The sequence below is a fragment of the Ruegeria sp. HKCCSP351 genome (genome assembly GCF_017872535.1).
Classification (GTDB): domain Bacteria; phylum Pseudomonadota; class Alphaproteobacteria; order Rhodobacterales; family Rhodobacteraceae; genus Ruegeria.
In genome coordinates, this window is record NZ_JAEDOV010000006.1 from 171,027 (window position 1) to 283,240 (window position 112,214).

The window sequence follows — 112,214 nt, forward strand, 5'->3', positions numbered from 1 at the left end:
GCGGCGAGCAAAGCCAGAACAATCGAGAACGCAGGCCAGAACGCGCGCAGCACCTGTTCAGCCACCATGCCGAGATGGGTTAGCCACAGGGACAGGCGCGGAATGGGCAGGTTCGTTCTGTTGGTCAAGACGGGCCTCCGAGGTGGGCCCGCGCGGTTATCGCGTCAAAGCCACGATGGTATGGTATCGCGGTTTATGATTTCGTCAAAGCTTGGCCGTTCACGAATGACTGCAAATTGATCACCATTCACCAGAACTTCGGGGATCAACGGGCGGGTATTGTATTCGCTGGACATCACCGCACCGTACGCACCCGCGCTGCGAAATGCGACAAGATCACCCGATCTCAACGGCGGCATATTGCGCTGCTTGGCAAAGGTATCCCCGGATTCGCAGACCGGACCGACAATGTCATAAGGGCGCTGTTCCACACCGGCGACAGGCTCCTGCACTGCAACGATATCGTGGTAAGCTTCGTACATTGCGGGGCGGATCAGGTCGTTCATCGCCCCATCAAGGATCAAAAAGTCGCGACCTTCGCCTGATTTCACATAGATGACCTTGCTGACCATAATCCCGGCGTTGCCCGCGATCAGGCGGCCCGGCTCAATTTCGATCTCACAGCCCAGATGGCCCAATGTTCTCTTGACCAGCGCACCATATTCAATCGGCAAGGGGGGTGCGTTGTTCGACCGGGTGTAAGGAATGCCCAGACCGCCACCCAGATCGAGACGCCGAATGTTGTGACCTTCAGAGCGGAGACGCTCGGTCAGCTCGGCTACCTTTGTGTAGGCCAGCTCATACGGTTCAAGTTCGGTTAGTTGCGAGCCAATATGAACGTCGATACCGATCACCTCCAACCCCGGAAGGCTGGCGGCGTGGGCGTAAACTTCCGAGGCACGGGCAATCGGAATGCCAAACTTGTTCTCGGACTTGCCCGTGGCAATCTTGGCGTGCGTCCTGGCATCAACATCCGGGTTTACCCTGACGGTGATCGGCGCGATCACGCCAAGCTCAAGCGCGATGGCGTTGATCACTTCCATCTCGGGCTCGGATTCGACATTGAACTGGCGAATGCCACCGCTCAGCGCCATGCGTATCTCGTCCGCTGTTTTCCCAACGCCTGAGAACACGATCTTGTCACCGGGAACACCAGCCGCCTTCGCCCGCAGATATTCTCCGCCCGAGACCACGTCCATCCCCGCACCCGCTTGCGCCAGTGTCTTCAGGATCGCCTGATTGCTGGCCGCTTTCATCGCGTAGCAGACCAGATGATCGGTGCCGTCCAACGCGTCATCGAACAGTTTGAAATGCCGCAGTAATGTAGCCGTGGAATAGACGTAGAACGGTGTTCCGACCGCGGCTGCGATTTCGGAGACTGGGACGTACTCGGCGAAAAGCGCGCCGTCGCGGTACAAAAAGTGATCCATGCCTGCGCGCTTAGACCATAAGAGGACTTCGGATCAATGGATTCCGAACCCCTCGCCCTTGTTTAATTTTGTGTTGAAACACCAACGCGGCCGTAGCCCGAGATTGAAATGCCGGTGCCCGATTGTTTTGGTTCAGCTGCAGGTTCCGGGCGTCGCGCTGACGAAGGCTCACAAGCTGCCAAAACCGCAAGTGCAGAAACCAGTCCCAGTATTCTCATTTCAGTACCATTTCTTTGCGTGACAGGTGATTGATACGTGGACCCAACATGAGGTGTCGGGACCAAGGGCGCAACATTCAAAAGGATCAGAATCCAAGATAAATGCCCAGCGGTCCGCGGCTTAGGCCGACACCCCCACCAACATACGCGCCGCTTGATCCAACCCCGATTGTGGCACTGACCGTGGGCTGAGGGGCAATTGGTTGCTCAGGCTCGCCATCAGCCCCGCACCCGGCCAGCACCAGGCCGGAAACCGAAATCAGGATCGCACGTAGCGCAGTTGTCATACCATTGCCTTCCATCGTTCGATCTGGGCCCGCACCTGATCGGGGGCGGTACCGCCGTAGGACTGGCGCGAGTTTACCGAATTGTCGACGCCAAGGACAGAGTAGACGTCATCCGAGATTTCACCATGAACCGATTGCATATCGTCCAGTGTCAGGTCGGGCAGGTCACACCCCTTGCCCTCGGCCATGGCCACCAGCGATCCGGTGACGTGATGCGCATCCCGGAACGGCAGGCCCAGCACCCGCACCAGCCAGTCGGCCAGATCCGTCGCGGTTGAAAACCCCGACCCGGCGGCGGCAGCAAGGCTGTCGCGATTGGCGGTCATGTCCTTGACCATACCTTCCATCGCCGCCAGAGCCAGCATCCAGTTGTCGGCGGCATCAAAGACCTGTTCCTTGTCTTCCTGCATGTCCTTTGAATAGGCCAGCGGCAGGCCCTTCATCACCATCATCAACGCGGTATTGGCCCCATAGATGCGCCCAACCTTGGCGCGGATCAGTTCCGCCGCATCCGGGTTCTTTTTCTGCGGCATGATCGACGAGCCGGTGGAAAACCGGTCGGAAAGGGACACGAAACGGAACTGGGCCGAAGACCAGATCACCAGTTCTTCGGCAAAACGCGACAGGTGCACGGCGCAGATCGACGCGGTCGACAGGAATTCCAATGCAAAGTCGCGGTCGCTGACAGCATCCAGCGAGTTGGCGGCGGGGCGGTCAAAGCCCAGCGCCTGTGCCGTCATGTGTCGGTCGATGGGGAACGAGGTTCCGGCCAGCGCCGCAGCACCCAGCGGGGATTCGTTCATGCGCGCGCGCGCATCGCGGACGCGGGACAGGTCGCGGCCAAACATCTCGACATAGGCCATCATATGATGGCCCCAAGTTACGGGTTGCGCCGTTTGCAGATGGGTAAAGCCCGGCATGACCCAATCGGCGCCTGCTTCGGCCTGCGCCAAAAGCGCGCGGATCAGGGCCAGAATACCGGACTCCGCCGCATCAAACTGATCCCGGACCCACAGTTTGAAATCCGTCGCCACCTGATCGTTACGCGAACGCCCTGTGTGCAAACGGCCTGCCGGCTCGCCAATGATCTCTTTCAGCCGCGCCTCGACATTCATGTGAATGTCTTCCAACGCTGTTGAGAACTGAAACGTGCCGCTCTGGATTTCTGACAAAACGGTGAGCAGCCCTTCCCGAATGGCCTGCGCATCACTATCACTTATGACGCCTGTGGCAGCCAACATGGCCGCATGGGCGCGCGAGCCTGCGATGTCCTGGGCTGCCATCCGCTGATCGAACCCGATCGAGGCGTTGATCGCCTCCATGATCGCGTCTGGACCGGCGGCAAAGCGGCCGCCCCACATCTGGTTCGAGGATTGATCGGTCATGTAAGAAAACCCGGAGTTGATATGCGCCTATTTCGTTTGATCCCCCTTTATATGGCCCTTGCGCTGGGTGCAAACGCCGCTTTTGCGACCGATGCCGAAACGCTGGCTCCTCTGCGGGAAGACAGCCTGAAACGTCTTATCCTGCACAAAGAACCCAAACCCGCAAAAGAGATCGAGTTTCAGCTGGAAGATGACGGCGGTGTTGGAACGTTGGCTGATTACGAGGGCAAGTATGTGCTGCTGAACTTCTGGGCCACCTGGTGCGCCCCCTGCCGCAAAGAGATGCCGCAGATCGCCGAATTGCAGGACGAGTTCGGGGGTGACAAGTTCCAGGTTCTGACTCTTGCCACAGGCCGCAACTCGCCAGCTGGGATCAAGAAGTTCTTTGAAGAAAATGGCATATCCAACCTGCCGCGTCATCAGGACCTCAGCTCGGCCGCTGCGCGCGAATTTGGCGTAATTGCTTTGCCCATCACGGTCATTCTGAATCCCGAAGGTCAGGAAATCGCGCGTTTGATCGGCGACGCCGAATGGAATTCGGACAGCGCCAAGGCGATTATCTCGACGCTTGTTGGCGCAGAAAGCTGATGAAATAGCCTTAGAAACAGTGAAGTATCATATCCTCTAGGCATTCAACCCGGAGGATATTTTGGTGAAACCAATTGCAGGAATTGCGGCGATGGCGGGTGTTTTCTGGATGGCCGCCGATGCTGCTACTGCTAAGGACGTACGCAAGAAGGGCAAGGGAGATCCGGAAACCTACACGATCTCCGACCAGTATTCCCGCTTGTCGAATGGTTCCGGTCAAAGCCTTGGTTTTGGAACACAACTGACGCGACGCCACCTTTGACAGTTTCCATCCTCCTTTGCACTCTGCGCTCAGGAGGATGGAATGCCGCTGGAAATTCTATTGGTGTTGGTCGTTGGTGGCATAGCCGGGATTACGCTGTTGCTGCATCTGACGGGCAAGTCGCGGTTGCACGTGCTGACGCCGGACACGGCGCCACGCCAATGGATGCGGCATTTTCCCGATGACACGGTGATCGACGTGACAATCGCCCATGACGGCCACGCGGCGCTGGTGCGAACCCAGAACGGGGCCGGACTGATCTGGTCCTTCGGGGCCGATACAGTAGCGCGGCATCTTCAGGATTTCGACTGGTTCGAGACCGCCAATGGCATCGAAGTTCGGTTTCACGACTTCAGCACACCGCGCGCGACCCTTCACCTTGACCAGACAGAGCGCCAGCACTGGCAACACATGATGAGGCCCGCATGACAGACCAGGTAAGTTTTCCCGATGCGGTGCAATGGGCCGTTCCTTTTTTTATCGCTGCCATACTGGCAGAATTCCTGTGGATCGCAGTCAAGGGCAAAGGCGGGCGGTATGAAACGCGCGACGCTGTGACCTCGCTGATCATGGGGGCCGGGAACATCGCGTCGGGCTTTTTGCTGGGCTTTATTGCCTATGCGTTTTTCATGTGGCTGTGGCAGATCACTCCTTTGGACCTTGGCACGTCAATTCCCGTTATCATTCTGTGCTTTGTTCTGGATGATCTTCGCTATTACTGGGTACACCGTTTTGGGCATCGTATTCGCTGGGTCTGGGCCAGCCATGTCAACCACCACAGTTCACAGCACTACAATCTGACCACAGCTCTGCGGCAGACTTGGACCTATACCTTTACGTTCATGATGGTCGTTCGCGCGCCGCTGATCCTGCTGGGTTTCCATCCGGCCATGGTTCTGTTCGTCGGCGGATTGAACCTGATCTATCAGTTCTGGATTCACACCGAGGCCATCGGCAAAATGCCCCGATGGTTCGAAGCGGTCATGAATACCCCCAGCCATCATCGCGCGCATCACGGCAGGAACGCGCGGTACCTGGATTGTAATTACGCCGGAGTTTTCATCATCTGGGACAAGCTGTTTGGGACATTTGTGCCTGAACTGGAAAACGACCGTGTCGACTACGGGCTGGTTCACAATATCGGCACCTTCAACCCGTTGCGCGTTGCGTTTCACGAATGGGTCGGCATTTGGCACGATGCCACGCAGCCATGCCTGACACTGCGGCAACGTCTGGCCTATTGTTTTGCACCTCCCGGGTACAGCCACGACGGCAGTCGCGACAACTCGGAACAGATAAAAGCCAAGCACTTGGCTCGCCACCCCGAGGACCGGGGAACGCCCGGTTTTGAGCAGGTCGACAAGATCCTGCCCAAAGGACAGGCAGAACAGGCCTGATACAGCCGTCAGGCCCCGCTAGACTTGAACTCCGGTCTTTGCACGCCATATCGGTGATTGAATGTGGCGCATAGATGAGCGAGGGGCGGCATGAAACGTTTGGCAACCATTTCAACCTTCGTGGGGTTGTTTGGCCTGTTGCTGGCCATGCTTGCCGCGCTCGGCAGCTTTGTTGGCACTTTGATCGCACTGGGTTTTGTCCTGATGTTTCTGGGTGCGACAGGAGCCCTTCTTGGAGCCGCGGCATCGCTGGCCCGTGCCGGGCATTCCGCGCGCTAAAACCGCAATAAGCAACTTCTTCTGACGCTTTAACCGCAGATTCATCTGTTTGCCCCGAAACTGTGTCAAAACACCTGTTCCGGACACACGGGAATCTGCGCCTATGGGAAACAAAAAGCTCACCAATCTTCCCGAAGGGTTGGACACCCCTTTGAATGCAGCAGTGTCAACACGGGACCGTTCGGTGGTTCAGATGGCAACCGATGCTGTGAAGCACAAGCAATGTCGGTTGGCCTTTCAGCCGGTTGTTCAGGCGCACCCGCCGCATGACATCGCGTTTTACGAAGGCTTCATTCGTGTATTGGATGAAACAGGGCGCGTTATCCCCGCGCGCGAGTTCATGCCACAGGTTGAAAACACTCCGATCGGACGTGATCTCGACTGCGTCGCGTTGGAACTTGGTCTGCGCACGTTGGTGAAGAACCCCCAGATCCGCCTGTCGATCAACATGTCCGCCCGCTCAATCGGTTATTCCAACTGGTCCGGTATACTGGACCGGTTTCTGAAACGGGATCCGCAGCTGGGCGAACGGTTGATCCTAGAAATCTCCGAAAGTTCTGCCATGCAGGTGCCGGAATTGGTGGTCGACTTCATGGACCGCCTACAGGATCGCGGCATCGCCTTTGCGCTGGACGACTTTGGTGCCAGCAATTTCAGTTTCCGCCACTTTCGCGAGTTTCTGTTCGACGCCGCCAAGATCGACGGTCAGTTTATCAGGGGCATCAGCGACAGCCCCGACAACCAGGCTTTGGTGCGGGCCCTGATTGCCGTAGCGCGTGAGTTTGAAATTCTGGTCACTGCCGAATCGGTCGAAACTCAGAAGGATGCGGCATTTTTGCTTGAATTTGGCGTGGATTGCATGCAGGGCTTTTTGTTTGGCGCGCCCAGTGTTTCGCCCCCGTGGAAACAGGAAAAAAGTTCAAAAACAGCAAGTTGACCCGTGGGTGATCGACATTTTTCCGCCATTTCCCAAGCTGAGACAAGCTGCCCGTTGCTGCAAGTGCAGCATTACGCTATTGCAGAAGTACTTGAGCGGGGGATAACGGGGCGCTCTTGTTTCGAGAGGGAAACTCTCGGCCTGCGCCGTCAGACATTCCGCCAGACAATGACGGTAAAGGACTGATCATATGACCAACGTAGTAATCGCATCCGCCGCACGAACAGGTGTTGGCAGCTTTAGTGGTTCGTTTGCGAACACCCCCGCACATGATCTGGGCGCGGCCGTCCTGGAAGCAGTTGTTGAGCGCGCCGGGATTGAAAAAGGCGAAGTCAGCGAAACCATCTTGGGTCAGGTGCTGACTGCGGCTCAGGGGCAGAACCCGGCTCGGCAGGCGCATATCAACGCTGGTTTGCCGCAAGAAAGTGCCGCCTGGGGCATCAACCAGGTTTGCGGCTCAGGCCTGCGTGCGGTCGCATTGGGCGCTCAGCACATCCAACTCGGCGATGCCGACATCGTCGCCGCTGGTGGCCAAGAGAACATGACCCTGTCGCCCCACGCAGCTGCCCTGCGCGCCGGTCACAAGATGGGCGATATGAAGTATATCGACACCATGATCCGCGATGGTCTGTGGGATGCCTTCAACGGTTATCACATGGGTCAGACGGCGGAAAATGTTGCCGAGAAATGGCAGATCAGCCGCGACATGCAGGATGAATTCGCTGTTGCTTCGCAGAACAAGGCCGAGGCGGCGCAAAAAGCTGGCAAATTTGTCGACGAAATCGTGCCCTTCACCATCAAGACCCGCAAGGGCGACATCGTGATGGACAAGGACGAATACATCCGCCACGGCGCTACAATGGAAGCCATGGCAAAGCTGCGCCCCGCCTTCACCAAGGACGGATCGGTCACAGCTGCAAACGCTTCGGGCCTGAACGACGGCGCGGCCGCAACCCTGCTGATGTCGGCGCAAAACGCAGAAAAGCGCGGAATCGAACCTTTGGCGCGCATCGCGTCCTACGCAACTGCTGGACTGGACCCGTCGATCATGGGCGTTGGCCCGATCTACGCTTCGCGCAAGGCATTGGAAAAAGCGGGTTGGTCCGTCGACGATCTGGACCTGGTTGAAGCCAACGAAGCCTTTGCTGCGCAAGCCTGCGCAGTGAACAAGGACATGGGCTGGGACCCGTCGATTGTGAACGTGAACGGTGGCGCAATTGCCATCGGCCACCCGATCGGTGCATCAGGTTGCCGCGTTCTGAACACGCTGCTGTTCGAAATGAAGCGCCGCGATGCAAAGAAAGGTCTGGCCACTCTGTGCATCGGCGGCGGCATGGGTGTCGCCCTGTGTGTGGAGCGCGACTAAGTGCGCCAATAACGAAATAGATAAGGGCGTCCACGGGACGCCCTTTTTTGTTACACTGGGGTCGTACCCCTTAGATGCGACGATATTGCCATCCGAAATAAACACCTTAACGACGAAACAATATTGCGCACAAGCATCTCTCAAAGTAACAGCATTACCAAGGCGACTAAAATTGGAGGAGTCCTAAATGGCACGTACAGCACTCGTTACCGGCGGTTCCCGCGGCATTGGCGCAGCAATTTCCAAGGCGCTCAAAGCCGAAGGATACAACGTTGCGGCCACCTATGCGGGGAATGACGAAGCCGCCGCGAAATTCACCGAAGAAACCGGCATTAAGACCTACAAGTGGAACGTCGCCGATTATGACGAATCCAAAGCAGGTATCGAAAAGGTTGAGGCCGAGGTTGGCCCCATCGATATCGTTGTCGCCAACGCAGGCATCACCCGTGATGCACCTTTCCACAAAATGACACCCGATCAGTGGAAAGACGTGATCGACACCAACCTGACCGGTGTATTCAACACTGTGCACCCTGTCTGGCCCGGCATGCGCGAGCGCAAATTTGGCCGTGTCATCGTCATCAGCTCGATCAACGGCCAGAAGGGTCAGTTCGCTCAGGTGAATTATGCTGCGACCAAGGCAGGCGATCTGGGCATCGTGAAATCTCTGGCGCAGGAAGGCGCGCGGGCAGGCATCACGGCCAACGCGATCTGCCCCGGTTATATCGCAACCGAGATGGTGATGGCGGTGCCCGAAAAGGTGCGCGAATCGATCATTGGCCAGATCCCCGCCGGTCGTCTGGGCGAGCCCGAAGAGATTGCACGCTGTGTGACCTTCCTGGCCTCGGACGAATCTCAGTTCATCAACGGCTCGACCATCTCGGCCAACGGTGCGCAATTCTTCGTCTGATCCAGACTTGTGAACAAAAAAACGGGCCGGTCACTTTGGACCGGCCCTTTCTGATCCCGTAAGAACGCGCGCGCTGCGATCAGCGGGAACCGAATATCCATCCCCAAAACTGCCAAATCACCCTGCTGCGCTCTTGGTGGGCACGCAGGATCGCCATCTGAGCGGCGGGATTTGTCGTCATCTCGATCATGGCAGTCTCCTTTTTCAAATCAGTTTTATTTGACCTGATGCGAACATGGCGGCTAAAAACAAACACGACAAACGAGCTTTCTTGGGACTTCAGTTAAGTTTTTCTTCACTATGAGTGACTATCTGCCCCCACTTACCGCGCTTCGGGCTTTTGATGCCGCGGCCAGGCACATGTCTTTTTCGAAGGCGGCGGAAGAGCTGCATGTGACGCCAGCAGCCCTGTCCTTTCAAATCAAGTCGCTTGAAGAACACCTTGGACGTCCGCTGTTTCGCCGTCTGAACCGCGCCGTAGAGCTGACCGAGGCGGGCCGTGCCCTTGCTCCTGGTGCGGCAGAAGGGTTTGCCACCTTGCAAACCGCGTGGCGCGCCGTGCGCAGGAAGGAGAATGACACCGGACTGACCGTCACCGCAGGTCCGGCACTGACTGCAAAGTGGCTGGCGCCTCGCCTTTACGAGTTTGCCCGTGCGCATCCCGAGATCGACCTGAAATTCTCGGCCACGTTACGCAACATGGATCTGGAGCGAGATGATGTGGATGTTGCCATCCGGTTCGGGAATTCCGCCGACGAGGGCCTGTATTCCGTACCTGTCAGAAAGGAGTGGCTGACCCCGGTTATGACCCCGGAGCTGGCTGAACAATTCACCACGCCAGACAGCCTGCGTGACGCACCGTTGATCCACGACGATTCGATCAACTTTCTGACCCCACCCTGCGACTGGCCTGCCTGGTTCCGCGCTGTGGGTATCGATTTCACCCCCACTCATGGGGCGCATTTTTCCAACGCAGATCACGCGATTGACGCCGCTGTCGCCGGTGTTGGTGTCGCCCTTGGACGGCGCGCCATGATCCTCAAGGACTTGACCGAGGGTCGGCTGGTTGCCCCCTTCAAGGTCGCGCTGGAAACACAGGGCCGGTTCCGGTTCCTGTGCCTTCCGGGGGCCGAGAAACGTCCTCAGATCGCAGCCTTTCGGGATTGGTTCCTGACCGAGATTGAAAAGACCGCGCATATTTCGGATGAGTTCGACATTATTCCGATCGAAGAGGTTTCCGGATCATGACCAAAACGCGCGCAACAGCCATCGGCTTTGGGGCCGTACTATTATGGGCTTTGCTGGCACTTTTGACCGTCGGCTCTGCACCCACACCACCTTTGCTGTTGAACACGATTTGCTTTTCGATTGGTGGGGCGCTTGGGTTGATCTGGACAGCAGCAACCGGTGGGTTTAGCGGGTTGAAACAAGTCCCCTGGACGACCTACCTGTTCGGTTCATTGGGTCTGTTCGGGTACCACGCATTGTATTTTTCGGCCCTGCGTATGGCCCCTGCGGCCGAGGCCGGACTTATTGCCTATCTCTGGCCCCTTCTTATCGTTCTGTTTTCCGGCCTGCTGCCGGGCGAACGGCTTCGCGCTGGTCATCTGGTTGGGGCATGCCTTGGCTTTGCTGGGGCTGCTTTGATCATCACCGGAGGCGGAAGCGCCGGTTTTCAGGCGCAACATCTACCCGGGTATGCATTGGCCTTGCTTTGCGCCCTGACATGGTCAGGCTATTCGGTTCTGTCGCGCAAATTGGGGGGTACACCGACCAGTTCGGTTGCGGTCTTTTGTCTGATGGCTGCGTTGGCTTCGGGTCTGCTGCATCTGGCTATAGAAGACGCCGTGCTGCCTAACACGACACTGGGGTGGGTTTCTGTACTGGCGCTTGGCCTCGGGCCCGTTGGACTGGCCTTTTATATCTGGGATATCGGGGTAAAGCAGGGCGATATTCAAATGCTCGGAACCTCATCTTACGCGGCCCCGTTATTGTCGACACTTGCTTTGGTGATGGCCGGGATCGCTGCCCCATCCTGGGGGCTGGCGATCGCGGCCTTTCTGATTACCGGTGGGGCCTTGATCGCGGCCCGATCCAGTTTGAAATCTTAAGCAGACAGTCGCTCGATCTCTTCCTTCAGCTTGAGCTTCTGTTTCTTCAGCTGGGCGATGTGGAGATCATCGATGCCTGGCGAGCGTTGGGCTTGTTCTACTTCTAGACCGAGAGATTCGTGCTTTTTCTTCAGTTCCGTCAGATGTGCGCTCACGCTCATTGCGATCCTCCTTTTATACGTGTCTGAATGTCACGTAAGAAGTTGATCACATCGTTTCCACCCTGTCACGCTGCAGACGCACAGAATCTAAAACAAATCCGACAAAATCGGCTGGACATTGCCGGTCGCCGTCAGAACCCGGGCAGGGCAGCGGCCTTCCGGAGCACGGCCGAAACTGCATCCGTATAGCTTTCGCCGTCTTCTTCGTGACGTTCACCCGCGTGCACAATCAAAGGTGGGTGGAGGCGAAATGCCGCACGCCCTCCTTTGCGGGCGCGCAGAATGATCAGCTCAGCCTCTCGCCCTGTCCGTGGGCTTAGTGGCAACAACTCCACCGATCCCAGCACCCCCTGGCACGCTGCCAGCATGTCGGGCAGCCGATCGGCTTTCTGGATCATGTGCAGGTACCCTTTTGGCGCAAGGCGTTTTGCAGCCACTGCAATCCAGTCGGCCAACTGGGTGTCTTCGCTCAGGGCCACACTTCGTCCCGCATCCTTTGCAGGGCTATGCGCCCCTGCCCGATAATAGGGCGGATTCGCAATGACGTGATCGAACTGGCGCTGCCGAAACGCCTCGGGCAAAGCGGTCAGGTCTGCTTGGACAACTTCCAGCTCTATCCCGTTGATTTCCGCATTTCTGCAGGCCAATTCCGCATAGGCGGGCTGTAGCTCGATACCTGTCAGGTGCAGACCGGGCAGTCGTGACGACAAGCAAAGAATGGCAGCCCCTGCACCGCACCCCAGTTCCAACACGGACTGACCTGCCCTGGCCGGAACGGATGCGGCAAGCAATACCGGGTCGACCCCGGCACGATAACCCGACCGAGGTTGCAGCAACCGGACCCTGCCCCCCAGGAAATCATTGCAGCTGAGTTCACTATCGGAAAACCGGGTCATCGGCCCAGCGGAATTTCATTGTCGCGCATCACACGTTCGGCACGGGTCAGGTCTTCGGCGCGAACCATCAGTCGGCGGGGAAAGATCCCGATCCCACCTTCGAGGATGCTCATATTTACGTCCATCTGAAAGCAGTCTATATCCTCGCCTTCAAGGAGAGCGGATGCAAAGGCCAGGATCGTCGGATCGGTACTGCGCAATAGTTCTTTCATGGGGATGGATGTAAGGGCAAGGCGGGGCGAAAGTCGAGCCTTGTATCAGGAGTATGATGACCGTCGGCATGATCTCAAAACCGCATGAGCGCCTCGCTGAAATACTGGCGGGTGAAATGGAGGCTGTGAACACGTTGATCCGCACCCGGATGGCGTCGGACCATGCCCCACGTATCCCCGAAGTGACCCAGCATCTGGTCGAGGCGGGCGGAAAGCGCCTGCGCCCGATGCTGACATTGGCAGCCGCGCGGCTGTTTGGCTATTCGGGCGAGCACCATGTACGCCTTGCTGCCACGGTCGAGTTCATCCACACCGCCACCCTTCTGCACGACGACGTTGTGGATGAGAGCGCCCAACGGCGCGGACGCCCAACTGCAAATCTACTTTGGGACAACAAATCCAGTGTGCTGGTCGGTGATTACCTGTTTTCCCGCAGCTTCCAATTGATGGTCGAAACGGGTTCGCTGCGAGTTCTGGATATCTTGGCCAATGCCTCAGCAACCATCGCCGAAGGCGAGGTACTGCAAATGACCGCAGCAACCGACCTGCGTACAGATGAAAGCGTTTACCTACAGGTCGTGCGCGGCAAAACAGCGGCCTTGTTTTCAGCTGCGACCGAGGTGGGTGGCGTGATCGCCGGCGCATCGGAAGAACAGGTCAAAGCTTTGTTCGATTATGGTGACGCATTGGGGATCGCGTTCCAGATTGCAGACGACCTGCTGGATTATCAGGGTGACAGCAAGACAACCGGCAAAAATGTGGGCGATGACTTTCGTGAACGGAAACTGACCCTGCCTGTCATCAAGGCCGTGGCGCAGTCCACGCCCGAAGAACGCGCTTTCTGGGAGCGTACGATCGAAAAAGGCCGCCAACAGGATGGCGATCTGGATCATGCGCTGGGTCTGATGGACAAATACACAACGCTGGAAAAAACCCGGCAGGACGCTTTGGGTTGGGCGAATAAGGCAAAGGCATCTCTGGATTTTCTGCCTGATCATGAGATTCGCAGCCTGCTGCGCGAACTGGCCGATTACGTGGTCTCGCGCCTCAGTTAAGCTTCGTCGCGCGGCACCACCAGTCAGGATGCGCCGCACCGATCTCATAGGCCGCGAAATGCGCGTCTTTCATTGTGGGGTATAGGGCAAAACAGGTCGAGCCGGATCCCGACATGCGCGTCACAAGGGCACGATTGGTCATGTTCAACTCGTCCAGAACCTGCTCGATCTCACGTGCAACACCCATGGCAGGTACCTGTAAGTCATTGCGTTGATCACGCAACCACAGAGCACAGGCTTCAGCGTCTTCAAAATCAGGGACCAGCTCAGGCATCGGCGGATTGTCTCGGGACGCCAGCGCGTTGAAAACGGTACCTGTCGGCACCGGCACATTCGGGTTGACCAAAAGCGCGGGCAGGTGCGGAAGGTTCACCGCCGCCAAACGATCGCCAATGCCTTGCATTCTGATCGCCCGGTTTTCGAGACAAACGGGCACATCTGCCCCCAGTGACAACGGCAGGTCAGGCCGGACGTCACATCCCTGACCTGCCAATGCCCAAAGCGTGGCGGCCGCATCCGATGACCCGCCCCCTATACCTGCCCCGTGGGGCAGAGACTTGATCAGCTCGACATGCCCGGTCCAGCCGACGCCTTCGGCCGCTTTCCAGACCAGGTTACGGCTGTCCGTGGGCACGCCTTCGGCAAACTCCCCACTCACGTCGATAGTCAGCTCGGGACCGGGCGAGAATGTCAACTGATCGCCCAGATCTGCAAAAACCACTAACGAATCCAACAGGTGATAACCGTCCTTACGACGTCCGGTCACATGCAGGGTCAGGTTGATTTTGGCGGGCGCAAACGCCTTAATTTCCATTTGCGACTTTCAAGGGTTCCGCGCCTTCTTCGGCCAGAACGGCACTTAGTCCGACCTCGATCTTGCGTCGAATGCGATCCGGGTCAGCCTCACCATCCGTGTCTTCGGGATCAACAAAGGACAGCGCCCGTTTCCATTGGAACTCGGCCTCGCGTGCACGCCCAACAGCCCAATAGACATCCCCCAGATGATCATTGACGACAGGATCAACGGGCATCAGCTCGACCGCGCGCTCCATATGCTCGACCGCTTCTTCGTAACGACCCAGACGGAACAGAACCCAACCCAGACTATCCACGATGTAGCCGCTATCCGGGCGGGCTTCGACCGCACGCTGGATCATGTCCAGCGCTTCATCCAGCTTTTCTTTCCGTTCTACCAAAGAATAGCCCAGATAGTTCAGCACCTGCGGCTGATCCGGATTCAACTCCAGCGCCCGACGGAAATCGGTTTCAGCCTGATCCCACTGCTTCAGCCGCTCGTGGCTTATGCCGCGCGCGTAGTGCAGGAACCAATTCCCGCCTGCCTGACTGTCCGTCAGAGCAATCGCAGTGTCATAAGAGGCAACCGCAGCTGCATAGTTTTCCTGACGACGCTGAAGATCTGCCAGAGAAACATGCACGCTGGGCAAATCAGGATTTTGCAACGCCAGATTTTGAAGAACTTCAATGGCTGCATCGGTTTTTCCGGATTTGTCCAGGATTTCGGCCCGCCCAAGTTCTGCGGCATGGTGGTCATTGCTGCTTGCCGGGACCATGCGATAGGCGGCAACGGCCAGATCATACTGTTGCAGCTTGTCCAGCAATTCCGCGCTCAGCAGAATGGCGTCCACGTGGTCTGGGCGCAGAAAGCTCGCCAGTCGTGAATAAAGCAGGACGTAGTCAGCCGAAGCCTCGCTGTTCAATGCGGCACCAACGGTAAAGAATATTTCCGCCATTCCATCCAGCGCAGAGCCCGCGTGGGTGAACGGAAGCGTCTCGCCCGCGGTCAATTTATCAGTGTAGGCTTCAATGGTCGGATCGCTACCGGAAACAAACACATCGTCCAGAAACTGTATGGCGTCTTCGTTGCGATCCAGCTGTGACAGCACCTCTGTACGGGCCAGCGCGGCCCGGCGCGAGAACCGCGCAACCGCGCCGTTGTTATCCGCAAATATCACCTCGGCACCTTCGAAATCGCCGATAGAGGCCAGTGCCATGGCTTTGTGATACAGCGCAAACTCCCTGAGGCCTTCCTGCGTGGCCACGGCATCGAACTGCTCCATGGCCTTTGTCATTTCACCTTGCCCCAGGTGGGCCCATGCAATCATCAGCCCATCAACCAAAGGACCGATCCCCTGCGTTTCAGGGTCACGCGCCAAAAGTTCGTCAAACTTGCCGTCTGCAATCAAATTGGCCGAAATCGCCATACGCGCGGCCTGACTGGGAAGGTTGGCTTCCTCGATCTGCTTTGCAACAGGCAAAGCACGGGCAATTTCCCCCAGCGCAAGGCGGGCGACGACAACGCTTTCCAAGAGCAGCGCGTTTTCCGGATCAAATCTGAGAGCCTGGGCGTAGTATCTTTCCGCCGCAGAATAGTCGCTTTCGTAGATCGCCTGACGCCCGGCCAGATATGAACCGGCACCCGAATCCGAAAAGGCCGGCACAGCGACCGACGACATGAGCAGCACGGACAATGCCGTGCGACGAACCAGGGAAACCACCGAAATCCTGCCTTACTATCGTTGACTGACGGTTAAGCTAGGGCTTCGGTCGGCAAGAGGCAATGGCAGAGCCTTCACGACCCTGCCATTGCCGGTTTTTTGCTTACATGTTCGGATAGTTTGGTCCGTCGCCACCCTGCGGCGTGGTCCAGGTGATATTCTGGCTTGGATCCTTGATGTCGCAGGTTTTGCAGTGAACGCAGTTCTGGAAGTTGATGACGAATCGCGGCCCGTTGTCATCCTCGACCATTTCGTAAACGCCTGCCGGGCAATAGCGCTGCGCCGGTTCGTCGAACTTTGGCAGGTTGACCTTGACCGGGATTTCCGGGTCCGCCAGGCGCAGGTGGCAGGGCTGGCTTTCCTCGTGATTGGTTGCCGCAAAGGACACGTTGGTCAGCCGGTCAAAGGACAGCGTCCCATCGGGCTTGGGATAGTCGATCGGCTTGTGCTTGCTGGCTTCCTCGGTCGACTGGGCATCGTTCTTGCCATGCCCTAGCGTACCAAAGAGCGAAAAGCCCAATGTGTTGGTCCACATGTCCAAACCACCCAGCACCAGCGAGGGGATCATGCCCCACTTGGACCACATCGGCTTGACGTTGCGCACCTTCTTCAGGTCCTTGCCAATCTCGCCATTGCGAACATCGGCCTCGTAAGCGGTCAGCTCATCGCCCGAACGGTCAGCCTTGATCGCGTCATAGGCGGCCTCGGCGGCAGCCTTGCCCGACAGCATCGCATTGTGGTTGCCCTTGATGCGCGGCACGTTGACCATGCCCGCGGAACAGCCCAGCAACGCCACGCCCGGCGCCACCAGCTTGGGCATCGACTGAAGACCGCCTTCGGTGATCGCACGGGCACCGTACGCCACGCGCTTGCCGCCTTTCAGCAGCTCGGCCACCATCGGGTGATGCTTGAAACGCTGGAATTCCATATAGGGGTACAGGTGCGGGTTCTTGTAGTTCAGGTGAACCACAAAGCCGACATAGACCTGATTGTTTTCAAGGTGATAGATGAACGACCCGCCACCTGCGTTGCCGCCCAGAGGCCAGCCCATTGTGTGCGTGACCGTACCTTCTTTGTGCTTGGCTGGGTCAATCTCCCAGATCTCTTTCATGCCGACGCCGTATTTCTGCGGCTCTTTGCCGGCAGACAAGTCGTATTTGGCAATGACTTCCTTGGACAGTGAGCCGCGCACACCTTCCGACAGGAAGACGTATTTGCCGTGCAGTTCCATGCCAGGCTCTGTATTGGGGCCATAAGAGCCGTCCGTTTCCAGACCAAAGACACCGGCCACTACGCCTTTGACTTCGCCATTGTCACCGTAAACCAGCTCGGAACAGGCCATGCCGGGGAAGATTTCCACACCCAGCTCCTCGGCCTGCTCGGCCATCCAGCGGCAAACATTACCCATAGAGACGATGTAGTTGCCATGGTTGTTCATCAGCGGCGGCATCGGGAAGTTGGGAATGCGGATCTTGCCTGCCTCGCCCAGCATGTAGAAATTGTCTTCATGCACCGGCACGTTCAGCGGAGCACCCTTTGCCTTCCAATCCGGGATCAAAGCATCCAGTCCGCAGGGATCAAGAACTGCGCCAGACAGGATATGCGCACCTACTTCCGAGCCCTTTTCCAGAACGACGACGTTCAGGTCCGCATCCAGCTGTTTCAGGCGAATGGCAGCCGACAGGCCTGCAGGACCTGCGCCTACGATCACCACGTCATATTCCATTGCTTCGCGTTCAATCTCGGCCATCGCGGGCTCCCTAGCTTACTTTCCGAATTGGCGCTGTCACTGCAGGATCTGCGCAATTTTGTTTCACGGCTGATTACATGGTCAGAAAGACTTTGGTCAATCGAAACACGGCGTAACAAGGGCGCTATTCGACACATCAGTCCTCTGGTGCATCACCCATCAGGTATCTGGGACCGCTACCATGGGATTTTGCCCTGTCATCGGGGTTATAAAGCTTGCATTTCGGCAAACTGAGGCACCCACACCCGATGCAGCCGTCCAGATTGTCGCGCAATCGCATCAGGGTATCGATTCGCTGGTCCAGATGAGTGCGCAACCGCACGCTTATAGCTTTCCAATCCTGTGGTGTCGGTGTTCGCTTTCCCGGCAAGCCCGACAAGACCTCGCGAATTTCAGGCAAGGTCAGGCCGAACTGCTGCGCGATCATGACAAAGCTCAGCCGCCGGATATCTGCCCGCTGGTAACGTCGCTGCCCACCCGCATTGCGCCAGGGCGCGATCAAACCCTGTGCTTCGTAATACCGGATCGCTGAAACGGCCAACCCCGTACGTCGGGCCAATGCCCCGATTGCCAACCCTTCTGAAACAGCCATGTCGCCCTCGAAGAAATACCTTGACCTAAAGTTAGGTTTAGAAATTACGGTGAGTCGAAACAAGCCAAAAAAGGAGATCCCATGATGGCAACGCTTGAACATACCAATTTCACTGTCAGCGACCCACAGGCCTCGGCCGCCTGGATGCAGCAGGTCTTTGGCTGGAAAACACGCTGGGAAGGACCCGCAATATCAGGCGGATACACGGTGCATGTCGGATCGGCCCACACCTATCTTGCGCTTTACAAACCCGATGCGCCGAAACCATTGGTCGAAAGCAGCTACGATATCGTCGGCGGGCTGAACCATGTTGGTGTTCTGGTCGAAGATATCGACGCAACCGAGGCCAAGGTGCGCAAGGCGGGGTTCGAACCCCATAATCATGCCGATTACGAACCGGGGCGTCGGTTCTATTTCAGGGATGACAACGGCATCGAGTTTGAAGTGGTACAATATGATTGAGATGCTGTGGCTCTGCACGTCTTCGAGGCGATGGTGCAAGGGCGGGCAACCGGACCATCGCCATAGGCCACACCCGAAACAATCCCGGCGGCGCAATGTTGCAAATTGATCGCGGCAGCTGCTGACACCCCTTGCAATTCACGTGGTATTTGGGTCAGGTAATCGTCAACCTAGGACTCGCCCCGACGCTTCTGTGCGGCGGGGCGAGTCAGTTTATGCGTGGACGTAGAGAGTATGGAAAAGATCCCAATGACGCCTGCGGGCAATGCCGCACTCGCAGCTGAGTTGAAGAACCTCAAATCCGTCGAACGCCCTGCGATTATCGAAGCCATCGCATCGGCGCGTGAACTTGGCGACCTGAAAGAAAACGCGGAATACCATTCAGCCCGCGAAAAGCAGGGCTTTATCGAAGGTCGCATTAAAGAACTGGAAGGTATCCTGTCGCTGGCGGATGTAATTGATCCTGCAAAACTGTCCGGCGCGATCAAGTTTGGCGCAAAGGTTACTTTGGTCGACGAGGATACCGACGAAGAAAAGACGTGGCAGATCGTCGGCGAATATGAAGCCAATATCGAAGCTGGCCTTTTGAACATCAAATCCCCCATCGCCCGTGCCCTGATTGGCAAGGACGAAGGAGACAGTGTCGAGGTGCGCACCCCTGGCGGCGTGCGCTCTTATGAAATTCTGAGCATCAAGTACGCCTGACCGGAGCGCATGTAATGTCGGGGCACAAACCTGACCCGGAAGCTGAAAGACCGACTTCGCTGGGCATCTATGACCGCCCAAAGACACTGTCTGTCACCGAGATTGAGATTGCCGCGCTGGTGCTCAGCCTGATTTGGCTGGTGGTGTCAGTTGTTTTTCTGGTGTTGCCGGATAAGGGGCAAAGCGGCGGTTTTGTTGTCACCTTTCTGGCCGTTTTCATGCCTGTGGCGATGATCTGGGTCGCAGCCACTGCCATGCGGGCCAGCCGCGTGATGCGCGAGGAAAGCGCGCGGCTGCAAACTGCGATTGATGCGATCCGTCAGGCTTATGTGGCGCAGCAGCAGCGCGCATCCAGCACCTACGAACCGGCGGTGGCCAAGAAACTGGATGAGATCGCAGCCGCAACGCGGAAAACCGAAAATGCGTTGGCAACATTTTCGACCAAGCGCACAACGCCACCTTACGTCCCGGCAAAACCACTTGTAGCGGGTGCTCAGACCTCGCTTGAACTGGGCACACCTGCGGAAGAGATCGCGCCACCACTGAGCACCGAAATCTTTATCCGCGCCTTGAACTTCCCGGAAACTCAGAATGACACCGAAGGGTTTAATGCCCTGCGCGTGGCGCTGAAAGACCGCAAGACGGCGCAGATCGTGCAAGCCTCGCAGGATGTTCTTACACTGCTCAGCCAGGAAGGCATCTACATGGACGACCTGCGCCCTGACATGGCCCGGCCCGAAATCTGGCGTCAGTTCGCGCAGGGCGCGCGGGGTCGCGCTGTCGCCTCGCTGGGGGGTGTACGCGACAGGTCCTCGCTGGCGCTGACAGCTGCGCGGATGAAACAGGATCCCATTTTCCGGGACGCCGCCCACCATTTTCTTCGCCGCTTCGACAAGATGATGGCCGAGTTCGAGCCTACCGCAAGCGATGCAGAACTGAGCGCGTTGGGTGAGACCCGCACCGCGCGGGCGTTCATGTTGCTGGGGCGCGTAGCCGGGACGTTTGATTAATCAGGCAAAACGATCCAAGACATCTTGGTCGCGCTGCTGAAACCAAACACGTAACTTAAAGGCCCGGTTTTTTCTTCCCCCACAGGCCAAAATCCTTCGCGCTCATATAAAGCGCGGGCGCGGGGGTTTGTGTCGATAACGTCAAGCTGAACCACTGACATGTTTTGTTTCCGCGCTTCACACTTAACGGCATCCAGCAAGGCAGTACCAACTCCTTTGCCACGCGAGCCCGCTGCCACAAGTATGCCATCCATCTGAAACACGCCGGGTTTCAGTTCGCGCTCCAAAATGCTGAGGATGAGGGCGCGCCAAATGGCCCCAAGCCAGCCATAGACCTTTGCTAGGTCTGACATTCTGCCTCCGGCCAATGCACCATCGAGTGTCTTGAAACCTGCAAGCCCCAAAACCCGGTCTTCCTTGTCCCGTGCAACCAGCGCGAAATCCGGATTCAACGAAGTTTCGAAGAAAGCCAGCCCCTTTTCATCCGGACCCATGACTTTGTTCAGTTTCGCCGAGAATGCCTGCCAGAACAGGGTCGCCACCAGCTGGCGTTCCGCATCAGAAAAACCGCGTGAGACCGTGATTTTCACAACCCAAAACTGCCATACGGGATAAACCGAACCATATCACCGGGTTGGATATGCCGGGCACCATCTTCTATTTCGACCAGCCCTTCGGCCCAGCTGAGCCCGCTGATCCGGCCCGATCCTTCTGACTTGAAGACTTCAACCCGGCCTTCCCGTATGCGCGCGCGCAGGTATTCGCGGCGGCCCGGTTTCTTGCGCTTTTCAAAGGCAGCGGGCACTTCGAACCCTTGCGGCTCGATCCAGCCTTCGCCCGACATCAGGCCCAACGCCGGTCGCGCAAAGATCAAGGTGCAGACCAAAGCGGCAACGGGATTGCCGGGCAGTCCAAAGACCGGGGTTCCAGACCACAACCCCAAAGCCAGAGGGCGACCGGGTTTCAAGGCGATCCGCCAGTGTTGCATCGCCCCCGCCTGGCGCAGCAAGGCAGATACGTGGTCTTCGTCACCAGCAGATGCGCCACCACTCGTCAGTATCACATCTGCCTGTTCCGCAGCCTGGTCCAGCCGTTCCCGCAGGGCGTCCCGATCATCTGACACACGCCCCATATCCACAGGCACAAACCCCAGCCTTTCGACCAGAGACAAAAGCATCGGGCGGTTGGCGTCGAATATCTGACCCGGTCCGGCGCACTCTCCGGCGTCGACCAGTTCATCACCGGTCGATACCACGGCGACACGCAGCGGTTTGCGCACCTTCACCTCGGCAATGCCCAAAGCGGTGAGCAGCGCAAGATCAGCCGGTGTCAATCGGCGCCCTGTAGGCAAGGCCAGATCGCCCGCGGCCACATCCTCGCCCGCTTGCCTGGTATTTGCCCCCTGTTTCAGCGGACCATGGAATGCGATATGCCCGTCTTTTACTGTGACATCCTCTTCCAGAATAACCGTATCCACTCCGTCAGGCAGCGCGGCACCCGTCAGAACGCGCACTGCCTGACCCTCGGGAACATCACCGTCGAACGGGATACCGGCTGCTGCACGCCCATCGACCAGCGGCAGGACCTGTGGCCCATCTGAAACCGGGCCAGCGAACCCGAACCCATCCACGGCTGTATTCGGCTGCGGCGGGTTGGAATGTTGGGCTATCACATCCTCTGCCAGAATGCGCCCACTCGCCTTGTTCAGCGCGACCACCTCGACCGAGGTAATCGGATGCAACCTGTCGCGCAAACAGGCCAAGGCGTCATCAACCGGCGTCCACTCCACACCCGCTGGCAGCGCAAAACAGTCGTTGCGCAACGGTGGCGGGGCTATGTTCGGCTTGTTCTGAGTCACACCCAATATCCAGCCTTCCTCTGCCGCTGAAACATCTAATTGCGCATTCAACTCCTGCTCTGTCAAACGCGACAGAGTCAAGGCGACCTGTTCGACCTGCCAGGCATCCTTGATCCGCCCGTCCGGTGGCGCACCCAAGGTGAGCGACGGCCAGATTTCCACAAAGGCAACGGGTCTATCCAACGGCTCGAACGGCCAGACCGCGACTTGTCCGGCAAAGCGATGGCGGAGCCTGCTTAGGACTGGAAGCCCCATCATCACCTGCCCACCGACCGCGCCTGCACCCGCCATCTGCCAGCAGGTGAAACTGCCTTTTGCCAAGGCTTCAACCGCACGACGGTCGGAAAACGGATTGGAATAGCCCGTTTTGGTTCTCGGCAAACCATCAATGTCACGCCCGAGGCCATTCATCCAAAATGGGCCTCTTCCTCCGAATTTTCGATTGATCCGGCCTGCCAAGTCGAAACGATTGTTCGTTTTCGAACCGTCCTCGACATGCTGTTCGAACCAGTCCCACAAGGTCAAGGGGTCATCCGTACCGGTCATCGCGCGGGCAAAACCCTTCGGGTATCCAAAAGGGAAATCAAACCCCAGAAACAGGCGACGACCTGCCTTCAGTTCGGTGCGGATCAGGGCATCCAGCCACGCCTCGGCAAGCGCCCGGTTGCGCAGGTATTCGGGTTCCTGTGCCTGCCCTTCACGCACAATACAGGCCCAGATCGCGTCTTTGCGCGGTGTTGGCCCGGTGTCATTTCCACCAGACCAGTCCACCATGGCAAAGGTCTGGAACGGGGTCACAAACCGACCTCATCCAATATGAAGTCCGCGATCCGGACTGTGTCGTTCAGGTCGAAAACCGGACGATCCAGTTCCAGCGCCGTGTCGCTGGCAACAGCACGAATAGTTTCGTTTTCAATCGCAATCAGAGGATTTCCCGCCTCGGCGCGAAACGCCTCGATCTTTGGGTGGCCTTCCCGCTTGAAGCCTTCAACCAGCACCAGATCAACCGGTGAAAGCCGCGCCAGCAGTTCGCCCAATGGCGGCTCGGGTGCGCCGCGCAGCTCCTGCATCAAGGCGACGCGCTGCCCCGACGCAAGCAACACCTCGCTGGCGCCAGCAACGCGGTGACGATGACTGTCCGTGCCCGGCTGATCCACATCGACGCCGTGATGCGCGTGCTTGACGGTTGAGACGGCAAAGCCCCGCCCCGTGATCTCGGCCACCAGCCGTTCCATCAGCCCTGTTTTGCCTGCGTTTTTCCAGCCAGTGACGCCGTAGACTCTCATACCTGCTCCAACAATGTCCGGGCGCGGTCCAGATCGTCAGGCGTATTGACGTTGAAGAACGGATCAAACGGGTCAGCCTGAAACAAAGCCTCGCGCCCGTCATGTTTATCAGTCCACAGCACGACCTTGCGCAACCCGTCCGTCAGAGCCGCCCGCAGATCATCGCGCAACGCCACAGGCCAGAGCCCAAAGGTCGGGTGCCGGTTGACCCGCCTGCCCCCACCGGATTTCAGCGCCTCGTCGCCCGTTCGCGGAGTAGTGGCCAAGACCAGAGGATGCACCTGCCCCGCTGCCGCCTCTTGCAGGCGCGCCACCAGATCACGTGGGAAGAACGGTGTATCTGCGGCAGCCGTTACGATGCTGTCGGCCCCCTGGTCTGCCGCCCAATCGAGCCCCGCCAGAACACCGGCCAAAGGGCCAGCGAAGCCTTCGATCGAGTCAGGCAGAACGGGTAGCGTCAGATCGCTGAAACGCTCGGGGTCGCCATTTGCGTTCAGGGCCAAACCATCGACTTGCGGAGACAGCCGGTCAACGACATGGGACAGCAAGCTCTGCCCACCAATCTGCAATAGACCTTTGTCACCGCCGCCCATCCGGGTGGCCTGCCCGCCTGCGAGGATGACGCCGAGGGGTTTCCTGTTTTCATCACTCATTGGCTACTCTTCCGCCGGTGTTTCCTGTCTTCGGCCACAACCGTCGACGGGTCCACATCACGAACCAACCGTTCCTCACCAGAAAGACAAACAAAGCGCTGTCCTCGCATCCGACCGATCAGCGTAAGGCCTACCTCACGCGCGATCTCAACACCCCAGGCGGTGAATCCGGAACGGGACGCCAATACGGGAATGCCCATCATCGCCGTTTTGATCACCATCTCGGATGTCAGGCGACCGGTGGTATAAAGGATTTTGTCCGCTGCCGTCGCCCCCTCGGACAGCATCCAGCCTGCGATCTTGTCGACAGCGTTATGGCGACCCACGTCTTCCATATAAACCAGCGGGCGGTTTTCCCGGCACAAGACAGTCCCATGAATTGCCCCGGCCTCAAGATAAAGCGACGGGGTGCGGTTGATCTTGGCCGCCAGTTCGTAAAGCCACGAGGTACGGACCTGCACTTGCGGCAGCTGAACGCCCTCAAGGCCCTCCATCATGTCCCCGAATACTGTGCCCACAGCGCAACCACTGGTGCGCGTCTTTTTCTTCAGCTTGTCCTCGTACGAAGTCGCGCGTGCGGTGCGGACAACTACGGTTTCAAGATCATCATCGTAATCGACACGGGTAATCTCATCACCAGCCAGCAGCATGCCCTGATTTCGCAGAAAACCCAGCGCCAGATATTCGGGATAGTCGCCAATGGTCATCGCCGTCACAATTTCCTGCGCGTTGAGGAAGATCGTCAGTGGGCGCTCTTCAACCACTGAAATCTGACTGACCTCGCCATTCTGGTCCACCCCCTCGACCGCACGGGTCAGGCGGGCCGCGCCCGGATCAGGAGCGATTACATAGTCTGACACGTCGGTTTCGGTGACCAATTGCAACCCCTTCACAAGACCGATACTGCTGCTGGCGTCACCATAGGATTTAGCCATGGCCTCTGCCACATCCAAGTCATACTTCTGGAAAGGTTTTCGCGACGGCACGCCGTTTGTCTTCGTGGCTGTGCCTTTTGGTCTGTTGTTCGGTGTCTTCTCGACAGAAGCAGGGTTGAATATCGTGCAGACCATTGCCTTTTCCATCACCGTCTTTGCAGGCGCGGCGCAGTTCACAGCTCTGCAACTTCTGCAGGATGAAACGCCGACAATCATCGTTTTGATCTCGGCCCTGGCAGTGAACCTGCGGGTCGCGATGTATTCCGCGTCGCTGACGCCGTATCTGGGTGCCGCGCCCTTGTGGCAGAGAGCATGTGCGGCTTACCTGATCGTGGATCAGTCTTACGCCTGTTCAATCGCGCAGTTCGAAAAAGAGCCTGATCTGACGATCCCCCAGCGAATGGCCTATTTCCTTGGTTCGGTCACTCCGATCACACCGCTGTGGGTTTTGGGAACCTGTCTGGGTGCCGTGCTGGGCGCTCAAATACCGGAAAGCTGGGCGCTGGACTTTGCCCTGCCGATCACCTTTCTGGCGATGATCGGGCCAATGATGCGTACGCTGGCCCATGTCATCGCCGCCCTGGTCGCCATTGTCGTTGCCCTGCTGACCGTGAGTGTGCCGTTCAATCTGGGCCTACTGATCGCAGGCGCGGCAGGGATGATGGCCGGTGCGCAGGCAGAATTGATGCTAAAGCGGAACGCGCCATGAACCAGATCGACCAGACAACAATATGGATCATCATCGTGGGTCTTGCGGTGGGCAGCTATGCTTTGCGCTTTACCTTCATCGGTCTCGTCGGTGATCGCCCGATGCCGCCCTGGTTGTTACGTCACCTTCGATATACAGCCGTGGCCATCCTGCCCGCATTGATCGCGCCGCTGGTGGTTTGGCCTGCAGCCACCGAAGGACAACCGGATATACCCCGTATGTCGGCCGCAGCGGTTGCATTGTCTGTGGGCATTCTAACCAAAAACGTGCTGGCGGCCATTTTTACCGGGGCGGCAACACTTTACACATTGCTGTATCTAGTTGGATGAAGCCGCGTCCAACTGGTTCAGGCGCGCATTGTTGAACGCCAGTCCCTTTTGCAGGTCCGCGTCGTCGTTTTCACGGTATTCCGCCGTTTGAACACCTTGCAATGCCCCAAACTGATCGGACAGTTTGACCGGATAGAATGTGGTCGTGATCTGTTCGAACCCCGGAACCTGCTGCAACAGCTGCGAGGTAGAGTTTGCACAGAATGCACCAGCCACCGGGCCCATCTGCTTGGCCAGTTGCAATGCAATTTCGGCCTGCTGCGGAGTGACCTCGATCGTCTGGATGCGCGCATAATGTGTTTCGCGGGCGTGGCTGCTGCGATATGCACGTTCGACATTCGGGGTAATACCGTACAGCACATCGTTCCTGATCGGTACAACATCCGCCCGGAACGATCCTGCCGGGTCGAAAATAACCCGCTCACTGCCGCTGATCATCAGCGACGTGTGCGCGCCCGAACCGGTCCGGGTGCTGATCATCGTGTACAAGGTCAGGGTCGATGGCCCCAGATCGCGATAGGAGCGGGACCTAATTTCAGTCTGATCCGCTTGCGGGCGCTGTGATGCAGCGCAACCAGTCAACGTTGCGGCCAAAAGACACGCAGTCAATATCCTGAGCAAAGCCGCCCCCGAATTGCTTACGAGGCGAAAACTGCCAGGAACAGGCACAACAAGGCGATTGCAACCACACACCAGGTGGTGGCTTTGATGAAACCGTTAAAAGTTTTGGTTTGAACGTCGATGTTCATTTCGCCGTGTTTGTGTTCAGCCATGAGTCTCAGAATCCCAATTCGCGTGTTTGACTTGTTGGATAATGGAAAACAAAACGCCTGTCACCACGTCATTCGCGCGCAGGGCGCGCTTACTTGAGGACCGAGCATCCGGGATACCCAAACCCCCACCGCCAAGGCAGGCCGCTGCACGGCCCGCCACCGAATCGAACCGCCCCATACATGGCATCCGCAGTAATCGCATGAATGGAGCGGATCTGATCAGGTTCCATATCATAGCGATCGGCATATTCGTCAGCATACAGATCTCCATGCGCCGCAACACAGGCATGCAGGGCATCATCCGCCGCTAAACGCGCGTCATAGCTTTCCTCGGCCGAATCCGTTCCGCCAGCGTTGTGATATGCCCGGTCGTGGATCACACAACAGTTTTCCCATGGCGGATGTTCTTCAAAAAGCTCGCCAACCTGTGGGAATTGCTTTGCCACCCAGCGCCAGCTTGCGGACAACCCACCCGAACACCCATCTGTTTCGAATGGTTGCAGCTCGGCTCCGTCGCTCTGATCCATCAAGGCGTGATGGGCAGGCATTTCGAACCGGCGCATCAAGTCCTGTGCCAAGGCAATATGCGGAATGATAAGTAACAGCAGCGACAGATTAAGGGCTTTCATCGCGCATCGCCTTGGTGTCGACCTGTAACCCGAATGTCGTGGCCAGCCACAACATCAGCCGCTCTGCCGGTCCCATTTCAGCGCGCACGCGCAGAACCTCATTGGCCATGGCCGGGCGATCGGTGATCAGGCCATCAACGCCCATAGACGCCATTTTAGACATTTGCAGCGGATCGTTCACTGTCCAGACATAGATATCCTTACCGGCATCGTGAACCTTTCGGATCAGGCCCGGCGTCGCAATCCCTGCATTGACCGCGACAAACTCGCCCTCCAACCCTGACAGATCACCAACGGCTGTGGCCGCCAATACACCCGAACGCCAGTCCGGGCGCAGTTTCTTCATCTTTTGGACGGCCGGGTATTTCAACGACATGGTGGCGACGTCGTCCTGCATCTCCAGTTCTTCCACCAGATTGATCACCCGGTTTTCCAGATCGATGTCATGGCCATAGTATTTCAGTTCGATAAGAACCCTGGACTTGCCTTTGGCCGCCTCCAGCACATCACGCAGAGTTGGCGTGCGTTCCGAGGCGTATTCCGGGTCAAACCAGCTGCCGATGTCGATATCGGCCACATCCGCCATCGTTGCATCCCAGACCTTAAGGTTAACACCCGCCAACTTCATGAAATCACTGTCATGGGCCACGATGATCACATCATCCGCAGATTCCTGGACGTCGATTTCGACCCAATCCGCTCCGTCCTCGATGGCTTTCAGAACCGAGGCCATCGTGTTTTCCGGCCGCAAGGCCGCTGCACCCCGGTGGCCAATGACCTCGGCATGATCCGGGGCCTGCACATGTTCTAGCAGACTTTGACCTGACCAAAGGCCAATACCCAACGCGGCAAGGGATGCGCCCACTGTCACAAATACAGGCGCCCGAATTTTCCGGGGCTCTGGGTGTGCGATCTTTTTTCCGTCTGTATCGAAAAAACCGTCCAGCAAGACGGCCAGCGCGCCCAGCGCCGTTGCTGCCAAAACCAGCCCCGCCAATGACCACAGTCCAGCGACGATAAAACTGAAGGTCAGGGCCAGCTTGAGATTGCTGCCGTCCTGCACGGGTACGAGAGTAAACAAAAGGCTGGCCACTGCGGCAATCAAAGCGGCGATGACAAGGCGCATCCCCAGCCAAAGGACAAGCTCGATCTTCAGCCGCCCGCGCCTGCCTTCCATTTTCTGCGCACTTTGCGCAAACGCTGTTCGGGGCGCAGTTCCTTCGAAAAGGACCAGATGCAGGGCTAGCGCCCAGGCGGACAGGCGGCGGATCAAAAGCCACGCCAGTATAAGAACAACCATTCCGATCAGAAGAACCGCCACCTTGAAGGCGGGGGGGCGGAAGGTCAGGTAATAGTTGATGTCATATTCAGTCAGCGTCCACCACGCGATCAGGCCGGCAACGGCCACGAACGGCAGGGCAAGCAACAGGACGCGCAGGATGAAACGCACGGCAAATCCGAACAACGCCGGGAAACGGGAAAGGATCAATGCGAGCGCCGCACTGCCAGCGCGCCAGGGATCTTGTTCGCCCATACGCAGCGACCCGGCCATAACCGAGAACACAAAGACCTCGGCCAGTAGAAACAAGCTCAAAACTACAACTGACGAGATAAATCCGACCGGAGACAGCAGGAACATGGCAATGTCCTGATCGGTCAAGGCCGTCTGGTCAGACAGGGAAACTGCCAGATTGACCGCCAGCGCCACCCCTGGCGCGATCAGCGCCACAAGCAGCAATCGCACAGCGAAATAGATTGGCACAAAAACCCGACGCCGGGCCCAGGCCCCCGCGTAGGCATGTGTTACGGCATGGAAATATCTGCTCACGCGGTCGCCTCCGAACTGATACAGTCATTCAAAGGCGCGCAAACGTGAAATGCAAGTCAGCTGTCTTTCAGGTCCGCAGCCAGGCGGAACCCGATGCGGTTGGCAGGCTTGTCCTCAACCGATTTAGGAAGCGCACGCAACATCACGTTCAACTGGCTGACATGTTGCACCAGTTGCGTGCGGGCTCCGGTCCCGTCTGACCCGTAAAAGGTTATCATGTCAGGGTCGAAATAACCCATCCCCTCGATCCGCATCACGCCCGCGTCGCCACCGGTGAACCCCATGGCGACCTCATGATCACCGTCCAGCGTCTGTTCGAAATTCTGGATATACAGGATTAACCGCTCGTAGGCCCATTGTGCAGGGCTTTTGCTGGCCACCGGTTTCTTCAACGTCTCGGGCAGTTTTTTGCTTCCGGATTCGGCTTTTGGATCGGCGTGCACCTCGTAACACCTTGGCAACGCTGCAGCCTCTGCGGCCTCGGCCGAGGTTTCAATCTGGTCCTGCATTCGTCTACCCTTTGCGCTGATATAACCATGCCCCATCCGCGCGTTGCGTCCGGGTTACTGCACCAATGTGGTAGAGGTGATTTACATGTGCAACCGCCTCAACCAGCGCAAGGCCATACTCACCCTCGCGAATTGTGCGTTTGAACAGCGGCATAAAGCAGTCAGCGGCAGATTTGGGCTGATCCAGATGAACCAGCAGCCGTTCCAGCGCGCTATGGTGGTTGTCAATCAACTGCTTCATACGCAAGGGCAGACCGGTGAAGGGCAATTTGTGCCCGCCTAAAACCAGATGATCGGGGCGGGCGAGCGCCTGAAGTCTCTCGCAGGACTCCATCCATCCTGACACAGGATCGGCCATGGGTTCGGTCGCATAGACACCCAGATTGGGGCTGATCGAGCTTAGGATCTGATCGCCGCTGAGCACCAGATTGTCATCGCGGCTCCAGAAGGTGGCGTGTTCCGGTGCATGGCCATTGCCCAAATGAACGTCCCAGTCGCGTCCACCCATACGGATCACGTCACCCTGCTTGATCCCGGTAAAACCCAGCGGCATGGGATAGACCGTGTCGGCAAAATTAAAGGGCCGGTCCGCCATCCGTTTGTTCAAAACTTCGGATGCCATGCCCGCGCTGCGATAAAAATCCAGCGTTTCTTGCGGCCAGGTTTCCTGCACATCCAGCGTCAGCATCCGCGCAAACAGCCACGAGGTGCGGCTTGTCACCAGCTCGGCGCCGTGTTCCGTCTGAAACCATCCGGCATTGCCAACATGATCGGGATGATGGTGAGTCACCACCACCCGTCTGATCGGCTTGCCTTTAAGTGGCCCGGCCATCAACGCTTCCCAGATGCGCCGCGTCTTGTTCGAGGACAGCCCTGTATCGATCACGGTCCAGCTGTCGCCATCGTCCAGCGCATAGATATTTACATGATCCAGCGCCATAGGCAGGGGCAGGCGCATCCAGAGAACACCTTGGGCAATCTCGGTGGCTTCGCCCTGCACGGGCGGTTCAGCCCACGGATATCTGATCCCCAAGACGTGATCCCCATCCATCAGGCTGCGAACTCGTCCGTGCTCAGCGCGAAAAGGTCATCCGCCCCGTTCTGCGCCCGCGCCAAGAGGCCCATATGTTCGGGCAACAGGGCGTTGATATAATATTGCGCCAGTTTCGCCCGCGGCCCATCCGGATCGGCAAGGGCTGCGGTCAGGTGATAGTGCCCACCCAACACCCGGGCAAAAGCCTGCAGATAAGCAACTGCGCCTGCAAAGCGGTTATTCAAATCGTCCTGTGCCACCAGCCATTCTGTCGCCTCGCGCAGCGTTTCGGTGGCTTCCCAGACCGGCCCCGCCAGATCAGGCAGAGTTGCACGGGCGCGTTCGGCCTGATCTTCGATCTCATCCAGCAGGTTCGAAGCAGCCTCGCCCCCGTCCATCATCTTCCGCGCCACAAGGTCCATCGCCTGAATGCCGTTGGTGCCCTCGTAGATCGCGGTGACACGCGCATCGCGATAGAACTGTGCCGCTCCAGTTTCCTCAATATATCCCATGCCACCATGCACCTGGACCCCGGTTTCAGCCACACGCATCCCAGTCTGAGTACCAAACGCCTTGCTGATCGGCGTCAACAGCGCAGCCCGCGCTGCCCAATCGGCGTCACCAGTGGCCTCTGCCATATCGATTGCAACCGCATTGGCCAACAGGATCGCGCGCGCGGCATAAACATCAGCACGCATATCCAAAAGCATACGGCGCACATCCGCATGGTCGATAATCGTCCCGGACGGTGTTTTGCCTTGTTTCCGTTCCAGCGCATAGGCCAACGCGTGCTGATAAGCACCTTCGGCCACGCCCACGCCCTGTCCGCCCACACCCAGACGCGCATTGTTCATCATGGTAAACATGGCCGCCATACCGCCATGTTCGGCGCCCACCAGCCAGCCTTTGGCTTTGTCATATTGCATCACGCAGGTGGGCGACCCGTGCAAACCCATCTTGTGTTCCAGCGAAACCACTTTCAGATCGTTGGCCGCGCCCGGATCACCATTTTCATCAGGCAGGAATTTGGGGACAAGGAATAACGAGATCCCTTTGGTGCCGGGCACCCCATCGGGAAGGCGGGCCAGTACCAGATGGCAGACATTCTCGGTGAAATCGGTATCGCCCCACGAGATGAAGATCTTTTGACCGGTGATCGAATATGTCCCGTCACCGTTCGGCTCAGCCTTCGCAGACAACGCGCCGACATCCGACCCGGCCTGAGCTTCGGTCAGGTTCATGGTGCCCGACCATTCCCCCGTCATCATCTTAGGCAGATACAGCGCTTTCAATTCGTCGCTGGCGTGATGGTCCAACGCCTCGATCTGGCCCTGAGACATAAGCGGCGCAAGTTGCAGCGACAGGCAAGCGGCACTCATCATCTCGTTGACCGCCGTGGTGATGGTCATAGGCAACCCCATCCCCCCGTATTCAGGATTACCACTGATCCCGATCCAGCCACCTTCAGCAATAGCCTTCCAGCCATCTGCATATCCCGGAGAAGTTCGCAGCACGCCATTTTCAAGTCGTGCGGGTTCCAGATCACCGGGGCGCTGCAAAGGGGCCATCACCTCTTCGCACATTTTTCCAGCTTCGGTCAGGATCGCATTGACCACATCCCCGCTGGCATCAGCAAATTTATCCGTCGCAGCGACCTGGTCGAACCCGACCACATGGTCCAGCAGGAACTGGTAATCTGAAATTGGGGTGCGGTAGGGCATGATCACTCTCGAAGGCTAACAATTCAGAACATATCGGCAGGCTTGGAATTGTGGGCAAGCGCCGGTAAGCGTATGAGCTTGGATCAATTACCTACTGTCCCCTATGTTTCAAGCAACCAAAACGCGGCGTCACCAGATATGATCTCAACCGGCACTCAGGAATTGACGGCGGATTCCGGCGGTATCGCGCGGGCTGCAGATATGTTGCGGCAGGGCCTTCTGGTCGCTTTCCCGACCGAGACGGTCTACGGTCTGGGCGGCGATGCGCGCAACGGGCAGGCGGTGGCGTCGATCTACGAGGCCAAGGGGCGGCCCAGTTTCAATCCGCTGATCGTACATGTCGCATCGGTCGCCGCGGCGCAACGGTATGTGCTATGGTCAGATCAGGCCGAGCATCTGGCGCAGGCTTTTTGGCCCGGTCCGCTTACCTTGGTTTTGCCCTTGCGCGAAGGGCACGGTATTTCATCGCTGGTGACGGCAGGTTTGGATACGCTGGCCGTGCGGGTTCCGGCACATCCGACAGCGCGCGCGCTGCTGGCCGAATTTGATGGCCCGGTTGCGGCGCCATCGGCAAACCCGTCGGGTCAGATCAGTCCGACAAAGGCAAGTCATGTCTGGTCGGGTCTTGGCGGCAAGATCGCGGCAATTCTGGATGACGGGCCGTGCGGTGTCGGGCTTGAATCTACCATCATCGGTCTGGCTGGGGAACCTGCGCTATTGCGTCCAGGTGGCATCGCGCTGGAGCAGATCGAAGAGACGCTGAAAGCGCGTCTGCATCTGCATCAATCCGGTGATCTTCTGACCGCCCCCGGCCAGTTGCAATCACATTATGCGCCGGACGCTCCGGTCCGTTTGAATGCCGAAACCCGTCAGGGTGACGAGGTGTTGCTGGGATTTGGACAGGTTGAGTGCGACCTGAACTTGTCCACCACTGGCAACCTGACCGAAGCGGCGGCAAATCTGTTTGCGTTTCTGCATCAGCTGAACGAAACCGGGCGACCGATTGCCGTTTCTCCGATACCAGGCACGGGATTGGGGGCGGCAATCAATGACCGGCTGCGGCGCGCGGCAGCACCCCGTGATAGCTGATCAGGCGCGCCCCGCGCTGGCAGAAAGGGTCAGCGGGTCCACGCCCAAAGTAGCCAACGCTGCCTCCCATTTCGCATCATCGGGCACATCGAAAACAAGTTTTGACGTTGCCTCGGTGGTCAACCAGCCGTTCATGGCAATTTCATCCTCAAGCTGACCGGGACCCCAGCCGGAATAACCCAGCGCCAGCATCGAGTTCAGCGGCCCGCTGCCTGACGCCAAATCCTCGAGCACATCAAGTGTCGCCGTCATGCTGAAGTCCTCAGAAATCTGCATTGAATGCAGGTTGGCCTCATAATCGGCGCTGTGAAGAACAAAGCCGCGCGACATCTCGACCGGCCCACCGAAATGCACAAGGCGCTCGCCGACAATCGGAATACGGCAGGCGATGTTTAGCTGACCCAGTAAGGTCTTAATCCGCAGGTCCGAGGGCTTGTTCACAATCAAACCCATCGCACCATCGTCGCCGTGGCTGCACACATACACAACCGAATGGTCGAATCGCGGATCCCCCATACCGGGCATCGCAATCAACAGTTTTCCGGTCAGGTCCATGGGCCGCCATCTCTCTCTCAGAACACCTCAACAATGGCCTCGCAGCATATCCATTGGCAAGAGAACAACAGGTTTTTTGGCGGATTTCATCCCAGTGAACAGAACGTGACTTGGAATCCGGGCCAACACCGCGCATTTAAGAAGGATGAAGATGTCGATGAAACACACTGCCGTCGCCGCACTCGCTTGCCTTAAACTGTCCGCCCCGGTTGCCGCACAGGGTCTGGATGGTGTGGTTCAGCTGGATGTTCTGGATGGCGGCCGGACTGCAAACGGCACTTATCTTACCGCCTTGAAACTGACGCTTGAGGATGGTTGGAAAACCTACTGGCGCGCGCCGGGAGATGCTGGCATCCCGCCGGAAATCAACTGGAAACGCTCAAGCAATGTCGGGCGTGTTGAGATCACATGGCCTGCCCCTGATGTCTTTGATCAGAACGGGTTGCAGTCGATCGGTTACAAGAACCAGCTGGTTCTTCCGATTGAGATTACGCCGCGCAACCCTGCCAAGCCGGTCCGATTGCAGGGCGAAATGGATTTGGGCGTTTGCAAAGACGTTTGTATTCCGGAACGTCTGGGCTTTGACCACACGCTCGACGCCAATGCCGGGCGCCATCCCGCGATTGCCGCCGCACTGGCGCAACGCCCCTATTCCGCAGCCGAAGCTCGCGTGTCCAGTGCCACGTGTCGTCTGACGCCAACGAAGGATGGTATGCGTATCGAAGCACGGGTGACCATGCCATCGGCAGGTGGTCATGAAGTGGCTGTGATCGAACCCGGCAATCCCTCCCTCTGGGCTTCGCAGCCGATTGCGCAACGGCAAGGTGATACGTTGGTGGCCGAGGCCGAGATTATCAATGCATCGGGCACACCCTTTGCGCTGGATCGGTCTGAAATCCGGATTACGGTTCTGGGCGCCAATCACGCAGTTGATATTCAGGGTTGCAGCGCAGGCTGAATTCATGACCCAATCGCCAAAAATCGGTGCCCTGGCCGTTGTTCTGTATCAGGATCAGGTTCTTCTGGTTCAGCGCAGCAAGCAGCCCGACGCAGGGCTGTGGGGGTTTCCCGGTGGCCATGTCGAATGGGGTGAAACCGTATTGGAAGCGGCGCAACGCGAATTGCTGGAAGAAACCTCGGTGATCGCGCAACCGTCACATTATCTGAACAATCTGGACCTTCTGCGCCGAACCCCAGATGGGCTGGTCGTGTCCCATTACCTGTTGGTCGGGGTCGCATGTCAGTATCGCTCGGGCACGCCGAGGGCCGGTGACGACGCACTTGATGCCCGGTGGTTTCCCATTGATCAGATACGCCAAGGCAACCTGCCCATGAGCGCGCGCGTCATAGAGCTAATGGAATATGCCTTGCGTGCGGTTTAAGCACCTGCCGATTTCGTGAGGCGACCATAGAGCATGCCTGAGGCAACAATGCTCAGAATCACAATCGGCACAGCGCCGGCAACAAACGCGCCCAGCCCCATTTTCAATGCGGCAATGCCATCCTCACCGGGGTAAAGGCTTTGTAGCATGGCAAGCGGTGCACCGTTGACGGCGGGCCAGATCATCGTCAAGGCAAACCAGATCCCAAGCATCACGCAGGTTCCGGCCAACGCGCCACGAACAACCTTGTCAGGGGCCCGTGCAGCACGGCGCATGGCTGTCATCGGACGTGCCACGTCATTGAGAATTCCCAGCAAGGCGGGCACAAGCACCAACACCAGCAACATTCCGAAACCAAGCCCGTAGACCAGTGTGATTACAGTCGGTTTCAGAAACTGCGCTTGTTGAGAGCCTTCATATAGTAAGGGTGCAAGCCCAAGAACCGTCGTCAGCGTGGTCAGCATGACAGGTCGCAACCTGTCCGCCGTGCCATCCAGAATCGACGGAATCAACCCGCGATCCTGCTGGTATGCGTCGATCGTGGTCACCAAAACGATCGAGTCGTTGATAATGATCCCTGTCATGCCCAGCAGCCCGACAACCGTGAACATGCTAAGCGGCACCTCCCAGATGTAATGGCCCCAAATCGCCCCGACCAGGCCAAAGGGAATAATCGCCATGACCACAAGGGGCCGTGTCCAGCTGGCAAAAACCCAGGCCAGTACAAGGTAAATACCGGTCAGGCACAGGATCAGACCGTTGCGGGCCTCGGACAGGAACTCGTTTTCCTGTTCGCTCAGACCCGACATGCGCCACTCAACCTGCCTTTCGGCTGCGATATTGGGCAGGATCTCGTCCTGCATCACGCGTTCAATTTCGGCGGCCCGTGCCGGATCGTCTTCCGAAATGTCACCTGTTACCGAAACCACCCTCAGGCCGTTTTCACGCCGAACCGTCGAAAACCCGGACTTGCGCTCGACCGAAACGATATCAGCCAAAGGTACGTAGACCCCATCAGGAGAACGCATTAGAGTTCGTTCCAGAAAATCTGCCGTCAGTTCACCTTCGGGCAGTTCGACACGGATCTCGGCACTGCGCGGCCCGTCGGGGAAGGTTGCGGCCTCAATCCCGTTCAAACGGTTTCGCAAAGCCCGCCCCAGCGTTTCGATCCGAAAGCCCAGCGCCTGACCCTGCGCTGTCAGGTCCAGAAGAAACTCTTCCTTGTCATATGCCAGAGTGTCTTCGAGCGCCGAGACTTCAGGAAACTTCGACAGCGCGGTTTGCAGATCTTCTGATGCGGCTTTCAGGACATTTACGTCCGAGCCATAGAACTGCACGTCGATGGCGTCGCCACCGGGGCCGGACCGCCAACCGCGGAAGCTGATCACCTCGACCTTGGGGTGGCGCGGTACGAAATCCTGTAGCTCGCCCACAAACTCAAAACTCGAATATGGGCGCAGATCGGCGTCGATCAGTTCAATCGAAATGCCCCCCAGCACACTGCCGTCCTTGCCGTCAGCCGCAGCAAGAGCACGCCCGGCATTGCCACCAACCTCGGCCAGGACATAGTCAATTGGATTTCGGCCATGACGCTCTTCGTAGATTCGGCCCAGCTCGTTGGTCGCATCCTGTAGAATTCGCATCATTTCAAGCGTATCTGACCGGGTCGACCCTTCGCGCATGATAAACCCGCCGCTGACTGAGCTGCGTTCAGGTGCGTTGAAGAACCGCCAGTTCACATCGCCGCGAATGAACAATGCAACCTGACTGGCCAGAATAGCAATCATCAACGCGGCGACCACATAACGCGCCCAGATCACCCAAGCGATCAACGGGCGGAACAAGTGATCCCGGACCCAACGAAAGCCACGATTGACGACACGGTTCGGCAGATCGTACCAGTGTTCCTTGGCCGAATGCGCAATTGCGTGCGCCATGTGATTGGGCAGGATCAGGAAGCATTCCACCAGCGACGCAACCAGAACTGCGATCACCGTGAAGGGGATATCGCGGATCAGCTCTCCGAAACGTCCTCCAACCAACGTCAGGCCGAAAAACGCAATCACGGTCGTTACTGTGGCGGCCAGAACCGGCATTGCCATTCGACGGGCGGCACGCTCAGCGGCTTCCACAGGTGTCTCACCCAATCGGCGGGCGCGATAATCGGCGTGCTCTCCCACGACAATCGCATCATCTACGACGATCCCCAAGGTGATGATCAAACCGAACAGGGAAACCATATTCACCGACAAACCGCCCAGATACATCAGTGCAATCGCCGCCGACATCGCCACCGGAATGCCCGCAGCAACCCAAAACGCAATGCGCGCATTCAGAAACAGGAACAACAGGATGACAACCAGCCCCAAACCCATCAGCCCGTTATCCACGAGGATATTCAGCCGGTCGGTAATTGCTTGCGCCCGGGTACGGATAAGATCAATTCTCACACCTTCAGGCAGGCTGGCCTGCATCTCGCGGGCTACATCCTCGACCGTGTGCTGAATACCTATCGCATCTCCCAAGTTCGACCGGTCCACTCTGATGGACATGGCGGGATTGTCGCCCACGTAATAGCTGCGGTGCCGGGTGACGTCTTCGATCCGAATTGTTGCTATGTCACCAACCTTCAGCTTCGACCCATCTTCGTTCACCCGCAGCGCGATGCCTTCGATCTGTTCGGGTGTACGTTTCTCAGTTCCTGCCCGGATACGAGCCCCGGCGCCTTCCACATCGCCCGCAGGATCCGTGGTGACTTCGGCCCCGATCGCCGCCGCGATTTCCGCCATTGAGATATCGTTGGCAATCAATTGCGCTGTGGTGACTTCGACAACGATGCGCGGTGCGGCAATACCCCGGATCGTTGTGCGGGTCACACCCGATGCGAACAAACGATTGACAAGCTCATCCGTCAGTTTCGCCAGCTGAGCAGTATCGGTCGGCCCTGTGATCACCACATCCGTCACCCGATCACGCCACGCACCACGTTGAATCTTGGGCTCCTCAGCGTCTTCCGGCAGATCTGTGACAGCGTCTACGGCGGTCCTAACATCCTCAACAGCACGGGACACATCCCAGTTGGGTTCGAATTCCAGCCTGATCCGGGTCCAGCCCGGATGCGAACTGGCCTCGGTACTGGTCACCCCTTCGACGGCCAGCAGCGCCGGTTCCAGCAACTGCACGATCCCGGCGTCCATGTCCTCGGGCCCGGCACCATCCCAGGTTACGGATACATCGACGCGTTCCAGAATAACGTCCGGAAAGAACTGTGCCCGCATGTTCGGGATTGACGCCGCGCCAAGAACCAGCATGACAAGCAACAGCAGGTTGGCAACTGTCCGATGCCGCGTGAAGTAACTGAGAATGCCGCCCGCCGCGCCAGGTATCTCGCGCATCATGGCGTTTATCCCCCAGCCCTGGTTTCAATACTGCGCACCAAAGATGTCGGCACACGAGCTTCGCGCAGCCGGGTTAGAACCTGCGTCTTTTCCTTCGGAGGCATCGCACTGTTCGCTTCGACTTGAGCTACAAGTTCGGCTCGTTTCTCGTCCGTCAGCTCGACCATTCCGGGGTCTGCACCCGCCTCAAGTCGCAGGGGCCGCACCCGCACGCCCGACCCAAGCAGGGGGGTTCGCCCGACGACAACCTCTCGCCCTTCCAATCCGTCGCCCCGCAGCAGAACTTCGTCCCCCTGGCGACGGATCAGCTGAACCGGCAGGCTTTCCAATCGATCGTCAGGACCAAGCACAAGAACTGTTCCAGATGCATCAAGGACCGAGGACGGCAACCGGTAAACTCCGGCAAGAGGTTGCTCCTGAACAGAGACCGTAACGAAATCCCCGGGTTTGAACCCAGATGCCTCTTGCAAGCGGGCATAGATCAACCGCCCGGTCTGGCCTTCACCGGCAGACCCGCTGTCGCGACTAATCTGGCCAATCGCAGTCAGATCGGCGCCTGTCACTTCAAGCGATATTGTGACCGGCGCATTGATCAGACGATCACCGCCATCGAGAAGCCGCACATATTGCGCAGTCGACACCCGAAATGCCACCTCAAGGTCGTTGGAATCGACCAGTTCGGCCAGCTTTTCATTTGCCGAAACCAGCCGCCCTTCCACAAGCGTCACATCCGTTAAAGTGCCGCCAAAGCCTGCCCGGATTGTCATGTCGCCCAGATCGCGTTCCGCGGCTTCCAGTGCAATCATGGCTCTGGCCAACAGGGTTGATGCCTGATCCACACGGGATTCAGCCTGTGCCAGCACAATACGCCGCGCCAGAACGGCCTGTTGCGACGATGCGGCGGCCAGTTCGGCCTCTTCCACGCTGGCGGCGGCCCCCACGCCCCGTGATTCCAGATCCCGTTGGCGTTGCAACGCCCTTTGCCGCAGTTCCGCCTGAGCCTCGGCCGATTTAAGCTCGTCCTGCGCCAGCAGCAATGAGCGTTCTGCATCGCGCTCTTCAAACTGAGCGTCCAAGAGATCAGACTTGGCCCGATCCAGCGCGGATTGTGCATCTGCCGGATCCAGTTCGACCAGCACTTCGCCAGCCTCAACAATTCCACCATCTTCAAAATCTTCGGCCAGCGCGACAACGCGACCGCCGAGCGCCGCGCGCAGCTCCAGCCTGCGGCGGCTTTGAACCTCTCCGAAAGCTTCAAGATATGGGGTTACGGTTTCCGCCTCGGCAGGCCGAACTGCAACAGCAAAGACCCTTTCTCGTGCTGGCGGTGTTGCGCCCTCACGCGTCAAAGCCTCCTGAACGGCCCCAACGATCATCTGTGCAGCAACGAACAACAAAGCCAGCGCCAGAAACGCCAGAAAAACACCGACAAGACTATGCCGCAGAAATCGCATCGATCAGTTACCCCGGTTGCACCACGCTGCCGTCCACAACATGTAGCTGGATCAGGAAATATGCCAAGCCACAAGGCGGTTATACGGAATGGAACGTATGACCAGTCTACTTCCGTCGCAGATGTTCGTCCAATCTGGGCATTATTTCCACAAAATTGCACGGGCGATGGCGATAATCGAACTGTTTTTCCAAAATACCGTCCCACGCATCCTTGCAGGCCCCCGGGCTGCCGGGCAAGGCGAACAGATATGTCCCCCCGGCAACGCCCCCCGTCGCCCGCGATTGCACTGCGGAAGTTCCAATCTTCTCCATCGAGATGATCGTGAAGACGGTGCCAAAGGCTTCGATCTCTTTTTCATAAACATCGCGATGCGCCTCGACGGTGACATCGCGCCCGGTCAGACCCGTACCGCCGGTCGAAATCACGACGTCGATCTGTTCATCCGCCACCCACGCGCGCAACTGATCTACGATCTGTTTGCGCTCGTCCCGAATTATTCTCCGATCCGCGACGACATGGCCCGCCTTTTCGATCCGGTCCACCAATGTCTGACCCGAGCGGTCCTCTTCCAGCGATCTGGTATCCGAGACAGTCAGTACGGCGATCTTAACCGGGATGAACTCCATGGTTTCGTCAATGCGCGACATGTGGTGTCAGGCCCTTTCCAGGATGGCAAGCCGGACCGCAAGGGCCGAAAAAATACCCCCTGTAATCCAGCCCAGAATACGTGAAGCGCGCGGATTCGAGACCAGATGACGCCCCGCGCTTCCGGCGAATACACCAACCAGCCCGTTCACCACGAACCCGCCGATGCCTATGATTGCACCGAAGACCAAAAACTGCACCAGGACCGATCCCCGCGACGGGTCTACAAACTGCGGGATAAAGGCAAGAACGAACAGAATAACCTTGGGGTTCGTCAGATTGACAAGCATCCCGTCCCGAAAAGACAACCGGGTCGGTTTAACGGGTGCCTCGGCTGACACTGCGCCATTTCGAACGGCACCCCAGGCCAAGTACAGCAGGTATGCAACACCAACCCAGCGAATGACATCAAACAGCCATGGCAAGGTCGCAACCGCCGCGCCAAGGCCCAGCCCAGCCAGAAGGACCTGTATCATTCCACCCGCGGAAATCCCGGCACTTGCGGCAATTGCTGCGTGCGGACCTGATCGCAAACCCTGGCCGAAACAGAACATCATATCCGCGCCCGGTGTCAGGTTCAGCGCCAGCGCAGCGGGAATGAAGGCCAGCAGCGTTACCAACTCAATCATACGGCGACCTCGAACCAGTTTACCTTGGGACCAAGGTTGGCGATCCGGGTGCGACCGATCGAGCCGCGATATCCCCAGCTGTCGTGAATATGGCCGCAAAACGTGAAACGAGGCTGTATCCGCTCGATCGCGTTTCGAACAGCGACCGAACCAACAGCCATGCCCTGCGAGGTCACATCCCCATGACCCTTGGGCGGCGAGTGCGAAATCAGAATATCTGCTCCGCCGCAGCGCGCCAGCAGTTCGGCGGCCTCACCTTCGGTCAGATCACAGGACCAATCACCAAACGGTGTGGGTGGAACACCGTAGCCAAGCCCGAACAGGCGCAATCCATCCACTGTCATTCCCGTTCCATGCAGAACATGCACACCCTCGGGCACAGCTTTGCCCAGATCCTCTGCGCTTTCTGCATTCCCGGGTATCAGGACCAGCGGCGCTGAAACGCCCGAAAGCATTTGCATCGCCTCATCCAGACCCTGCCGCATGTTGCAATAGTCCCCTGCGCCGATGACCAGGTCGGCATCAGCGCTGGCGGCTACCAGATCAGCGGCGCGGTTGCGCGCCATATGAAGATCGGAAAACGCCAAGACCTTCATGACTCACCTCGCAGCCGGGCTTTCAACTCCAGCAGATCAGCCCAAGCCTGCCGCTTCATTTGCGGCTGGCGCAGCAAATAAGCTGGATGAAACATCAGGATCACAGGCAGGCCCATCGCCTGATCCCACTGGCCGCGCAATCGGGTAATCCCGCGTTTGCCCAGAACAGCCTGACAGCTGATATTGCCCATCACCACCAGAATCTCGGGCCGGGCCAGCGCCACGTGACGTTCCAGAAACGGCTTCATCATCCCGATTTCTTCGGGCTTTGGGTCACGGTTCTGTGGGGGCCGCCATGGCAGCACGTTAGTGATATAGACGTTCTGTCGGCGATCCAGATCAATCGCAGCCAGCATGCGATCCAGCAACTGGCCTGCGCGCCCGACAAAGGGTTTGCCCTCGCGGTCTTCGTCGCGGCCCGGTGCCTCACCGATGATCATCACCCGGGCACCGGGCGTTCCATCAGCAAAAACCAACTGCCGCGCCCCGCGCTTCAGCTCGCAGTGATCAAAAGCTTCCATCGCATCGCGCAGCTGATCCAGTGACCCCGCCCCCTTGGCTGCTGCTTGCGCAACCATTACCGGGTCGGCCTGTCCGGGCTTTGACGGGATGGCTGCCGCAACCTCTGCCTTCTTGGGCTTTGGTGACATATCCGGCACCGAATATCGATCAACCGGAGCGTCCCCGATTGCCTCGGTCACGCCCAGTTCGACCTGCCATTCCAGCAAGGCCCGTGCAGAGTAATAGTCCAAGCCCGATTCCATATGGATAATTTACCCGCCTGAGGGCTGATGGAAAGCGAATTGGGCTTGATTGGTCGCTCTGTCGCGCCGACCATCAGGGCACGATGCTCAGAACCTTGCGAATCCTCCTGATCGGGCTTGGGCTGGTGCTTACCTGCGATCCGGTATTGGCGACGTTCCACGACGCACAGGGCCAATGCCGTGCGGGCCAGTTCAAATGCGGCACCACCTGTTGTTCAGGTGGTCAAAGATGCAGCTTTGATGGGCATTGCATACCGCTGGGCGGCACCTATTGCGGTGGCGGGCGCAGTTGCGGCCCGTTTGAACGCTGCGTGGCGGGAGGAGCGCGTTGTGCACCCGCAGGCGCGAACAAATGCACATCGCGTCTGGATTGCCCCGGTGACAGTTTTTGCAATGGGCGCGGCGAATGTGAACGGACCATACCAGATCCGGGTTCGGCCCCTCCCACGATATGCGAGGATGGCCGCACCTGCGCGCGCGGCTCGTCCTGCTTGCCGGGCGGGGGGTGTTCCCGTCCGGGATGGTTCCTGTGCGAGGAAACAGGCTCGCAGTGCCGTCCGGGATTCAAATGCTCGGCCCATCAGGGTTGCGTGCCGATCAAAGCCATCGACTGCGGATACGGCAAATGGTGCAAACCGGGTGAACAATGCCTGCCAGAGGGTGGCTGCGAAAAACTGCCAGAGGGTTCTGATCCTTAGGTTGCTTTGCCCCGCGTGGCTTTCTATAAGCGGCCCGATTGTCAGACAGGAGCCCGCCCATGCGTTTCGCCCATCGTCACCTTCTTGGCATCGAGCATCTGTCGCAATCCGATATCACCGAAATTCTCGATCTGGCCGAAACCTATGTCGACATGAACCGCCAGTCGACCAAGCATTCGGACGTTCTGTCGGGGCTGACCCAGATCAACATGTTCTTTGAAAACTCGACCCGAACGCAGGCAAGCTTCGAGCTGGCTGGCAAGCGTCTGGGCGCGGACGTGATGAACATGGCGATGCAGGCCAGTTCGATCAAAAAGGGTGAGACGTTGATCGACACTGCGCTGACCCTGAACGCGATGCATCCCGACCTTTTGGTGGTGCGTCACCCGCATTCGGGCGCGGTCGATCTGCTGGCGCAAAAAGTCAACTGTGCCGTGTTGAACGCGGGCGACGGGCGGCATGAACATCCGACACAAGCTTTGCTGGACGCGCTGACGATCCGCCGCGCAAAAGGTCGCCTGCACCGTCTGAACATCGCCATTTGCGGCGATGTCGCGCACTCCCGTGTTGCACGCTCCAACCTGATCCTGCTGGGGAAGATGGAAAACCGCATTCGTCTGATCGGCCCGCCCACACTCGTGCCGTCGCAATTCGCCGAGTTCGGGGCCGAGGTATATGACGACATGAACGAAGGCCTCAAAGACGTCGATGTGGTCATGATGCTGCGCCTTCAGAAAGAACGAATGGATGGGGGCTTCATCCCGTCAGAGCGCGAATACTACCACCGTTATGGCCTGAACGTGGAAAAGCTGGCACTGGCCAAGCCCGATGCCATCGTCATGCACCCCGGCCCGATGAACCGGGGGGTTGAGATCGACGGAACCCTGGCTGATGACATCAATCGATCCGTCATACAGGAGCAGGTGGAGATGGGGGTCGCTGTCCGCATGGCCGCCATGGACCTTCTGGCCCGAAACCTGCGCGAGGTTGCATGAGCAATCTGACCGTCGCCCCTCATGAACGCGGCGTCCTGCGCCTGTTGACGCTGGACATGCGCCCGGAAGAGGCGAAGTTCCTGCGCGAACCGGGGGCTGCCGAACAGGTGCTTGGCGTCGACGGGCTGGACCCCGAGCACATCGACATCTTTCCGGTATCCGACCTCGAAGAACTTGGGCTTTACGGCTATCTGAACGAAGGGTGCGGCGTGTCAGAAGATCAGTTGGACCGTGCCGCGCTGGCGCTGATCGACGGATGGGTCATGGTTCTGCGCAGCGCGGCGTTCAAAAACCGGGCCACGACCCTTGAACCCGATCCCCGGCTTCACATGATTGGTCTTTTCACGGAAGAGGCGACCAATTGGACCGGCGGAACGATCGAAACAGAAAGCGCCAAGCCTTTCTCGGCCCCGCAAACCGCGCCGGTTGACAACAAACCGCTCCGCATAGGCTCGGCTGTTATGGCATTGGTAGCACTTTTGATCACCGGAGGGATTCTGTGGCTGATCCTGTAGTCTTTGCCCCGGACAAGGGCGCGTATATCCGCACCAATGCATGGCTTGCGGCGGCTGCCATGGCCGGTGCAATGGCTGTGTTGTGGTTGACCGGCAACCCTTATGTCTGGACCGGAGCACCTGCCGGCCTCGCCGCAATTGGCATCCGCGCGTGGTATCTGGCATCGGAAGAACTGGCCGCTAACTGGGAGATGACCGAAACTTTGTTGACCGGTCCCGGCCCACGCAAAGTACCGTTGAATCAGGTCGAGGCGGTCAAAACCATGGGCAGTTTCGTACAAGTCGTTACCAAGGGCGGCGACAAACACCTGATCAAGTATCAGGCCGATCCCGCCGCCACGAAGGCTGCCATCGAAAGGGCTGTTCCATGATTACCGTTCTTTTCACCAACGCACGCCTGATCGATCCCGAAGCCGGAACAGAGTCTACTGGCTGGTTGCAGGTGAACGATGGCCGGATTAGCGCCCGAGGCGAAGGAAGCGCGCCGAGTACTGAGGGGCATATCGTAGATTGCAACGGCAAGTGCCTCGCCCCTGGTATCATCGATATTGGCGTCAAGGTCTGTGAACCCGGTGAACGTCATAAGGAAAGCTATCGGTCAGCAGGACTTGCTGCCGCGGCTGGTGGTGTCACGACGATTGTCACCCGACCGGATACTCTGCCAGCAGTCGACACACCGGAAACGCTGGAATTCGCGACACGCCGGGCGCAGGCCGATGCGCCAGTCAATGTTCTGCCGATGGCTGCCCTGACCAAAGGACGCGAAGGGCGCGAGATGACTGAAATCGGGTTTCTGATGGACGCGGGCGCGATCGCCTTCACCGATTGCGATCACGTCATCACCAATACCAAGGTGTTTTCCCGCGCCCTGACCTATGCGAAGTCCTGTGGCGCGCTTGTGATAGCCCACCCGCAAGAGCCGGGGCTGAGCGCCGGGGCCTCAGCGACCAGCGGCAAGTTTGCGGCATTGCGCGGCCTGCCCGCAGTATCATCGATGGCAGAGCGGATGGGGCTGGACCGCGACATTGCCCTGCTGGAGATGACCGGCGCCGCCTATCACGCCGACCAGATCACCACGGCCCGTGCGCTGCCTGCACTGGAGCGCGCCAAGCGCAATGGGTTGGATATAACCGCAGGGACGTCGATCCACCACCTGACGTTGAACGAGCTTGACGTGGCCGACTATCGCACCTTCTTTAAGGTCAAGCCGCCGCTGCGATCAGAAGATGACAGGCAGGCGGTTATCGAAGCCGTTCGCACCGGGCTGATCGATATCATCAGCTCGATGCACACCCCTCAGGACGAAGAAAGCAAACGCCTGCCGTTTGAAGAAGCGGCCTCGGGTGCAGTCGCGCTGGAAACGCTTCTGCCCGCGGCCTTGCGCCTGTACCACGCAGGCCAGCTGGATCTGCCGACGCTGTTTCGGGCCATGGCCCTCAACCCGGCCAAACGGCTTGGCCTGGACACCGGTCGCCTGTCGCAAGGCGCACCAGCGGATCTGGTTCTGTTCGACCCGGATGTGCCTTTTGTGCTTGATCGGTTTGCACTAAAATCAAAATCTCAGAACACTCCATTTGACGGCCAGCGGATGCAAGGTAAGGTCATTTCGACCTATGTAGCAGGTAATGAAGTGTTCCGGAGACCCTGATGCCCCCAATCGACAACTCAACTAGCGAACTGCTCCAATGGGCGGTGGTTGGATATCTGATGGGCTCTATTCCCTTCGGCCTGTTGCTGGCCAAGTTCATGGGGTTGGGAAATCTGCGCGAGATCGGTTCCGGCAATATCGGAGCAACCAACGTCCTGCGTACCGGCAACAAGACCGCTGCGGCGCTGACCCTGCTGTTTGACGCAGGCAAGGGCGCGGCAGCCGTTCTGATTGCGCGTGCCTATGCGGGTGAAGATGCGGCCCAGGTTGCTGCACTTTTGGCGTTTCTGGGCCATTGCTTTCCGGTTTGGCTGGGCTTCAAGGGCGGCAAGGGCGTGGCGACCTTCCTGGGGCTTTGGCTGGCGCTCGACTGGCGCGTCGGTGTTGCCTGCTGCCTTACCTGGCTGGTCGCGGCGGCAATCTGGCGGATATCCTCGGTTGGTGCACTGGCAGCCGCTGCGCTTTCCACAACCTGGGTGCTGTTGCTGACAAACGGGACTACATTTATCCTTGGGATAATTCTGACACTTCTTGTCTACTGGCGGCACAGCTCGAACGTTGCGCGGATCAAGGCCGGAACGGAACCCAGAATCGGAAAACCGTGACCGCGTCAGACGCGTTTCTGTCTGCGCTTTTTGCACTGCCCTTGGGCAGTTTCACCGGAACCTTCGGCGGCCGGCGCTATGTTGTTGTGCGTCAACTAATGGCGGGTGGTAAATCCCACAAGCTGGTCGCGCACGAGCTAGGCGGAACCGACTATATCAGCCTGAATCTGTATCAGACCATGGGAAGCGGCGCGTTGCTGCGACCCTGCGAAATGCCCGCAAACAAAGTTATCGCTTTTGTTCTGAACTTAAAGCCGGACGCCTGAGGTGGCTCGGCAAAAAAGAACAGTGGCTCTATCACCTGCGCACAATCACAAATCATTGTTTTGAACGTGATCAGCCCGCTTCCCAAATCGCTATCGTGACGGTCAATTACGGGCCACACAGGACAACAATCTGGGCCTTACGGCGGCAATTATTGCGGTGCTGAACGGGCTCATTTCACGAAAGGTGAAGCAATGAACAAGTTTAAATCTCTGATCAGTGGCGTGGCACTGTCTGTTACGTTGGCAACTTCCGCACTGGCGGCTGGCGTCGAAATCAACGCAAGCTCGACCGGTCTGGCCATGCAGGGTTATGATCCGGTGGCGTACTTCACCGCTGGCGAAGCGACAAAAGGCGATTACCGCATTACTGCGTTGCATGATGAGGCCCTGTACCGTTTCTCGTCGGAAGAAAACAAAGCTGCCTTTGAAGCCAACCCCGAAGCGTACCTGCCTGCATATGGCGGCTATTGTGCCTTCGGCGCGGCCATGGGCTTTAAATTCGACGGAGACCCGAACCACTGGAAGATCGTTGACAACAAGCTGTATCTGAACCTGTCCAAAGACATTCAGGAGCGCTGGGAAGGCGACATCCCGGGTTTCATCGAAAGCGCGAGTGCAAACTGGGAAACGATTGCTGAAAAATCCCCGGCAGAGCTGCAAACGCAGTAAAACCCGATTTTTCAGGCACAGCGGCGGCGGTTTTTCCGCCGCCGTATGTCATTGAAGACCTCTTGTCCTGCCCATCCGGCGCATCAAGTATCCCAATTCTAAGGGCAATGGCGTTTCAGTACCGCGTTACAGGTCCAGAATTGTGCTGCCGGTCGTTTGCCGCGCCTCAAGCGCGCGATGCGCATCAGCAACCTGATCCAAGGCAAAGCGCTGATCGACATGGATTTTGACCTCACCCCCCTCGACTTTGCCAAACAGGCGACGCGACATTGCCTGACACACCGCATGGTCCGCGATATGTGTAAACAACGTGGGCCGGGTGATCTTGAGCGAACCTTTCTGGCCCAGAACTCCAAGGTTGAACGGTGGAACCGGGCCCGAGGCGTTGCCGAAGGAAATCATCATGCCCAGCGGTTTCAGGCAATCCAGTGATCCTTCGAATGTGTCCGCCCCGACCGAGTCCATCACCACGTCTACGCCTTGACCCTTTGTAATCTCAGCCACGCGTTCGGCGAAATTCTCGGACCTGTAATTGATGCAATGCGCGGCCCCGTTAAACCGGGCAAGGCTGCATTTTTCGTCACTCCCCGCCGTTCCGATCAAGGTGATGCCTTCGGATTTAGCCCATTGACATGCAATCAACCCGACCCCGCCAGCTGCCGCGTGGAACAGGACCGTATCGCCCCGTTTCAATGGTGTGGTCCGGTGAAAAAGGTACTCAACCGTCAGACCTTTCAGCATCATCGCTGCGCCGGCTTCGAATGTGATGCCATCCGGCAGCGGGCAAACCTGCGCAGCGGGCATCACGCGCGCCTCGCAATATGCACCGGGCGGTGCTGCGGCGTAAGCGGCCCGCTGCCCCGGTTGAAGGTGGGTCACCCCTTCCCCAACCGCTTCAACGGTTCCCGCCGCTTCCATGCCTAAAGCATGTGGAAGATCAAGGGGATACAGGCCGGTGCGTTGATATACGTCGATGAAGTTCAACCCGCAGGCCTGATGCCGAATACGTATCTCACCCGGACCGGGGTCGCCCACTGGCCTGTCTTCGATCCGCAGAACCTCAGGCCCACCAAATTCATGAATCACAACCGTTTTCGCTGTTTGCTGCATCCTGATCTCCTCTTGCCTGCCATCAAGCTAACATGACTGTGACACAGGGCAATCCGTCCGATGCCGGAGTATTGATCCAGATTTCGCAAATTTATGTTATACTGAGGTATGGCGTTGCCGGTTGGACCGGCCACGGGCAACTGAATGCCGGATCCGTTCCGCGGCGCAAGTCTCGCCAGGGAAGGGTGAAGAAATGGCTAAGACAATCGGAAATCCGATCAGCTGGGCAGCCCAGGCTCTGGGCGCCACAAGTGACCACGTCACCGAAAGCGTCTCGCAACTTGGCAGTGCAGATCCAACGCAAGTGCCAATGGTGCAGACCTTGACCCTGCAAGACCTACGGGCCTGCCTGAGGGCGGGGTATCAGGATTTTCTCGAAACCCGAGCGGATGTCGTATTCATTGTCCTGGTTTATCCGATCGCCGGGCTTTTGATGTTCGGCTTTGCCCTGAATGCCAATCTGGTTCCGCTTCTGGCCCCTCTGGTCGCAGGCTTTGCGCTGATCGGGCCTGTTGCGGCCGTGGGCCTCTATGAGATCAGCCGTAAGCGTGAAAAGGGCAGCGAGGTTCACTGGCTGGACGCATTTGGTGTATTCCGCTCGCCGTCATTTGGAGCAATTCTCGTTTTGGGGTTTTACCTTGTGATGCTGCTGCTGCTTTGGCTGATGGTTGCGCAAAGCATTCACGCCTACACGATGGGCCCCGAGGTTCCTGCGTCGCTCAGCGTATTTGCCACGCAGGTGTTCACGACCTCTGCGGGCTGGACGATGGTCATTGTCGGAACCGCAGTTGGGTTTGTTTTTGCCCTTTGCGCTTTGGCGATTAGCGTCGTCAGTTTTCCCTTGCTGCTGGACCGCAAAGTGGGCCTGCCGGTTGCCGTTGTGACATCGTTCAGGGTGCTGCGTCACAACCCCGCAGTCATTCTCACCTGGGGATTCATCGTGGCAGTGCTATTGTTTCTGGGGGCTTTACCGCTGCTGCTGGGTCTTATCGTGGTGATGCCCGTTCTGGGTCATGCCACGTGGCATCTGTATCGCCGCGCCGTTGCGTGAACGCGCGGGACACGCCCGCGCATTCTAAACTCAACCCGCGATCTTCAGAACAATCTTGCCAATATGGCCCGAGCTTTCCATGCGCGCGTGGGCTGCGGCGGCCTCGGTCAGATCAAACTCGCTGTCCATCACGGGCGCAACTTTTCCAGCATCCAACAGAGGCCAGACAGCTTCGCGCAGGTCCTGCGCGATTTGCGCCTTGGCCAGATCACTTTGTGGGCGCAAGGTGCTGCCGGTCAGGGTCAGGCGCTTGACCATCATCAGAGCAAAGTTCAGCTCGACCACAGGCCCTTGCAGAAACGCGATTTGCACCAGCCGCCCATCTTCGGCCAGGGCCTTGACGTTGCGGGGGATGTAATCACCGCCGACCATATCAAGGATCAGGTTTGCCCCACCTTCGGCGCGCATGGCTGCTACGAAATCCTCGTCGCGATAGTTGATCGCCTTTTCCGCACCCAGCTTGACGCAAGCTTGACATTTTTCATCCGACCCTGCGGTGGCAAAAACGCGGGCGCCAAAGGCATTGGCCAGTTGGATGGCCGTCGTACCAATCCCACTGGACCCACCGTGAACCAAAAAGCGTTCACCTGCCTTCAACCCGCCACGCATGAACACGTTGGACCAGACTGTAAAGAATGTCTCGGGCAGACACGCTGCCTCTTTCATTCCCATACCTGCAGGCACTGGCAAACAATGGGCCGCTGGGGTCGAAACGTATTCCGCATATCCTCCGCCCGGCAGCAGTGCGCAGACCTGATCGCCGACAGACAGTCCTTCGACCCCCGCACCGACCGAGACCACTTCGCCCGAAGCCTCAAGCCCCGGCAGGTCGCTGGCACCCTGCGGCGGATCGTACGCGCCCGCGCGTTGCAAAGCGTCAGGGCGGTTCACCCCGGCATAGGCCACTTTCAATACAACCTGTCCGGCCCCCGGCTTAGGGAAAGGGCGTTCGGTCAGCTGCAATACATCGGGACCACCCGGTTGAGTGATCTCAACAGCACGCATCATCTGGGTCATAGGCACCTCCTTTGCCCAATGCCTAACAGGCATCAGAGGCAAGGCCCAGCACCAAGACGTGTTACTTTCGTGGGTTCAACACTCCAGGCAGATCACCCTGCATCTTGGACGGCGCCCTCACCTGACCCGCCAGCCAGTTCGGAACTGCAAGAAAGGGTTTCAACACCGGGTTGTCACGCACCTGAGCCTTGAGCTTTTCGAACTCCATGACATTTGCGATCCGGCGATCCAGAAACTCCCAGGTGCGCTGATGGTCCGGGCTGTCATCGCCCAGCCAGAACAGCAAGGTCGAGGAATAGACCCCCGATAAGGTTGCCCGTTTGGTGTACCAGTTCACATCGTCCGATGTATCGCCCAGCGCGTCCCAGATCAGGTCACAGGTCTGCCATAAGGCCTTGGCCCCATCGGCCGCATATGCTGGCAGGGAAAACAGCGTCATGCCCCGGCGCACCAGCTCTTTGTCTTCAACGGCTTGCAACCGGAACCGGACCGCGGCGGCAATCTTGTCGCGAAATTTTAGCCCGCTCATGTCCTCGGACCTGAGGCGGTCCAGCATCACCTGATCGCCGCGCGCATGAAAGGCCAGTGCCAGATCAACCGCCCCGCGCGGGCAGATTGCACGTGCCAAACCGTCATCCAGCCCACAATCGGAAACCGAGGCGCGAAAGCTTGTTTCCGACCAGCCGTCGAAAGGAACATGGTTCAGCATCGCGTCCAAAAGCTGCCGTTTTGCATCTTCATATGTGGTGGTCATGACGGTTCTCCGGTTGTCAGGCCCAGTACTAGACAAGTTAGGGCGGCTTTGCTATACGGCCAACTCCTGCAATTTCCTTGCAACTCTATCTAGAAAGGTGGTGACAACCACATGCAGGTTAGTGTTCGCGACAATAACGTCGATCAGGCGCTTCGTGCCCTGAAGAAAAAGCTGCAGCGCGAAGGCGTGTTCCGTGAAATGAAGCTCAAGCAACATTTCGAGAAACCGTCCGAGAAAAAAGCGCGTGAGAAAGCTGAAGCGATTCGCCGTGCCCGTAAACTGGCGCGCAAGAAAGCCCAGCGCGAAGGTCTGCTTTAAGATCTTTGATTTCGTCCAGCTTTGGATGACACTATTTGACGACCCCCGAGGCATGGCCCGGGGGTTTGTCGTTTCAGGGCTCGGATACAATCCGCCGACTCGTGGTTAAGGTTGTGCGGCAAGCTGCCATTTCCGTACAGGCAGTGTTTTGCCCGGCGCTTTGCAGCGCAGCGAATCTCGTTCCGGCAGCATCGGGCCGCCAAAACTCGCCTGAATTGCGCTGCCCTCTATCACCCCCGACTTCCCCGCCTCTAAGTGAGCCTGTCCGCAAGGACACAAACACAAACGGAGGCAAATATGTCGACTGCAAGTACATACGAACGCGAGATGCTGGCGCTGATAAACCAAGAGCGCACATCCCGCGGTCTCAACCCGCTGCAACTTGAAACGCAGCTGAACGACTCGTCCGAAGATCACAGCACCTGGATGCTGAATACAGATACCTTCAGCCACACCGGTTCAGGCGGTTCCAGCGCAACCCAGCGGATGCAAAACGCGGGGTTCGATCTTGAAGGAAGCTGGCGCACCGGGGAAAACATCGCATGGCAATCCGAACGCGGCGCGCCGGGTATCAGCGACGATGTCGTCCAGTTGCATCAAAACCTGATGAACAGTCCGGGTCACCGCGCCAATATCCTGAACCCGGATTTCAAGTATGTCGGGATCGGGATCGAAACCGGTGACATGCAGGGCTTCGATGCGGTGATGGTCACGCAAAACTTCGCCGCAACCGACGCGGCTGTCATGCTGGACAACGGCAATACAAACGCCCCGCCCGTTCCCCCGACAACACCGGACGAGGTTGCCGAGCCCGAGGAACCGAAAACCGAAACCCCGGATACTGACGTCACCGAGACCGAAGAGCCCGGAACTGAGACCCCAGAAACCGGGGAACCGACGCCCGAGACACCTGACACCGATGTCACTGAGACTGAAGACCCGGAACCTGAAACCCCCGGCACTGAGGAACCAACACCCGAGACACCGGACACTGACGTCACCGAGACGGAAGAACCGGAACCTGAAGCGCCGGATACTGACGTCACCGAAACCGAGGACCCGCAACCTGAAACGCCCGATACCGAAGTCGTCGATGATAGTGAGCCGGAAGCCTTCTGCTTCGATGTTCAAGCCTTCCTGGATGAAATCGCCAGCTTCCTTGAAAACCTGCAAGCGCAGTTTGACGAGTTTGATTGGCGCGACGACATGAATGACGGCACTGATGTGGCAGGCAATAATGACGACGTCGATATCATGCCAGCCATAGATACCACTCCGGAGACCGAGATTGAGCCTGTCGACACCCAAACAGCCGAAGACGATGGCTGCGATGTCTTCATGATCAATATCTTCACCCATGACTGCATGATGGATGCAGCCTGATCACTTGAAATTGTGCGAGGTCGGCCCTGCCGGCCTCGCATGCGTTGCTCAGTAAATCTTTGGAACGTAAAGCTCGTCTGGCAATACCCGCCGCTCGTATTCAGGATTGTACCGCCGGTCCGGCAAATTGACCTTTTCCTGTGGCACGTCTTCGTAGGGGATTCTTGTCAACAGATGCTCAATACAATTCAGACGTTCGCGTTTCTTGTCATTGCCCTCAACGATATACCACGGAGCTTCGGGTATGTTGGTGCGGAACAACATGTCTTCCTTGGCCTTCGTGTACGCCTCCCAGCGAATACGGGATTCAAGATCCATCGGTGACAGTTTCCACTGTTTCATCGGGTCGTGAATACGCATGAGGAACCGCAATTGCTGCTCTTCATCCGTGATCGAAAACCAGTATTTCAGCAGAATGATCCCTGACCGCACCAGCATCCGTTCAAATTCGGGAACGTCCTGAAAGAACTGTTCGACCTGATCCTCGGATGCAAAGCCCATCACCCGTTCAACCCCCGCCCGGTTGTACCACGAGCGGTCGAACAAGACGATTTCACCCGCGGCAGGCAGATGCGGCACGTAGCGTTGAAAGTACCATTGGCTTTGCTCGCGGCGACTGGGCGCTGGCAGAGCCACCACACGGGCGACACGGGGGTTCAGACGCTGCGTGATCCGTTTGATCACGCCTCCCTTGCCTGCACTGTCACGGCCTTCAAACAGGATACAAACCTTGGCACCAGTGTGCTGAACCCAATCCTGCACCTTGATCAACTCGGCCTGCAACCGCAGCAGGTTTCGGAAATAGACTTTGCGATCCAGCATTTCAGGGTGCTGGTCCCGATAGATTTTGCGGACTTCCATCGACAGCATAGGCTCGCTGAACTCGATCTCGAAATCTTCGTCCAGCGTGTCTTCCAATTCGGCCTCAAGCCAGTTCTTGGTGCCCCCATCGTTTTCGTAAGCCAAGATCAGCTCCTTCTCAGTCTTCGGGTTCGAACCATATCGGGTCTGTGTAACCGCCTGATGTCATCAGATAAATTGAAGCCGATCTGTTGCAGCAGTCTCTATCGGAAATCAGGGTCTGGACGGGTATATGGTCTTTTACCCGAATGTGTACGTCTGGCCCAAAGGATACAAGCACAAGAATTGTCACAAGGCGTCAGTCGCGTGCTTTCAGGTTGCTTGCATTGCCTTGTTTTTGTGCGGCATGACTGGGTCCACAATTTGGACGAGAGCGCCGTGACATTCTTCTTTTCGACATTGCCGGTCACCTGGCCCTGGCTGATCCTGATCACAGCGCAAGTCGCGGCCATGGTGCGACGAACCGGACTTGCGATTGCCCTACTGGTTCTGTTCGTCAGCGTCGCCTTGGTTACCGGGCTGATGTCACCGACAGCAATCGTGGCGGTGGCGCTTGGTCTGATCGTGGCCTTCTTCCTGCCACGCCAGAATGGTCTGCTCGCCTTCGCGGGGCATACTCTGTTGATCCTGTGGTGCCTGGCATTGGGGGCGCATCTGTTGCCAGGGTTCAACAATTTGAAACTGCTGGATCAAGTGCAGGCAAGTGTCTCCAGCGCAAGTTTCACACTGCATCTGAACTTGGACAAACCCATGGTCTTCTTTGCCGTTCTTCTTGCTTGGCCCGGAATGCTGAACGGCGCAATCCAGACCAGAATAAGGCCTTTGTCAGCGGGTTTGATGATTTTGCCCGGCCTGTTTCTGCTGGGTCTATCGCTGGGCGCGGTGCGCGTGGACCTCTCAGCCCCTAATTGGTGGCTGGTTTTTTGCCTGTCCAACTTGTTTCTGACTTGTCTTACGGAAGAGGCGTTCTTTCGCGGCTACTTGCAATCTGCCATAACCTCGCGCCTTGGGGTAACAGGCGGTCTGATCGCCGCCAGCCTGCTGTTTGGATTGGCGCATATCAGCGGAGGACCCGCGCTTGTGGGCTTTGCATCCCTTCTCGGGCTGGGGTGCGGGTTGGGATATTATGCAACTCGTCGGCTCTGGGTGCCTGTTGCGATGCATTTCGGGTTCAATCTGACCCACCTGCTGCTGTTCACCTATCCCGGCCCGGTATGACTGTCAGACCGGCAAGGCCGTGGTCTTGAACACGGTACGCAAAGCAAATGAACTTTGCATCTGCGCCACCCCCGGCAAGCGCGACAGGTATTGCCGGTGGATGCGCGCGAAATCTTCTGTGTTTTCAGCCACGACCTTCAGAATGTAGTCTGCGGTGCCGGCCATCAGGTGACACTCCAGCACATCCGGTATTCGGGCCACCGCCTTTTCGAAAACATCCAGAACCTCTTCGGCCTGACCTTGTAACGTGATCTCGACAAAGACGGTGGTAGGCACGTTCATTTTCCGCGCATCCAGCAGAGCCACGTAGTTGCGGATATAGCCGTCAACCTCCAACCGTTGAACGCGGCGGTGGCACGCAGACGGAGACAGGTTGACCTGTTCAGACAGTTCCGAATTCGACATCCGGCCATTCTTTTGAAGTGCGGCCAGAATCTTTCGATCAGTCGTGTCCAGGCTCATTCCTGCAATTCCTTTGCGAGTTTTTCGAATAGTACGGGAAATTCTTCCAAAGAAAAGTCCGTTGGCACGTTTTCTTTCACAGAAATTGCACGGCAAAATGCACATAATTTAAGCAGCTTGTGAACGGAGAGCCCAATGAAAATCGGTTGCCCCAAGGAAATCAAACCTCAGGAATTTCGCGTCGGGATGACGCCCAATGCCGCTCAGGAAGCGGTCGCACGCGGACACCAAGTCCTGATCGAATCCGGTGCAGGCATCGGCGCAGGTTTCGACAACGACGCCTATGTCGCCGCTGGTGCGCAAATTATTGACACCGCGGAAGAGGTGTTTGCCACCGCTGACATGATCGTCAAGGTCAAGGAACCGCAGGCGGTTGAACGCAAGATGCTGCGTGAAGGACAGTTGCTGTTCACCTATCTGCACCTGGCTCCGGACCCGGATCAGACGCATGACCTGCTGGAGTCGGGCTGTACCGCAATCGCGTATGAGACCGTAACGGATGCCAACGGCGGTCTGCCGCTGCTGGCACCTATGTCCGAGGTCGCGGGTCGTCTGGCCCCTCAAGTCGGATCCTGGACCCTGCAGAAGGCCAATGGCGGCCGTGGGGTTCTGATGGGTGGCGTTCCCGGCGTCGGCCCTGCCAAAGTGGTTGTGATTGGCGGCGGTGTCGTCGGGACACACGCGGCCAAGATTGCCGCCGGAATGGGGGCTGATGTCACCGTTCTGGATCGGTCGCTGCCGCGTCTGCGCTACTTGGACGATGTCTTTGGCGGAACTTTCAAGAACCAGTATTCGACAGCAGGTGCGACCGCAGAACTGATCCAGGACGCCGATATGGTCATCGGTGCTGTTCTGATCCCCGGCGCAGCCGCACCGAAACTGGTGTCGCGTGCTCAGCTGTCGACGATGAAACCCGGCGCAGTACTGGTGGATGTCGCCATCGACCAAGGCGGTTGCTTTGAGACGTCAAAAGCCACCACCCATGCCGATCCGATCTACGATGTCGATGGCATCATGCATTACTGCGTTGCCAACATGCCGGGCGCTGTCGCGCGCACTTCGACCATCGCACTGGGCAATGCCACAATGCCGTTCATGTTGTCGTTGGCCGACAAAGGATGGAAACAGGCATGTCAGGACGATCCGCACCTGATGGAAGGCCTGAACGTTCATGCTGGCAAACTGACATACTATGCCGTTGGCAAGGCCCTTGGCATCGACGTTGTTTCGCCAAATGTGGTGGTCAAATCGTAAGTAACTCCACTCCTGAAGTTGCCTGTTGATGGCAATTTTCAAGATGGCGCGGTCGGTATCGAACCGACGGCTTTCACAAATAAGGGCACCGCGTTTCTGCGCGGTGCCCTTTTCAATACGCGGAAGGGATGAATGCTCGCCCAAACAATGAGCGCCAGCTGTCACCCCTGTTTTTGAATTTCGACCGAATGCGGATACGGAATCGAAACACCTTTGGCGTCAAACGCCTCTTTAACCGCCTTCGTAAGCTCGAACTTGACGTCCCAGTAATCGGCTGCGGCACACCATAGCCGCGCAGTCAGATCGACCGAGCTGTCACCCAGATTCGTGACCCGAACCCAGGGTTCAGGGTCGCTGTGAATGCGCTGGTCGGCCTTGGCCACATCCAGAATGATCTGCATGGCGGTATCTGCGCTGTCCGCATAATCAATTCCAAACACCAGATCGACACGTCGTGTGTCATGGGCTGAATAATTGGTGATGATCGACCCCCATGCCTGACCGTTTGGAACAATGATCTGCACGTTGTCGGGGGTCACAAGCTCGGTCGTGAACAGGCTCAGGTCCATAACGGTTCCTGCCGTGCCACCGATATCCACATACTGTCCCAGCTTGTAGGGCCGGAAAACCACCAACATTACACCGGCCGCAAGATCACTCAGCGTACCCTGCAGTGCCAACCCGACAGCCAGAGAGGCAGCACCCAGAATGGCGACGATACTTGTGGCTTCTATCCCGAAGATCCCCAGAACGGCGACCAGAACAATTGCCAAAATCGCCCACTTGATCACGCTGGCGGCAAAATTCCCAAGAGTCGGGTCGATCTGCGGTGTTTTGTTGATCCGGCGGCGTACAACACCCGCGATCGTTCGGGCGGCGATCCAACCCAGAACAAGAACGATCAGAGCCTTCGCTGCATTCAAGGCAATGGGCAAGTATTGATTGGCCATACCAATCGCCTGCTCAGCCAAGTCGGCGGTTTGTTCCATTTCAAATTTCCTCGTGTTTTCTGTTCGTCAATTCCAATAAAACAAGCTCCGCGATTGGTGCGGAGCCCGATATCATAACAGAACTACTGGTCTATTTCTTCAAAGCGTCCCGGATTTCCATCAGGATGTCCAGTTCGCTGGGACCTGCGGGCGCCTCTTCAGCCGCTTCTTCCTCTGCTTCGGCAGCGTCTTTGACCTTGTTCACCATTTTTACCAGCATGAAGACGACCCAGGCGATGATCAGGAAGTTGATAATAGCCATTATGAAAGCACCATAGGCAAAGACGGATGCGCCTGCTTCACGTGCCGCTTCAAGGCTGGCACCTTCTGCCACGTCACCTGCCAGAACGGCGTAGTTGTTCGTAAAGTCGATACCCCCTGTGAACAATCCAATAAGCGGATTGATCAGATCGCCCACCAATGAGGTAACAATTGCAGTAAATGCGGCACCGATAATGATACCGACCGCCATGTCCATGACATTGCCCTTGGCAATGAAAGTCTTGAATTCTTCCAGCATAGCATCCCTCTAGTTTTTTTAGACCACGCCTCTGTTCACGCATGAGCGCATAGGAATTGTGCGTTAAACGCATGAAGAAGGGTATGTTTTTTAGGGGAAAGCCACCCTATTTTTCCCCAAACGGCATTACTCAGGGGGTTTCATGTCTCAACTTGCGCCTTTTTTCGTAACCGACAGATGGCCTGCAAAGGATCCCAGCATCCTTCAACTCTACTCCTATCCAACGCCAAACGGCGTTAAAGCCTCGATCATGCTTGAGGAAACCGGCCTGCCCTATGAGGCGCATCTGGTGACACTGGCAGATGCTGATGTCAAAAGCTCCGAGTTCCTTTCGCTGAACCCGAACAACAAGATCCCGGCAATAATCGACCCCGACGGCCCGGATGGTGTGCCGCTGGCCCTGTTCGAAAGCGGTGCCATCCTTCTGTATCTGGCCGAAAAAACAGGTAAGTTCCTGGGTCAAAGCGCAGCAGAAAAACACCGGATCACCCAATGGCTGATGTTTCAGATGGGCGGCATCGGGCCAATGTTTGGCCAGCTCGGGTTTTTCTACAAGTTCGCTGGCAGCGCGATAGAAGATCCGCGCCCGCGCGAGCGTTACATCAACGAAGCCAAGCGCCTGCTGAACGTAGTGAACACGCAACTGGAAGGACAGGACTGGATCGCGGGCGAATATTCCATCGCGGATATCGCGCTTGCTCCGTGGCTGAATGCGCTGGATTTCTATGGCGCGAAGGATGTGGTTGATTGGAACGGCTATTCCAATGTCGTCGCTTATGTCGATCGCTTCTTCCAACGCCCAGCGGTTCAGCGCGGCAAAGCCATACCGGCACGAAACTGATAACAGTTAAATGAATTGGAGCGCCAAACCGGCGCCCCTTTCATCGATCAGCCGGGCAGAGCACCTGTCAGCACGTAACGCAGAATTTCGACCACCTGAGCAGGTTCTTCCGCAACGGCCAGTGCGGCGGCATCAACTTCTTTCAGCGCGTGCTGATGATCCGGGCCGTGCAGAACGATGATAGACTTGCCCAGTGCTGCAGCATAACCCGCGTCAAAGGCGGCGTTCCACTGTTTGTACTTGTCACCAAACCTGACGACGACAACATCCGCATCCGCAATCCCCTTGCGGGTCCGGATCGCATTTACCATCGCACCCTTGTGGTCGTGCCAATACTTGTTCGGCTCGCCCCCCAGAATGGCCACACCACAATCATCACTGGCCGCGTGATCGGTCACAGGGCCGTTGAAGGTCACGTCCAACCCTTGCGCCCCATCGATGATCTGTTCACGCCAGTCGGTGTGGATTTCTCCGGAAAGATATACGTTCAGGCCCATGGCAAACTCCGCTGTTGTTCCCGTCCAATTTAAGGGTCCCACACCCAAAGCCCAACGCGGATTCCGGAAAAACCTTACATTTTACGAGCCACTAGGAATCGGCGGGCGTCACGTAAGGGGAAACTGTCGCTCTCGATGATGCTGAACCCGGCGCGTTCAAGGGCCGCATCAAGATCCGCCTCAGGCAGGAATCGCACAAACGGAGCCTTACCAAAGAACTGCATGATCGGCAGCGCGAGACGAACAGCGTAATACTTCAGGCTCGCCCCGCTGGACGGCCGGCAAAAGGTTTTCGAAATAAACAGTCCTCCGGGTCTAAGGACCGAGTGTACTCGGCTCAATGTCAGATCCAGATCTTCGACCAGATGCAAAAGGTTGAATGCCAGCGCCGCATCAAATGAACCCTCAGGCGGTCGATTTGCATCAGCCTCGGCAAAGGTGACGTTTTCGATGCTTTGCGAAGCGGCGTTTCGACGTCCAACGGCCAACATACCGGGGGACACGTCGGTTGCAGTGATAGATCCTACATATCCGGACAGCTTCAGAGCAGTCATACCCGTGCCGCAACCAAGTTCCAGAACATCATCGGTTTTCTTCAGGTAAGACGCTGTCCGCTCCAGCGTATGCTCGTACGAAGCCATGTCTTTGATGGGCGAGCGGGCATATTTCTCGGCCACTCCATCCCAAAATTTCGCAGTGGTGGTCATAGAGGAGTCTCCTTTCGGAGAGAATTTATTCATGCGCAGACCGAATATAAATTGCTGAAATTTGCAGGTTTACTATACATTTTTGTATGAACGATTTTGGCAATTTTGATTGGAACCACATCCGGGCCTTTCTGGCGACGGCTGAAACCGGGTCATTTTCCGCAGCGGCACGGCAGCTACGGCAAACCCAGCCTACGCTTAGTCGCCAGATAGCAGCGCTTGAACAGGACTTGGGTGTGATGCTGTTTGAACGGGTTGGCAGAACTCTTGAGATCACTCAGGCTGGATTGGAGCTGCTGGATCATACTCGCAAAATGGGGGACGCCGCCAACCGCATCGCGCTGACGGCATCCGGACAGGCACAATCCATTGAAGGCCGGGTTCGCATCACTGCCAGTGACGTGATGTCGGCCTATGTCTTGCCCGACCTGCTGCGCGAAATCCGGACGCAAGCCCCGCGCCTGCGGATTGACGTGATTGCCTCAAACGATATTCAGGATCTTATGCGGCGCGAGGCAGATATCGCGATCCGCCATGTCCGTCCTGATCAACCCGACCTAATCGCGAAGCTGGTACAGGAGGCGTCGGGGCATTTCTATGCAACCACAGAGTATCTCAACCGTGCGGGACGCCCGAAGTCAAAGCAGGACCTTTCACGACATGAGTTCATCAGCTTCGGCGACGACAATCAGATGATCGCCTATCTGAAACCGCTTGGCATTCACCTTACCAACGAGAATTTCCGGCTTGGGTCTCAGAACGGAATAGTGGCTTGGGAATACGCCAAGCAAGGCTTTGGCATCGCGCCCATGTCGCAGACCGTCGGTGATGCGACACCAGGTATGGAGCGTGTGTGCCCCGGGATGGAGGCCATCACATTTCCGATCTGGTTGACCACGCATCGCGAGTTACACACCAGCCGCCGCATCCGGCTGGTCTATGACTTACTGACCAAGTTCCTGTCCAAATAAAAACGCGCCCGAAGGCGCGCTTTCTATTTGAGCCTGTGAACTCTAACCGCGAAGCACCCCGCCCGTCGCCTTGGCAACCTTGGCAATGATCTTCTCGGCCACAGCTTCGATGTCTTTTTCCTTCAGAGTCGCCTCGGTCGGTTGCAGGCGCACTGTAATGGCAAGGGACTTTTTGCCTTCGCCAAGGCTGCCGCCGATGAATTCGTCAAAGACACGCACGCCCTCAATCAGTGCCTTGTCAGCGCCTGCGGCTGCGTTTACCAGCGTCAGCGCTTCGACATCGGCATCGACGACAAAGGCAAAATCACGCTCGACCGCCTGCAAATCGCGCAGTTCCAGCGCAGCACGTGTGGCACCAGATTTGCGGGGCAAAGGCACTTCGTCCGGCCAGATGGTGAATGCCATTGCCGGACCTTTTATGTCCATGGCCTGCAAAATGCGTGGGTGCAGCTCTCCGAAGACACCCAGTACTTTTTTCGGGCCCAGACAGATTTTGCCATGACGGCCCGGATGCCACCATGGATCGCCATCGCGCAGAATCTGAACCTTTTCGGGTGCGCCAATGGCGGCCAGAACGGCCTCTACATCTGCCTTGGCGTCGAAAACGTCCACTGGGCGCGCAGCACCGTGCACATCCTTGGGGCCCGAACGTCCTACCAGCAGACCGGTGATCTGGGTTTTCTGATCACCCGGCTCGCCATTGTGAAAGACCGGACCGACCTCGAACAGGGCGACATCCGCGAAACCACGCGCCTGATTGCGGGCCGCAGCCTGCAACAGGCCGGGCAACAGATCGGGGCGCATATGGCTCATCTCGGACGAGATCGGGTTTTCCAGCATGGTCGTAGTATCGCCGCCACCGAACAAAGCCGCCGAAGCCTGATCAATGAACGTATAACTGACGCATTCGTTATAACCCAGCGCCGCGCAGGTACGGCGCGCCATGGACTGACGGCGTTGCGCCGGGGTCATCACCGGTTTCGGTATCCCCTCGGTCACGCGCGGCAGCGGCCTGCCTTGCAGCTTTGTCAAGGAAGCAATCCGCGCGACCTCTTCCACCAGATCGGCCTCGCCCAGGATATCCGGGCGCCAGCTCGGGACATGGGCCATCTCGCCTTCCAGACGAAAGCCCAGACGGGTCAGGGTCTGTCGCTGTTCGCTTTCGGGAATATCCATCCCAACCAGAGACTGCACCCTTTCCGCATTCAGCTTGTATGCGCGCGCATGGTTCGGCGCTTTGCCAGCCTCAACCACGTTGGAGGCTTCTCCGCCGCAGATGTCCAGAATCATCTGGGTCGCGTGTTCCAGCCCCTCGCGGGTGTACTCCGGGTCGACACCGCGCTCGAACCGATAGCGCGCGTCGGAATTGATCTTGAGCGCACGGCCTGTGAGCGCAATTTGCACATGATCCCAGAACGCGCTTTCGAGGAAAACGTTTACCGTTTCCTCGGTACATCCGGTTTCCTCACCGCCCATGATGCCCGCAATCGATTCCGGGCCCTTGTCATCCGAAATCACCATCATTCCGGGTTGCAGCGTGTATTCTTTTTCATCCAGTGCGACCAGCGTCTCGCCGCCTTTGGCGCGGTGCACCCGCAGGTTGCCCTGCACCTTGTCGGCGTCGAACACGTGCAACGGGCGGTTGTGATCGTAGGTCATGTAATTGGTGATATCCACCAGCGCCGAGATCGGACGCAGACCTATGGCCTTCAACTGATCCTGCAGCCATTGCGGGCTGGGGCCATTCTTCACGCCACGGATCAAACGGCCGGTGAAATGCGGCGCTCCGTCCAGCGTGTCCTCGTCGATCGTCACCTTGATCGGGCAATCGAAATCACCCGGAACAGGCGTATAATCACGCTGCTTCAACGTGCCAATTCCACGCGCGGCCAGATCGCGCGCAATCCCTTCAACCCCCAACGCATCCGGGCGGTTCGGAGTGATCGCGATTTCGATCATCGGGTCGACTTTGGACGGGTCGTTTTCTGCAAGCCAGTCCACGAATGTATCACCCACTTCGCCCGAAGGCAGTTCGATGATGCCATCATGTTCATCCGACAGCTCCAGCTCACGCTCGGACGCCATCATGCCAAAGCTTTCGACGCCACGGATCTTGCCGACACTGATGGTCAGGTCCAGGCCAGGGATGTACATGCCCGGTTTGCAGACCACGACGGTGATCCCTTCACGCGCATTTGGCGCACCGCAGATGATCTGTAGCTCGCCCTCGTCTGTATCGACCTTGCAAACGCGCAGCTTGTCCGCGTCAGGGTGTTTCTCGGCGTGTTTCACATAGCCCAGAGTAAAACCTGCCAGCCGTTCGGCCGGGTTCACGATCTCTTCGACCTCAAGCCCGAGATCGGTCAGCACCTCGGCGATTTCATCAACCGAAGCATCAGTGTCGAGGTGGTCTTTCAGCCAGGACAGAGTGAATTTCATTGCACGGGGCCTTTTTTGGCAAACATCCAGTCGGCACAGGCAATGGCAAAGAATGCGCCGGGGTGCAAGCGCTGCGCGTCACGGATAGCTGGGGGTGCGGCCCAAAAGCTCATCCAACTGCCGCCCAATCCAGCCATGCGGGATGAAATGCCCGCCGGGATGCGTGTCCAGCGTCACCTGCCCCTGCGTGCAATCGGTCCATTCCACTCGGCTAAGCGTCAGGAACGGTTCCACACTCCAATCACCCCGCGGGGTCGCTCCGTTGCAATTGTACTTTTCACGCCAAAGCGAGACCGGATGGGTCGTGTCGCCATTCGCGCCATAAGGAAAATCCATCACCGTATCGCTGAGCCCGTGTACATGGCGCGCCTCACGCGGGGCTTCGGGGCAGTTTTCTGTCTGGCGAATGCTGCCCGCAACGGCCAGCAAAGCAGCGACGTCATTGCCCGACTGGCACACATAGCGCCACGCCATCGCACCGCCGAAGGAATAGCCCGAGACATAGATGCGGTCAGGGTCAATCGGATAGCGCCTGGCGACATCCTCAAGCACCCAGTCGGCAAAAGGCACATCATCCGAGCGTGCGGACCAGAAATCCCAGCTTTTGCCCAAACCGTTCGGGGCCACCAGCAGCACACCCCGACGTTTCGTGGCCCCGGCAATCCGTTCGTGGTTCACCACCATGGTCCCCTGCCGCGCCCAACCATGGAAATGCAGCAGCACGGGCAGAGGTGTTTCACCATCCCAGCCATCAGGTTCTAGAACGTGATACGAGCGGTCACCGAGATCACAGGCAATATCGCCGTGGCATTCGGTTTTCCAGGGACCCATGGCAAAGGCAGGCGCGGTCATAAGCAGAAGAAGGCAGAACAATCGACAGATCATGCACCCGACCCTAACGGGGCATTCCGCCCTGTCACTTAACATATCGGTGTGGTCCGAACGTAGGCCGGGCTTCAGCCCGGCACCCACCCATCGCACATGGCGGGCTGAAGCCCGCCCTACATCAGGTCAAAACACCAAGCCGCGCTTAGCAGCCAAACCAACTGCTCACCACCACTTCCAAAACCCGCAATTGCGTTTGTTAATGAGGTCCTGAGTTTTTTCTCTCTGAATTCTATCGCGCATCTGAAACACTGCAGGCCGCAAAAGCTCGAAACCAGCAATTAGAATTCCGGGCAAGAACAGAAGTGCCGATGCAACAAAAGCAATCAGAACTGCAACCGGCTGGCTTTTCCAAACCCACAGCACAAACGTTGGCGTCACAAACATCGCGAGGAACAAACACAAACACCAAAGCAGTGGATGCCCAGAAGCCTTTTGCTTCCACCAATCCTTATATGCGGTCAGCCAGTCGTCCAATGTGCTCTCTACCGCGACAAACCACCATGCAGGTTCGGCATATCCAGCGCTGCAAACCCATAGTGGCGCAGCCAGCGCAGGTCGGAATCAAAGAACGCCCGCAGATCAGGAATGCCGTATTTCAGCATCGCCAGTCGGTCGATGCCGATGCCAAAGGCAAAGCCCTGATAAATCTCGGGATCAATCCCACCAGCGGCGATCACCTTGGGGTGGACCATGCCGGAACCCAGAATCTCCATCCAGTCGTCGCCCTCACCGATCTTCAGCTGACCGTTATCCCACGAACAGCGGATATCAACCTCGGCCGACGGCTCGGTGAAGGGGAAGTGCGAGGCGCGGAAGCGGAGTTCGACATCGTCGACCTCGAAGAACGCTTTCACGAACTCTTCCAGAACCCATTTCAGGTTCGCCATCGAGATATCCTTGTCGATGGCCAGCCCCTCGACCTGATGGAACATCGGCGTGTGGGTCTGGTCGTAATCGGCGCGGTAGACGCCACCCGGACAGATCACGCGGATCGGCGCGCCCTGTTTCTCCATCGAGCGGATCTGCACCGGCGAGGTATGAGTGCGCAGCACGTGCGGCGGACGGTTATCACCCTCGGCGCGGTGCATATAGAACGTGTCCATCTCGGCCCGTGCGGGGTGGTGACCGGGGATGTTCAGCGCGTCGAAATTGTACCAATCGTCTTCAACACGCGGCCCTTCGGCCACCGAGAAGCCCAGTTCAGCAAAGATCGCGGTCAGTTCCTCGGTCGCCTGGCTGATCGGGTGAATTGATCCCTGACGGCGCGGGCGGGTCGGCAGGGTGACGTCCAGCCATTCGGTGCGCAGGCGCTCATCCAGTACAGCATCGGCCAGCGCGGCTTTCTTGGCGGACAGCGCCGAGTTGATCTCATCCTTCAGGGCATTCAGCGCCGGGCCTGCGACCTGACGTTCTTCGGGCGTCATCTTGCCCAGCTCACGCATCTTCAGCGCGACCTCACCTTTTTTGCCAACAGCCGCGACGCGGATCGCCTCAAGCGCGTTTTCGTCGCCTGCTTCGGCGATTTGGCCCAGATATTTTGCCTTAAGATCGTCCATGACGGCCCTCTGAATTTGGTCGAGAACCTGCTATCGGCCCCGCCCCGCGAATGCAAGCGGGACGGTGCGCATCAATAGCTGTATTCGGGATAAATCCGGGTCAGGTCGCCATTCCAGTCGCCATTGTAGTGTTCCAGCAACTCATCTGCCGGAACCTTGCCGGTGTCGATGCTTTCCTTCAGCGCGTTCAGGAAATGCGTCTCATCCGGGACCAGCCCACCGGCACCGGGGCGCGCGCGGGCTTTCAAGCCCGCCTCAGAGATCGCCACAACTTCACGCGCCAGATCATGCATGTTGACATTGCCAACCTGCGCCTGAAGCCCGTCTTTGGCCGCCGCAACACGCAGCCCCTCGCGCGTTTCGGCATCCCAACCTTTGACCAGATCCCACGCTGCATCCAGCGCGGTTTGGTCATAAGTCAGCCCAACCCAGAAGGCCGGCAAGGCGCAAAGCCGTCGCCAAGGGCCACCATCCGCGCCACGCATCTCCATGAACTTCTTGATCCGCGCCTCGGGGAAGGCCGTCGTCAGGTGATCGGCCCAATCCGACAGGGTCGGCGTTTCCCTCGGCAATGCAGGCAACTCACCCTTGAGGAAATCTCGGAACGACATGCCCAGCGCATTGATGTACTGCCCGTCGCGGTAGACGAAATACATCGGCACATCGAGCGCGTATTGGACATAGCGTTCGAATCCAAAGCCATCCTCGAACACAAAGGGCAACATGCCCGTGCGCGCATCGTCCAGATGTCGCCAGATATGGCTGCGCCAGCTTTTCTGACCGTTCACTTTACCTTCGAAGAACGGAGAATTGGCAAACAGCGCCGTCGCCACCGGCTGCAACGCCAGCGCCACGCGCAGTTTCTGTACCATGTCCGCCTCGGACCCGAAGTCGATATTGACCTGAACGGTACACGTCCGCCGCATCATGGCGCGGCCCATGGTGCCGACTTTTTCCATATAATCGTTCATCAGCCGATACCGCCCCTTGGGCATCAGCGGCATCTGGTCATGGGTCCAGATCGGCGCCGCGCCCAGACCGATGAATCCCACACCGATCTCATCGGCGATATCCTTCACCTCGCGCAGGTGAGTATTCACCTCATCGCAGGTTTCATGGATCGTCTCCAGCGGAGCACCCGACAGCTCCAGCGCGCCACCCGGTTCAAGGCTGACATTTGCGCCGTCCTTTTCCAGACCGATCAGATGACCGGATTCACGGACCTCTTCCCAGCCGTGGCGATCCCGCAACCCCTCCAACACGGCGACAATGGATCGCTTTCCTTCAAAAGGCAGAGGTTTCAGCGTGTCCTTGCAATAGCCGAATTTCTCGTGCTCGGTGCCGATGCGCCAATCTTGCTTGGGTTTGCAACCCGATTCCAGATATTCGGCCAGTTGTTCATGGCGTTCGATCGGACCGCCGCCGGACTGAGGGATGGACATGAACCGTGCTCCGATCCTGCTGTGTCTGTTTTGAAGGTCAAGTCGTGGTCGCAAATGGCGTCAGTGTCAATGCAACGGCAAATGCGCCGGACGCGACGGTGTGCGTTCCCAGATAACGACCGGATGCCGCGATTTGCCGTTGAGTTCCGACAGCATTTGCTCGGTTTTGAGGCCAGGCAGGTTTGAGAACACGTCGAACAACGCCTCGGCTCCTTCTGCATTCACAGGAATGTGAAGCGTTGGCTGGCCCGGCTGATCCAGAACCCAATGTGCGGGGTCGGAGGTCGGGTCAAGGGCCAAACGCTCAATTTCGCGGGACGCGACGATGCCGCCATCCAAGGGGCCCAGATAAGTGATCTGACCTTCATCAATCGTCACGACACCTTGCCCGCCCACACCTGTTCTGAAGCGCGCACGCTGTATGCCGATCACGGCCAAAGCCGCTGACACGACAATCAGAAACCAGCCTACCCAAGCCAGCAACCCACCCGGCCCGCTGATCCAGCTCAGACCAAGGATCAGGACAAAAGCCGCAACCAGAACCTCGCGCCAACGCCAAAGCGCCAGTTTTGCCTCGGGTCGGATGAAACTCATGAGAGCACCCTTTGCGGTTCCTGCAGCAAAGCGACCTTGTACCAGCCCACCTGTTGGAACCCAATCGCCTCATAGGCACGGGCCGCAGGTGTGTTGTTCGCAAACAGGATCGCGGCCGCCGCGCCCTCGGATTTTGCTTTCTGCATCAATGCGGTCGTGACCCGTCGACCCAGGCCACGATTTCTGTTTTTACGTGGAACAAAAACACCACCGACCTGAACTTGGTCGTGAACCCTGGCATTTACAGACGCCATGGCAACCGGCGCGTCGCCTTCCATCAGGACAATCGCCCTACCTGCGGTCAATTCCGCCTCGACGCGCTCTGAGGCCAGCTCACGCGCCTCTTCGCCTGCGGCCTGTCCAGTATCTTCGATGTAATCCGCGAACCAAGTGTGCAGTCTTGACCGATCCTCGGCGCGCAAATCGCGATATGGAACAGGTGCCTCAGTCAGACCGTGCAGGTCACGTCGATAAAGCGGTTCATCGTGATTCAACCGGTACTTCGCCTGCCCCAATCCCAAAGCGCCCAACGTCAGCTCGACCTGAGGTGCATCCCCCGTCATACCCAAAACGGTTTCGCCTTCGATCATCCGCGCGAAACACTCGGCAGCTTCGGTTTCGTCGTTGGGCAATTGAACCATCAGATAGCCCTTCTTGCTGAGCCCAAAGACACCCTGAACCTGATCCTCACCCCAGATGAAGTAGCGGCTGGAATATTCATTCGCATTCAACCCCACCCCGTGGGCCGCCAAATTGCTGCGCAAAAACATTGAACTGTCAGGGTAGCGGGACAGAAACCTCTCTAGCGCCGGGGCATCCGATTGAACCGCCTCGCGAATCACGACCAATCCCCCAATGCCTGCTGCCACATGGTCAACGCGGCCACCGCCGCTGTATCCGCCCTCAGAATACGCGGGCCAAGACTGACCACATGCGCATAGGGTAAAGCCGACAGCCGCGCACGCTCAGCGTTGGAAAACCCGCCCTCCGGGCCGATGAGAATCGCCCAGGGGCGCCCTTTTTCATTCGTTGCCAGCCGCAGGGCCGAGCCGACCTCGGCCTCGTTGCAGAACATCAACTGCCGACCTTCAGGCCAGGTATTCAGCACACGGTCCAGCCGCTGAAGGTCTGCCACCTCGGGCACGTAGGTTCCACCGCATTGTTCAGCGGCTTCGATTGCATGAGCCTGAAGCCGGTCTTGCCGGATACGGTCTGCGTTTGTGAATTCGGTCTGAACTGGCAGGATTCGAGCCGCGCCCATTTCAGCGGCTTTTTCTACAATGAAGTCGGTGCGCGCCTTTTTGATCGGCGCAAACAGGAACCACAAATCGGGGGGCAGCTGCAAAGGTTTGGTCTGCCTGACACAGGTCAGAGCCCCGCCGCGTTTTCCGGACTCGGCCACCTCGGCCAGCCACTCTCCATCTTTGCCGTTAAACAGCGCCACTGCTCCGCCAACCGGCAGTCGCATGACGCCAAACAGATAGTGCGCCTGATCGCGCGTCAAAGGAACCGATTGCCCCTGACCCAAGGGCTGCTCTACATACAGTCTGATTTTCGCACTCATGAGACCTACATATGCAAGGCAATGCCCCAACACCAGATGGTCAAGTCGCCGATGCCGTCACCGGCAATTGGGTCGACACCCATGCCCCAGCCTTTGCCCGACCGTATCTGCGCCTCAGCCGCGCGGACCGGCCCATCGGCACATGGCTGTTGCTGCTTCCGTGTTGGTGGGGGCTGGCGCTGGCCATCCTGCATGACGGCCAACCCCGTTGGGAAGATCTGTGGATTGCCTTAGGCTGCGCATTCGGAGCCTTTTTGATGCGAGGTGCCGGTTGCACGTGGAATGACATTACAGACCGGGAATTCGACGCACAGGTTGAACGCACACGATCACGCCCGATACCGTCGGGGCAGGTCAGTGTCCGGCAAGCTGCGGCCTGGATGATCCTGCAAAGCCTTCTGGCGCTTGGCATTCTTCTCAGCTTCAATCAGGCGGCCATTGCCATGGGGGTGTTATCTTTGCTGCCGGTGACCGTTTATCCGTTTGCCAAGCGGTTTACCTGGTGGCCTCAGGTTTTTCTGGGTCTGGCCTTCAACTGGGGCGCATTGCTAGCCTGGACGGCGCATAGCGGGTCGCTCGGCTGGCCTGCTGTCACGCTGTACCTGTCCGGCATCGCGTGGACCCTGTTCTATGACACGATCTATGCACATCAGGATACCGAGGATGATGAACTGGTCGGCATCAAATCCACCGCGCGCCTGTTCGGCACCGACACGGCGAAATGGCTGAAGTATTTTTTGGTCGCAACAGTATCGCTGATGGGGCTGGCCATTATTGATGCCGGGGTGCCTGATGCATCGATTCTGGCGTTGGGGATCGCGCTGTGCGGTCCCTGGGCCATGGGCTGGCACATGATGTGGCAATTGCGCGGGCTTGATACCGAAGACAACGCCAAGCTGCTGCTGCTGTTTCGGGCCAACCGCGATACCGGCTTTATTCCGCTGATCTTCCTCTGCGTCGCCTTGCTGCTCTGATTGCACCCGCTGAACGGGGCCTGTAAAGATCGGCGCAAACGCCTGAGGAGTGCCAAACCCAAACATGCGTCTGCCGTATTTTATCGCTGTTTCCCTGATCTTTCTTGTATCAGCCGGCCTGTCGCTTCTGGCAGCCAGCTATGCCGTTACCGAGATCGAAGAATCATCGGAACTTGCTGTACGGCGCTCGCTGGACCTGAAAGGACATGATTGGGCCGAGGTCGAAGCCGATGGTTTGCGGGTGGTCCTGACCGGCACAGCGCCGGATGAGGCGACCCGCTTTAACGCACTGACCGCCGCGGGAACCGAAGTTGATACATCCCGCGTAATCGACGAAATGGAAGTTATCGCAACTTCCGCCCTCGCAGCACCGCGCTTTTCGGTAGAAATCCTGCGCAATGACAGTGGAATATCGGTGATTGGCCTGATCCCGGCCAGTGAGAACAGGGACAAGCTGATCCAACGGCTTGGCAATCTGGACAGAACTGTTGCCGTTTCGGACCTGATGGAAACAGCAGATTACCCAAAGCCCAAAGGGTGGGATGCCGCAATTTCTTTCGCGTTGGAAGCCCTGACCCACCTGCCCCGCGCCAAAATTTCCGCCAGCCCGGATCTGGTCAGGATCACGGCAATTGCCAACAGTCAGCAAGAAAAACAAAAACTGGAACGCGACCTGACGCGTACGGCACCGCCCAGCCTACGGGTTGGGCTGGCGATTTCAGCACCTCGCCCCGTCGTCACGCCTTTTACTTTGCGTTACCTGATCGACGAAGAAGGTGGGCATTTTGACGCCTGTTCCGCCCAGGATGAGAAGGCACGTGACCGTATCGTGGCCGCCGCGAAAAACGCCGGGTTGGCGGGGCCTTATTCCTGCACCGTCGCCTTGGGCGAACCATCGCCACGCTGGCCAGAAGCAGCCGAGAAAAGCATTCTGGCACTGTTCAGGATCGGTCAAGGATCGGTCACCATGTCAGACGCGGACATTACCCTGATTGCTGCCGAAGGAACCGATCCCGTGGTGTTCGACCGGGTTGTGGGCGAGCTTGAAACCGAGCTGCCTGCGGTCTTCGCATTGCACGCAGTTTTGCCCGAGCCTGAAACAACGAACGCAAATGGCCCGGTCGAGTTTTCGGCCACCCGCAGCCCTGAAGGGCTGGTGCAATTGCGCGGACGGCTGGGTGATGAAACTCTGCGCGACATGGTCGACAGCTACGCGCGCGCGGCCTTTGGGTCCGATCAGGTATATACCGCCACCCGCATCGTTTCGGATCTTCCAGCGGATTGGCCGGTACGTGTTCTGGCCGGTCTGGAGGCTTTGGGTCAGCTCCACAACGGCGTATTGACCGTCACACCCGATACGGTCGAGCTGATCGGCCTCAGCCACGAAGAAGACGCCAAGGCCCGTATCGCAGGTCAATTGTCCGACAAGTTGGGCGAGGGGCAGGAATACACCCTGACCATCACCTATCAGCCCCCACCGGAACCCGAGGACGCCCTGCCCGACCCGGAAGTCTGCGAAGCCCGGATCGCCGAAATTCAGGCCACCAGCAAGATCGCCTTTGAGCCCGGATCGGCCACGATTGCATCAGACTCGCGCGATGTGGTGAACCAGATTGCGGATATCCTGCGCGACTGCGGTCCGATCCGAATGGAGATTCAGGGCCACACAGACAGTCAGGGCCGCGAAGAGATGAACCAACAACTCAGCCAGGCGCGGGCACAATCCATCCTGAACGAATTGCGCGGGCGGCGTATTCCGACCAGCAGCTACACCGCTGTGGGATATGGGGAAACGCAACCCATCGCTGACAACGACACCGAAGAGGGCCGGGAAGAAAACCGCCGGATCGAGTTCCGTCTGATCCGCCCTGAGCCTGTTGCGAGTACCGAAACAGGCCTTGAAGCACTCGAGGTCGAGGCTGCGACGTCCGCAGAGGACCAAACCGACACGACCGCACCTGATGCGGACGCAGGGGACCAGTAAGTTGAACAGAACAGAATTCGTCATTGTCACTGCCATTATCCTGTTCGCAGCCTTCTGCATGGGCTGGTTTGCCAATTGGCTGGCGCATCGCCTGTCCCGCGTACGGCAAAGCGACGTCGCTGATCTGGACCGGATGAGTCAGGAGTTGCACGAGGCCGAGGAAACCCGCGATCAGGCCATCACCTATTTGCAGCAACGTGAGGCCGAATTGACGAACCAGCTGACCCAGACAGAAGCCGAGCTGGCAGCCGCGATGGATGGCCTTCGGGCCGCGCGTCAGGAGGCCGAAGAAATGCGCGGGCGGATCAACAACGCGGATTGAACGCACGGCCATGCACGGGCGCTCAAGTTTGCAAGTATATGCTGGCGCTAAGTCACTACCACCGGGTCAGCGCGTCTTCGTCTTCATCTTTGGCAGCAACCCATTCCGCACCGGATCTGGTGATTTCCTTCTTCCAGAAGGGTGCGCGGGACTTCAGATAATCCATCAAGTATTCCGCTGCCTCAAAAGCATCTTTACGATGCGGCGCGGCTGTCGCCACCATCATGATCCTGTCCCCCGGCGCCAGCTGGCCATGGCGGTGAATCACCAGAACGTCACCCAATGACCACCGTTCCTTGGCTTCCTGGGCAATCTTGGTCAGGGCCCGTTCCGTCATACCCGGATAGTGTTCAATCTCCATCACATCCAGATCACCGCTTGCCAGGTCGCGCACAACGCCAGTGAAGGTGACAATGGCTCCGTTGGCATCATCCCCAGAAGCAAATGCGTTGGCCTCGGCCCCAAGATCGAATGCTTCCTGCTGAACGGCGATCCGCATCGCTCAACCGCCTGTCATTGGCGGAAAAAATGCCACTTCCCGAACGCCCGACAGCGAGGCGTCGAAGTCCGACAACTCCTGATCCAGTGCAACGCGCAGAGCAGACAAATCGGCAAATGCCGCGGCATAGCGTTCTTCTCGCGCGCTCAACTCGGCCACCAGATCATTGACAGTGACTGCCTGCGTCTCGACCTTTTCCTTTGGCAAACCGATACGTTCGCGTACCCATGCAAAATACAGCACATCCATCCCTCAGATCTCCTTCAGATGTGGCATGGCTTTACGTAGGTAATCATAGCCGGTGATCAATGTCAGCGCCGCCGCAATCCACAGCAACCACAGCCCGACCTGACCCGACCAGAACATGCCGTTGATGTGCCAGCGCAGGTGGTTCACGTCTTCAACCTGCCCCGCGATGATCTGTTCCACCAGCTCGGCATCCATGCCGAAACTCGCCATCACGGCATAGTGTTCAAAGATACCCTGCGAGAACAGTACCGCGATGGCGATCATCTGCGCTGTTGTTTTCCACTTGGCCAGCTTTGTAACCTTCAGCGTCCCCGCCACATCGCCCAGAAATTCGCGCAGGCCCGAGACAAAAACCTCGCGGAACAAGATCACGGTGGCGGGTAGCACCAGCCATGGCGTCCAGTGTTCGGTCGAATAGCCAACCAGAATCATCAGCGCGATCACCACCATTGCCTTGTCGGCAATCGGGTCCAGCATCGCGCCCATCTTGGTTTCCTGTTTCCACGCACGGGCCAGATAGCCATCGAACCAATCGGTGATCGCCGCCGAAAGGAACAGGATCAAAGCGAACCAGTCCGCATAGGGCCGGGTGAAGTACAAAAACATAACGGCCAGACCAGGCGCAGCCAGCAGGCGTAGAACCGTAAGGATATTGGGCAAATTCCACTTCATGGCTTGGACCCTATATCGACGGTTCAAGACAGAAAAGACAAACCGGTAAAAAACTACATCACTCACAACAGCTTGGTCAAAGCGCCGCAGGTCCGACGCTTTGGACCTGGTGCACTTGGCGTTTCACGTCTTTGCGGTCAGATTATCCGTCGACTGCAAAGCGGAACGTACAGGATGACAGCGCATATTCAAACCGACGCCCGGTCGAACATGGTCGGCAGCCTGTGGATGGTGGCGGCAATGGCGGGCTTTGCGCTGGAGGATGCGTTGCTGAAAGCAGCATCCTCCGCACTTCCGATCTGGCAGGTACTGGTGCTGTTCGGGACGGGCGGGTCCGTAATCTTTGCCGCGCTGGCGTCAGCTCGTGGAAAACGCCTGATACACCCAGACGTTCTCTCCCGCCCGATGAAAGTTCGGGTGCTGTTCGAAGTCTTTGGTCGGCTGTTCTATGTGCTCGCCATCGCGTTGACGCCCTTGTCCTCGGCCACGGTGATCCTGCAAGCGACGCCGTTGGTTGTGGTCGCGGGCGCGGCATTATTCTTTGGTGAAACGGTTGGTTGGCGGCGATGGAGCGCAATTTTTGTCGGTATGATCGGCGTCGTCATTATTCTGCAACCGACCGGAGACAGTTTTTCACTGCTGTCGATACTGGCCGTGCTGGGTATGTTGGGGTTCGCAGGGCGTGATCTGGCCAGCCGCGCGGCCCCTGCCACACTTGGAACCGAAGTTCTGGGGTTTTATGGTTTCCTCAGCATTATCGTCGCGGGTCTTGCCTATCGGACGTGGGAAGGCGCCCCCATGACACCGGTTAGCATGCACACCAGCCTGCATCTGACGGGCGCGGTTCTGATGGGCGTCATGGCCTATGCCTCGCTCATGAACGCAATGCGCACGGGTGAAGTGTCTGCCGTGACCCCGTTCCGCTATACGCGACTGCTGTTCGGTATCGGGTTGGGTATCGCCCTGTTCGGCGAAAGCCTGGACCGTACCATGTGGGTCGGCAGCGCGCTTATTGTGGCCTCGGGCCTGTATATCCTGTGGCGGGGGCGGCAGGTCTAACCCTTGTCGTGGAAGAAATCATAGACTTTCTGAGCCAACCCGGCCGAGATCCCCTCGACCGCTTTCAAGTCCGCCAGATTGGCCCGGCTTACCGCTTTGGCGCTGCCGAAGTGAGTCAGCAAGGCGCGCTTGCGTGCTGCGCCGACACCTGGGATTTCATCCAGCGGCGTGGCACCAACGGCCTTGGCGCGTTTCGCACGGTGGGTGCCAATGGCAAAACGGTGCGCTTCGTCCCTTAGCCGTTGAACAAAGTACAAGACGGGATCGTTGCGTTTCAGCGCAAAAGGGCGCTGGCCGATCCGGTGAAACTCTTCCTTGCCGTGGTCACGGTCGACCCCTTTGGCAACACCGACCATCGGAATGTCTTCGACCCCGTGGGCCTGCATGATCTCGTGCACGGCGCTGACCTGTCCGGCACCGCCATCGATCAGCAGAAGGTCGGGCCAAAGCCCTTTGTCCCGGTCCGGATCTTCTTTTTGCAGGCGGGTGAAGCGACGGTTCAGAACCTCTTTCATCATGCCGAAATCATCACCCGGCGTCAGGTCATCGCCACGAATATTGAACTTGCGATAGGCGTTTTTCATGAACCCGTCGGGCCCTGCCACGATCATGCCGCCAACTGCGTTGGTGCCCTGAATATGAGAGTTGTCGTAAACCTCGATCCGACCGGGCGGGCCATCCAGATCAAACGCCTCGGCCACACCGCGCAGCAACTTGGCCTGAGTCGCGCTTTCCGACATGCGCCGGGCCAGAGACTCTCGCGCATTGCGCAATGCACCTGCAACCAGTTCCTGTTTCTCCCCACGCTGCGGCACGAGAAGCTCGACCTTACGACCAGCTTTTTCCGTCAAAGCTTCCTGCATCAGATCAGCGTTTTCGATCCCGTCCGACAAAATCAACTGCCGCGGCGGTTCCTTGTTGTCGTAGAACTGACCAAGGAAAGCTTCCATCACCTCGGCCGGAGATACATCTGGTCCTACACGCGGGTAAAAATCCTTGTTGCCCCAGTTCTGGTTGGCACGGATGAAGAATACCTGAACACAGGCCTGCCCGCTGTCCATATAAAGACCGATCACATCCGCCTCGGTTACACCGCGCGGATTGATACCCTGTGAAGTTTGAACCTGCGTCAGCGCACGGATACGGTCGCGCAGACCGGCGGCGCGTTCGAACTCCATGGCCTCGGACGCGGCCATCATCTGTTCAGCCAGTTCCTCTTGCACCTTGGTCGAGCGCCCCGACAGGAAACGTTCTGCATCCTTTACGCTTTCACTGTAATCCTGTTCCGAAATCAAACCGACACACGGCCCCGAGCACCGTTTGATCTGATAGAGCAAACAGGGCCGCGTACGGCTGTCAAACATGGAATCCGAACAGTTCCGCAGCAGGAATGCCTTTTGCAGCTGGTTCAACGTGCGGTTTACAGCACCCGCGCTGGCAAACGGCCCGAAATAGGCGCCTTTTTCCTTCTTGGCCCCGCGGTGTTTCTTGATCTGAGGAAAGTCATGATCCTTGGCGACCAGGATGTTTGGAAAGCTTTTGTCGTCCCGCAGCAGCACATTGTATTTCGGTTTAAGCTGCTTGATCAGGTTCTGCTCCAGCAGCAGCGCCTCGGTTTCGGTTCTTGTCGTCAGAAACATCATCGAAGCGGTCGAGGCAATCATCTTCTCGATCCGGCCCGAATGACCCGGCCTTGCATAGTTCGATACCCGCGCCTTCAGGTTTCGCGCTTTGCCCACGTATAAAACCCGGCTTTCGGCATCCAGCATCCTGTACACCCCCGGTGAGCTGTCCAGCGTCTTTGCGTAACGCTGAATGCAGGCATAACCGGTCGGGGACGATTCACTGTGGGTAGTCATGGGTTTCCGATATGATTCTCTTTTACTGGCTGCAATCTTGCGGGCCTCAGATCAAGAGAAAACAAATCCACGATTCCTGTGGATAAGTGTGAAGATAAGTTTTCACAGTCTTAGAATTTCCCTTGTTTCATTACCACTTCATCAACCTGCACAAAAAATAGGCACATTATCAAGCTATTGATTTTGATGGTTATTTTTTCAGGCATTTAGCAAGTGTATGAAAAAAAAGACATTTTTGTAACACGTAGGTAACATGAACGTGCGCGGTGCAAAACTTGCAACGGAAATGCTCATTCCACACCCAGAACATCCGGTGTTTTCCACCCCAGGTGCTGACCGCCATCCACGCATATCAGTTGTCCCGTTACCGCATGCGCATCCAGAAAAAACCCCAATGCGGCAGTGATATCCGATGGATTTGACCCGCGTTCCAGAACAGTATTCGATCGTTGCGCCTGGAAATGCTCGGCGCTTTGACGATGCCCCTGTACCGTCGGGCCAGGCCCAATGGCATTGACCCGGATTGCCGGGGAAAGCGCCTGTGCCGAGGTGCGGGTCAGCGTCCATAGCCCCATTTTGGCAATGGTGTAAGACATGAACTCGGGTGTCAGCTTGCGTACACGCATGTCCACCATGTTGATGATCAGACCGGTCGCAAGGGGTTCGCCATTTTCGTCTGTGTCCGTGGCCAGCCCCTGCCCGGCCATGGCTTGGGTCAAAACGAACGGTGCGCGCAGATTGCTGTCGAGATGGCGGTCCCAGCTTTGGCGGGTTGCGGTGTGAACGCTGTCATATTCAAAGATTGAGGCGTTGTTCACCAGACAGGTGATCGGCCCGCCCAGAGCCTCGGCTGCTTTGGGCAGCAGGTCCTGCACCTGTGCCTCGTCGAGCAGATCAGCCTGCAAGGCCACCGACCGTCGGCCCAATGCCTGAACCTCTGCCACAGTCTCGTGCGCGGGGCGTTCTGACGACGCATAGTGAACTGCGACATCATATCCACGTCCGGCCAGATAAAGCGCCATGGCCCGGCCAATGCGAATACCGGCACCGGTCACTAAAGCTCGGGTCATGCTTCACCTCGTTTTGTCAGATCACACCAGCAATACTGTGATATAAAGCGCATAAAGGAAGGTCAGTACCAGACCCCAAACGCGAGAGATATCCTGCTTGAAAACAACAAAGGGAACCAGAAGCAGCGAAGCGCCCAGCATGACCCAAAGGTCAAAATACAGGAAACCGGGATCAACCGGGATACGCCCGAACCAGGTTGCGATCCCGATAATGGCCAGAAGATTGAACATGTTCGATCCGATCACGTTGCCTAGGGCCACATCGGCCTGCCGGCGCAACGCGGCCATGACGGTTGTTGCCAGTTCGGGTAAAGACGTTCCGACCGCAATCAGGGTCAGACCGATAACCGTCTCACTGACACCATAGGTTCGGGCGATGACCGTCGCATTTTCCACCAGCAGGTGTGCCCCCATTGGAAGGCCGACAAGGCCTAGGATCAGGTAAACCGATACCTTCCAGTAAGGCATGTCAGGATCGGCTTCTTCCAGGCCTTCAAGGTCGTCGTCATCGGCACAGGCTTCCCCACAGGCCTTGCGGTGCGCCTTTGCTTCACGAAAGGCATTCATCAGAACCAGGCCCAAAGCCGCCAGCAGGATCAGGCCGCTGACGACGGTGAATGTTCCACAAAACGCCAACCCTATGAACAAGGCCGTCGCCATCAGCATGAAGGCATAGTTCCTACGGCTGTCGCACTCGCTGGTGTGGATCGTTGCCAGCATCGCTGGAAGGCCAAGAACCAACAGGATGTTGGCCGTGTTTGATCCGACAACATTACCCAGCGCGATACCCGGTGCGTGTTCCTTGACGGCGCTGATAGCAATCAGCAACTCGGGCGCGGACGTGCCGAAGGCCACAATCGTAAGGCTGACGATCAGAGCCGGGACACCTAAACGCAGGCTCAGGTTCACTGCGCCACGCACCAAGGCATCGCCTGCCAGCAACAGGATCAACAAACCAAGACCAGACAGCAGCCACGTGGTGATCAAGCCCGGCCTCCTTTTTCACAGGTACAGGGGCCCTTTCCGATGCGATACCGACCGCATCGCGGACATTTTGCCGAGCTCAGCTTTTTCTGCCCGGGAAACCGCAACTTGCCGAACATTGCCAATACGCCCATAGCGATCAGAAAAAGAGTGACAGCCTTTACGATCACGTCACAAACCGAAACGCGCGTAGGCTGCCCGCTCCTCTAATCCTGCAATAGCGTCCTGCGCCAGGTTGGCCCCAAACCGGGTCCAGATCGGTTTTTTCACGCCATAGTGGCGGAATTTGACCTTGTCACCGAAACGGTCCTGCATCTTTGGCTTCAGATGGGCGATGCCGTCGATCAGCCCCAGTTCCTGCGCGCGACGCGCCAGCCAGACCTCGCCCGTGAACAGATCCGCTTCCTGATTCAGCTTGTCCCCGCGCCGATCTTTGACATGCGCAATGAAATTCTCGTGGATATCACCCAACAACCCTTGCAGGCGGGCCACATCCTCTTTCTTTTCTGGTGAAAACGGGTCGAGCATGGACTTCGATTTCCCAGCGGTATGGACCCGCCGCTCAAACCCTTGCCGCGCCAGAAAGACATGCGCGCCAAATCCAGCCGAGATCACACCGATCGATCCCAGTACGGAACTGTCATCGGCCCAGATCTCATCCGCTGCGGCGGCCAGCCAATACCCACCGGATGCAGCGACGTCCTCGACAAAAGCGAAAACTGGCACGTTCAGTTCTTCTGATAAACGTCGAATGCGCGCACCGATCATTGAACTTTGGACAGGGGATCCGCCTGGTGAATTGATCTCAAGCGCCACGGCCGCAGGTTTTCCCTTGCGAAAGGCTTTCTCCAGAACCGGCGCCAGCGTGGCGTCGTTCAAGGACCCGCGCCCGGCCATGCCGATGGCTCCGGACAGGCGGACGATGGCCACACAGGGGTGTTTTTTGACGAACGGCAGGCTGAGCTTCATGGGTGCCGATGTAGAGTGCCGCCATCCCGTAAACAAGGGACTCTTCAAACCTTGAACGCGACGTGAACCAGATTCACACACTCGATGGGCAAAAATGCAACGCACCGGCGTGGGTTAGCTGCGAATGCGCCAGCCGGTTTTGAATATCCAGCCAATGACCGCCAGACACACCCCAGTAAAGGCTATGATGGCCAGCAAGCTCAGGGCAATGGGCACATCCGCAAGCCCGAAAAACGACCAGCGAAACCCCGAAATCAGATAGACGACCGGATTGAACAACGTGATCGTCTGCCACAGAGGCGGCAGCATCGAGATTGAATAAAACGTACCGCCAAGGAAGATAAGTGGCGTGACCACAAGCTGCGGCACCAATGACATCTGTTCAAAATTACTGGCCCATATCCCGATGATAAAACCCAGCAACGAGAAGCTGAGACATGACAGGATCAAGAACGCCGCCATGGCAAAGGGGTGTTCGATCCGTATGTCGACGAAAAAGGTCGACGTGGCCAGAATGACCAACCCCACAAACAGTGCTTTGGTGGCCGCCGCACCGACATACCCAATCACGATTTCGATAAAATTCACCGGCGCCGACAGCAGCTCGTAGATGGTGCCCAGAAACTTTGGGAAATAAATTCCGAAAGACGCGTTCGAGATCGACAGCATCACCACAGACAGCATGATCAGGCCCGGGACGATGAACGCGCCGTAGGATACACCCTCGACCTCCTGAATTCGACTGCCGATGGCGGTGCCAAATACCACGAAATACAGCGAAGTGGAAAGAACCGGTGACAGGAAGCTTTGCGCCAGGGTGCGAAAGAAGCGGGCCATTTCGAACCGGTAGATTGCAGCGATTGCGGTCCAGTTCATGCCGCCTCTCCGGATACCAGATTGACAAATATTTCTTCCAGGCTCGATTGCCGTGTCTGTACGTCGCGCAACACGAGTCCGGCCTGCGACACGTCATTCAACAGGGTCGTAATTCCTGTGCGATCCGCATGGGTATCGTATGTATAGATCAGGCTATCCCCCGCGCCATTGAGGGTCAAATTGTGGCTGGCCAAACCACCGGGAATCTTGGCGATTGGCTCGGTGAGCATGACGACAATCTGCTTTTTGCCCATCTGCGCCATAAGCGTGTCTTTGTCCTGCACCAAAAGCAACTCACCCTTGTCGATGACGCCGACGCGATCCGCGATGGCTTCTGCCTCTTCGATATAGTGGGTGGTCAGAATGATGGTGACACCGTCCCGTTTCAGCTCGGCCACGATTTCCCACATATCCTTGCGCAGCTCGACATCCACACCTGCCGTCGGTTCATCCAGAAACAAAACACGTGGTTCATGCGCCAGAGCCTTGGCGATCAGCACACGGCGTTTCATGCCGCCCGACAACTCCTTGATGGGGTTCTTGCGCTTGTCCCATAGCGAGAGCTTGCGCAGAATGTCCTCGATCCGGGCGTTGTCTTTGCCCAGCCCAAACAACCCGCGTGACAGCCGAACTGTGTTCCAGACCTTTTCAAACGGTTCCAGCGCGATCTCTTGCGGGACAAGCCCGATCATCCTGCGCGCTGCGCGATAGTCCGACTGAATGTCGTGCCCGCCGACTGAGACCGTGCCGGATGTTGGCGTGGTTATTCCACAGATCGTCGAGATCAGAGTGGTTTTTCCCGCCCCATTCGGCCCCAGAAGCGCAAGAATTTCGCCTTCTTCAATGTCCAGAGACACACCTTTCAGCGCCTCGAACCCGTCGGCGTAGGATTTGCGCAGATCTCTGATGGATAAAATGGTCGTCATGTCCGCTCCCCGTTCTGGCCCAAACCCTATCGCCCCGAACACAGGGATAACAGGCCCATTCCGCACCATGTGATGAACAACTGCCAAAAGGAAGACCGCCCGCGCCAGCAATCATCCGGCTTGCAATCCCGACACCAGCCAGCAAACTCTGCCGGGAACGGAGGGCCCTGATGCTGAACGGAATACGTGTTGTCGAACTTGAAGGTCTGGGTCCCGGCCCGTTTGGAGCTATGTTTCTGGCAGATCTGGGCGCTGACGTGATAACAATCCATCGCAAAGGGGGCGCCGCGACACCGGGTATGCCGGAACGTTCCCTGCTGGATCGTGGCAAAAGATCCATCGCACTTGATCTGAAGAACGCCAATGATCTGGAGACCGCGCTTCGCCTGATCGACACAGCCGATGCGCTGATCGAAGGATTCCGTCCCGGTGTGATGGAAAAACTGGGGCTCGGGCCCGATGTCTGCCTGACCCGCAATCCAAAACTGGTCTACGGGCGCATGACGGGCTGGGGGCAGGATAGCCCGCTGGCCGACACGGCGGGGCACGACCTGAATTACATCGCCCTGTCCGGAGCGCTCTGGTATGCCTCACACCCCGGCCATGCACCGCAGACCCCGCCAACGTTGGTGGGTGATATCGGCGGTGGGGCCATGTATCTTGTGGCAGGCGTTCTGGCGGGACTGATCAATGCACAGCGCACTGGCACAGGTACTGTCGTTGACGCGGCAATCTATGACGGCTCGGCCCATATGATGAACCTGTTGATGACAATGCGCCAAACCGGCAACCTGTCTGAAACCCGGGGTCAAAGCCTGTTGGACGGTCCCCACTGGTGCAGCACCTACGCCTGCGCCTGCGGCGGCTACATTTCCGTGCAATGCCTCGAACCAAAATTCTACATGCAATTTCTGAACTTACTGGGCCTCACAAACGATACCGAGTTTCAGCGGCAATACGACCGTGATCTGTGGCCTTCGCTTTCACGCCGTCTAACCGACATCTTCGCCAGTCAACCGCGCGACCATTGGGAGGCCCTGTTTCGCGGAACAGATGCCTGCGTTGCTCCTGTTCTCAGCCCGGACGAAGCCCGCTCACACCCGATGAACCTCCGTCGCAACAGCTGGCAGGACATTGACGGTGCATTTCAGGCCGCCGCCGCCCCACGGTTTTCAGGCCATGACTGGACCCCGAAACCCAGCCCCATGCGCGGCGAGCATACTAAAGAGATCCTCGCAGAGCTCGACAGCCTGAGCTGATCCGCACTTCATCTGGCCCAAAATATCCCGGGGGATGAATTGGCCGCAGGCCAAGAAGGGGGCTGGCCCCCTTTAATCTGCTTAGCGCGCGCGCACCGTATCGATCATCAACTGAACATTCTCAGGATCGGCATCCGGCGTGATCCCATGACCCAGGTTGAAGATGTGCGGCCCCTTAGAGAACGCCTCGACAATCCGCCGCGTTTCGTCCACCAGAGCCTGCCCACCGGTCACCATATGCGACGAGGCCAGGTTTCCCTGTACACAACCCTCAATCTGTACATGTCTGGCGGCCCAATCGGGCGACACCGAGTTGTCCAGCGCGACGCAATCCACGCCAGTCGTCTTGGCAAATCCAATATACCCCTCCCCCGCCTCGCGCGGGAAACCAATCACCGGAATACCCGGGTGACGCTCCTTGATGGACTGCGTAATCACACGGCATGGTTCCACAGCGTATTTGCGAAACGCCTCACCTTTCAGGGAACCCGCCCAGCTGTCAAAAATCTTGACCACCTCAGCCCCGGCGTCGATCTGAGCCGACAGATACTCGATTGTTGCGGCCGTGATGCGATCCAGCAGCGCCTCGAATAAAACAGTATCGCTTTCTCGAAGAGCGTGAGCTGGTCCCTGATCGGGTGTTCCACGCCCGGCGATCATATAGGTCGCAACCGTCCATGGCGCGCCGGCGAACCCGATCAGCGTGGTCTCAGACGGCAATTCTCGCGACAGGATCCGAACCGTTTCATAAACGGGCGACAAAGTCTCATGAATTGCGTCAATCGGCTTCAACGCATCAAACTCCGCGTGCCGCGTGATGGTCGACAAACGTGGGCCTTCGCCGGTCACAAACCATAAATCCGCACCCAGCGCCTGCGGCACCAGCAGGATATCGGCAAACAGGATCGCAGCATCAAACCCATAGCGCCGGATTGGCTGCAATGTGACTTCGGCGGCCAGTTCCGGGTTATAGCATAAAGACAGAAAGTCCCCGGCCTGGGCACGGGTAGCCCGGTATTCCGGCAGATACCGGCCCGCCTGGCGCATCATCCAGATTGGCGGCACATCCTGTACTTCACCCGCCAGCGCCCGCAGCAGTTTCTTTGTCTCGGCCATTTTCGCCCCCAGTATTCCGGTTTTGGCAACGGGTCGTCCTTCGGCGGCAATTTGTCAAGCTCAGCCCCCATTGTCAGGGCAATGTGACGCGACTAAAGCTGTGCACATGACTTTGACCCTGCCCACCCCCGCATCGCCCCTCAGAATTGGCACCCGTGGTTCACCGCTGGCATTGGCTCAGGCCTATGAAACCCGCCAGCGCCTGAGCGATGCGTTTGATCTACCCGAAGCGGCCTTTGAAATCGTCGTGATCAAGACAACTGGCGATAATCGCGCTATGATCGATGCGGATCGTCCCCTGAAGGAAATCGGCAACAAGGGCCTGTTCACCAAGGAAATCGAAGAGGCGATGTTGCGCGCCGAAATCGATATCGCCGTGCATTCAACGAAAGACATGCCTGTTGAGCAGCCCGAAGGGCTGGTTCTGGACACATTCCTTCCGCGCGAGGATGTGCGTGACGCTTTCATCTCGCCGCGCCTTAACTCGATCCACGATCTGCCTGAAGGGGCCGTCGTGGGCACCTCGTCTTTGCGGCGCCGGGCACAGCTGCTGAGCCGGCGGCCGGACCTGAAAGTGGTCGAGTTTCGCGGGAACGTGCAGACGCGGCTGAAAAAGCTGGAAGCCGGTGTCGCGGATTGCACTTTTCTGGCCATGGCTGGCATTCGCCGTCTGGGCATGGACGAGATTCCAGCCAGCGCCATTTCTCCGGATGACATGCTGCCCGCGATTGCACAGGGTACCATTGGCATAGAACGGCGCAGCAACGACATGCGCGCGGCTGAAATGCTTGAAGCGATTCATCACACGGAAACAGGATGGCGGCTGGCCGCTGAACGCGCCTTGCTGGCCGCGCTGGACGGATCTTGCGAAACTCCGATCGCTGGTCTGGCAGAACTGGACGGAGACAACTTAAGGCTGCGCGGCGAAGTCCTGCGCCCAGATGGATCGGAAACCGTGAACAGAGATGTGACCGGTTCCGTCAAAGACGGGCCGGAAATGGCCCGCGTGATGGCGGCAGACCTGTTGGAACAGGCAGGTCCGGGTTTTTTCGATTGGAAAAATTCAAATTAATTTAAGGCAGTGTGAACTTGATCACTGTGACCGCCGAGATTCTCGGGCATTAAAGTGACATACCGATGAGGAAGTCGGGTCAGTCTCGAAAGTATCGAAAAGTTTTCAGATTGCCGGTGATTTAATCAGTATTCGAGGGGGCGAGGCTGACCCACGACTTCCAATGGTAGCGGGTCGCTGTTGAACTCAACAGCGACCCGTTTACGTTGTATACATCCAACCTTCAGGAAATCGCATCAACTGCGTGACGGACGGCGATGCGTGTCTGTTCCAGATCCGCATCGGTGATCGCCAGCGACGGATAAAGCTTGCCCGGAGACTTAAAGATTCCATGAGCGCGCAGCACCGCATTATAAGTGGCGTTACGCTGTGGATCATCATGGTTTGCGCTGCGATAGTCACGACATTCGGCGTTGGTGAAATAGATGTCAAACAAAGTCTCGTCACCGCATATCCGATGCGCAATACCCGCTTCATTCAAGGCGTCCGTCTGAATCTGCTGCAAGTGTTTTCCAATTGCGCGCAAACGCTCGTACGCGCTATCACGCCGCAGAATCTCCATCGTCTTAAGCCCTGCAACCGAGGCGACCGGATTCCCTGATAGGGTCCCCAACTGCATCAGCCAACCTTCTTCCCCGACCTTTGATTTATCGAAATGCTTCATGATCTCGACGCTGGCACCGAGCGCAGCCAGAGGGAAGCCACCGCCCGTGATCTTACCCAAAGTGCAGATATCCGGTGTGACCCCGTATCGTTCCTGCGCCCCGCCATAAGCCAGCCGGAATCCGGTGACGATCTCATCAAAGATCAACAACACACCATGTTGATCACACAAGCCTCGAAGGCCTTGCAAATATCCCGGCATTGGCGGAATGATCCGTTGCAAAGGCTCGACCATAATCGCAGCAACGTCGTCATTTTCCTCCAGCAAAGCAGCGACGGCTTCCAGATCGTTAAAGGGCGCGATCAGCATCTGCTCGGCCACGCTGTCGGGGATACCGGCGCTGTCGGGAACAGCCTGTGGGAAATTGACCCTGCGGCTTGGCGCAAGGCTCATCTGCGCCTCGGCGCTCATACCGTGGTAACCGCCTTCAAACTTCAGAATCTTGCTGCGCCCGGTATAAGCCCGCGCCAAGCGAATCGCATACATGTCGGCTTCGCCGCCTGACGCGACAAAGCGCACCTGCTCGCAGCAGGGAACGGCGTCTATAATGGCCTCGGCCAATTCGATGCCCTTGCTGTTGTTTGCAAAAAACGTCATCCCTTTTGGCAACTGTTCCAATACGGCTTCCATCACCTCGGGGTGGCCATGGCCCAGCAGCATCGGACCCGACCCTATCAGGTAATCGACATATTCGTTGCTGTCCTCGTCCCAGACACGGCTGCCTTCACCACGGGCGATGATGATGCCCGGATCGAAGTTGCCGAAACCGCCAGCTGGCAGAACCTCTTTTGCGCGTGCTATCCACTCGGACTGTGTCTGGATCTTCAGCATCTCAATCAATCTCCAAAATCGGGGTGCCAAGAATTTCGAGGTCAGGGGTCACACCCAATCCCGGACCTTCGGGCGGAGCAATCCGGCCGTTTTCACGGTTTGGTGCATCAGGACACAGACGCGGGGCCACGTACGACGACAAGTCACACGTGTTCATCAGGGAGCTCTTCGGCGTCGACGCCGCAAAGTGGAGTGAAGCCGCGGTAATAATATCAGACCCCCATGTGCATTCCGCGCAAATCTCGGCGCCCAGATGCACGGTCAGGTCCCGCACACGACGCATTGCCGACAATCCGCCGAATTTTGAAAGTTTAAGCGCCACCGCATCCATGCACCCGAGGTCATGCGCACGCATCAGCGAGGCAAGATCAAAGGCACTCTCGTCGATTTTCATCGGAAGACCGGTAGCCTGACGGACAGCGGCACAGTCCTCCAGCGTTTTGCAGGGCTGTTCCAACATCACGTCCAGATGTGCCACCGCACGCCCGGTACGGGTCGCCTGCAATCGCGATGCTCCACAATTCCAGTCACCGTAAACCAACGGCCCGGTTCCCACGGCTTCGCGTACTTTGATCAACCGTTCGGCATCCGCCTGCCAATCGCCCTCGACGCCCAGCTTGACCTGAAACTGGCGGATACCGGTTTGAAAAGCGGATTTGGCAATGCGCGCCATCTCGTCCGGTGCAATGCAAGTGATTGAATGATAGAGCGGCATATCCGCCTGCGCTCGCCCACCCAACACCGCATAAACCGGCATCCCTGCCGCCTGACCGAACAGGTCCCAAAACGCGATATCGACGATCGATTTCGCGTATTGATGCCCTTGCAGAAACCCGTCCAGCTTGCGCATGGGGGCGTCTGCACCAAATGGGGTAATCCCGAGGATTTCAGGCGCCATCTCAGCAATGGCACCCGGCACCCCATCCGCATAGGCCGGCAGGTAATGCGGGATCGGGCAAACCTCACCCCACCCCCTGTGACCGGTATCCGTTTCAAGGCTCAGGACATGGGATTTCACAGTGGCGCAGGTCTTGCCTTCAGCCATATGGTAGGTTTCGTGACTTGTCAGATCAACAGACCAGAGCGTTATCTTGTTGATTTTCATTCATATACCCCCACCGGATCGCCCAGCGCGCTTTCATCTGGGTGCACTCCAAGCCCCGGCATTTCGGGTAAATGCAGGTGACCATCAACATTCCGGGGCCCACGCCCCCCGGCAATATCGACCGTGATCATGTCCTGACAGGCCCATACGGCAAGGCAGTTTTCATCCGGGATGGTCGCGGCCAGATGCAATGCTTCGGTATCGGCTAGAACCGTACCGCCTGTGGCCATTACAAACATGTCTATCCCATGGGCCAGCGCGATATCCCGCAAGCGTGCAGCCTTGGTCAGCCCGCCGACGCGGTTCAACTTGATTCCGAAAATCTGAGCCAGACCATCGCGGGCGATACGGGCCGCATCCTGCAAAGTCACAAGGCTTTCGTCCACTGAAACGGGTGACGGGTGAAGCCCCGAGATTGCAGCAATGTCATCCAGCATCTCACAAGGTTGTTCGAACATGACATTCAGGTCCGCGCAGGTGCTCATCACACGCAACGCTTGCTGACGCGTCCAGCCACGATTGACATCGTAAAGAACGATTTCCCCGGGTCGCCGAATACTCTCGACATCGCGAACACGCGCGATGTCCCGTTCAACGTCACCACCGATCTTCACGGAATGGGCGATGTAGCCCCGCTGGCGGTAACGCTCTATGACCGCGCGCGTTTCGTCTACAGTTTTCGCCCCGACCGAGGACGCAATCGGGCGCGGTGTCCGCGATCCACCCCCCATCAGATCGGCAATCGGCACGCCGGCCGCCTGACCCGCGATATCCCAGCAGGCCATATCAATTGGGCTTTTGGCGTAAAGGTGCCCGGGCAAGGCAAGATCCATCGCCCGTTCCACATCCAGAACCCGCCGCGGATCAAGGCCCAGAATGAACGGCGCCATCGTTTCAATCCCGGCGCGGATACCCGGACCATGCGCCGGCACATAGGTATGGCCCCATGGCGTCCCTTCACCCCAGCCAACAAACCCCGCATCGGTTTCGATTTTCACGACTGTCGCGTCAAGCGTTTCGAATTTCAGTCGCCCACCAGACAACCAATATGGATGCTCCAGTGGGAGGTCGATGTGATATACTGTGATAGCCTTGATCTTCATGCGATATCCATCCGGGGCAGATCACCCATGCCTTCACCGCGCCACAGAACATAAGTCAGGATCGGCTGATCTGTGGTGACCATGGCATGACTTTGCCGACTTGCGTGCAAGCGTGTTTGATTGGCACCAACATATGTTTCGTCCCCATCGACCTTGAACAACGCACCTCCGCCAAGAACGAGGTAGAGTTCTTCGGCCTGATGGCTGTGCCAATCGTAGTTCAGGCTAGCCCCCCAATACGCGATGTAGCCACGCAGCAGGGTCGAGTGAAAATGTCCGGTTGGACCGAACAGCTCATAATAGCCGTATCGGTTCAGGAAATCCGCACCAACTTCGGTTTCGGTGTAGGTGTGTTTCCAATGTGCCAGATGCGCAGTCGCTTTGACCGCCGCGATCAGGTCGCGGGTTGGCACGTCTTCAACTAGATCAAATGCTGCCACCAGTCTCGTTGCGGGAATGGGTGCGGGATCCAACCCCGTCTGGCTCAGATCACCCGGCCATTGCGCGAACGCAGACAGATCAGGATGCGCATGGTGCATTTGCCGGGCAGCTTCGAGAACATCGTCCAGCTTCATGGCATCACCACGATGTTGCCAGTGTGCTCTTTGGCGATGAACGCGGCTTGTGCTTCTCGGAGCTCCTCCAGCGGGTATGTCGCGGCAAGCGCTGGCTTGATCTCACCAGCCTCGATGTATGTTACGAGGTTCTTCATGACCTGAGGGTCAATGACGGTCGAACCGGTGAAGGTCAGGTCGCGCAGGTAGAATGTACGCAGATCAAGTTCGACGATCGGACCTGCAATTGCGCCCGAACAGGTATAACGGCCACCCCGTTCCAATATGTCGATCAGGTTCGGCCAGTATGGCCCGCCTACGACATCAGCAACCACACTGATCTTTTCCGCGCTCAGCGCCTTGCGCAGGTTCGCAGGTGCGCGTGGCAGAATGACATCGGGGTCAAGTCTGGCCACGTCCGCGTGTTTGGATTCGGATGCCATCGCGATCACCCGTGCGCCGCGCCGTTTGGCCAGTTGCACAAGCGCGCCGCCCACACCGCCGGAAGCACCTGGAACCAAAACCGTATCCTCGCCGGTCACATTGGCACGGGTCAACATGCCTTCGGCGGTGGAGTAAGAGCAGGAAAAAGTTGCCAGTTCAGCATCCGTCAGGTCCGAGGTGATTGCCACAGCATTCACCGCCAGAGTTGTCGCGTATTCGGCAAAACCGCCATCCCGTTCCGAGCCGAAATAGCCAGTCTTGTCCATATTGTCGGGTTCCACCGGATCGCGCAACCAGCCATCCGTGATGACACGCTCGCCGATACGCCCACGATCAACACCTTCGCCGACGGCAACGATATATCCGCAGATATCGGCCCCTTGAATTCGCGGGAAGGTGATCGGATTACCGCCCCAGGTGGGATCATCTTCACCAACCTGTTCAAACGCGCCACCGGTTGTTGCGGCTGTGACTGTCTTGGAGTACCAACCCGACCGTGTGTTGACGTCCGTATTGTTCAGCCCACATGCCGCAACCTTGATCAGCACTTCGCCTTCCGCAGGTTCAGGGCGCGGCCAGTTATCGTGCCGAACTATCTGCTCTAACCCTCCATGGCCCATCGTGACCATGGCTTTCATTGTGGCGGGCAGGCTCATCAGGCGGTCTCCACTACTGCGTCTGTGCGGGGCAGCAGGCTGTCTGGATCGTAGGCGGGCTTATCCAGTACTCGAGCCGGACGCGGCTTGCCGTGAATCACGACCTCCAATTCGGTTCCCACTTTTGCTGCTTGGGGTTTGATGTATGCAAAGGCCAATATCTTACCGACCGTGTGGCCGAATACGACCGAAGCCGTCGAGCCTATGACACGCCCGTCCAGCATCACCGCCTCGCCTCCATGGCCGTCAATTTCGCCATCCGGCTCGATTTGCAGATAGGCACATATCCATGGCAAATCGGTGTTCAACGTCTTGTCCTTGCCCAGGTAATCCTTGTCCGTACGGGCAAAGCGCAGCACGCCAGCCTCGGCCAGAGTGACCTCGTTGGTCAGCTCACCTGCCCCTCTGAAGCCCTTCTCCATCCGCATCACGTTCATGGCGAAACTGCCATAGTCCGCGATGCCGTACGACTCGCCTGCAGCCCATAGCGCATTGTAGACATCAAGGCAGGCAGCGTTAGGCATATGCAGTTCCCAACCCAGTTCGCCCGCATAAGACATGCGAAACGCCCAGAGTTTATGAGCGGCAATCGTGACCTCTTGCGCTGACAGCCAGCGGAACCCGCCATTGCTCAGATCGGTATCCGTACAGCGCGCCAGAACTTCGCGTGATCTGGGACCGTTCAGCGACAAGGCCGACCAATCAGAAGACAGCGCGGTGATTTGCACAACTTCACCCTTGCGCTGATGTGCCAGGTGATCAAGCAAGCGCTGTTCGAAGAACGCCGCACAGACCAGATAGAAGCGGTCTTCTGCGATGCGGACAATCGTAGTCTCCAACTCAATCCGGCCACGACGGTTCAACATATGGGTCAGCGTGATCGAGCCAACTTTTTGTGGCATCCTGTTAGCAGTCAACCGGTCAAGTAGGGTATAGGCATCCGGCCCCGATACTTCGACTTTGGTGAAGGCGGTGACATCCATGATGCCGACACGTTCGCGCACTGCCTTGACCTCGGCCGCGACCATGTCGTCGACAGGAGTGCGGCGGAAGGAATAGTGATCGCGCTGTTCCACGCCGTCCCGGGCGAACCAGCGGGGGCGTTCGAAGCCATAGACCTCTTCATGTACCGCGCCCTTGGACTTCAGCAACTCATACAGTGGCGACGGCTTGATCGGACGCCCTGCAAGTCGATTGAAGTGTGGAAACGGGATTTCGTGACGTAAGCAATAATCTTCCTCGGCCTTGGTCACCTGCCAGTCTTTGCTGGCATAGCTGCCAAAGCGGCGCGGATCGAAATCCCGCATCGAGATATCGGCAGCCCCATGCACCATCCAGCGCGCCAGTTCTCGGGTCAGACCCGGGCCCCAGCCGATCCCGATCTGCGTCCCGCAACAGCACCAGTATTTCCGCACACCCGGCGCAGGACCGATCAGGGGGTTGCCGTCAGGCGGGTGCGAAATCGCCCCATGCACATCGCGCTGAATGCCCAGCTCGGCAAAGATCGGCATCCGGTTCAGGCTTTTCTCAAGCCATGGCATTACCCGGTCATAATCCGCGTCGAACAACCAGTTCTCATACTCCCAAGGGCAATGATCATGCCAGACCGAGTTCGGATTCGCTTTCTCGTATATTCCGATCAGGCCACGCTGCTGCTCCATCCGGATATAACCCGAGACTTTGCGGTCATCGCGGATCACCGGCAGTTCTTTGTCCAGATTCTGGAATTCCGGCACCGGCTCGGTCACGAAATAATGGTGCGTCATTGACGTCATCGGCAGTTGCAGCCCGGACCATTCGCCCATCTGGCGCGCGTAGGTGCCGCCCGCGTTCACCACATGCTCGCAGATGATGGCGCCCCGTTCGGTCTCAACAATCCATTCGCCGCTTGCGCCCTGCGTGATGTTCGTCGCCCGGCAGCTGCGGAAAATGCGCACGCCCTTCTGGCGTGCCCCGGCGGCCATCGCCATGGTCACGTTGGTCGGGTCCACATGGCCGTCATCGGGCGTGTGCAGCGCGCCCAGAACACCCTCGAGGTTATAAAACGGATGCAGTTCGGCCACCTTCTCGGGGCCGACAAGCTCGATATTGAAGCCCAGCGACCGACCAACCGACAAGGTGTGGCGCAGCCAGTCCATCTCATCCTCGGTATAAGCAAGGCGGAACGAGCCACAGCCATGCCACGTGACAGGCTGGCCTGTCTCGGCCTCCAGCAGGCCGGAATACAAGCCGATGTTGTAATCGACGCATTTGCCCAGACCAAAGCTTGAGGTTGAATGCGTAATCTGCCCTGCCGCATGCCATGTACTGCCGCTGGTCAGCTCGGCCTTTTCCAGCAGAACAGTCTCTTCGCCCCAGCCTTCATGGGCCAGATGGTAGGCCAGACCAACGCCCATGACGCCGCCTCCGACGATGACCACACGTGCGTGTGACGGCAGTTCATTCCCGGACATGATTTTTCCTCTTCCCGAGTCGCTTTTCTGCTCGACAGGCTAATTCCACATTTGTACCATCGTCAATCATGAATGACACAAATGTATCATCAATTGTTCTGGATCGCCTGACCGAAGAGTGGGACGCCCTGACCCCTGAGGCGCAGAAAGCCGCGCGTTACGTTCTGGAAAACCCTACGGATGTAGGGGTTTCAACCGTGCGCGAAATTGCTGAGGCGGCAAAGGTCAAGCCCAACACATTCGTGCGCATGGCACGGCAAGTGGGGTTTGAAGGGTACGAAGATTTTCGCGAACCCTTTCGCGACGCGATCCGAAAAGGGCGCGTGTCGTTTCCAGACCGCGCCAGATGGCTTCAGGACATCGGCAAATCCGGTGAATTGGGCGGGCTGTATGCCGATATGATCGGTGCCGCGATCCGGAATATCGAGGAAACATTTGCAGGGATCGACGCAAACCGCCTGAAATCTGCTGCCGAAGTCATCTGGAATTCTCGCCAGATTTTCACACTCGGCGTAGGCGTCAACAACTCCAACGCGCGCAACTTTACTTATCTGGCTTCGACCGGGATGAAGCAGTTTCATGCAATCCCCCGCCCCGGTTCAACCCCGGTAGACGATCTGGCCTGGGCCGATGAGCAGGACGTGCTGATTGCGATCACCTGTCATCCCTACCGAACGGAAGTGATCGAGGCGGTCAAACTGGCACGTCAGCAGGGCCTGACTGTCATAGGTATCTCGGACAGTCCGGCCAGCCCTGTGATCCGGAACGCCCATCACGGGTTTGTCGTCGCAGCAGATACCCCGCAGTTTTTCCCGTCATCCGTTTCGACCATCGCGCTGCTGGAAACGCTGCTGTCTTTCGTGATCGCGGTATCCAGCGACGAGATCGTCGAACGGGTCGAACGTTTCCATCGTCGTCGCCATCAGCTTGGCATCTATGCGGAGGAACCCGAATGAAGGTACCGCTGACCCACTCACTGGACGCGCGCTACTATACCGACCCTGCCATTTTCGAGAAGGAGATGCAGGGGCTTTTGGCCCGAACATGGCAGTTCGCAGGCCATGTCGCGCAGGTTCGGGAAACAGGGGAATACTTTGCTTTTGAGATCGCCGGGCAAAACCTGTTCTGCATTCGCGGGCGCGATGGCGAAATTCGCACTTTCTATAACGTCTGCCAGCACCGTGCGCATGAAATGGTCTCAGGTGCAGGAAACACCCGCGTCGTCGTCTGCCCTTACCACGCGTGGACCTACGAGTTGTCCGGCCAGCTGCGCGCAGGTCCAAATATCAAATCCGTCCCCGGATTTGACCGCAGTGCAATCTGCCTGACGGCGGTCCGGACCGAAATCTTCAATGGATTCATCTTCGTCAATCTCGACGACAACGCAGCCCCGATGGACGACTGGTATCCCGGAGTGCGGCAGGAAATCCGTACATTTGTCCCGCATGTCGACGAGCTTGAGCCGCTGGAATGGGTCGAGATCCCCGAACACTGCAACTGGAAGGTCAGCGTCGAGAATTACTCGGAGTGTTATCACTGTCCGACCAACCACCCGACATTCGCTGAAGGTGTCGTCAAGCCCGAAACCTACGACATCCAACCCGATGCAGGCGGCGGTTTCGTGCTGCGCCACACGACCGAATGTCAGAGTCTCGACAAGATGACCTACCCTATCGACCTGTCGGTGCCTCATGCGGGAGATTACCAGTCTTGGTTCCTGTGGCCGATGTTTTCGTTCCAGTGCTATCCGGGCAATGTGCTGAACACATATCACTGGCGCGCAAGTGACACGGATCACTGCACCGTCTGGCGCGGTTGGTACACCGAAGGTGGTTCGGAAAGCGCGGTGATCAGGCAATTGGCCGTTCAGGACAGGGAAACAACGGTCGAAGAAGACATCCGGCTTGTGGAATCCGTGCATCGCGGCCTCAGATCCCGCGGTTACCGCCCCGGCCCGCTGGTGCTGGATCCGGGCTGCGGTGTGATGTCCGAACACTCAATCGCCAAGTTGCAACAATGGATGCGCGAGGCCGTGGAATGAAACCCACCCCAGGCAGACATAACCTGTTTGCCCTGCCCTTGAGCGGGTAGATCAACCACGCTGATGCCCAAGGAATGGCACCCTTGCGAAATCGACCGGTTCTTGCCCACAGCACTTGGGTATATCGACATGGTGGACATGCCGGACCGGGTATACAGGTACACCACCGGATGAAATCACACTACGATCCCGCATACAAACACCGCCTGACACGCTGTAAAATCGGAGACCCGCAATGGCCGACTTATTTGACGAAGACCTGTTCCTGAAAGGGTTGGAACAACGGAAGAATACACTGGGCGCAGAGTATGTGGAAAAGAACCTTGCAGCAGCAGATGATTTCACGCGCCCGTTTCAGGAAGCCATGACCGCCTGGTGCTGGGGTTTTGGCTGGGGGGATGATGTGATCGACGCAAAAACGCGATCGATGATGAACCTGTCCATGATCGGCGCTTTGGGAAAGATGCATGAATGGGAAATACACTGCCGGGGTGCCATCACCAACGGAGTGACCAAAGAAGAAATACGCGCCATCATCCACGTGGTCGGGATTTATTGCGGTGTTCCGCAGGCGTTGGAGTGTTTCCGCGTCGCCCGTCAAGTGCTGGAAGGCAAATAGCCACCATCACAGACCTGCTTCGGCCAACAACCGTGCGCCTTCTTCATAGTATTTTCTGTTTTTGAAACAGCCAGGCCAGGCCCAGCGTTTGGCCGTAAAACCCGGTTGCAATTCCAGGATGCGACGGGCGTGCCGGCGTGCCAGTGACTGGTTGCCAGCGGCGGCAGACAACATGCATAACACGACCCGTGCGCGCACGCTGCCGGGGTCCACTCGCAAGACATTATGCGCGTGCTGCCATGCTGCCTTGTCTTCGGAGAGGGCAAGGGTCATGGACAGGTTCGCCTCGATCCAGATCGGTGGGTGCGGCGTTAACGCAAGGGCCTGCCGATACGTGGCAATTCCGTCCTCAAGCCGGTCATCATACATCAACAAGACACCATAGTAGCCCAGCAATTCGGGGCTGCTGTGGAACCGCTCAAGTACCTTGCGCATCAGCTGACAAGCTTCGGCAGTATGGCCAGCAACGTTGTGGGTAAACGCTTCGAGCGCAGCGCAATAGGGATCCGTAGGGTGTTTTCCACGCATGATGGCGCAGTCGGCCTCGACCAGTGCCAACATTTGTTCCGGTGAATCTTCCATGCCCAACCGGATCAGGTCCAGACGGCAGAATCCGACAGCGATCCGCGCAGGCAGATAGTCCGGATCGCGCTGCAAACAGACCTCATACTGGCGGATGGCACGAAACAGGCCGTCCTTGGTCGTAAGGCTCTCCTGAATGCGACCATTCTGAAATGCGGTCCAAACTTCGGTGGATGTGGCGCGTGCTGACCAGATATCGGACCAGTGACCATCCCGCAGCCGCAATTGAAGCGCTTCGACAACTTTCATTGCGATTTCTTCTACGGCGTCAAACGTATCCTTTTCCCGAAACCGGAAACGTTCGGTCCACAGGCACACCTGATCCGCGGTTGATGTTAATTGTGCCGCCACCCGCAGCCCTTCGGCCGCTACCACGCTGCCGCTTAGCATATAACCGTCGACAGGCCCTTCTTGCCTGCGCGCATCGCGCAATTCGATGACATCCGACAGGGTGCCCAACAGGAAAAGCAGCTCATCCCGTATCGACGCCGCTGCCACGTCGATGTTGTTATCGTCACCGATTACTTCAAACGGCTCGACTACAATAGCCGGTCTTTGGCGCCCCCAATGGGGTGGAAAGCGCGCGCCGACCGGAACGGGTGCATTTTCGTCAAAACCAACATCCCAATACGCTTGCCGTTCAACGGCCAACCAGTCTTCAAACTCCGGATCTGCAACATCCAACCCTTCCAGAAGCTCGGCGCGATCGGGTTGAAGCGGTTCATCAAACAAATCGATTTCAAGCGCTTTCAGGTCGATGGAGACATTCTCGCGCCCGATGTCCAGAAACTCCAGCTTGAACCCGGCCAGATGCTTGGTCAGGACACTAAGTTCCTTGCGCAACGAAGCCGCACCCTGCGCGGGTGAGCTTTTGCTCCAAAGTTTGTCTTGCAGCCAAGCCCTGCTGCGAACAGCATTCTTAGACAACAACACCAAGGCGAGAAGCGCTTTCGCCTTGGTGCCGCGTGGTGTTGCATCCTGGCCGTCGTCGCAAATCACCTGAAACGGACCGGTCAGGAATATCTTGGTTTTTGCCTTGCTCAAACAAACTCCTCAGGCAAGTTCAGATACTGCAATCAGGAACCACAGCCATAAACAACAATGCCACCCATCGCTTCATAGGCCAGCTTACAGCACCAAGACTCGTGATCGGGATTTGGGTCTGGCTCTTTATCGCTCAGATCGGGGATGACGATATGAACCTTACCCTTGGAATCATAAACAAACTCCACCGCAGGATTGCCGACATCAGCAAGGATTTCATGAATCTTTCGCTCAGCCGCGTCGCGACCCTCTTGTGACCCCAACGCGTTGCTCCGGGCGGCGTTCAGAACTTCACACCCAAGATCCTTAAGTGTGTATTTCGGATTAATAGTCAAACGAGCCATACTAAAAGTCCTTTCTTAACAACCACAACCATTTGTATAACCCGTTACATACCTATCCGGAAACAAAAATGACCGACGCGCTGATTGAACTGGCCGAAAACGCAGGGCTTATTTCCGGACCTTCTTTTGCTGAATTTCCCAAAAGTGCTCCGATCCACACCGCCTTTCGCATGATCAATTTGCGAAACGGAACAGTGCCACCCGCTGGCGCAATGAACCATCGCGTGTCCTTTGGCACAGCGCGTAACCGGAACGAAGCCGCCCGGCTTTCGGGTTTCGAAGCGATCGAACGTTATGCGCTGCAATACAGCGCGGATTCGCCCGAAACCCGCGAAAGCCTGATTTCATCGGATGGTGCCACGCATGTTCTGCCAAATGATGCCCTTGCTCTGGGTGCTCCGGGCAGCGGCGGGCAGATCACGTCGAAGGGGGCCGCAGCGGGACCAACGCATGAAGCCGCTGCGCTGTGGGCCGCGCTTGAATGTCTGGAACACGCGCTTGAACCACACGGGTTCGACCAGGTGTTGCCCGAAACAGCGCTGCCGCGCGATCTGACCCGCTGGCTGAACACCAACCTGCGTCATCTGAGCGTTCACGTTCGCATGGTTTCGGGCGTCGGCCTGCTGCTGCGTGCGGTCTGCGCCGATGCGGATGGCGGGCGACCAACTTACGGAACGGCTTTTTCCGCCGATCTGGCGACAGGTGTCTGGCACGCGGCATGCGAAGCGGTTGTCTCGTGGCGCAATATGGTGACGCTTGACCACACCGGCGTGACAGATGACACGATGAATGAGGTACAGGCGCGTTTGTTCCGACTGTATCGCGGCGCGCGAACCGATCGCCCGGCAACTCCGGCATCCTCTTTCGATGTGGATGCCTGGCAAAGCCCCGACCCGACGCTGATGACCGCATTGACAGCAACGGCCAACGCGGCCGGTCGTCCGATTGCCATATTCGATATGACCGCGCCGGAAATACCTTTGCCCGTTGTCAAAGCCGTGCCGGTTTGAAACGTCTGTCAGTGACTGAATTGGCAAGTTGGCGCCACGTTGCCAAAAACCTCAGTTTCGGTCCGGTCCGCAAAATCAGAAATCTGTTTGCATCGTTGGGTTTCCGGCAGTCCACAAACGATATCGCTTGGATCAACTGGCGGCACCTCAACAAATTCGACCCTTGTGATCGCGCGTGGTTTGGCCGCTACAGTTATCAAGGGGCCAACCTCGATCAGGCTGGCAAGCGCATAACCCGACACAGGCCGTGCGATTGACCCTGTTCCCAAGGTGATATCGTCCAGAAACCGCGGATCATCGTCACCCGGCCCGAACTCAAGGCGCATGGGCATTCCCGCTTCACCGCGCGGATAACGCACCCAATCTGTCGGCACATTCACCGCATCCACGAAGAGTTCGGACATGTGAAACGCCCGAAAATAAAGCCCCAGAGGATTCGCGAACGCCATTGCGCGCCCTGTCGGTGTCGCCGTGCCCCTGGAGAAGGCCAGATCAAGGGCTTCACCCGCCAACCCAGATCCCGCATGGCGACAATACAGATCCAGTCGGTCGGCAAAATGTAACACCTCATCAAGTCGCGCGGGCCTTCTGTTATCACCATGGCCGACAACATAGGGGAATGAGGAAAGATGCATTATGGCGATCAGGTCGCTCAGGCTGTTCGTCTCTCTGATCATGAACAGAGCATGTTCGATATTCAACGGATGCTCTGGTGGATGGGCAAAATCTGTTCCCACCAGTCTTTTGTGAAAACGAGCGATGCGTTGAGGCACGTCCAATGCGCACCAGTCTGCTCGTGAAACCCCGAACAACTCTTCGCAGGAATATGAACATCTGGATACTGTTTCGACGACCGAAAGGAAGTGATTCAGATCGAACACTGCCATGGTTCTCCACCACTCCATCAGTTCAGTCGTGGCGACAAAGCGCTTCGGCCGCATTTTACCTTCGGAATCGGGCCGAAAAACCAGCGCATATTCCAGAAATTCATTGTGCAGCTCAGCCCTGCTTGCCCAACCCTGATCCGAAAGACTGGCGGCCAACTCCTCGCCCAGACAATCCCGAGGCTCGCGCGGGTTGGCAGACCATTTAAACCCCGTCGATATCTGACCATCGACAATGTCGTCTGGGTCCATGACCAGGAACGGGCTCACTCCTTTGCCATCGAAGAACCCTTCAATTCTCGAGTTCCAGTCCGACAGGGCGGCTTCACTCACCCCCCTATCGGCGCAACCTGGAGATTGAAAAACAGCCATCACCGAACACCGATCTGTATCTGAAATGCAGGGCTGATCTGCCATCAATACTTGCCACAGCAGTTCCAGCCTGGTTCGAGAGATCATCATCGTTGACGGGCACGGAAGCATCATGAAAAAACTCCCTCCGAAAAAATCTGAAACCTCATCCGCCCCAACCTGCCTGCTCTGGCAGATGGCGGGTCCACCACAACTCAGGCGAACTATTGGCTACGTGGATTTCGCTGCCAGAAGACCGATTTCCCGAGATGCTGAGATGATCGCCGTCAAAGGTCTCAAGCGACACTTTCGATGACACCGGTGATTTTGCCAAAAGCTCTGCCAATATTCCGACCGCGATACGCTCACCCATCCGGATACTGTCGAAATAATCGCTATAGAAATGGACCCCCGCCAAATTGCGCCCAAGTGCAATATTCGCAGCCAGCTTGTTCAACTCGCCATTCAGCGTCAGGCAGTCTGCACTGTCTTCCGGCCGGGTCGAGTCGATCAGGGTCTTACCCCCCGCAGCTGGCACAAGGATCCGAGGCAGACCGGCCGAGGCCAAAGACACCCGTGATCCATCCAAAGCGTGCGTTCTGAAGAAAGCTTTGAGCACTGTGACGCATGCCCCGGCAACGGCACCATGAGCCGCCCCATAAGAAGGGTGCATTGGCGAGCCTTCGGGGTAGGCAACCGGCAGCAGCAAGTTACGGTCATTTCGCGGCAAGCCTTTATGGGACATGGCGTTATGCGCAAACCGCTTCACCGAAGGCGAGGCGGCGATTGCATCCATAAGGCTGAAACCTTCGCTTGTCGCAGCTTCGAGTTTTCCCAGATGGGCCGCGGCAAATGGCTCGGCCGCGCCAAGTGCCGTGCCGTAACCGTTCGCCATCAAACTCGTGATACTGCCCAGCTTTTCCGGTCGGGCACGATTGTGCACCTGAAAGGTCTGTCGTTTTACGGCCCGTAGGGCCCGCGCTCCGGTTTCCGTAAGCAGGGACAAAACATGCGCACCGCCCCAGGCAGAGCCTGGATCACGCACACCAGCAAATCCATCCTCAGGCAGACCTTCGTCTGTCGGCGTGCTCTGTCCTAGCATCAGCAGGCAAGCATTGAAAAAAGCCTGATAAATTCTGTCAAAATGCACGTAAGAGGCAAGGTCGCGCGGTGTCTCAATGAATTTCGATCCATCGCTCTCAAAGGCTTGTTCGGCCGTTGTGTCCGCCCCATTCTGAACGTCCAGCCACTCAGCCCAATCCCGCAAGTAATCCACTCCCGCAGCCTGCGGCAGGATCTTCTGGTCGATCCTCAAAGCGCCGAAGGGAACCGCCCCGGCGGCCATTGCCTGAGTCAGCTTTTGCTTTTGTCGACGCGCTTGATCTGCTGTCAGTGGGTCGTGGCCTTGTACCAGGAACTGCGACAGATACGGCCCCTGCGCACAGCCCTGCGAGCAACCACGAAACAGGGTTTGAGGGGTCAGGCCGTCACCATCCCGAACCCGCCGCGCCGATGAAACCTTTCCAATCTCTGCGCCATCAGCGTCCCGAGGGCTGCCATCGCGCCGGAACCATTCCATCTGACCAAGGGCACCTACCACGTTGACCACATCACCGGCACCATCTCTGATGGCTTCAAATGACTCATCCCGCAGATAGGCCATCGCGTAGATCTCGGCCATCTCCGCCGCCAGCTCATCCGAGCCAAGCCGGGGCGCAGGTGCAATTCCCAAACCCCCAGCGTCACATCCGTTGAGACCAAGCCGATGGCCCAGGATTGGCCCTTCCCACGCACGCCACCTAAATTCACCACCCTCTGATGGCGCGGTGCGGAAGGGCCCGGAATAGGCTGGCGTGTCGAACAACGCCAACCGATTGCCAAGATTGTCGGTGCAGGTCGGATCGGCCACTTCTTCCAGAAATTCGGCATAGACCTGCGCGTCGACAATTCCGTTTCCGTCATGACACAAACCCTTCGAGAAATTCGTGGGCCATGTTCCTTCAAAAAGGTCCGATTCGCCGTTGTGATCCTTGAAAACCTCCTGAGAGGAACGCGTCAACACACTCAAATGGCGTCGACCCCGACCTACTTTTTGATTGGCTTCATCAGGGTTCTGCCATGGTTCAGACGGAACGGTATGTTGCGACATGATGTTCTCCTCATCAACAACAGAACGAATCGCATCACGGCGTTACCAGATCGTGACTTCAAAAAAGGGAATGTGCTTTCTACGCTTTTTCAATAAGTTGTCAGATTCTCGCTGGCGTGCGGAAGGCAGTCACGCAAAAAATCGTGGCCCGGTTTCACGTTGCAAAGCCGACCGAACACTTGAGCGCGGCTGTAGACTTGCCACGTTCAGATTCTCGCACATAAGGCCAGATGCCACAGGTGAGGCCCGCGATTCTAAGGATATTGCGAATTGCATCGGGCCTGAAGAAAGTGAACCCGCTCTTACCAATAGTGGATGCAAACCGGCGCGATTCCGTTCTATTTCAAAGAGTTCGGATGGATCTGTAAAAAAATCCAAACACTGCGGAATTGACCTTGTATTTCCGTTGCTTGCACGGATATACCCGTCGGCGGAGACGTGGCCGAGTGGTCGAAGGCGCTCCCCTGCTAAGGGAGTAGGCGGGAAACCGTCTCGAGGGTTCGAATCCCTTCGTCTCCGCCACCTACCAAAGTCGATAAATAATTGTATAAAAACAACTGCTTACAAGAAATCAGGTTGTGCGCTCCGGTCTGGCGAGCAACAACGCCCCTTTTAAACAGCCGCACTCAGCCGCTTTATTTAATTGATTAGTACCGGGGTTGCGCCTGACGTTATCTTCAGAACCTGTATGTTGCGCCCAGCAGCGGACCTGATTGGTCAAACCTGAAATCATTGCCGTTGATCTCATGATCGAAGGAAATATAGCGGTACCCGCCCCGGATCAGCCATCTGTCATTGATTTCATAATCTGCGGTCAGCAGAACTTGCCAGGTTTCGCTACCACTCCGAAATCCGCCGTAATCCACGAACCCGGTCCCTGACCATTTGTCAGAAATCCGAACTCTTGCACGGGCAGCGACGACCGGATCAGTCCAGTTGTCGTCGGTCGTCACACTTCGCCCAGCAGCGACCCCCGGTTGCAATCGGAATGTGGTTTCCGTGCTGAACCACCTGAACCCACCTGCTAAGGCCACGCTGATCGCGGGTGTCTCATAAACCTGGTACCCGACATAGCCGCTGAGAAACTGCGTGGTGGCAGAGGTATCCAAACTCGAAAACGCCGGGCCGGGAGTTGAGTTACTAAACGCCAAATCGGTGTAGTTGTAATCAGCAAGCAACAACCAGCGCCCGTTAGACGCTGAAATACTGCCCATAAACGCAAATTCCAGGTTTTCGAGAGCGTCTGAAAAACTCAACGTACCGTCGATTGTTCCACTTGGTGTTGCAAGGGAAATATCCGTTTCGGCCATGAACAGATAAGCAGTGCCCGAAAACGACCAATCAGATTGCTGGGCTGAAACAGGCGGTGCGATCAGTAACGCAAACGCTATCGCCAAGTATTGCACCTTGCTTTTCATCGGTAACCTCGTAGCTGGAATTCATATTGCATTACTTGCATGCTTTACGGTTACACAATTTGTAGCCGTTTCCAATATCTCGATCGCTGTAGTGTCGTCGCGGTCCCTATCGAAATAGGGGTGAATCCACACCAGAAATGCCAAAGGATCCTATTGTCTGACCCCCAAATTAATCGTGTGAAGGACAAACCCCAGATTGAATGAACATTCGTTATTGGTTCGGAGCAACAGACGCGGTCAACAATTGCTTGGAATACTCGTGGCTTGGGTTCCCCAAACGCAAAGTTTCCGAGGACATGACCTCAACAATTTCACCATTTCTCATAACTGCCAATTGCTCGCACATATGTGCGATAACCGGAAGATCGTGAGACACCATCAGATAGGTCAATCCGCGCTGTTTGCGCAGGTCAGTCAACAGGTTGAGAACCTCGGCCTGAACGCTGACATCCAAAGCTGACGTGGGTTCGTCCAAAAGCAGGATGTCCGGCTCACCTGCTAAGGCCCTTGCGATTGCCACGCGTTGTCTTTGACCACCGGAAAGCTGGTGTGGATACCGAAACCGGAATCTTTGCCCAAGTCCGACGTCGTTGAGCAAATCGCTCACGCGTTTATCGATATCTCCAAACCCATGCAGATGAATTGTTTCACTGAGGACCTGGTCGACAGTATGTCGGGGATGCAAAGAGGCGTAGGGGTCTTGAAACACCATTTGGACGGTTCGAAAGAATGATCGATCCCGCCGGGACCCGGATATCGCGTGGCCTTCTACGCGGATTGTGCCCGACCATTGCGGCGCAAGTCCGGTTATTGCCCTCAGAATTGTCGACTTGCCGGACCCGCTTTCGCCCACAAGGCCAAAACTCTCGCCTTGAGCGACTTCAAGGTTTGCGTCTTTCACCGCATCGACCCGGTCGTGTGCATGACCAAACCAGACATTCAGATGGTTGATTTCCAGTGCCTTCATTTCAGCCCCTCACGCTCGGGGCTTCGGACCAAGACGGATCGCGTGTGAGAACACTCAGGTGGGTACATTTTTCATCAAGGCGCGGCAGCGAGTTCAGCAAGCCCTGGGTATAGGGATGTTGGGCCTGATGCAGCTTGTCAGCCTCGCAAACCTCGACGATCCGACCTGAATACATGATGAGGACACGGTCGCAGAATTCAGACACCAGGTTCAGGTCGTGGCTGATGAATATCAGACCCATCCCCCGTTCCTTGACCAATCCATCCATGATGTTCAGTACCTGCCGCTGAACGCTGACATCAAGCGCCGAAGTTGGTTCATCGGCAATCAGTATCTTGGGATTGGGAATCAACATCATCGCAATCATAATACGCTGACCCATACCCCCAGACACCTCATGCGGGTACGTTCGCATCACCCGCTCAGGATCACGGATTGAGACGTTATCCAACATCTCGATAGCCATCTTCTTAGCATGGGCCTTCGAGCCGGAATTGTGCTGAAGGTATGCTTCCATGAGTTGCTCGCCAACGGTGACCACCGGGTTCAGAGAAAACTTGGGGTCCTGCATCACCATGGAAATCTGCTTCCCTCGCACCTCACGCATCTCGCGCTCGCTGAGCTTCATCAGGTCTCGGCCTTCCAAATTGATGTGTTTGGCCTCCACGATACCCGGATTTCGGATCAGGCGCAGAATGGCCCGTCCCGTCATCGACTTGCCCGAGCCGCTTTCGCCGACGATCCCCAGACGCTCGCGCCCCAGCGAAAACGACACGCCCCGCACGGCGTCAAACACGCCCTGACGGGTTGGGAAACGAACCCACAGATCTTCGATGTCGAGTAAGTTCATTGCCCACCGTCCTTTGGATCAAGCGCGTCCCGCAGCCCGTCACCCAACAGGTTGAAAGCCAGCGAAACCGTGAAAATTGCGAGCCCCGGCACCGTGGCCACCCACCAGTGATCAAGGATGAACCTTCGACCCTCGGATATCATGGCACCCCATTCCGGGCTTGGAGGTTGTGCCCCCAACCCCAGAAAACCAAGACCGGCTGCAGCCAAAATGATCCCGGCCATATCCAGCGTGACCCGCACGATCAAAGATGAGATGCAAAGTGGCCAGATATGCCGGGTGATGATGCGCAGCGGCCCGGCACCCTGAAGGCGGATCGCGTTGATATAGTCGGTTGACCGGATGGTCAGGGTTTCTGCACGCGCCATACGCGCATAGGGAGGCCACGCCGTGAGTGAGATTGCCAGAACCGCGTTTTCAATCCCTGCCCCAAGCGCTGCGACAAACGCCAGCGCCAGAACAAGTCGTGGAAAAGCGAGGAAAATATCCGTGATGCGCATAAGGATCACATCCGTCCATCCCCCCACATATCCCGCAACAGTCCCGACCAGAAGCCCCGCAATCGGTGCGATGAGCGCCACAAGAGCTACGATGTACAGTGTAATTCGCGCCCCAAAGATCAGGCGTGACAGAATATCCCGCCCCAAGCTGTCGGTTCCCAACAGGTGCCCTTCAGCCCCGATGGGGAGAAGTCGGCTGGACAGGCTCTGAACAAAGGGATCGTGCGGCGCGAGAAAAGGCGCAAAGAGCGCTGTCAGAACAAGGATGACAAGGATCGCCAACCCGACCATCGCCATCGAGTTTGATCGCAAAGTCAGCCAGCCTTTGTAGAAGCTGGCCAATCTGGCATGGCGGCGCGAAGTCGGCTCGTCGGTCAGCAGCCACTGGCGCAAGGTCATGTCGCTCATTTCGACCTCGGATCAAAGAAACGGTAAAGAAGGTCCGAGAATATGTTCAGGCAGATAAAAATCAGCCCGACCACAACGGTTCCTCCAAGAACGGCATTCATGTCGGCGCTCAGCAAGGCCGTCGTGATATAGCTGCCGATCCCCGGCCAGCTAAAGATGATCTCGGTCAGAACTGATCCTTCCAACAAGTTGGCATAGCTTAGTGCGATCACTGTGATCAGTTGCACCCGGATATTCTTGAAGGCGTGGCGCCAGATAACTTGTCTTTCAGACAGCCCTTTAACGCGAGCGGTGATGACATACTCGGCCGACAACTGCTCCAGCATGAAGGATCGGGTCATCCGGCTGATATAGGCAAGCGAATAGTACCCCAGCAAAGCTGCGGGCAGGATGATATGGGACAACGCATTGCGGAAGACATCCCAATCCTGAGCCAAGGCACTGTCTAGCAAGATCAGCCCTGTTCGCGTGGGAACAAGGTCTTCATAGAAGATATCCAGGCGGCCCGGGCCACCGACCCAGCCAAGTATCCCATAAAAGACCAAAAGCCCCATGAGCCCCAGCCAGAAGATTGGCATAGAATACCCGACAAGCGCGACCACACGGGCGATCTGATCGATCCATGATCCGCGCTTGACTGCGGCGATCACACCAAGCGGAACACCGAGAAAGATGCCGATCAGAACGCCCAAGGTCGCCAACTCCAGCGTGGCAGGGAAGACGCGGGCAATATCCTCGGAAACCGGGCGCGCATTCAGAAGTGAATCGCCAAAATCGCCGTGCAGAACATCCCAAAGATAATATCCAAACTGAACCAACAGCGGTTTATCAAGGCCAAGCTGTTGATAGACCGCATCATAAGTAGATTGCGATGCGCGTTCGCCTACGATCGCCAGCACCGGGTCGATCGGCATCACGCGACCGATGATGAAGGTCACAAAAAGCAGACCCAGCATTGTAATTGCGATGGTGCCAAGAGTTTTCAGGATACTCTTGATCCAATGGATAAGAGGCGCCGAGCGGCGCCCCTCAGTTGGTCTTTCGGCCAGTGCCATTTACTTGGTCACCTGCCAATACGACGCCGAAGTGATCGCCTGACCGGTTGAGAAATTCGTCACGTTTTCACGCAGGGCCGATTGCTCAATCTGCTGGAACATGATGACAAACGGCGAAGTCTCGCGGAACTCGGCCTGGATTTCCTTGTACATGTCAGCCCGTTTCGCGGTGTCGTTTTCGACAACAGCCGCATCCGTTTTCTCGGTCAGCCCGCCGGTATCCCAAGAATTCCGCCATGCCAGCAATCCTGTGGCATTGGCTTCGTCCGAATTATCCGGGTTATAGGCAAAGGTACCTGCGTTCGTCTGCGGGTCGGGATAGTCCGGCCCCCATGCGCCAAGGTAAACATCCAGTTCCCGCGCACGATACCGCGCCAAAATTTGTTTGGCGGTTCCCACGGTAATGTTCATCGTGATGCCAACCTGACTCAGCGCATTCTGTAGCGATTGGGCGATTTCGATCCGTTCCTGCGCTTCACGCACACCCACTTCGATCTCAAGCCCGCTTACACCTGCTTCATCCAGCAGGGCCTTGGCCTTTTCCACATCAAAGCTAAACGGCGTCTCGTCAGAGGCACCGAGATAGGTTTGGGGCAGGAAATTCTGGTGGATCGTGTATTGCCCCTTCAGGAAGCTGTCGCGCATCCCTTCATAGTCAACCAGATACTTGAACGCCTGCCGAACCTGAGGTTTGCTCAGCTCGGGATGTTTCTGGCTCAGCGAAACATACATCAGGCGGCCCTTAAGCTCGTCTGCAATCTTTACGCCGGCAACAGATGAAGCGCCGGCAACATCTTCTGGATTCAGGTTGCGCGCGACATCGATATCACCACGTTCCAGCAACAGGCGCTGGCTGGCGCTTTCCTGAACGTGACGGACGACCACACGCTCCATGGCCGGAGCACCCAAATAAAAATCGGGGTTCGACTTCAGTGTTACGCTTTCATTGGGCTTCCAGCTGACCAGGCTATATGCACCAGATCCTGCAGTATTGGTCTTGAGCCATTCATTGCCCAGATCGCCATCCTTGTCGTGTTCCATCACCGTCTTTTTGTCGACAATGCCGCCGATGGTGGCCGTCAGACAGTTCAGAACGAAGGATGTCGCATAGGGTTTGTCCGTCGTGATCGTCAGAGTGTTGCCGTCCGCGACAATCGTTTGTTCGATATTTTCCGGCGTGAAGCCAAACTGGGTCAGGATAAAGGCCGGGGTCTTGTTCAGAATGATCGCGCGACGCAGCGAAAATTCAACATCTTCGGCCGTCACCGGATTTCCGGAATGAAATGTCAGTCCTTCCCTGATATTGAAGGTAATCGATTTGCCGTCTTCAGACACATCCCAGCTTTCAGCGATGTCGGGCTGATAGCCAGCGTCCAGATTGAGCGGGTCGAAGTTGACCAGCTTCTGATAGACATTCCGGCTGACATCCGAACCCGCAAACTCAAAGCTTTCGGCCGGGTCCAGCGTCGTGATGTCGTCGATACGATGCGCGATAACCAGCATGTTCGGCGGCGTTTCGGCCATTGCCGAGGTCGAGGTCACGGCCAGCGCCAATCCCAGCGCCGCACCGGTAAGCAATCTGTTAAATGCGTTCATTTTGTCCTCTCTGTGTCATCAAGTCTTCACTAACAGTTACGAGCCCCAGGTTTTCTCAAGGACACGTAACCAGTTTTCGTGGCAGAGCTTCTTGATGAGCTCTTCGCCGTATCCATGGGTCACCATGGCATCTCTCAATCGAGGCAGCATCGAGACGTCCTTCACGTCGTCTGGCACGACCGCCCCGTCATAATCGGACCCAAGCCCGACCCGGTCTTCGCCCACTACACCGATCAGGTGATCAAGGTGCTTCAGAACCTGCGTCAACGGCACATCGGAAAGCATTCGCCCATCCTCGCGCAAAAACGCAGTGGCAAAATTCAACCCGACCATCCCGTCGCTTTCCGCGATGGTACGAAGCTGATCATCGGTCAGATTTCGCGCGTGCGGACAGATGGCGTGGGCATTCGAATGCGTTGCGACCAAAGGCGCATCCGAATACCGCGCTACATCCCAGAAACCTTTTTCATTGAGGTGGGACAAATCCAACATGATACCCAGCGCATTGCATCGCTGCACAAGCCGCAGTCCATGATCCGTCAATCCAGGGCCAGTGTCCGGCCCCGATGGATATCTAAACGGCACACCATGGCCAAAAATGTTGGGTCGGCTCCACACGGGCCCCAACGATCGCAACCCCGCCGCATGAAACACGTCAAGCGAATGCAGATCGGCATCAATCGCCTCGGCGCCCTCAATGTGAAAAATGGCCGCCATCTGGCCTTGCGCCAAGCAGTTCCGGATATCCGAAACCGATCGAGCCACTTTCAACGCCCCCAAACGTTCCAGTTCCAGCAGTATGGCAATCTGCCCCAGCGCTGAGGGCAGAGCATCTTCGGCGTCGATATGATTGGGAAGCGGCAGGTCATAGCTGGGCTGGACCATTTCTTCCATTTTTGCATCGGCATCGATTGGCGAAGGGACCCAGACAGCAAAGAAGCCTCCGCCAAATCCACCGGCCTTGGATTTAACAGAGTCAATTGCACCTTCGCGCCCGGTCAGGAAGCGGCCCGCTTCGGGCAGACCGCCTGACGAGGCCAGTTTTGACAGAACATCATTGTGCCCGTCAAAGATAAGAGGGTAGGTGCTCAAACTCGCTTTACCCAGGCTAGTGTCATTTCGACACACGCTAACAGACGCAATCATCATAATTGTAAAAAATCTTGATGAGTTTTACTCATAGAGCTAGTCGGAATCATGCGGGCGCCCAGCGATGAAGAAACCTCGCAACTGGCATTCTCTGCCGGAATACCAAGCGCTCCGTGCGCTCATGCAGTCTGGAACAACAGCAGCCGCCGCCCGACAGCTTGGCTTATCTCAATCCGCGGTCAGTCGCTCGGTCAGTAGCCTGGAGGATCGATTGGGCAGAACACTGTTCGAACGGGATGCTGGCAGATTGCGACCGACGCAAGAAGCCGTAAGGCTGAATATGCGATTGGACCCTTTGTTCGAGGCTTTGGACAGGATCGATGGTCCGGGCGAAACTGTGCAGGAAACACTGCGCCTCGTCGCACCGCCCAGCTATGCTCATCGATACATCGTTTCCCTCATCTCCAGT

119 protein-coding genes and 1 tRNA gene (2 of these 120 cut by a window edge) are annotated in these 112,214 nt (G+C 57.5%); 46 read left to right on the top strand and 74 right to left on the bottom strand.

The annotated features are described in order from the left end of the window. From I9182_RS13870 to argH, 4 genes are all read right to left on the bottom strand, one after another. Positions 1-128 carry the beginning of a TIGR02302 family protein gene (locus I9182_RS13870; protein WP_348540334.1) on the bottom strand. The gene continues 2,413 nt to the left of window position 1, outside the view, so 128 of the gene's 2,541 nt are visible here — the first part of the coding sequence; it begins with the start codon at positions 126-128; the stop codon falls past the left edge of the window. A 36-nt stretch (positions 129-164) separates the two neighbouring features. Beyond that, positions 165-1,430, bottom strand: coding sequence for a diaminopimelate decarboxylase (gene lysA, locus I9182_RS13875; RefSeq protein ID WP_209598656.1), 1,266 nt, complete (start codon positions 1,428-1,430; stop codon positions 165-167). A 304-nt stretch (positions 1,431-1,734) separates the two neighbouring features. Further along, positions 1,735-1,935, bottom strand: a complete 201-nt coding sequence (locus tag I9182_RS13880; RefSeq protein ID WP_209598657.1) for an argininosuccinate lyase — start codon at positions 1,933-1,935, stop codon at positions 1,735-1,737. Beyond that, positions 1,932-3,320 carry an argininosuccinate lyase gene (argH, locus tag I9182_RS13885; RefSeq protein WP_209598658.1) on the bottom strand — a complete coding sequence of 463 codons (1,389 nt, stop codon included), beginning with the start codon at positions 3,318-3,320 and terminating at the stop codon, positions 1,932-1,934. Before argH ends, I9182_RS13880 begins: the two co-directional genes overlap by 4 nt. Before the next feature lie 21 nt (positions 3,321-3,341). Here argH and I9182_RS13890 point away from each other — a divergent pair, with 21 nt between their 5' ends. From I9182_RS13890 to I9182_RS13935, 10 genes are all read left to right on the top strand, one after another. Continuing rightward, the gene (locus I9182_RS13890; RefSeq protein WP_209506573.1) at positions 3,342-3,908 is read left to right on the top strand and encodes a TlpA disulfide reductase family protein; all 567 of its coding nucleotides are present in this window, start codon (positions 3,342-3,344) and stop codon (positions 3,906-3,908) included. Positions 3,909-3,972: 64 nt separating this feature from the next. After that, positions 3,973-4,170: a hypothetical protein gene (locus I9182_RS13895; RefSeq protein WP_209598659.1), complete on the top strand. Its 198-nt coding sequence runs from the start codon at positions 3,973-3,975 to the stop codon at positions 4,168-4,170. 42 nt (positions 4,171-4,212) lie between these two features. Further along, complete coding sequence (locus I9182_RS13900; protein ID WP_209506576.1) at positions 4,213-4,599, top strand: hypothetical protein; 387 nt, start codon at positions 4,213-4,215, stop codon at positions 4,597-4,599. After that, positions 4,596-5,567, top strand: coding sequence for a sterol desaturase family protein (locus I9182_RS13905; protein WP_209598660.1), 972 nt, complete (start codon positions 4,596-4,598; stop codon positions 5,565-5,567). Before I9182_RS13900 ends, I9182_RS13905 begins: the two co-directional genes overlap by 4 nt. A gap of 90 nt (positions 5,568-5,657) precedes the next feature. Further along, the gene (locus I9182_RS13910; RefSeq protein WP_209598661.1) at positions 5,658-5,846 is read left to right on the top strand and encodes a hypothetical protein; all 189 of its coding nucleotides are present in this window, start codon (positions 5,658-5,660) and stop codon (positions 5,844-5,846) included. Between the two features lie 103 nt (positions 5,847-5,949). Then, complete coding sequence (locus tag I9182_RS13915; RefSeq protein ID WP_209598662.1) at positions 5,950-6,783, top strand: EAL domain-containing protein; 834 nt, start codon at positions 5,950-5,952, stop codon at positions 6,781-6,783. 190 nt (positions 6,784-6,973) lie between these two features. Then, positions 6,974-8,149 carry an acetyl-CoA C-acetyltransferase gene (locus I9182_RS13920; protein WP_209598663.1) on the top strand — a complete coding sequence of 392 codons (1,176 nt, stop codon included), beginning with the start codon at positions 6,974-6,976 and terminating at the stop codon, positions 8,147-8,149. Positions 8,150-8,336: 187 nt separating this feature from the next. Next, positions 8,337-9,059, top strand: a complete 723-nt coding sequence (gene phbB, locus I9182_RS13925) for an acetoacetyl-CoA reductase (RefSeq protein WP_209506587.1) — start codon at positions 8,337-8,339, stop codon at positions 9,057-9,059. Positions 9,060-9,359: 300 nt separating this feature from the next. Continuing rightward, positions 9,360-10,307 (top strand): transcriptional regulator GcvA, encoded by a 948-nt coding sequence (locus I9182_RS13930; RefSeq protein WP_209598664.1) that lies wholly within the window; start codon positions 9,360-9,362, stop codon positions 10,305-10,307. Next, positions 10,304-11,170 carry an EamA family transporter gene (locus tag I9182_RS13935; RefSeq protein WP_209598665.1) on the top strand — a complete coding sequence of 289 codons (867 nt, stop codon included), beginning with the start codon at positions 10,304-10,306 and terminating at the stop codon, positions 11,168-11,170. The genes I9182_RS13930 and I9182_RS13935 overlap by 4 nt, the downstream gene beginning before the upstream one ends. Here the strand turns inward: I9182_RS13935 and I9182_RS13940 are convergent. From I9182_RS13940 to I9182_RS13950, 3 genes are all read right to left on the bottom strand, one after another. Continuing rightward, positions 11,167-11,331 (bottom strand): DUF465 domain-containing protein, encoded by a 165-nt coding sequence (locus tag I9182_RS13940; RefSeq protein ID WP_083445267.1) that lies wholly within the window; start codon positions 11,329-11,331, stop codon positions 11,167-11,169. The two genes, I9182_RS13935 and I9182_RS13940, sit on opposite strands and share 4 nt — an antisense overlap. Before the next feature lie 131 nt (positions 11,332-11,462). After that, positions 11,463-12,227 (bottom strand): methyltransferase, encoded by a 765-nt coding sequence (locus I9182_RS13945; protein ID WP_209506590.1) that lies wholly within the window; start codon positions 12,225-12,227, stop codon positions 11,463-11,465. After that, the gene (locus I9182_RS13950) at positions 12,224-12,439 is read right to left on the bottom strand and encodes a DUF2007 domain-containing protein (RefSeq protein ID WP_050604033.1); all 216 of its coding nucleotides are present in this window, start codon (positions 12,437-12,439) and stop codon (positions 12,224-12,226) included. Before I9182_RS13950 ends, I9182_RS13945 begins: the two co-directional genes overlap by 4 nt. Positions 12,440-12,495: 56 nt before the next feature. Here I9182_RS13950 and I9182_RS13955 point away from each other — a divergent pair, with 56 nt between their 5' ends. Beyond that, positions 12,496-13,494 carry a polyprenyl synthetase family protein gene (locus I9182_RS13955; RefSeq protein ID WP_209598666.1) on the top strand — a complete coding sequence of 333 codons (999 nt, stop codon included), beginning with the start codon at positions 12,496-12,498 and terminating at the stop codon, positions 13,492-13,494. On the opposite strand, the gene I9182_RS13960 is transcribed toward I9182_RS13955, so the two are convergent. From I9182_RS13960 to soxR, 4 genes are all read right to left on the bottom strand, one after another. Then, complete coding sequence (locus I9182_RS13960) at positions 13,487-14,308, bottom strand: 4-(cytidine 5'-diphospho)-2-C-methyl-D-erythritol kinase (protein ID WP_209598667.1); 822 nt, start codon at positions 14,306-14,308, stop codon at positions 13,487-13,489. The genes I9182_RS13955 and I9182_RS13960 overlap by 8 nt on opposite strands. Beyond that, positions 14,298-15,968, bottom strand: coding sequence for a tetratricopeptide repeat protein (locus I9182_RS13965; RefSeq protein WP_209506712.1), 1,671 nt, complete (start codon positions 15,966-15,968; stop codon positions 14,298-14,300). Before I9182_RS13965 ends, I9182_RS13960 begins: the two co-directional genes overlap by 11 nt. A 145-nt stretch (positions 15,969-16,113) precedes the next feature. Beyond that, positions 16,114-17,760, bottom strand: coding sequence for an electron transfer flavoprotein-ubiquinone oxidoreductase (locus tag I9182_RS13970; protein WP_209598668.1), 1,647 nt, complete (start codon positions 17,758-17,760; stop codon positions 16,114-16,116). A 136-nt stretch (positions 17,761-17,896) separates the two neighbouring features. Next, the gene (gene soxR / locus I9182_RS13975) at positions 17,897-18,352 is read right to left on the bottom strand and encodes a redox-sensitive transcriptional activator SoxR (RefSeq protein WP_209598669.1); all 456 of its coding nucleotides are present in this window, start codon (positions 18,350-18,352) and stop codon (positions 17,897-17,899) included. Between the two features lie 81 nt (positions 18,353-18,433). Here soxR and I9182_RS13980 point away from each other — a divergent pair, with 81 nt between their 5' ends. From I9182_RS13980 to I9182_RS13990, 3 genes are all read left to right on the top strand, one after another. Continuing rightward, complete coding sequence (locus tag I9182_RS13980; RefSeq protein WP_209598670.1) at positions 18,434-18,814, top strand: VOC family protein; 381 nt, start codon at positions 18,434-18,436, stop codon at positions 18,812-18,814. Between the two features lie 234 nt (positions 18,815-19,048). Continuing rightward, positions 19,049-19,519: a transcription elongation factor GreA gene (gene greA / locus I9182_RS13985; RefSeq protein WP_209506599.1), complete on the top strand. Its 471-nt coding sequence runs from the start codon at positions 19,049-19,051 to the stop codon at positions 19,517-19,519. 14 nt (positions 19,520-19,533) lie between these two features. Beyond that, entirely contained in the window at positions 19,534-20,529 is a 996-nt protein-coding gene (locus tag I9182_RS13990) for a hypothetical protein (protein WP_209598671.1), read from the top strand. On the opposite strand, the gene I9182_RS13995 is transcribed toward I9182_RS13990, so the two are convergent. The 5 genes from I9182_RS13995 to I9182_RS14015 are packed head-to-tail and all read right to left on the bottom strand — an operon-like array spanning position 20,526 to position 25,261. Beyond that, positions 20,526-21,119, bottom strand: a complete 594-nt coding sequence (locus I9182_RS13995) for a GNAT family N-acetyltransferase (protein ID WP_348540403.1) — start codon at positions 21,117-21,119, stop codon at positions 20,526-20,528. The genes I9182_RS13990 and I9182_RS13995 overlap by 4 nt on opposite strands. Continuing rightward, a complete protein-coding gene (glp, locus tag I9182_RS14000) occupies positions 21,116-23,161 on the bottom strand; it encodes a gephyrin-like molybdotransferase Glp (RefSeq protein ID WP_209598764.1) in 2,046 nt (681 codons plus the stop codon). Before glp ends, I9182_RS13995 begins: the two co-directional genes overlap by 4 nt. 20 nt (positions 23,162-23,181) lie before the next feature. After that, the gene (gene mobB, locus I9182_RS14005) at positions 23,182-23,673 is read right to left on the bottom strand and encodes a molybdopterin-guanine dinucleotide biosynthesis protein B (protein WP_209506603.1); all 492 of its coding nucleotides are present in this window, start codon (positions 23,671-23,673) and stop codon (positions 23,182-23,184) included. Further along, positions 23,670-24,326: a molybdenum cofactor guanylyltransferase MobA gene (gene mobA, locus I9182_RS14010; RefSeq protein ID WP_209506605.1), complete on the bottom strand. Its 657-nt coding sequence runs from the start codon at positions 24,324-24,326 to the stop codon at positions 23,670-23,672. Before mobA ends, mobB begins: the two co-directional genes overlap by 4 nt. Beyond that, positions 24,323-25,261, bottom strand: coding sequence for a formate dehydrogenase accessory sulfurtransferase FdhD (locus I9182_RS14015; protein WP_245220584.1), 939 nt, complete (start codon positions 25,259-25,261; stop codon positions 24,323-24,325). Before I9182_RS14015 ends, mobA begins: the two co-directional genes overlap by 4 nt. Here I9182_RS14015 and I9182_RS14020 point away from each other — a divergent pair. Both I9182_RS14020 and I9182_RS14025 read left to right on the top strand, forming a co-directional pair. After that, complete coding sequence (locus I9182_RS14020; RefSeq protein WP_209598672.1) at positions 25,260-25,970, top strand: AzlC family ABC transporter permease; 711 nt, start codon at positions 25,260-25,262, stop codon at positions 25,968-25,970. The genes I9182_RS14015 and I9182_RS14020 overlap by 2 nt on opposite strands. Beyond that, positions 25,967-26,299, top strand: coding sequence for an AzlD domain-containing protein (locus tag I9182_RS14025; RefSeq protein ID WP_209506607.1), 333 nt, complete (start codon positions 25,967-25,969; stop codon positions 26,297-26,299). Before I9182_RS14020 ends, I9182_RS14025 begins: the two co-directional genes overlap by 4 nt. Here I9182_RS14025 and I9182_RS14030 read toward each other — a convergent pair. The 7 genes from I9182_RS14030 to I9182_RS14060 all read right to left on the bottom strand — a co-directional run bounded on the left by I9182_RS14030 (position 26,288) and on the right by I9182_RS14060 (position 32,792). Beyond that, positions 26,288-26,920: a hypothetical protein gene (locus I9182_RS14030; protein WP_209598673.1), complete on the bottom strand. Its 633-nt coding sequence runs from the start codon at positions 26,918-26,920 to the stop codon at positions 26,288-26,290. The two genes, I9182_RS14025 and I9182_RS14030, sit on opposite strands and share 12 nt — an antisense overlap. A 17-nt stretch (positions 26,921-26,937) precedes the next feature. Then, positions 26,938-27,072: an aa3-type cytochrome c oxidase subunit IV gene (locus I9182_RS14035; RefSeq protein ID WP_209506609.1), complete on the bottom strand. Its 135-nt coding sequence runs from the start codon at positions 27,070-27,072 to the stop codon at positions 26,938-26,940. 89 nt (positions 27,073-27,161) lie between these two features. Continuing rightward, the gene (locus I9182_RS14040; RefSeq protein WP_209598674.1) at positions 27,162-27,701 is read right to left on the bottom strand and encodes a hypothetical protein; all 540 of its coding nucleotides are present in this window, start codon (positions 27,699-27,701) and stop codon (positions 27,162-27,164) included. Further along, positions 27,688-29,529 carry a glycerophosphodiester phosphodiesterase gene (locus I9182_RS14045; RefSeq protein ID WP_209598675.1) on the bottom strand — a complete coding sequence of 614 codons (1,842 nt, stop codon included), beginning with the start codon at positions 29,527-29,529 and terminating at the stop codon, positions 27,688-27,690. Before I9182_RS14045 ends, I9182_RS14040 begins: the two co-directional genes overlap by 14 nt. 56 nt (positions 29,530-29,585) lie before the next feature. After that, complete coding sequence (locus tag I9182_RS14050; protein ID WP_209598676.1) at positions 29,586-30,038, bottom strand: DUF6173 family protein; 453 nt, start codon at positions 30,036-30,038, stop codon at positions 29,586-29,588. 4 nt (positions 30,039-30,042) lie between these two features. Next, complete coding sequence (locus I9182_RS14055; protein ID WP_209598677.1) at positions 30,043-31,089, bottom strand: MBL fold metallo-hydrolase; 1,047 nt, start codon at positions 31,087-31,089, stop codon at positions 30,043-30,045. Beyond that, positions 31,089-32,792, bottom strand: a complete 1,704-nt coding sequence (locus I9182_RS14060) for an acyl-CoA dehydrogenase (RefSeq protein WP_209598678.1) — start codon at positions 32,790-32,792, stop codon at positions 31,089-31,091. The genes I9182_RS14055 and I9182_RS14060 overlap by 1 nt, the downstream gene beginning before the upstream one ends. Before the next feature lie 138 nt (positions 32,793-32,930). On the opposite strand from I9182_RS14060, the gene I9182_RS14065 reads away from it, so the two are divergent. Then, on the top strand, positions 32,931-33,881 hold the full coding sequence (locus I9182_RS14065; protein WP_209598679.1) for an L-threonylcarbamoyladenylate synthase: 951 nt from the start codon (positions 32,931-32,933) through the stop codon (positions 33,879-33,881). Here I9182_RS14065 and I9182_RS14070 read toward each other — a convergent pair whose 3' ends face one another. After that, complete coding sequence (locus tag I9182_RS14070; RefSeq protein WP_209506616.1) at positions 33,882-34,436, bottom strand: YqgE/AlgH family protein; 555 nt, start codon at positions 34,434-34,436, stop codon at positions 33,882-33,884. A gap of 157 nt (positions 34,437-34,593) precedes the next feature. Between I9182_RS14070 and I9182_RS14075 the strand changes: the two genes are divergently transcribed. Continuing rightward, positions 34,594-35,394, top strand: a complete 801-nt coding sequence (locus I9182_RS14075) for a protein-disulfide reductase DsbD domain-containing protein (RefSeq protein WP_245222644.1) — start codon at positions 34,594-34,596, stop codon at positions 35,392-35,394. Positions 35,395-35,398: 4 nt separating this feature from the next. Then, on the top strand, positions 35,399-35,818 hold the full coding sequence (locus I9182_RS14080) for an NUDIX hydrolase (protein ID WP_209506618.1): 420 nt from the start codon (positions 35,399-35,401) through the stop codon (positions 35,816-35,818). Here the strand turns inward: I9182_RS14080 and I9182_RS14085 are convergent. The 6 genes from I9182_RS14085 to I9182_RS14110 all read right to left on the bottom strand — a co-directional run bounded on the left by I9182_RS14085 (position 35,815) and on the right by I9182_RS14110 (position 43,306). Continuing rightward, the gene (locus tag I9182_RS14085) at positions 35,815-39,216 is read right to left on the bottom strand and encodes an efflux RND transporter permease subunit (protein ID WP_209598681.1); all 3,402 of its coding nucleotides are present in this window, start codon (positions 39,214-39,216) and stop codon (positions 35,815-35,817) included. The two genes, I9182_RS14080 and I9182_RS14085, sit on opposite strands and share 4 nt — an antisense overlap. A 5-nt stretch (positions 39,217-39,221) precedes the next feature. Continuing rightward, positions 39,222-40,670, bottom strand: a complete 1,449-nt coding sequence (locus tag I9182_RS14090; RefSeq protein ID WP_209598682.1) for an HlyD family efflux transporter periplasmic adaptor subunit — start codon at positions 40,668-40,670, stop codon at positions 39,222-39,224. Between the two features lie 106 nt (positions 40,671-40,776). Then, the gene (gene moaB / locus I9182_RS14095) at positions 40,777-41,319 is read right to left on the bottom strand and encodes a molybdenum cofactor biosynthesis protein B (protein ID WP_209506621.1); all 543 of its coding nucleotides are present in this window, start codon (positions 41,317-41,319) and stop codon (positions 40,777-40,779) included. A gap of 6 nt (positions 41,320-41,325) precedes the next feature. Next, entirely contained in the window at positions 41,326-41,946 is a 621-nt protein-coding gene (locus I9182_RS14100) for a LysE family translocator (RefSeq protein ID WP_209598683.1), read from the bottom strand. Continuing rightward, on the bottom strand, positions 41,943-42,542 hold the full coding sequence (locus tag I9182_RS14105; protein WP_209598684.1) for a metallophosphoesterase family protein: 600 nt from the start codon (positions 42,540-42,542) through the stop codon (positions 41,943-41,945). Before I9182_RS14105 ends, I9182_RS14100 begins: the two co-directional genes overlap by 4 nt. Beyond that, a complete protein-coding gene (locus I9182_RS14110; RefSeq protein ID WP_209598685.1) occupies positions 42,539-43,306 on the bottom strand; it encodes a uracil-DNA glycosylase in 768 nt (255 codons plus the stop codon). Before I9182_RS14110 ends, I9182_RS14105 begins: the two co-directional genes overlap by 4 nt. 95 nt (positions 43,307-43,401) lie before the next feature. Between I9182_RS14110 and I9182_RS14115 the strand changes: the two genes are divergently transcribed. From I9182_RS14115 to I9182_RS14150, 8 genes are all read left to right on the top strand, one after another. After that, positions 43,402-44,004, top strand: coding sequence for a scavenger receptor class F, member 2 (locus I9182_RS14115; RefSeq protein ID WP_245222645.1), 603 nt, complete (start codon positions 43,402-43,404; stop codon positions 44,002-44,004). A 59-nt stretch (positions 44,005-44,063) separates the two neighbouring features. Continuing rightward, the gene (locus I9182_RS14120) at positions 44,064-44,999 is read left to right on the top strand and encodes an aspartate carbamoyltransferase catalytic subunit (protein ID WP_209598687.1); all 936 of its coding nucleotides are present in this window, start codon (positions 44,064-44,066) and stop codon (positions 44,997-44,999) included. Next, on the top strand, positions 44,996-45,514 hold the full coding sequence (locus I9182_RS14125) for a hypothetical protein (RefSeq protein WP_209598688.1): 519 nt from the start codon (positions 44,996-44,998) through the stop codon (positions 45,512-45,514). Before I9182_RS14120 ends, I9182_RS14125 begins: the two co-directional genes overlap by 4 nt. After that, positions 45,499-45,885 carry a hypothetical protein gene (locus tag I9182_RS14130; protein WP_209598689.1) on the top strand — a complete coding sequence of 129 codons (387 nt, stop codon included), beginning with the start codon at positions 45,499-45,501 and terminating at the stop codon, positions 45,883-45,885. The genes I9182_RS14125 and I9182_RS14130 overlap by 16 nt, the downstream gene beginning before the upstream one ends. After that, complete coding sequence (pyrC, locus tag I9182_RS14135) at positions 45,882-47,162, top strand: dihydroorotase (protein WP_209598690.1); 1,281 nt, start codon at positions 45,882-45,884, stop codon at positions 47,160-47,162. Before I9182_RS14130 ends, pyrC begins: the two co-directional genes overlap by 4 nt. After that, complete coding sequence (gene plsY, locus I9182_RS14140) at positions 47,162-47,767, top strand: glycerol-3-phosphate 1-O-acyltransferase PlsY (protein ID WP_209506631.1); 606 nt, start codon at positions 47,162-47,164, stop codon at positions 47,765-47,767. The genes pyrC and plsY overlap by 1 nt, the downstream gene beginning before the upstream one ends. Then, on the top strand, positions 47,764-48,033 hold the full coding sequence (locus I9182_RS14145) for a hypothetical protein (RefSeq protein WP_209598691.1): 270 nt from the start codon (positions 47,764-47,766) through the stop codon (positions 48,031-48,033). The genes plsY and I9182_RS14145 overlap by 4 nt, the downstream gene beginning before the upstream one ends. A 192-nt stretch (positions 48,034-48,225) precedes the next feature. Beyond that, positions 48,226-48,702, top strand: a complete 477-nt coding sequence (locus I9182_RS14150; RefSeq protein ID WP_209598692.1) for a YHS domain-containing (seleno)protein — start codon at positions 48,226-48,228, stop codon at positions 48,700-48,702. A gap of 126 nt (positions 48,703-48,828) precedes the next feature. Here I9182_RS14150 and I9182_RS14155 read toward each other — a convergent pair whose 3' ends face one another. Next, positions 48,829-49,812, bottom strand: a complete 984-nt coding sequence (locus tag I9182_RS14155) for a quinone oxidoreductase (RefSeq protein ID WP_209506634.1) — start codon at positions 49,810-49,812, stop codon at positions 48,829-48,831. 193 nt (positions 49,813-50,005) lie between these two features. Here I9182_RS14155 and I9182_RS14160 point away from each other — a divergent pair, with 193 nt between their 5' ends. After that, positions 50,006-50,863, top strand: coding sequence for a DUF2189 domain-containing protein (locus I9182_RS14160; RefSeq protein ID WP_209598693.1), 858 nt, complete (start codon positions 50,006-50,008; stop codon positions 50,861-50,863). Between the two features lie 30 nt (positions 50,864-50,893). On the opposite strand, the gene I9182_RS14165 is transcribed toward I9182_RS14160, so the two are convergent. Then, the gene (locus I9182_RS14165) at positions 50,894-51,880 is read right to left on the bottom strand and encodes an NAD(P)H-quinone oxidoreductase (protein WP_209598694.1); all 987 of its coding nucleotides are present in this window, start codon (positions 51,878-51,880) and stop codon (positions 50,894-50,896) included. A gap of 61 nt (positions 51,881-51,941) precedes the next feature. Continuing rightward, positions 51,942-52,634, bottom strand: a complete 693-nt coding sequence (locus I9182_RS14170; protein WP_209598695.1) for a COQ9 family protein — start codon at positions 52,632-52,634, stop codon at positions 51,942-51,944. 111 nt (positions 52,635-52,745) lie between these two features. Here I9182_RS14170 and rpsU point away from each other — a divergent pair, with 111 nt between their 5' ends. After that, entirely contained in the window at positions 52,746-52,952 is a 207-nt protein-coding gene (rpsU, locus tag I9182_RS14175) for a 30S ribosomal protein S21 (RefSeq protein ID WP_005614280.1), read from the top strand. Positions 52,953-53,249: 297 nt separating this feature from the next. Continuing rightward, positions 53,250-54,335 carry a CAP domain-containing protein gene (locus I9182_RS14180; RefSeq protein WP_209598696.1) on the top strand — a complete coding sequence of 362 codons (1,086 nt, stop codon included), beginning with the start codon at positions 53,250-53,252 and terminating at the stop codon, positions 54,333-54,335. Positions 54,336-54,383: 48 nt separating this feature from the next. Here I9182_RS14180 and ppk2 read toward each other — a convergent pair whose 3' ends face one another. Beyond that, the gene (ppk2, locus tag I9182_RS14185) at positions 54,384-55,301 is read right to left on the bottom strand and encodes a polyphosphate kinase 2 (RefSeq protein ID WP_209506639.1); all 918 of its coding nucleotides are present in this window, start codon (positions 55,299-55,301) and stop codon (positions 54,384-54,386) included. A gap of 273 nt (positions 55,302-55,574) precedes the next feature. On the opposite strand from ppk2, the gene I9182_RS20620 reads away from it, so the two are divergent. After that, positions 55,575-56,414, top strand: coding sequence for a CPBP family intramembrane glutamic endopeptidase (locus I9182_RS20620; protein WP_209598697.1), 840 nt, complete (start codon positions 55,575-55,577; stop codon positions 56,412-56,414). Positions 56,415-56,417: 3 nt separating this feature from the next. On the opposite strand, the gene I9182_RS14195 is transcribed toward I9182_RS20620, so the two are convergent. Then, positions 56,418-56,876: an Lrp/AsnC family transcriptional regulator gene (locus tag I9182_RS14195; RefSeq protein WP_209506641.1), complete on the bottom strand. Its 459-nt coding sequence runs from the start codon at positions 56,874-56,876 to the stop codon at positions 56,418-56,420. 135 nt (positions 56,877-57,011) lie between these two features. On the opposite strand from I9182_RS14195, the gene ald reads away from it, so the two are divergent. Beyond that, complete coding sequence (gene ald / locus I9182_RS14200) at positions 57,012-58,130, top strand: alanine dehydrogenase (RefSeq protein ID WP_209506642.1); 1,119 nt, start codon at positions 57,012-57,014, stop codon at positions 58,128-58,130. A gap of 161 nt (positions 58,131-58,291) precedes the next feature. Here the strand turns inward: ald and I9182_RS14205 are convergent, their stop codons facing one another. Together I9182_RS14205 and mscL are read right to left on the bottom strand one after the other, a co-directional pair. Continuing rightward, entirely contained in the window at positions 58,292-59,119 is an 828-nt protein-coding gene (locus I9182_RS14205) for a mechanosensitive ion channel domain-containing protein (protein WP_245222646.1), read from the bottom strand. A gap of 91 nt (positions 59,120-59,210) precedes the next feature. Further along, positions 59,211-59,639, bottom strand: a complete 429-nt coding sequence (mscL, locus tag I9182_RS14210) for a large conductance mechanosensitive channel protein MscL (RefSeq protein WP_209598698.1) — start codon at positions 59,637-59,639, stop codon at positions 59,211-59,213. A gap of 142 nt (positions 59,640-59,781) precedes the next feature. Here mscL and I9182_RS14215 point away from each other — a divergent pair, with 142 nt between their 5' ends. Beyond that, the gene (locus I9182_RS14215; protein WP_209598699.1) at positions 59,782-60,480 is read left to right on the top strand and encodes a glutathione S-transferase N-terminal domain-containing protein; all 699 of its coding nucleotides are present in this window, start codon (positions 59,782-59,784) and stop codon (positions 60,478-60,480) included. 47 nt (positions 60,481-60,527) lie between these two features. On the opposite strand, the gene I9182_RS14220 is transcribed toward I9182_RS14215, so the two are convergent. Beyond that, positions 60,528-60,977 carry a YtoQ family protein gene (locus I9182_RS14220; RefSeq protein WP_209598700.1) on the bottom strand — a complete coding sequence of 150 codons (450 nt, stop codon included), beginning with the start codon at positions 60,975-60,977 and terminating at the stop codon, positions 60,528-60,530. Between the two features lie 74 nt (positions 60,978-61,051). Further along, positions 61,052-61,684, bottom strand: a complete 633-nt coding sequence (locus I9182_RS14225) for a class I SAM-dependent methyltransferase (protein WP_209598701.1) — start codon at positions 61,682-61,684, stop codon at positions 61,052-61,054. Between the two features lie 86 nt (positions 61,685-61,770). On the opposite strand from I9182_RS14225, the gene I9182_RS14230 reads away from it, so the two are divergent. Then, complete coding sequence (locus tag I9182_RS14230) at positions 61,771-62,655, top strand: LysR family transcriptional regulator (protein ID WP_209598702.1); 885 nt, start codon at positions 61,771-61,773, stop codon at positions 62,653-62,655. Positions 62,656-62,697: 42 nt separating this feature from the next. Here I9182_RS14230 and pheT read toward each other — a convergent pair whose 3' ends face one another. From pheT to I9182_RS14270, 8 genes are all read right to left on the bottom strand, one after another. Continuing rightward, positions 62,698-65,094, bottom strand: a complete 2,397-nt coding sequence (gene pheT, locus I9182_RS14235) for a phenylalanine--tRNA ligase subunit beta (RefSeq protein ID WP_209598703.1) — start codon at positions 65,092-65,094, stop codon at positions 62,698-62,700. 78 nt (positions 65,095-65,172) lie between these two features. Then, entirely contained in the window at positions 65,173-65,946 is a 774-nt protein-coding gene (locus I9182_RS14240) for a polyhydroxybutyrate depolymerase (protein WP_245222647.1), read from the bottom strand. Positions 65,947-66,144: 198 nt separating this feature from the next. Then, positions 66,145-66,456: a hypothetical protein gene (locus tag I9182_RS14245; protein WP_209598705.1), complete on the bottom strand. Its 312-nt coding sequence runs from the start codon at positions 66,454-66,456 to the stop codon at positions 66,145-66,147. Between the two features lie 8 nt (positions 66,457-66,464). Then, complete coding sequence (pheS, locus tag I9182_RS14250) at positions 66,465-67,538, bottom strand: phenylalanine--tRNA ligase subunit alpha (RefSeq protein ID WP_209598706.1); 1,074 nt, start codon at positions 67,536-67,538, stop codon at positions 66,465-66,467. A gap of 71 nt (positions 67,539-67,609) precedes the next feature. Continuing rightward, on the bottom strand, positions 67,610-68,980 hold the full coding sequence (locus I9182_RS14255) for a glutamate--cysteine ligase (protein WP_209598707.1): 1,371 nt from the start codon (positions 68,978-68,980) through the stop codon (positions 67,610-67,612). 66 nt (positions 68,981-69,046) lie between these two features. Further along, the gene (locus I9182_RS14260) at positions 69,047-69,574 is read right to left on the bottom strand and encodes a hypothetical protein (protein ID WP_209598708.1); all 528 of its coding nucleotides are present in this window, start codon (positions 69,572-69,574) and stop codon (positions 69,047-69,049) included. Continuing rightward, positions 69,571-70,344 carry a GNAT family N-acetyltransferase gene (locus tag I9182_RS14265; RefSeq protein WP_209598709.1) on the bottom strand — a complete coding sequence of 258 codons (774 nt, stop codon included), beginning with the start codon at positions 70,342-70,344 and terminating at the stop codon, positions 69,571-69,573. Before I9182_RS14265 ends, I9182_RS14260 begins: the two co-directional genes overlap by 4 nt. A 68-nt stretch (positions 70,345-70,412) precedes the next feature. Beyond that, positions 70,413-71,138: a 16S rRNA (uracil(1498)-N(3))-methyltransferase gene (locus I9182_RS14270; RefSeq protein ID WP_209598710.1), complete on the bottom strand. Its 726-nt coding sequence runs from the start codon at positions 71,136-71,138 to the stop codon at positions 70,413-70,415. Positions 71,139-71,149: 11 nt separating this feature from the next. Here I9182_RS14270 and ubiA point away from each other — a divergent pair, with 11 nt between their 5' ends. The 3 genes from ubiA to I9182_RS14285 all read left to right on the top strand — a co-directional run bounded on the left by ubiA (position 71,150) and on the right by I9182_RS14285 (position 74,418). Beyond that, entirely contained in the window at positions 71,150-72,112 is a 963-nt protein-coding gene (ubiA, locus tag I9182_RS14275) for a 4-hydroxybenzoate octaprenyltransferase (RefSeq protein ID WP_209598711.1), read from the top strand. Between the two features lie 64 nt (positions 72,113-72,176). Next, positions 72,177-74,096, top strand: a complete 1,920-nt coding sequence (locus I9182_RS14280; protein WP_209598712.1) for an OmpA family protein — start codon at positions 72,177-72,179, stop codon at positions 74,094-74,096. Between the two features lies 1 nt (position 74,097). Continuing rightward, the gene (locus tag I9182_RS14285) at positions 74,098-74,418 is read left to right on the top strand and encodes a hypothetical protein (RefSeq protein ID WP_209506658.1); all 321 of its coding nucleotides are present in this window, start codon (positions 74,098-74,100) and stop codon (positions 74,416-74,418) included. A gap of 55 nt (positions 74,419-74,473) precedes the next feature. Here I9182_RS14285 and I9182_RS14290 read toward each other — a convergent pair whose 3' ends face one another. Genes I9182_RS14290 through pgsA form a run of 3 tightly spaced genes read right to left on the bottom strand, consistent with a single transcriptional unit; the run spans position 74,474 to position 75,838 of the window. Further along, positions 74,474-74,917, bottom strand: coding sequence for a molybdenum cofactor biosynthesis protein MoaE (locus I9182_RS14290; protein WP_209506659.1), 444 nt, complete (start codon positions 74,915-74,917; stop codon positions 74,474-74,476). Between the two features lie 3 nt (positions 74,918-74,920). Further along, on the bottom strand, positions 74,921-75,166 hold the full coding sequence (gene moaD, locus I9182_RS14295) for a molybdopterin converting factor subunit 1 (protein ID WP_209506660.1): 246 nt from the start codon (positions 75,164-75,166) through the stop codon (positions 74,921-74,923). Positions 75,167-75,169: 3 nt separating this feature from the next. Further along, entirely contained in the window at positions 75,170-75,838 is a 669-nt protein-coding gene (pgsA, locus tag I9182_RS14300; protein ID WP_209506661.1) for a CDP-diacylglycerol--glycerol-3-phosphate 3-phosphatidyltransferase, read from the bottom strand. Positions 75,839-76,012: 174 nt separating this feature from the next. On the opposite strand from pgsA, the gene I9182_RS14305 reads away from it, so the two are divergent. Further along, complete coding sequence (locus I9182_RS14305) at positions 76,013-76,897, top strand: DMT family transporter (RefSeq protein WP_209598713.1); 885 nt, start codon at positions 76,013-76,015, stop codon at positions 76,895-76,897. Here I9182_RS14305 and uvrC read toward each other — a convergent pair. The 6 genes from uvrC to I9182_RS14335 all read right to left on the bottom strand — a co-directional run bounded on the left by uvrC (position 76,894) and on the right by I9182_RS14335 (position 83,581). Next, positions 76,894-78,756 (bottom strand): excinuclease ABC subunit UvrC, encoded by a 1,863-nt coding sequence (gene uvrC / locus I9182_RS14310; RefSeq protein WP_209598714.1) that lies wholly within the window; start codon positions 78,754-78,756, stop codon positions 76,894-76,896. The genes I9182_RS14305 and uvrC overlap by 4 nt on opposite strands. A 290-nt stretch (positions 78,757-79,046) precedes the next feature. After that, positions 79,047-79,826: an SDR family oxidoreductase gene (locus I9182_RS14315; protein ID WP_209598715.1), complete on the bottom strand. Its 780-nt coding sequence runs from the start codon at positions 79,824-79,826 to the stop codon at positions 79,047-79,049. A gap of 21 nt (positions 79,827-79,847) precedes the next feature. Further along, positions 79,848-80,810, bottom strand: coding sequence for a calcium/sodium antiporter (locus I9182_RS14320; protein WP_209506717.1), 963 nt, complete (start codon positions 80,808-80,810; stop codon positions 79,848-79,850). Between the two features lie 171 nt (positions 80,811-80,981). Further along, a complete protein-coding gene (locus I9182_RS14325; protein WP_209598716.1) occupies positions 80,982-81,779 on the bottom strand; it encodes a S49 family peptidase in 798 nt (265 codons plus the stop codon). A 114-nt stretch (positions 81,780-81,893) separates the two neighbouring features. After that, positions 81,894-82,655, bottom strand: coding sequence for an ABC transporter permease (locus I9182_RS14330; RefSeq protein WP_209598717.1), 762 nt, complete (start codon positions 82,653-82,655; stop codon positions 81,894-81,896). Then, the gene (locus I9182_RS14335) at positions 82,652-83,581 is read right to left on the bottom strand and encodes an ABC transporter ATP-binding protein (RefSeq protein WP_209598718.1); all 930 of its coding nucleotides are present in this window, start codon (positions 83,579-83,581) and stop codon (positions 82,652-82,654) included. Before I9182_RS14335 ends, I9182_RS14330 begins: the two co-directional genes overlap by 4 nt. 170 nt (positions 83,582-83,751) lie before the next feature. Here I9182_RS14335 and I9182_RS14340 point away from each other — a divergent pair, with 170 nt between their 5' ends. Beyond that, complete coding sequence (locus I9182_RS14340) at positions 83,752-84,840, top strand: CaiB/BaiF CoA-transferase family protein (RefSeq protein WP_209506668.1); 1,089 nt, start codon at positions 83,752-83,754, stop codon at positions 84,838-84,840. A gap of 81 nt (positions 84,841-84,921) precedes the next feature. Here the strand turns inward: I9182_RS14340 and hemE are convergent, their stop codons facing one another. After that, complete coding sequence (hemE, locus tag I9182_RS14345) at positions 84,922-85,956, bottom strand: uroporphyrinogen decarboxylase (protein ID WP_209506669.1); 1,035 nt, start codon at positions 85,954-85,956, stop codon at positions 84,922-84,924. A 106-nt stretch (positions 85,957-86,062) separates the two neighbouring features. Here hemE and hemC point away from each other — a divergent pair, with 106 nt between their 5' ends. Then, positions 86,063-87,028: a hydroxymethylbilane synthase gene (gene hemC, locus I9182_RS14350; protein ID WP_209598719.1), complete on the top strand. Its 966-nt coding sequence runs from the start codon at positions 86,063-86,065 to the stop codon at positions 87,026-87,028. A gap of 223 nt (positions 87,029-87,251) precedes the next feature. On the opposite strand, the gene I9182_RS14355 is transcribed toward hemC, so the two are convergent. Genes I9182_RS14355 through I9182_RS14380 form a run of 6 tightly spaced genes read right to left on the bottom strand, consistent with a single transcriptional unit; the run spans position 87,252 to position 94,838 of the window. Next, positions 87,252-88,523 (bottom strand): aminotransferase class III-fold pyridoxal phosphate-dependent enzyme, encoded by a 1,272-nt coding sequence (locus tag I9182_RS14355; protein ID WP_209598720.1) that lies wholly within the window; start codon positions 88,521-88,523, stop codon positions 87,252-87,254. 1 nt (position 88,524) lies between these two features. Then, positions 88,525-89,628, bottom strand: coding sequence for a mandelate racemase/muconate lactonizing enzyme family protein (locus I9182_RS14360; RefSeq protein WP_209598721.1), 1,104 nt, complete (start codon positions 89,626-89,628; stop codon positions 88,525-88,527). After that, on the bottom strand, positions 89,625-90,731 hold the full coding sequence (locus I9182_RS14365) for an enolase C-terminal domain-like protein (protein WP_209598722.1): 1,107 nt from the start codon (positions 90,729-90,731) through the stop codon (positions 89,625-89,627). Before I9182_RS14365 ends, I9182_RS14360 begins: the two co-directional genes overlap by 4 nt. Continuing rightward, on the bottom strand, positions 90,728-91,306 hold the full coding sequence (locus I9182_RS14370; RefSeq protein WP_209598723.1) for a dimethylsulfonioproprionate lyase family protein: 579 nt from the start codon (positions 91,304-91,306) through the stop codon (positions 90,728-90,730). Before I9182_RS14370 ends, I9182_RS14365 begins: the two co-directional genes overlap by 4 nt. Then, positions 91,303-92,385 carry an alcohol dehydrogenase family protein gene (locus tag I9182_RS14375; RefSeq protein ID WP_245220588.1) on the bottom strand — a complete coding sequence of 361 codons (1,083 nt, stop codon included), beginning with the start codon at positions 92,383-92,385 and terminating at the stop codon, positions 91,303-91,305. Before I9182_RS14375 ends, I9182_RS14370 begins: the two co-directional genes overlap by 4 nt. After that, a complete protein-coding gene (locus I9182_RS14380; RefSeq protein ID WP_209598724.1) occupies positions 92,385-94,838 on the bottom strand; it encodes an FAD-dependent oxidoreductase in 2,454 nt (817 codons plus the stop codon). Before I9182_RS14380 ends, I9182_RS14375 begins: the two co-directional genes overlap by 1 nt. A gap of 68 nt (positions 94,839-94,906) precedes the next feature. On the opposite strand from I9182_RS14380, the gene I9182_RS14385 reads away from it, so the two are divergent. The 3 genes from I9182_RS14385 to I9182_RS14395 all read left to right on the top strand — a co-directional run bounded on the left by I9182_RS14385 (position 94,907) and on the right by I9182_RS14395 (position 97,498). Further along, positions 94,907-95,794, top strand: coding sequence for a MurR/RpiR family transcriptional regulator (locus I9182_RS14385; protein ID WP_209598725.1), 888 nt, complete (start codon positions 94,907-94,909; stop codon positions 95,792-95,794). Beyond that, entirely contained in the window at positions 95,791-96,879 is a 1,089-nt protein-coding gene (locus I9182_RS14390) for an aromatic ring-hydroxylating dioxygenase subunit alpha (protein ID WP_209598726.1), read from the top strand. The genes I9182_RS14385 and I9182_RS14390 overlap by 4 nt, the downstream gene beginning before the upstream one ends. Before the next feature lie 235 nt (positions 96,880-97,114). Beyond that, entirely contained in the window at positions 97,115-97,498 is a 384-nt protein-coding gene (locus I9182_RS14395) for a carboxymuconolactone decarboxylase family protein (protein WP_209598727.1), read from the top strand. A 6-nt stretch (positions 97,499-97,504) separates the two neighbouring features. Here I9182_RS14395 and I9182_RS14400 read toward each other — a convergent pair whose 3' ends face one another. Both I9182_RS14400 and I9182_RS14405 read right to left on the bottom strand, forming a co-directional pair. Further along, positions 97,505-99,124: a hypothetical protein gene (locus I9182_RS14400; protein WP_209598728.1), complete on the bottom strand. Its 1,620-nt coding sequence runs from the start codon at positions 99,122-99,124 to the stop codon at positions 97,505-97,507. A 32-nt stretch (positions 99,125-99,156) separates the two neighbouring features. Next, positions 99,157-99,468, bottom strand: a complete 312-nt coding sequence (locus I9182_RS14405) for a hypothetical protein (protein WP_209598729.1) — start codon at positions 99,466-99,468, stop codon at positions 99,157-99,159. A 68-nt stretch (positions 99,469-99,536) separates the two neighbouring features. Between I9182_RS14405 and I9182_RS14410 the strand changes: the two genes are divergently transcribed. Then, positions 99,537-100,478 (top strand): YcaO-like family protein, encoded by a 942-nt coding sequence (locus I9182_RS14410; RefSeq protein WP_209598730.1) that lies wholly within the window; start codon positions 99,537-99,539, stop codon positions 100,476-100,478. 8 nt (positions 100,479-100,486) lie between these two features. Here I9182_RS14410 and I9182_RS14415 read toward each other — a convergent pair whose 3' ends face one another. Further along, positions 100,487-101,695 (bottom strand): hypothetical protein, encoded by a 1,209-nt coding sequence (locus tag I9182_RS14415; protein ID WP_209598731.1) that lies wholly within the window; start codon positions 101,693-101,695, stop codon positions 100,487-100,489. Positions 101,696-101,879: 184 nt separating this feature from the next. Further along, a complete protein-coding gene (locus tag I9182_RS14420) occupies positions 101,880-103,862 on the bottom strand; it encodes a hypothetical protein (protein WP_209598732.1) in 1,983 nt (660 codons plus the stop codon). Between the two features lie 432 nt (positions 103,863-104,294). Between I9182_RS14420 and I9182_RS14425 the strand changes: the two genes are divergently transcribed. Next, positions 104,295-104,384 (top strand) — tRNA-Ser (locus tag I9182_RS14425). A 155-nt stretch (positions 104,385-104,539) separates the two neighbouring features. Here I9182_RS14425 and I9182_RS14430 read toward each other — a convergent pair. The 7 genes from I9182_RS14430 to I9182_RS14460 all read right to left on the bottom strand — a co-directional run bounded on the left by I9182_RS14430 (position 104,540) and on the right by I9182_RS14460 (position 111,748). Next, positions 104,540-105,280, bottom strand: coding sequence for a porin family protein (locus tag I9182_RS14430; protein ID WP_245222648.1), 741 nt, complete (start codon positions 105,278-105,280; stop codon positions 104,540-104,542). Between the two features lie 211 nt (positions 105,281-105,491). Beyond that, positions 105,492-106,247 carry an ABC transporter ATP-binding protein gene (locus I9182_RS14435; protein WP_209598733.1) on the bottom strand — a complete coding sequence of 252 codons (756 nt, stop codon included), beginning with the start codon at positions 106,245-106,247 and terminating at the stop codon, positions 105,492-105,494. A gap of 1 nt (position 106,248) precedes the next feature. Further along, the gene (locus tag I9182_RS14440; protein WP_209598734.1) at positions 106,249-107,097 is read right to left on the bottom strand and encodes an ABC transporter ATP-binding protein; all 849 of its coding nucleotides are present in this window, start codon (positions 107,095-107,097) and stop codon (positions 106,249-106,251) included. Next, the gene (locus I9182_RS14445; protein ID WP_209598735.1) at positions 107,094-108,005 is read right to left on the bottom strand and encodes an ABC transporter permease; all 912 of its coding nucleotides are present in this window, start codon (positions 108,003-108,005) and stop codon (positions 107,094-107,096) included. The genes I9182_RS14440 and I9182_RS14445 overlap by 4 nt, the downstream gene beginning before the upstream one ends. Next, positions 108,002-109,060 carry an ABC transporter permease gene (locus tag I9182_RS14450; RefSeq protein WP_209506687.1) on the bottom strand — a complete coding sequence of 353 codons (1,059 nt, stop codon included), beginning with the start codon at positions 109,058-109,060 and terminating at the stop codon, positions 108,002-108,004. The genes I9182_RS14445 and I9182_RS14450 overlap by 4 nt, the downstream gene beginning before the upstream one ends. Further along, positions 109,061-110,656, bottom strand: coding sequence for an ABC transporter substrate-binding protein (locus I9182_RS14455; protein WP_209598736.1), 1,596 nt, complete (start codon positions 110,654-110,656; stop codon positions 109,061-109,063). It lies immediately after the preceding gene. Positions 110,657-110,692: 36 nt separating this feature from the next. Beyond that, positions 110,693-111,748, bottom strand: coding sequence for a dipeptidase (locus tag I9182_RS14460; RefSeq protein ID WP_209598737.1), 1,056 nt, complete (start codon positions 111,746-111,748; stop codon positions 110,693-110,695). 121 nt (positions 111,749-111,869) lie between these two features. On the opposite strand from I9182_RS14460, the gene I9182_RS14465 reads away from it, so the two are divergent. After that, positions 111,870-112,214, top strand: the start of a protein-coding gene (locus I9182_RS14465) for a LysR family transcriptional regulator (RefSeq protein WP_209598738.1). It continues 567 nt past the right edge of the window; only the first 345 of its 912 coding nucleotides appear in the window; its start codon is at positions 111,870-111,872; its stop codon lies off the right edge, out of view.

Bases quoted from the DNA above. Each gene is read 5' to 3' on its own strand.
- I9182_RS14205 (WP_245222646.1), bottom strand. From the start codon at position 59,119: ATGGAACAAACCGCCGACTTGGCTGAGCAGGCGATTGGTATGGCCAAT.
- I9182_RS14365 (WP_209598722.1), bottom strand. From the start codon at position 90,731: ATGAAGATCAAGGCTATCACAGTATATCACATCGACCTCCCACTGGAG.
- I9182_RS14360 (WP_209598721.1), bottom strand. From the start codon at position 89,628: ATGAAAATCAACAAGATAACGCTCTGGTCTGTTGATCTGACAAGTCAC.
- I9182_RS14180 (WP_209598696.1), top strand. From the start codon at position 53,250: ATGTCGACTGCAAGTACATACGAACGCGAGATGCTGGCGCTGATAAAC.
- I9182_RS14195 (WP_209506641.1), bottom strand. From the start codon at position 56,876: ATGAGCCTGGACACGACTGATCGAAAGATTCTGGCCGCACTTCAAAAG.
- plsY (WP_209506631.1), top strand. From the start codon at position 47,162: ATGCCCCCAATCGACAACTCAACTAGCGAACTGCTCCAATGGGCGGTG.
- I9182_RS14420 (WP_209598732.1), bottom strand. From the start codon at position 103,862: ATGTCGCAACATACCGTTCCGTCTGAACCATGGCAGAACCCTGATGAA.
- phbB (WP_209506587.1), top strand. From the start codon at position 8,337: ATGGCACGTACAGCACTCGTTACCGGCGGTTCCCGCGGCATTGGCGCA.
- I9182_RS14255 (WP_209598707.1), bottom strand. From the start codon at position 68,980: ATGTCCATCCCTCAGTCCGGCGGCGGTCCGATCGAACGCCATGAACAA.
- I9182_RS14380 (WP_209598724.1), bottom strand. From the start codon at position 94,838: ATGTCCGGGAATGAACTGCCGTCACACGCACGTGTGGTCATCGTCGGA.
- I9182_RS14015 (WP_245220584.1), bottom strand. From the start codon at position 25,261: ATGGCTAAATCCTATGGTGACGCCAGCAGCAGTATCGGTCTTGTGAAG.
- I9182_RS14065 (WP_209598679.1), top strand. From the start codon at position 32,931: ATGATCTCAACCGGCACTCAGGAATTGACGGCGGATTCCGGCGGTATC.
- I9182_RS14075 (WP_245222644.1), top strand. From the start codon at position 34,594: ATGAAACACACTGCCGTCGCCGCACTCGCTTGCCTTAAACTGTCCGCC.
- I9182_RS13970 (WP_209598668.1), bottom strand. From the start codon at position 17,760: ATGGCCGAGATTGAACGCGAAGCAATGGAATATGACGTGGTGATCGTA.
- I9182_RS14020 (WP_209598672.1), top strand. From the start codon at position 25,260: ATGGCCTCTGCCACATCCAAGTCATACTTCTGGAAAGGTTTTCGCGAC.
- I9182_RS14155 (WP_209506634.1), bottom strand. From the start codon at position 49,812: ATGCAGCAAACAGCGAAAACGGTTGTGATTCATGAATTTGGTGGGCCT.
- mobB (WP_209506603.1), bottom strand. From the start codon at position 23,673: ATGAGAGTCTACGGCGTCACTGGCTGGAAAAACGCAGGCAAAACAGGG.
- I9182_RS13910 (WP_209598661.1), top strand. From the start codon at position 5,658: ATGAAACGTTTGGCAACCATTTCAACCTTCGTGGGGTTGTTTGGCCTG.
- I9182_RS13955 (WP_209598666.1), top strand. From the start codon at position 12,496: ATGACCGTCGGCATGATCTCAAAACCGCATGAGCGCCTCGCTGAAATA.
- I9182_RS14165 (WP_209598694.1), bottom strand. From the start codon at position 51,880: ATGACCCAGATGATGCGTGCTGTTGAGATCACTCAACCGGGTGGTCCC.
- I9182_RS14315 (WP_209598715.1), bottom strand. From the start codon at position 79,826: ATGACCCGAGCTTTAGTGACCGGTGCCGGTATTCGCATTGGCCGGGCC.
- I9182_RS14080 (WP_209506618.1), top strand. From the start codon at position 35,399: ATGACCCAATCGCCAAAAATCGGTGCCCTGGCCGTTGTTCTGTATCAG.
- I9182_RS14340 (WP_209506668.1), top strand. From the start codon at position 83,752: ATGCTGAACGGAATACGTGTTGTCGAACTTGAAGGTCTGGGTCCCGGC.
- I9182_RS13900 (WP_209506576.1), top strand. From the start codon at position 4,213: ATGCCGCTGGAAATTCTATTGGTGTTGGTCGTTGGTGGCATAGCCGGG.
- I9182_RS14085 (WP_209598681.1), bottom strand. From the start codon at position 39,216: ATGATGCGCGAGATACCTGGCGCGGCGGGCGGCATTCTCAGTTACTTC.
- I9182_RS13920 (WP_209598663.1), top strand. From the start codon at position 6,974: ATGACCAACGTAGTAATCGCATCCGCCGCACGAACAGGTGTTGGCAGC.
- I9182_RS13935 (WP_209598665.1), top strand. From the start codon at position 10,304: ATGACCAAAACGCGCGCAACAGCCATCGGCTTTGGGGCCGTACTATTA.
- I9182_RS13980 (WP_209598670.1), top strand. From the start codon at position 18,434: ATGATGGCAACGCTTGAACATACCAATTTCACTGTCAGCGACCCACAG.
- I9182_RS14070 (WP_209506616.1), bottom strand. From the start codon at position 34,436: ATGGACCTGACCGGAAAACTGTTGATTGCGATGCCCGGTATGGGGGAT.
- hemC (WP_209598719.1), top strand. From the start codon at position 86,063: ATGACTTTGACCCTGCCCACCCCCGCATCGCCCCTCAGAATTGGCACC.
- I9182_RS14120 (WP_209598687.1), top strand. From the start codon at position 44,064: ATGCGTTTCGCCCATCGTCACCTTCTTGGCATCGAGCATCTGTCGCAA.
- I9182_RS14215 (WP_209598699.1), top strand. From the start codon at position 59,782: ATGTCTCAACTTGCGCCTTTTTTCGTAACCGACAGATGGCCTGCAAAG.
- I9182_RS14050 (WP_209598676.1), bottom strand. From the start codon at position 30,038: ATGCAGGACCAGATTGAAACCTCGGCCGAGGCCGCAGAGGCTGCAGCG.
- I9182_RS14435 (WP_209598733.1), bottom strand. From the start codon at position 106,247: ATGAAGGCACTGGAAATCAACCATCTGAATGTCTGGTTTGGTCATGCA.
- I9182_RS13880 (WP_209598657.1), bottom strand. From the start codon at position 1,935: ATGACAACTGCGCTACGTGCGATCCTGATTTCGGTTTCCGGCCTGGTG.
- I9182_RS13940 (WP_083445267.1), bottom strand. From the start codon at position 11,331: ATGAGCGTGAGCGCACATCTGACGGAACTGAAGAAAAAGCACGAATCT.
- lysA (WP_209598656.1), bottom strand. From the start codon at position 1,430: ATGGATCACTTTTTGTACCGCGACGGCGCGCTTTTCGCCGAGTACGTC.
- soxR (WP_209598669.1), bottom strand. From the start codon at position 18,352: ATGGCTGTTTCAGAAGGGTTGGCAATCGGGGCATTGGCCCGACGTACG.
- I9182_RS14240 (WP_245222647.1), bottom strand. From the start codon at position 65,946: ATGACCGCGCCTGCCTTTGCCATGGGTCCCTGGAAAACCGAATGCCAC.
- pheT (WP_209598703.1), bottom strand. From the start codon at position 65,094: ATGAAATTCACTCTGTCCTGGCTGAAAGACCACCTCGACACTGATGCT.
- I9182_RS14040 (WP_209598674.1), bottom strand. From the start codon at position 27,701: ATGAAAGCCCTTAATCTGTCGCTGCTGTTACTTATCATTCCGCATATT.
- I9182_RS13950 (WP_050604033.1), bottom strand. From the start codon at position 12,439: ATGAAAGAACTATTGCGCAGTACCGATCCGACGATCCTGGCCTTTGCA.
- I9182_RS14110 (WP_209598685.1), bottom strand. From the start codon at position 43,306: ATGGAATCGGGCTTGGACTATTACTCTGCACGGGCCTTGCTGGAATGG.
- mscL (WP_209598698.1), bottom strand. From the start codon at position 59,639: ATGCTGGAAGAATTCAAGACTTTCATTGCCAAGGGCAATGTCATGGAC.
- I9182_RS14305 (WP_209598713.1), top strand. From the start codon at position 76,013: ATGACAGCGCATATTCAAACCGACGCCCGGTCGAACATGGTCGGCAGC.
- I9182_RS14125 (WP_209598688.1), top strand. From the start codon at position 44,996: ATGAGCAATCTGACCGTCGCCCCTCATGAACGCGGCGTCCTGCGCCTG.
- I9182_RS13930 (WP_209598664.1), top strand. From the start codon at position 9,360: ATGAGTGACTATCTGCCCCCACTTACCGCGCTTCGGGCTTTTGATGCC.
- I9182_RS14325 (WP_209598716.1), bottom strand. From the start codon at position 81,779: ATGAAGCTCAGCCTGCCGTTCGTCAAAAAACACCCCTGTGTGGCCATC.
- I9182_RS14105 (WP_209598684.1), bottom strand. From the start codon at position 42,542: ATGAAGGTCTTGGCGTTTTCCGATCTTCATATGGCGCGCAACCGCGCC.
- I9182_RS13960 (WP_209598667.1), bottom strand. From the start codon at position 14,308: ATGGAAATTAAGGCGTTTGCGCCCGCCAAAATCAACCTGACCCTGCAT.
- I9182_RS14290 (WP_209506659.1), bottom strand. From the start codon at position 74,917: ATGCGGATCGCCGTTCAGCAGGAAGCATTCGATCTTGGGGCCGAGGCC.
- I9182_RS14335 (WP_209598718.1), bottom strand. From the start codon at position 83,581: ATGACGACCATTTTATCCATCAGAGATCTGCGCAAATCCTACGCCGAC.
- I9182_RS14410 (WP_209598730.1), top strand. From the start codon at position 99,537: ATGACCGACGCGCTGATTGAACTGGCCGAAAACGCAGGGCTTATTTCC.
- I9182_RS13905 (WP_209598660.1), top strand. From the start codon at position 4,596: ATGACAGACCAGGTAAGTTTTCCCGATGCGGTGCAATGGGCCGTTCCT.
- moaD (WP_209506660.1), bottom strand. From the start codon at position 75,166: ATGGATGTGCTGTATTTTGCATGGGTACGCGAACGTATCGGTTTGCCA.
- I9182_RS14170 (WP_209598695.1), bottom strand. From the start codon at position 52,634: ATGACCACCACATATGAAGATGCAAAACGGCAGCTTTTGGACGCGATG.
- rpsU (WP_005614280.1), top strand. From the start codon at position 52,746: ATGCAGGTTAGTGTTCGCGACAATAACGTCGATCAGGCGCTTCGTGCC.
- I9182_RS14390 (WP_209598726.1), top strand. From the start codon at position 95,791: ATGAAGGTACCGCTGACCCACTCACTGGACGCGCGCTACTATACCGAC.
- I9182_RS14280 (WP_209598712.1), top strand. From the start codon at position 72,177: ATGCGTCTGCCGTATTTTATCGCTGTTTCCCTGATCTTTCTTGTATCA.
- I9182_RS14090 (WP_209598682.1), bottom strand. From the start codon at position 40,670: ATGCGATTTCTGCGGCATAGTCTTGTCGGTGTTTTTCTGGCGTTTCTG.
- I9182_RS13890 (WP_209506573.1), top strand. From the start codon at position 3,342: ATGCGCCTATTTCGTTTGATCCCCCTTTATATGGCCCTTGCGCTGGGT.
- hemE (WP_209506669.1), bottom strand. From the start codon at position 85,956: ATGGCCGAGACAAAGAAACTGCTGCGGGCGCTGGCGGGTGAAGTACAG.
- I9182_RS13990 (WP_209598671.1), top strand. From the start codon at position 19,534: ATGTCGGGGCACAAACCTGACCCGGAAGCTGAAAGACCGACTTCGCTG.
- I9182_RS14150 (WP_209598692.1), top strand. From the start codon at position 48,226: ATGAACAAGTTTAAATCTCTGATCAGTGGCGTGGCACTGTCTGTTACG.
- I9182_RS14375 (WP_245220588.1), bottom strand. From the start codon at position 92,385: ATGAGCCTGCCCGCCACAATGAAAGCCATGGTCACGATGGGCCATGGA.
- argH (WP_209598658.1), bottom strand. From the start codon at position 3,320: ATGACCGATCAATCCTCGAACCAGATGTGGGGCGGCCGCTTTGCCGCC.
- I9182_RS14055 (WP_209598677.1), bottom strand. From the start codon at position 31,089: ATGGATGGGGATCACGTCTTGGGGATCAGATATCCGTGGGCTGAACCG.
- I9182_RS14330 (WP_209598717.1), bottom strand. From the start codon at position 82,655: ATGAACTGGACCGCAATCGCTGCAATCTACCGGTTCGAAATGGCCCGC.
- I9182_RS14455 (WP_209598736.1), bottom strand. From the start codon at position 110,656: ATGAACGCATTTAACAGATTGCTTACCGGTGCGGCGCTGGGATTGGCG.
- I9182_RS14405 (WP_209598729.1), bottom strand. From the start codon at position 99,468: ATGGCTCGTTTGACTATTAATCCGAAATACACACTTAAGGATCTTGGG.
- I9182_RS14395 (WP_209598727.1), top strand. From the start codon at position 97,115: ATGGCCGACTTATTTGACGAAGACCTGTTCCTGAAAGGGTTGGAACAA.
- mobA (WP_209506605.1), bottom strand. From the start codon at position 24,326: ATGAGTGATGAAAACAGGAAACCCCTCGGCGTCATCCTCGCAGGCGGG.
- I9182_RS14270 (WP_209598710.1), bottom strand. From the start codon at position 71,138: ATGAGTGCGAAAATCAGACTGTATGTAGAGCAGCCCTTGGGTCAGGGG.
- I9182_RS14220 (WP_209598700.1), bottom strand. From the start codon at position 60,977: ATGGGCCTGAACGTATATCTTTCCGGAGAAATCCACACCGACTGGCGT.
- I9182_RS14160 (WP_209598693.1), top strand. From the start codon at position 50,006: ATGGCTAAGACAATCGGAAATCCGATCAGCTGGGCAGCCCAGGCTCTG.
- I9182_RS14385 (WP_209598725.1), top strand. From the start codon at position 94,907: ATGAATGACACAAATGTATCATCAATTGTTCTGGATCGCCTGACCGAA.
- I9182_RS14035 (WP_209506609.1), bottom strand. From the start codon at position 27,072: ATGGCTGAACACAAACACGGCGAAATGAACATCGACGTTCAAACCAAA.
- I9182_RS14025 (WP_209506607.1), top strand. From the start codon at position 25,967: ATGAACCAGATCGACCAGACAACAATATGGATCATCATCGTGGGTCTT.
- I9182_RS14260 (WP_209598708.1), bottom strand. From the start codon at position 69,574: ATGAGTTTCATCCGACCCGAGGCAAAACTGGCGCTTTGGCGTTGGCGC.
- I9182_RS14100 (WP_209598683.1), bottom strand. From the start codon at position 41,946: ATGATTGAGTTGGTAACGCTGCTGGCCTTCATTCCCGCTGCGCTGGCG.
- pgsA (WP_209506661.1), bottom strand. From the start codon at position 75,838: ATGAAGTGGAATTTGCCCAATATCCTTACGGTTCTACGCCTGCTGGCT.
- I9182_RS14225 (WP_209598701.1), bottom strand. From the start codon at position 61,684: ATGACCACCACTGCGAAATTTTGGGATGGAGTGGCCGAGAAATATGCC.
- I9182_RS14230 (WP_209598702.1), top strand. From the start codon at position 61,771: ATGAACGATTTTGGCAATTTTGATTGGAACCACATCCGGGCCTTTCTG.
- ubiA (WP_209598711.1), top strand. From the start codon at position 71,150: ATGCAAGGCAATGCCCCAACACCAGATGGTCAAGTCGCCGATGCCGTC.
- I9182_RS14450 (WP_209506687.1), bottom strand. From the start codon at position 109,060: ATGGCACTGGCCGAAAGACCAACTGAGGGGCGCCGCTCGGCGCCTCTT.
- I9182_RS14440 (WP_209598734.1), bottom strand. From the start codon at position 107,097: ATGAACTTACTCGACATCGAAGATCTGTGGGTTCGTTTCCCAACCCGT.
- I9182_RS14430 (WP_245222648.1), bottom strand. From the start codon at position 105,280: ATGAAAAGCAAGGTGCAATACTTGGCGATAGCGTTTGCGTTACTGATC.
- I9182_RS14355 (WP_209598720.1), bottom strand. From the start codon at position 88,523: ATGCTGAAGATCCAGACACAGTCCGAGTGGATAGCACGCGCAAAAGAG.
- pheS (WP_209598706.1), bottom strand. From the start codon at position 67,538: ATGGACGATCTTAAGGCAAAATATCTGGGCCAAATCGCCGAAGCAGGC.
- ald (WP_209506642.1), top strand. From the start codon at position 57,012: ATGAAAATCGGTTGCCCCAAGGAAATCAAACCTCAGGAATTTCGCGTC.
- glp (WP_209598764.1), bottom strand. From the start codon at position 23,161: ATGGTGGACTGGTCTGGTGGAAATGACACCGGGCCAACACCGCGCAAA.
- greA (WP_209506599.1), top strand. From the start codon at position 19,049: ATGGAAAAGATCCCAATGACGCCTGCGGGCAATGCCGCACTCGCAGCT.
- I9182_RS14265 (WP_209598709.1), bottom strand. From the start codon at position 70,344: ATGTTTTTGCGCAGCAATTTGGCGGCCCACGGGGTGGGGTTGAATGCG.
- I9182_RS14445 (WP_209598735.1), bottom strand. From the start codon at position 108,005: ATGAGCGACATGACCTTGCGCCAGTGGCTGCTGACCGACGAGCCGACT.
- I9182_RS14060 (WP_209598678.1), bottom strand. From the start codon at position 32,792: ATGCCCTACCGCACCCCAATTTCAGATTACCAGTTCCTGCTGGACCAT.
- pyrC (WP_209598690.1), top strand. From the start codon at position 45,882: ATGATTACCGTTCTTTTCACCAACGCACGCCTGATCGATCCCGAAGCC.
- I9182_RS13915 (WP_209598662.1), top strand. From the start codon at position 5,950: ATGGGAAACAAAAAGCTCACCAATCTTCCCGAAGGGTTGGACACCCCT.
- uvrC (WP_209598714.1), bottom strand. From the start codon at position 78,756: ATGACTACCCACAGTGAATCGTCCCCGACCGGTTATGCCTGCATTCAG.
- I9182_RS14370 (WP_209598723.1), bottom strand. From the start codon at position 91,306: ATGAAGCTGGACGATGTTCTCGAAGCTGCCCGGCAAATGCACCATGCG.
- I9182_RS13945 (WP_209506590.1), bottom strand. From the start codon at position 12,227: ATGACCCGGTTTTCCGATAGTGAACTCAGCTGCAATGATTTCCTGGGG.
- I9182_RS13965 (WP_209506712.1), bottom strand. From the start codon at position 15,968: ATGTCGTCGGTCGCTGTGCCGGCCTTTTCGGATTCGGGTGCCGGTTCA.
- moaB (WP_209506621.1), bottom strand. From the start codon at position 41,319: ATGTCGCGCATTGACGAAACCATGGAGTTCATCCCGGTTAAGATCGCC.